This window comes from Paenibacillus durus (assembly GCF_000756615.1).
Taxonomy (GTDB): domain Bacteria; phylum Bacillota; class Bacilli; order Paenibacillales; family Paenibacillaceae; genus Paenibacillus_AQ; species Paenibacillus_AQ durus.
Genome location: NZ_CP009288.1, coordinates 3,458,498 through 3,573,840, shown reverse-complemented (window position 1 = coordinate 3,573,840; position 115,343 = coordinate 3,458,498). Strand labels below are relative to the sequence as shown.

The 115,343-nt window shown below is 51.7% G+C and carries 99 protein-coding genes, 3 pseudogenes and 2 riboswitches (2 of these 104 running past the window's edge); of the genes and pseudogenes, 73 read left to right on the top strand and 29 right to left on the bottom strand.

What is annotated here, in order from left to right:
• From PDUR_RS15130 to PDUR_RS29850, 16 genes and pseudogenes are all read left to right on the top strand, one after another.
• On the top strand, positions 1-65 hold the 3' end of the coding sequence (locus PDUR_RS15130) for a hypothetical protein (RefSeq protein ID WP_042206988.1). It extends 460 nt beyond the left edge of the window; the window shows 65 of its 525 coding nt (coding positions 461-525); the start codon falls outside the window, past its left edge; it ends in the stop codon at positions 63-65.
• A gap of 46 nt (positions 66-111) precedes the next feature.
• Positions 112-897 carry an HAD family hydrolase gene (locus PDUR_RS15125; protein WP_042206987.1) on the top strand — a complete coding sequence of 262 codons (786 nt, stop codon included), beginning with the start codon at positions 112-114 and terminating at the stop codon, positions 895-897.
• A 232-nt stretch (positions 898-1,129) separates the two neighbouring features.
• Complete coding sequence (locus tag PDUR_RS15120; protein WP_052410243.1) at positions 1,130-1,549, top strand: FixH family protein; 420 nt, start codon at positions 1,130-1,132, stop codon at positions 1,547-1,549.
• Positions 1,550-1,624: 75 nt separating this feature from the next.
• A complete protein-coding gene (gene metH / locus PDUR_RS15115; RefSeq protein ID WP_042206986.1) occupies positions 1,625-5,062 on the top strand; it encodes a methionine synthase in 3,438 nt (1,145 codons plus the stop codon).
• Between the two features lie 129 nt (positions 5,063-5,191).
• Positions 5,192-6,127 (top strand): ribonuclease Z, encoded by a 936-nt coding sequence (gene rnz / locus PDUR_RS15110; RefSeq protein WP_042206985.1) that lies wholly within the window; start codon positions 5,192-5,194, stop codon positions 6,125-6,127.
• 172 nt (positions 6,128-6,299) lie between these two features.
• Entirely contained in the window at positions 6,300-7,091 is a 792-nt protein-coding gene (locus PDUR_RS15105; protein ID WP_179945161.1) for an HAD-IIA family hydrolase, read from the top strand.
• Positions 7,092-7,131: 40 nt separating this feature from the next.
• Positions 7,132-7,947: an Fpg/Nei family DNA glycosylase gene (locus PDUR_RS15100; RefSeq protein WP_042206984.1), complete on the top strand. Its 816-nt coding sequence runs from the start codon at positions 7,132-7,134 to the stop codon at positions 7,945-7,947.
• Complete coding sequence (locus tag PDUR_RS15095) at positions 7,937-8,788, top strand: deoxyribonuclease IV (RefSeq protein WP_042206983.1); 852 nt, start codon at positions 7,937-7,939, stop codon at positions 8,786-8,788. Before PDUR_RS15100 ends, PDUR_RS15095 begins: the two co-directional genes overlap by 11 nt.
• 18 nt (positions 8,789-8,806) lie before the next feature.
• Positions 8,807-9,151, top strand: coding sequence for a cyclic-phosphate processing receiver domain-containing protein (locus PDUR_RS15090; RefSeq protein ID WP_042206982.1), 345 nt, complete (start codon positions 8,807-8,809; stop codon positions 9,149-9,151).
• A complete protein-coding gene (locus tag PDUR_RS15085; protein WP_042206981.1) occupies positions 9,148-9,471 on the top strand; it encodes a YbbN family protein in 324 nt (107 codons plus the stop codon). The genes PDUR_RS15090 and PDUR_RS15085 overlap by 4 nt, the downstream gene beginning before the upstream one ends.
• Positions 9,471-10,251 (top strand): annotated as a pseudogene (locus tag PDUR_RS15080) (ABC transporter ATP-binding protein). Before PDUR_RS15085 ends, PDUR_RS15080 begins: the two are co-directional and overlap by 1 nt.
• Positions 10,248-11,315, top strand: a complete 1,068-nt coding sequence (locus tag PDUR_RS15075; protein ID WP_042206980.1) for an SAM-dependent methyltransferase — start codon at positions 10,248-10,250, stop codon at positions 11,313-11,315. Before PDUR_RS15080 ends, PDUR_RS15075 begins: the two are co-directional and overlap by 4 nt.
• 118 nt (positions 11,316-11,433) lie before the next feature.
• Positions 11,434-12,930: a serine/threonine protein kinase gene (locus PDUR_RS15070; protein WP_042206979.1), complete on the top strand. Its 1,497-nt coding sequence runs from the start codon at positions 11,434-11,436 to the stop codon at positions 12,928-12,930.
• 117 nt (positions 12,931-13,047) lie between these two features.
• Entirely contained in the window at positions 13,048-14,604 is a 1,557-nt protein-coding gene (locus PDUR_RS15065; protein WP_042206978.1) for an ABC-F family ATP-binding cassette domain-containing protein, read from the top strand.
• 103 nt (positions 14,605-14,707) lie between these two features.
• Positions 14,708-15,778: a ThiF family adenylyltransferase gene (locus PDUR_RS15060; RefSeq protein WP_042206977.1), complete on the top strand. Its 1,071-nt coding sequence runs from the start codon at positions 14,708-14,710 to the stop codon at positions 15,776-15,778.
• A 112-nt stretch (positions 15,779-15,890) separates the two neighbouring features.
• Entirely contained in the window at positions 15,891-16,634 is a 744-nt protein-coding gene (locus tag PDUR_RS29850) for a winged helix-turn-helix domain-containing protein (RefSeq protein WP_052410242.1), read from the top strand.
• Positions 16,635-16,666: 32 nt separating this feature from the next.
• Here PDUR_RS29850 and PDUR_RS15050 read toward each other — a convergent pair whose 3' ends face one another.
• Positions 16,667-17,170 carry a C40 family peptidase gene (locus tag PDUR_RS15050; protein WP_042206976.1) on the bottom strand — a complete coding sequence of 168 codons (504 nt, stop codon included), beginning with the start codon at positions 17,168-17,170 and terminating at the stop codon, positions 16,667-16,669.
• 282 nt (positions 17,171-17,452) lie between these two features.
• The gene (locus tag PDUR_RS15045) at positions 17,453-18,094 is read right to left on the bottom strand and encodes a thiamine diphosphokinase (RefSeq protein WP_042206975.1); all 642 of its coding nucleotides are present in this window, start codon (positions 18,092-18,094) and stop codon (positions 17,453-17,455) included.
• A gap of 179 nt (positions 18,095-18,273) precedes the next feature.
• Here PDUR_RS15045 and PDUR_RS15040 point away from each other — a divergent pair, with 179 nt between their 5' ends.
• Positions 18,274-18,744: a low molecular weight protein-tyrosine-phosphatase gene (locus PDUR_RS15040; RefSeq protein WP_042209409.1), complete on the top strand. Its 471-nt coding sequence runs from the start codon at positions 18,274-18,276 to the stop codon at positions 18,742-18,744.
• Between the two features lie 105 nt (positions 18,745-18,849).
• Here the strand turns inward: PDUR_RS15040 and PDUR_RS15035 are convergent, their stop codons facing one another.
• Positions 18,850-19,581, bottom strand: a complete 732-nt coding sequence (locus PDUR_RS15035; protein ID WP_042206974.1) for an alpha/beta hydrolase — start codon at positions 19,579-19,581, stop codon at positions 18,850-18,852.
• 268 nt (positions 19,582-19,849) lie between these two features.
• On the opposite strand from PDUR_RS15035, the gene pdhA reads away from it, so the two are divergent.
• From pdhA to PDUR_RS14990, 9 genes are all read left to right on the top strand, one after another.
• Positions 19,850-20,917 carry a pyruvate dehydrogenase (acetyl-transferring) E1 component subunit alpha gene (pdhA, locus tag PDUR_RS15030; protein ID WP_042206973.1) on the top strand — a complete coding sequence of 356 codons (1,068 nt, stop codon included), beginning with the start codon at positions 19,850-19,852 and terminating at the stop codon, positions 20,915-20,917.
• A 15-nt stretch (positions 20,918-20,932) separates the two neighbouring features.
• Entirely contained in the window at positions 20,933-21,910 is a 978-nt protein-coding gene (locus PDUR_RS15025) for an alpha-ketoacid dehydrogenase subunit beta (RefSeq protein WP_042206972.1), read from the top strand.
• 31 nt (positions 21,911-21,941) lie between these two features.
• Positions 21,942-23,279 carry a dihydrolipoamide acetyltransferase family protein gene (locus tag PDUR_RS15020; RefSeq protein WP_042206971.1) on the top strand — a complete coding sequence of 446 codons (1,338 nt, stop codon included), beginning with the start codon at positions 21,942-21,944 and terminating at the stop codon, positions 23,277-23,279.
• Between the two features lie 3 nt (positions 23,280-23,282).
• Entirely contained in the window at positions 23,283-24,698 is a 1,416-nt protein-coding gene (lpdA, locus tag PDUR_RS15015) for a dihydrolipoyl dehydrogenase (protein ID WP_042206970.1), read from the top strand.
• 258 nt (positions 24,699-24,956) lie between these two features.
• Positions 24,957-25,751 carry a thymidylate synthase gene (gene thyA, locus PDUR_RS15010; protein ID WP_042206969.1) on the top strand — a complete coding sequence of 265 codons (795 nt, stop codon included), beginning with the start codon at positions 24,957-24,959 and terminating at the stop codon, positions 25,749-25,751.
• A 53-nt stretch (positions 25,752-25,804) separates the two neighbouring features.
• Positions 25,805-26,296 (top strand): dihydrofolate reductase, encoded by a 492-nt coding sequence (locus tag PDUR_RS15005; RefSeq protein ID WP_042206968.1) that lies wholly within the window; start codon positions 25,805-25,807, stop codon positions 26,294-26,296.
• Between the two features lie 261 nt (positions 26,297-26,557).
• Positions 26,558-28,045 (top strand): glutamate synthase subunit beta, encoded by a 1,488-nt coding sequence (locus PDUR_RS15000; protein WP_042206967.1) that lies wholly within the window; start codon positions 26,558-26,560, stop codon positions 28,043-28,045.
• 430 nt (positions 28,046-28,475) lie between these two features.
• Positions 28,476-30,251, top strand: coding sequence for a proline--tRNA ligase (locus PDUR_RS14995; RefSeq protein ID WP_042206966.1), 1,776 nt, complete (start codon positions 28,476-28,478; stop codon positions 30,249-30,251).
• A 270-nt stretch (positions 30,252-30,521) separates the two neighbouring features.
• A complete protein-coding gene (locus PDUR_RS14990) occupies positions 30,522-33,014 on the top strand; it encodes a type IA DNA topoisomerase (RefSeq protein ID WP_042206965.1) in 2,493 nt (830 codons plus the stop codon).
• A gap of 677 nt (positions 33,015-33,691) precedes the next feature.
• Here the strand turns inward: PDUR_RS14990 and PDUR_RS14985 are convergent.
• The 3 genes from PDUR_RS14985 to PDUR_RS14975 form a co-directional block, all read right to left on the bottom strand.
• Entirely contained in the window at positions 33,692-34,426 is a 735-nt protein-coding gene (locus PDUR_RS14985; RefSeq protein ID WP_042206964.1) for a DsbA family protein, read from the bottom strand.
• Positions 34,427-34,525: 99 nt separating this feature from the next.
• The gene (locus PDUR_RS14980; RefSeq protein ID WP_042206963.1) at positions 34,526-35,284 is read right to left on the bottom strand and encodes an HAD family hydrolase; all 759 of its coding nucleotides are present in this window, start codon (positions 35,282-35,284) and stop codon (positions 34,526-34,528) included.
• 86 nt (positions 35,285-35,370) lie between these two features.
• Positions 35,371-36,288 (bottom strand): ArsR/SmtB family transcription factor, encoded by a 918-nt coding sequence (locus tag PDUR_RS14975; RefSeq protein ID WP_042206962.1) that lies wholly within the window; start codon positions 36,286-36,288, stop codon positions 35,371-35,373.
• A 378-nt stretch (positions 36,289-36,666) separates the two neighbouring features.
• Between PDUR_RS14975 and PDUR_RS14970 the strand changes: the two genes are divergently transcribed.
• Genes PDUR_RS14970 through PDUR_RS27345 form a run of 6 tightly spaced genes read left to right on the top strand, consistent with a single transcriptional unit; the run spans position 36,667 to position 42,030 of the window.
• Entirely contained in the window at positions 36,667-37,395 is a 729-nt protein-coding gene (locus PDUR_RS14970; RefSeq protein ID WP_042206961.1) for a phosphonate ABC transporter ATP-binding protein, read from the top strand.
• Between the two features lie 30 nt (positions 37,396-37,425).
• On the top strand, positions 37,426-37,596 hold the full coding sequence (locus tag PDUR_RS29180; RefSeq protein ID WP_169744874.1) for a hypothetical protein: 171 nt from the start codon (positions 37,426-37,428) through the stop codon (positions 37,594-37,596).
• 52 nt (positions 37,597-37,648) lie between these two features.
• A complete protein-coding gene (locus tag PDUR_RS14965) occupies positions 37,649-38,794 on the top strand; it encodes a hypothetical protein (protein WP_179945159.1) in 1,146 nt (381 codons plus the stop codon).
• Positions 38,787-39,485, top strand: a complete 699-nt coding sequence (locus PDUR_RS14960; RefSeq protein ID WP_042206960.1) for a response regulator transcription factor — start codon at positions 38,787-38,789, stop codon at positions 39,483-39,485. The genes PDUR_RS14965 and PDUR_RS14960 overlap by 8 nt, the downstream gene beginning before the upstream one ends.
• Complete coding sequence (locus PDUR_RS14955; RefSeq protein ID WP_042206959.1) at positions 39,482-40,945, top strand: sensor histidine kinase; 1,464 nt, start codon at positions 39,482-39,484, stop codon at positions 40,943-40,945. Before PDUR_RS14960 ends, PDUR_RS14955 begins: the two co-directional genes overlap by 4 nt.
• Entirely contained in the window at positions 40,942-42,030 is a 1,089-nt protein-coding gene (locus PDUR_RS27345; RefSeq protein WP_052410241.1) for a GNAT family N-acetyltransferase, read from the top strand. The genes PDUR_RS14955 and PDUR_RS27345 overlap by 4 nt, the downstream gene beginning before the upstream one ends.
• A gap of 103 nt (positions 42,031-42,133) precedes the next feature.
• On the opposite strand, the gene PDUR_RS14940 is transcribed toward PDUR_RS27345, so the two are convergent.
• A complete protein-coding gene (locus tag PDUR_RS14940) occupies positions 42,134-43,360 on the bottom strand; it encodes a glucose-1-phosphate adenylyltransferase (protein ID WP_042206958.1) in 1,227 nt (408 codons plus the stop codon).
• Positions 43,361-43,717: 357 nt separating this feature from the next.
• Here PDUR_RS14940 and glgB point away from each other — a divergent pair, with 357 nt between their 5' ends.
• Both glgB and glgA read left to right on the top strand, forming a co-directional pair.
• A complete protein-coding gene (glgB, locus tag PDUR_RS14935; protein WP_081949889.1) occupies positions 43,718-45,811 on the top strand; it encodes a 1,4-alpha-glucan branching protein GlgB in 2,094 nt (697 codons plus the stop codon).
• A gap of 30 nt (positions 45,812-45,841) precedes the next feature.
• Complete coding sequence (glgA, locus tag PDUR_RS14930; RefSeq protein WP_042206957.1) at positions 45,842-47,272, top strand: glycogen synthase GlgA; 1,431 nt, start codon at positions 45,842-45,844, stop codon at positions 47,270-47,272.
• A gap of 143 nt (positions 47,273-47,415) precedes the next feature.
• On the opposite strand, the gene PDUR_RS14925 is transcribed toward glgA, so the two are convergent.
• Entirely contained in the window at positions 47,416-49,230 is a 1,815-nt protein-coding gene (locus tag PDUR_RS14925) for an alpha-glycosidase (protein WP_081949540.1), read from the bottom strand.
• Between the two features lie 316 nt (positions 49,231-49,546).
• On the opposite strand from PDUR_RS14925, the gene PDUR_RS14920 reads away from it, so the two are divergent.
• From PDUR_RS14920 to PDUR_RS14910, 3 genes are all read left to right on the top strand, one after another.
• On the top strand, positions 49,547-50,350 hold the full coding sequence (locus tag PDUR_RS14920; RefSeq protein ID WP_042206956.1) for a transporter substrate-binding domain-containing protein: 804 nt from the start codon (positions 49,547-49,549) through the stop codon (positions 50,348-50,350).
• A gap of 100 nt (positions 50,351-50,450) precedes the next feature.
• The gene (locus PDUR_RS14915) at positions 50,451-51,110 is read left to right on the top strand and encodes an amino acid ABC transporter permease (protein WP_042206955.1); all 660 of its coding nucleotides are present in this window, start codon (positions 50,451-50,453) and stop codon (positions 51,108-51,110) included.
• Positions 51,097-51,819: an amino acid ABC transporter ATP-binding protein gene (locus PDUR_RS14910; RefSeq protein WP_042206954.1), complete on the top strand. Its 723-nt coding sequence runs from the start codon at positions 51,097-51,099 to the stop codon at positions 51,817-51,819. The genes PDUR_RS14915 and PDUR_RS14910 overlap by 14 nt, the downstream gene beginning before the upstream one ends.
• Before the next feature lie 107 nt (positions 51,820-51,926).
• On the opposite strand, the gene PDUR_RS14905 is transcribed toward PDUR_RS14910, so the two are convergent.
• The 7 genes from PDUR_RS14905 to PDUR_RS14870 are packed head-to-tail and all read right to left on the bottom strand — an operon-like array spanning position 51,927 to position 62,790.
• A complete protein-coding gene (locus PDUR_RS14905) occupies positions 51,927-52,607 on the bottom strand; it encodes a DUF4956 domain-containing protein (RefSeq protein WP_042206953.1) in 681 nt (226 codons plus the stop codon).
• A 16-nt stretch (positions 52,608-52,623) separates the two neighbouring features.
• The gene (locus tag PDUR_RS14900; RefSeq protein ID WP_042206952.1) at positions 52,624-53,337 is read right to left on the bottom strand and encodes a polyphosphate polymerase domain-containing protein; all 714 of its coding nucleotides are present in this window, start codon (positions 53,335-53,337) and stop codon (positions 52,624-52,626) included.
• Position 53,338: 1 nt separating this feature from the next.
• Positions 53,339-56,446 carry an exopolysaccharide Pel transporter PelG gene (gene pelG / locus PDUR_RS27340; protein WP_052410240.1) on the bottom strand — a complete coding sequence of 1,036 codons (3,108 nt, stop codon included), beginning with the start codon at positions 56,444-56,446 and terminating at the stop codon, positions 53,339-53,341.
• Entirely contained in the window at positions 56,422-57,864 is a 1,443-nt protein-coding gene (pelF, locus tag PDUR_RS14885; protein WP_042206951.1) for a GT4 family glycosyltransferase PelF, read from the bottom strand. The genes pelG and pelF overlap by 25 nt, the downstream gene beginning before the upstream one ends.
• A 4-nt stretch (positions 57,865-57,868) precedes the next feature.
• Positions 57,869-59,707 carry a DUF2194 domain-containing protein gene (locus tag PDUR_RS14880; protein WP_052410239.1) on the bottom strand — a complete coding sequence of 613 codons (1,839 nt, stop codon included), beginning with the start codon at positions 59,705-59,707 and terminating at the stop codon, positions 57,869-57,871.
• Positions 59,708-59,717: 10 nt separating this feature from the next.
• Positions 59,718-60,611: a hypothetical protein gene (locus tag PDUR_RS14875; RefSeq protein ID WP_042206950.1), complete on the bottom strand. Its 894-nt coding sequence runs from the start codon at positions 60,609-60,611 to the stop codon at positions 59,718-59,720.
• On the bottom strand, positions 60,604-62,790 hold the full coding sequence (locus PDUR_RS14870) for an NAD-dependent epimerase/dehydratase family protein (protein WP_042206949.1): 2,187 nt from the start codon (positions 62,788-62,790) through the stop codon (positions 60,604-60,606). The genes PDUR_RS14875 and PDUR_RS14870 overlap by 8 nt, the downstream gene beginning before the upstream one ends.
• A gap of 169 nt (positions 62,791-62,959) precedes the next feature.
• Between PDUR_RS14870 and PDUR_RS14865 the strand changes: the two genes are divergently transcribed.
• Together PDUR_RS14865 and PDUR_RS14860 are read left to right on the top strand one after the other, a co-directional pair.
• On the top strand, positions 62,960-64,372 hold the full coding sequence (locus PDUR_RS14865; RefSeq protein ID WP_052410238.1) for a DUF4832 domain-containing protein: 1,413 nt from the start codon (positions 62,960-62,962) through the stop codon (positions 64,370-64,372).
• A gap of 100 nt (positions 64,373-64,472) precedes the next feature.
• Positions 64,473-66,011: a Ppx/GppA family phosphatase gene (locus tag PDUR_RS14860; RefSeq protein WP_042206948.1), complete on the top strand. Its 1,539-nt coding sequence runs from the start codon at positions 64,473-64,475 to the stop codon at positions 66,009-66,011.
• Here the strand turns inward: PDUR_RS14860 and ppk1 are convergent.
• On the bottom strand, positions 65,950-68,064 hold the full coding sequence (ppk1, locus tag PDUR_RS14855; protein WP_042206947.1) for a polyphosphate kinase 1: 2,115 nt from the start codon (positions 68,062-68,064) through the stop codon (positions 65,950-65,952). The two genes, PDUR_RS14860 and ppk1, sit on opposite strands and share 62 nt — an antisense overlap.
• A gap of 338 nt (positions 68,065-68,402) precedes the next feature.
• On the opposite strand from ppk1, the gene PDUR_RS14850 reads away from it, so the two are divergent.
• Entirely contained in the window at positions 68,403-69,071 is a 669-nt protein-coding gene (locus PDUR_RS14850; protein ID WP_156130470.1) for a 3D domain-containing protein, read from the top strand.
• Between the two features lie 75 nt (positions 69,072-69,146).
• Here the strand turns inward: PDUR_RS14850 and PDUR_RS14845 are convergent, their stop codons facing one another.
• Entirely contained in the window at positions 69,147-70,070 is a 924-nt protein-coding gene (locus tag PDUR_RS14845) for a polysaccharide deacetylase family protein (protein WP_233277381.1), read from the bottom strand.
• A 237-nt stretch (positions 70,071-70,307) separates the two neighbouring features.
• On the opposite strand from PDUR_RS14845, the gene PDUR_RS14840 reads away from it, so the two are divergent.
• The 7 genes from PDUR_RS14840 to mobB all read left to right on the top strand — a co-directional run bounded on the left by PDUR_RS14840 (position 70,308) and on the right by mobB (position 75,856).
• A complete protein-coding gene (locus PDUR_RS14840; protein WP_042206945.1) occupies positions 70,308-71,012 on the top strand; it encodes a dihydroorotate dehydrogenase electron transfer subunit in 705 nt (234 codons plus the stop codon).
• Positions 71,005-71,964 carry a dihydroorotate dehydrogenase gene (locus tag PDUR_RS14835; RefSeq protein ID WP_081949538.1) on the top strand — a complete coding sequence of 320 codons (960 nt, stop codon included), beginning with the start codon at positions 71,005-71,007 and terminating at the stop codon, positions 71,962-71,964. Before PDUR_RS14840 ends, PDUR_RS14835 begins: the two co-directional genes overlap by 8 nt.
• 32 nt (positions 71,965-71,996) lie before the next feature.
• Positions 71,997-72,341 (top strand): prenylated flavin chaperone LpdD, encoded by a 345-nt coding sequence (gene lpdD / locus PDUR_RS14830; RefSeq protein WP_081949537.1) that lies wholly within the window; start codon positions 71,997-71,999, stop codon positions 72,339-72,341.
• 71 nt (positions 72,342-72,412) lie between these two features.
• Positions 72,413-73,081: a PspA/IM30 family protein gene (locus PDUR_RS14825; RefSeq protein ID WP_042206943.1), complete on the top strand. Its 669-nt coding sequence runs from the start codon at positions 72,413-72,415 to the stop codon at positions 73,079-73,081.
• 110 nt (positions 73,082-73,191) lie between these two features.
• On the top strand, positions 73,192-73,698 hold the full coding sequence (locus PDUR_RS14820; protein WP_042206942.1) for a DUF4178 domain-containing protein: 507 nt from the start codon (positions 73,192-73,194) through the stop codon (positions 73,696-73,698).
• A 209-nt stretch (positions 73,699-73,907) separates the two neighbouring features.
• Positions 73,908-75,170, top strand: coding sequence for a molybdopterin molybdotransferase MoeA (locus PDUR_RS14815; RefSeq protein WP_042206941.1), 1,263 nt, complete (start codon positions 73,908-73,910; stop codon positions 75,168-75,170).
• A 59-nt stretch (positions 75,171-75,229) separates the two neighbouring features.
• Entirely contained in the window at positions 75,230-75,856 is a 627-nt protein-coding gene (gene mobB / locus PDUR_RS14810; protein ID WP_233277380.1) for a molybdopterin-guanine dinucleotide biosynthesis protein B, read from the top strand.
• A 149-nt stretch (positions 75,857-76,005) separates the two neighbouring features.
• On the opposite strand, the gene xerS is transcribed toward mobB, so the two are convergent.
• Complete coding sequence (xerS, locus tag PDUR_RS14805) at positions 76,006-77,088, bottom strand: tyrosine recombinase XerS (protein WP_042206940.1); 1,083 nt, start codon at positions 77,086-77,088, stop codon at positions 76,006-76,008.
• 150 nt (positions 77,089-77,238) lie between these two features.
• Here xerS and PDUR_RS14800 point away from each other — a divergent pair, with 150 nt between their 5' ends.
• The 4 genes from PDUR_RS14800 to PDUR_RS14785 all read left to right on the top strand — a co-directional run bounded on the left by PDUR_RS14800 (position 77,239) and on the right by PDUR_RS14785 (position 79,525).
• Complete coding sequence (locus PDUR_RS14800) at positions 77,239-77,748, top strand: GNAT family N-acetyltransferase (protein WP_081949535.1); 510 nt, start codon at positions 77,239-77,241, stop codon at positions 77,746-77,748.
• A 184-nt stretch (positions 77,749-77,932) separates the two neighbouring features.
• Complete coding sequence (locus PDUR_RS14795; protein WP_042206938.1) at positions 77,933-78,553, top strand: TetR/AcrR family transcriptional regulator; 621 nt, start codon at positions 77,933-77,935, stop codon at positions 78,551-78,553.
• A 28-nt stretch (positions 78,554-78,581) separates the two neighbouring features.
• Entirely contained in the window at positions 78,582-79,058 is a 477-nt protein-coding gene (locus tag PDUR_RS27335) for a flavodoxin domain-containing protein (protein ID WP_052410236.1), read from the top strand.
• Between the two features lie 17 nt (positions 79,059-79,075).
• Positions 79,076-79,525, top strand: coding sequence for an AbrB family transcriptional regulator (locus tag PDUR_RS14785; RefSeq protein WP_052410235.1), 450 nt, complete (start codon positions 79,076-79,078; stop codon positions 79,523-79,525).
• Between the two features lie 198 nt (positions 79,526-79,723).
• Here PDUR_RS14785 and PDUR_RS14780 read toward each other — a convergent pair whose 3' ends face one another.
• A complete protein-coding gene (locus tag PDUR_RS14780) occupies positions 79,724-80,566 on the bottom strand; it encodes an aldo/keto reductase (RefSeq protein WP_042206937.1) in 843 nt (280 codons plus the stop codon).
• Positions 80,567-80,593: 27 nt separating this feature from the next.
• A pseudogene (locus PDUR_RS28175) lies at positions 80,594-80,780 on the bottom strand (MFS transporter); the annotation flags it as partial.
• 140 nt (positions 80,781-80,920) lie between these two features.
• On the opposite strand from PDUR_RS28175, the gene PDUR_RS14775 reads away from it, so the two are divergent.
• Entirely contained in the window at positions 80,921-81,316 is a 396-nt protein-coding gene (locus PDUR_RS14775; protein ID WP_042206936.1) for a winged helix-turn-helix transcriptional regulator, read from the top strand.
• 433 nt (positions 81,317-81,749) lie between these two features.
• Here the strand turns inward: PDUR_RS14775 and PDUR_RS14770 are convergent, their stop codons facing one another.
• Positions 81,750-83,000, bottom strand: a complete 1,251-nt coding sequence (locus PDUR_RS14770) for an MDR family MFS transporter (RefSeq protein ID WP_042206935.1) — start codon at positions 82,998-83,000, stop codon at positions 81,750-81,752.
• Positions 83,001-83,127: 127 nt separating this feature from the next.
• Here PDUR_RS14770 and PDUR_RS14765 point away from each other — a divergent pair, with 127 nt between their 5' ends.
• Positions 83,128-84,918 carry an ABC transporter substrate-binding protein gene (locus PDUR_RS14765; RefSeq protein WP_042206934.1) on the top strand — a complete coding sequence of 597 codons (1,791 nt, stop codon included), beginning with the start codon at positions 83,128-83,130 and terminating at the stop codon, positions 84,916-84,918.
• Positions 84,919-84,967: 49 nt separating this feature from the next.
• Positions 84,968-86,446 carry a hypothetical protein gene (locus PDUR_RS14760; RefSeq protein ID WP_042206933.1) on the top strand — a complete coding sequence of 493 codons (1,479 nt, stop codon included), beginning with the start codon at positions 84,968-84,970 and terminating at the stop codon, positions 86,444-86,446.
• A gap of 183 nt (positions 86,447-86,629) precedes the next feature.
• Here the strand turns inward: PDUR_RS14760 and thiC are convergent, their stop codons facing one another.
• Positions 86,630-88,366 carry a phosphomethylpyrimidine synthase ThiC gene (gene thiC, locus PDUR_RS14755; RefSeq protein ID WP_042206932.1) on the bottom strand — a complete coding sequence of 579 codons (1,737 nt, stop codon included), beginning with the start codon at positions 88,364-88,366 and terminating at the stop codon, positions 86,630-86,632.
• An 86-nt stretch (positions 88,367-88,452) separates the two neighbouring features.
• Positions 88,453-88,566, bottom strand: a riboswitch (TPP riboswitch).
• Positions 88,567-88,607: 41 nt separating this feature from the next.
• Positions 88,608-89,546 carry a Gfo/Idh/MocA family protein gene (locus tag PDUR_RS14750; protein ID WP_042206931.1) on the bottom strand — a complete coding sequence of 313 codons (939 nt, stop codon included), beginning with the start codon at positions 89,544-89,546 and terminating at the stop codon, positions 88,608-88,610.
• Between the two features lie 119 nt (positions 89,547-89,665).
• On the opposite strand from PDUR_RS14750, the gene PDUR_RS14745 reads away from it, so the two are divergent.
• Positions 89,666-90,625: a helix-turn-helix transcriptional regulator gene (locus tag PDUR_RS14745; protein ID WP_042206930.1), complete on the top strand. Its 960-nt coding sequence runs from the start codon at positions 89,666-89,668 to the stop codon at positions 90,623-90,625.
• A gap of 428 nt (positions 90,626-91,053) precedes the next feature.
• Here PDUR_RS14745 and PDUR_RS14735 read toward each other — a convergent pair whose 3' ends face one another.
• On the bottom strand, positions 91,054-92,478 hold the full coding sequence (locus tag PDUR_RS14735) for a S8 family serine peptidase (protein WP_042206928.1): 1,425 nt from the start codon (positions 92,476-92,478) through the stop codon (positions 91,054-91,056).
• A gap of 285 nt (positions 92,479-92,763) precedes the next feature.
• On the opposite strand from PDUR_RS14735, the gene PDUR_RS14730 reads away from it, so the two are divergent.
• The 4 genes from PDUR_RS14730 to PDUR_RS14715 all read left to right on the top strand — a co-directional run bounded on the left by PDUR_RS14730 (position 92,764) and on the right by PDUR_RS14715 (position 95,824).
• On the top strand, positions 92,764-93,771 hold the full coding sequence (locus PDUR_RS14730) for a ketoacyl-ACP synthase III (protein ID WP_042206927.1): 1,008 nt from the start codon (positions 92,764-92,766) through the stop codon (positions 93,769-93,771).
• A 488-nt stretch (positions 93,772-94,259) separates the two neighbouring features.
• Positions 94,260-94,592, top strand: a complete 333-nt coding sequence (locus PDUR_RS14725; RefSeq protein WP_042209392.1) for a PadR family transcriptional regulator — start codon at positions 94,260-94,262, stop codon at positions 94,590-94,592.
• 10 nt (positions 94,593-94,602) lie between these two features.
• On the top strand, positions 94,603-95,292 hold the full coding sequence (locus PDUR_RS14720) for a permease prefix domain 1-containing protein (RefSeq protein ID WP_042206926.1): 690 nt from the start codon (positions 94,603-94,605) through the stop codon (positions 95,290-95,292).
• A complete protein-coding gene (locus PDUR_RS14715) occupies positions 95,276-95,824 on the top strand; it encodes a DUF4825 domain-containing protein (protein ID WP_042206925.1) in 549 nt (182 codons plus the stop codon). Before PDUR_RS14720 ends, PDUR_RS14715 begins: the two co-directional genes overlap by 17 nt.
• 312 nt (positions 95,825-96,136) lie before the next feature.
• On the opposite strand, the gene PDUR_RS14710 is transcribed toward PDUR_RS14715, so the two are convergent.
• Entirely contained in the window at positions 96,137-97,453 is a 1,317-nt protein-coding gene (locus PDUR_RS14710) for an outer membrane protein assembly factor BamB family protein (protein ID WP_042206924.1), read from the bottom strand.
• A gap of 224 nt (positions 97,454-97,677) precedes the next feature.
• Positions 97,678-98,991: pseudogene (locus PDUR_RS14705) on the bottom strand (APC family permease).
• Positions 98,992-99,108: 117 nt separating this feature from the next.
• On the opposite strand from PDUR_RS14705, the gene PDUR_RS14700 reads away from it, so the two are divergent.
• The 3 genes from PDUR_RS14700 to PDUR_RS14690 are packed head-to-tail and all read left to right on the top strand — an operon-like array spanning position 99,109 to position 102,132.
• Positions 99,109-100,020 carry a LysR family transcriptional regulator gene (locus PDUR_RS14700; protein ID WP_042209391.1) on the top strand — a complete coding sequence of 304 codons (912 nt, stop codon included), beginning with the start codon at positions 99,109-99,111 and terminating at the stop codon, positions 100,018-100,020.
• Positions 100,021-100,070: 50 nt separating this feature from the next.
• Complete coding sequence (locus tag PDUR_RS14695; protein WP_042206923.1) at positions 100,071-100,979, top strand: tyrosine-type recombinase/integrase; 909 nt, start codon at positions 100,071-100,073, stop codon at positions 100,977-100,979.
• A 55-nt stretch (positions 100,980-101,034) separates the two neighbouring features.
• Complete coding sequence (locus tag PDUR_RS14690) at positions 101,035-102,132, top strand: DUF3900 domain-containing protein (RefSeq protein ID WP_042206922.1); 1,098 nt, start codon at positions 101,035-101,037, stop codon at positions 102,130-102,132.
• A gap of 98 nt (positions 102,133-102,230) precedes the next feature.
• Here PDUR_RS14690 and PDUR_RS14685 read toward each other — a convergent pair whose 3' ends face one another.
• Positions 102,231-103,157: an L-lactate dehydrogenase gene (locus PDUR_RS14685; protein WP_042206921.1), complete on the bottom strand. Its 927-nt coding sequence runs from the start codon at positions 103,155-103,157 to the stop codon at positions 102,231-102,233.
• Between the two features lie 329 nt (positions 103,158-103,486).
• Between PDUR_RS14685 and PDUR_RS14680 the strand changes: the two genes are divergently transcribed.
• From PDUR_RS14680 to murB, 11 genes are all read left to right on the top strand, one after another.
• Positions 103,487-104,770, top strand: coding sequence for a VPS10 domain-containing protein (locus PDUR_RS14680; RefSeq protein WP_052410234.1), 1,284 nt, complete (start codon positions 103,487-103,489; stop codon positions 104,768-104,770).
• 202 nt (positions 104,771-104,972) lie between these two features.
• Positions 104,973-105,149 carry a hypothetical protein gene (locus tag PDUR_RS29175; RefSeq protein WP_169733350.1) on the top strand — a complete coding sequence of 59 codons (177 nt, stop codon included), beginning with the start codon at positions 104,973-104,975 and terminating at the stop codon, positions 105,147-105,149.
• Between the two features lie 207 nt (positions 105,150-105,356).
• The gene (locus tag PDUR_RS14675; protein WP_081949531.1) at positions 105,357-105,758 is read left to right on the top strand and encodes a DUF2500 domain-containing protein; all 402 of its coding nucleotides are present in this window, start codon (positions 105,357-105,359) and stop codon (positions 105,756-105,758) included.
• Between the two features lie 216 nt (positions 105,759-105,974).
• The gene (locus PDUR_RS14670) at positions 105,975-106,397 is read left to right on the top strand and encodes a cell wall hydrolase (RefSeq protein WP_042206920.1); all 423 of its coding nucleotides are present in this window, start codon (positions 105,975-105,977) and stop codon (positions 106,395-106,397) included.
• A gap of 77 nt (positions 106,398-106,474) precedes the next feature.
• Positions 106,475-106,846, top strand: a complete 372-nt coding sequence (gene gerQ / locus PDUR_RS14665) for a spore coat protein GerQ (protein ID WP_407944317.1) — start codon at positions 106,475-106,477, stop codon at positions 106,844-106,846.
• A gap of 311 nt (positions 106,847-107,157) precedes the next feature.
• Positions 107,158-108,474 carry a hemolysin family protein gene (locus PDUR_RS14660; protein WP_042206918.1) on the top strand — a complete coding sequence of 439 codons (1,317 nt, stop codon included), beginning with the start codon at positions 107,158-107,160 and terminating at the stop codon, positions 108,472-108,474.
• 130 nt (positions 108,475-108,604) lie between these two features.
• Positions 108,605-109,357, top strand: a complete 753-nt coding sequence (locus tag PDUR_RS14655; protein ID WP_042206917.1) for a DsbA family protein — start codon at positions 108,605-108,607, stop codon at positions 109,355-109,357.
• Positions 109,354-109,824 carry a disulfide oxidoreductase gene (locus PDUR_RS14650; RefSeq protein WP_042206916.1) on the top strand — a complete coding sequence of 157 codons (471 nt, stop codon included), beginning with the start codon at positions 109,354-109,356 and terminating at the stop codon, positions 109,822-109,824. Before PDUR_RS14655 ends, PDUR_RS14650 begins: the two co-directional genes overlap by 4 nt.
• 177 nt (positions 109,825-110,001) lie before the next feature.
• Positions 110,002-110,161: riboswitch (cyclic di-AMP (ydaO/yuaA leader) on the top strand.
• Between the two features lie 125 nt (positions 110,162-110,286).
• Entirely contained in the window at positions 110,287-112,104 is a 1,818-nt protein-coding gene (locus tag PDUR_RS14645; protein ID WP_042206915.1) for an APC family permease, read from the top strand.
• 259 nt (positions 112,105-112,363) lie between these two features.
• Positions 112,364-113,164 (top strand): ABC transporter ATP-binding protein, encoded by an 801-nt coding sequence (locus PDUR_RS14640; protein ID WP_407944234.1) that lies wholly within the window; start codon positions 112,364-112,366, stop codon positions 113,162-113,164.
• Positions 113,165-113,338: 174 nt separating this feature from the next.
• Positions 113,339-114,253, top strand: a complete 915-nt coding sequence (murB, locus tag PDUR_RS14635) for a UDP-N-acetylmuramate dehydrogenase (protein ID WP_042206914.1) — start codon at positions 113,339-113,341, stop codon at positions 114,251-114,253.
• 123 nt (positions 114,254-114,376) lie between these two features.
• Here the strand turns inward: murB and PDUR_RS14630 are convergent, their stop codons facing one another.
• Complete coding sequence (locus PDUR_RS14630) at positions 114,377-114,712, bottom strand: protein YmzB (protein ID WP_042206913.1); 336 nt, start codon at positions 114,710-114,712, stop codon at positions 114,377-114,379.
• Positions 114,713-114,785: 73 nt separating this feature from the next.
• On the bottom strand, positions 114,786-115,343 hold the 3' end of the coding sequence (locus tag PDUR_RS14625) for an MFS transporter (protein ID WP_042206912.1). 597 nt of this gene lie beyond the right edge of the window; the window shows 558 of its 1,155 coding nt (coding positions 598-1,155); its start codon lies off the right edge, out of view; its stop codon occupies positions 114,786-114,788.

The following is a 115,343-nucleotide window of genomic DNA, read 5'->3' as shown; positions in this document are numbered from 1 at the left end:
CTGTCATGGGTGAGCGGATGGAGCGTTTTGGTGAGCAAAACCGTATTCCTGTGGAGCGCAAATAGTATAGAGCAATAATTGTAAAGTTTATTATAGAGAGGGAGTAGTGGAATGCCGATTGCGGCCGTACTGTTTGATTTGGATGATACTCTTTTATGGGATGAGCGAAGCATTGAGGAAGCTTTTGAATACGCCTGCAAAGCGGCGGGTGAAACCGTGGACTCGAAGGAACTGGAAGCCGCAGTTAGACGGGAAGCGAGAAGTCTCTATGAATCTTACGAGACCTTTCCTTTTACGCAGATGATCGGAATTAATCCGTTTGAAGCACTGTGGGCGAATTTTACTGCCGGAGAGCAGGAGCAGTTCCGGAAGCTGGAGCAGCTTGCTCCAAATTACCGGAAGGAATCCTGGCGCCGCGGACTTGCCGCCGTGGGAATTGACGATGAGAGCCTGGCGGAGACACTCGCTGCTCGCTTTGCCTCGGAACGCCGGAGCCGTCCCTACATCTATGAAGAGACGCTGGAAATTCTGGCTGCGCTTCGCGGGAAGGTAAAGCTGCTGCTGCTGACCAACGGCTGTCCGGCCCTTCAGCAGGAGAAGCTGGATGGGGTACCCGAGTTGATTCCTTTCTTTGATCATATTGTCATTTCAGGGACTTTTGGGAAGGGCAAGCCTGACGTAGCGATTTTCGAGCATGCGCTGAAGCGGCTGGATATCGCACCGGAACAGGGAATTATGGTTGGAGACAAGCTTACGACTGATATTCGCGGCGGTTTGGCCGCAGGACTTACAACAGTATGGATCAATCGCACCGGCAAACCATCCGACCCGGAAATTATCCCTCATTATGAAATCAAGCATTTGTCGGAGCTGCTTCCTTTGGTTCAAAGTCTCTAACTTTATATCGTTCGTTTCGTGACCGGTATCTTGCATGACAGGGTATCGGTCTTTTATATGGAAGATTAAACCGGATGTGTGACAAATATCTCATTTCTATGGAAAACGGCGCGTAGTTGGCTGTCAAAGACGGTCAATCCATGTATAATAAGAAAGGCAGACTTAACGTAAGATTAACGTAAGATGTAATCAACAAACCGTACGAAATAGAGGCTATCCAGGAGGGCTGCATATGCTGAGGCCATTCGCAAAATGGGATCTATTATTCCTGGTGCTTGCCGGAGCGCTGATAGGCTGTTCTTCCGGGAGAAATAATCATTCCGGCATGAACATGTCCGAGATGTCAATGGAGCCGATCAAGGTAGAGCTCTACTGGAGTCCGCCAGAGGCGGTGGTTACTCAGGAAATTACTTTTAAAGCGAGAGTAACTCAGGGCAGTGAGCCAGTAGATGATGCCAAGGAAGTACGGTTTGAAGTTGTAAATAACACTGATGCGTCAAAAAAGCTTAAGCTTACCGGTACGCCGGTCGGCCAAGGGAATTATACGGCTAAAGGAATGCTGGCGGAGGCGGGGAGCTACAGTGTGACCCTGCATGTAACTGCCCGAACGCAGCATTCGATGCCGACAAAATCATTGACCGTTAAGCGGTAATCAATGGCGGGAGACTTTCCGAATTCCCTTTATTCTGCTAAACTTACTCTAATGTTTTACTGGAGGGATTGGAAAGTGGCTAAACCTACACTTGCAGAAGCGCTGGAGCAGCGCATTCTGATATTAGACGGTGCTATGGGCACGATGATACAGCAAGTTCCTCTGACCGGGGAGGATTTTGGCGGAGATGATCTTGAGGGCTGCAACGAGATGCTCGTGCTGACCAGACCCGAAGTCATTCGAAATATTCATGAAACTTACCTGGAAGCCGGCGCAGATTTGATTGAGACAAACACGTTTGGAGCAACCTCGGTGGTGCTTGCGGATTATGATATCCCGCAAAGAGCGCGTGAAATCAACCTCGCCGCAGCGGCGATCGCCAGGGAAGCTGCCGATAAATACGACTCCCCGGACCGTCCGCGTTATGTCGTAGGCGCAATGGGGCCAACTACTAAAACGCTGTCCGTTACAGGTGGTTTGACGTTTATCGAACTGACGGAAAGCTATGAGGAGCAGGCGGTTGCCCTGATCGAAGGCGGCGTGGATGCTCTGCTGCTCGAAACTTCACAGGATACCTTGAATGTAAAAGCCGGCAGCATCGGCATCCGAAACGCTTTTGAGAAGACCGGAACTACCCTCCCGATCATGATATCTGGCACGATTGAGCCGATGGGCACGACGCTGGCCGGTCAGAATATTGAGGCCTTCTATATTTCATTGGAGCATTTGAAGCCGATCTCAGTCGGACTTAACTGCGCGACCGGACCGGAATTCATGCGCGACCATATCCGTTCATTGTCCGAGATGGCCAAGGCGGCGGTCAGCTGCTATCCAAATGCGGGCCTGCCGGATGAGAACGGTAACTATCATGAGTCGCCGGAGTCGCTGGCCCGCAAGGTCGCGGCTTTCGCCGAGAAGGGCTGGCTCAACATTGCCGGAGGCTGCTGCGGCACGACGCCGGCGCATATCCGGGCGATGGCGGATTTGCTGGCGGAATATCAGCCGCGCCCTCTGCGCGGAAGCCATTCCCCGGCATTGTCCGGTATCGAGCCTGTATACATTGAGCAGGATAACCGGCCGTATATGATCGGCGAGCGGACTAACGTGCTTGGCTCGCGCAAATTCAAGCGGCTCATTGTCGAAGGCAAGTATGAAGAGGCATCGGAAATTGCGCGCGCCCAGGTGAAGAGCGGAGCGCAGGTCGTGGATGTGTGTGTTCAGGACCCCGACCGTGATGAAGCGGAGGATATTAAACAATTCCTGGAGCTGGTCGTGAAGAAGGTTAAGGTTCCGCTCATGATTGATACGACGGACCCGAAGGTTATTGATCTGGCTCTGCAGTACAGCCAGGGTAAAGCGATCATTAACTCCATTAATCTTGAAGATGGTGAAGAAAAATTCGAGCATGTTACGCCGCTGATTCACAAGTACGGCGCGGCGGTTGTCGTCGGAACTATCGACGAGAGCGGCCAGGCAATCAAGGCGGAGGACAAGCTTGCGGTGGCTAGACGCTCTTATGATCTTCTTGTAAACAAGTACGGCTTGGCGCCAGAGGATTTGATATTCGATACGCTTGTATTTCCTGTTGGAACAGGGGATGAACAGTATATCGGCTCGGCCAAGGAAACGATCGATGGCATCCGCCTGATTAAGGAAGCACTGCCAGGTGTTCATACTGTGCTTGGAATCAGCAACGTATCGTTCGGGCTGCCGGAGGCGGGCCGGGAAGTGCTGAATTCGGTCTTCCTCTACGAGTGCACGAAGGCAGGGCTGGATTATGCGATCGTTAATACGGAGAAGGTGGAGCGGTACGCTTCGATTCCTGAAGAAGAGCGCCGCTTGGCCGAAGAACTGATTTACAACACCAACGATGAGACGCTTGCCGACTTTGTCGCTGCTTTCCGCGGCAAGAAGGTGGAGAAGAAAGAGAAGATCTCCAATCTGACGCTGGAAGAGCGGCTGGCTTCCTATGTGGTGGAAGGAAGTAAAGAGGGGCTGGTCCCCGATCTTGACGAGGCGCTCAACAAATACGGCGCCCTCGAGATCATTAACGGACCGCTTATGGCCGGAATGTCCGAGGTCGGACGGCTGTTCAACAATAATGAGCTCATCGTGGCGGAGGTGCTGCAAAGCGCTGAAGTAATGAAGGCGTCGGTTGCCCATCTGGAGCAGTTCATGGAGAAGAATGAAACCTCGGTCAAGGGCAAGATTCTGCTCGCCACCGTCAAGGGCGATGTCCATGATATCGGCAAAAATCTGGTCGAGATTATCCTTTCAAACAACGGTTATCAAATTATCAACCTGGGTATAAAAGTACCGCCGGAGACGATCATCGAAGCGTTTCGCCGGGAAAAAGCCGATGCCATCGGCTTGTCCGGGCTGCTCGTTAAATCAGCCCAGCAGATGGTCCTGACGGCGCAGGATTTGCGCACGGCGGGAATAGACGTGCCGATTATGGTCGGCGGCGCGGCACTGACCCGCAAATTCACCAAGACGCGCATCCGTCCGGAATACGACGGACTTGTGCTGTACGCCAAGGATGCCATGGATGGTCTCGATCTTGCCAACAAGCTGATGAATCCGGCGGAACGGGCCAAGATGGCCGAGGAGATGCGTGAGGAGAACGAGGCCGCAGCAGCTGCTCCTCAGAAACCGGAGCTTCCCCAGCTTACGAGAGCGGTACGCTCGAAAATTTCACAGGATGCGCCGGTCTATATTCCGCCGGACCTGGAACGGCATGTGCTCCGCAATTACCCGCTCGGCCACATCATCCCTTATGTGAACATGCAGATGCTGCTTGGGCATCATTTGGGGCTTAGAGGATCAGTCGAAGCGCAGCTGGCCGCAGGCGAGCCCCGGGCGGTCGAATTGAAGGAGACGGTGGACGGGCTGCTGCTTGAAGCGACGGTGAACGGAACCATCCGGCCGCATGCGATGTACCGGTTCTTCCCGGCTCAGTCGAGAGGCAACGATATCCTGATCTACGATCCGGAGAACACGGGAAAGGTACTTCACACCTTTACTTTCCCGCGCCAGCAGGTTGAGCCTTACCTCTGCTTGTCCGACTTCTTGAAGTCCGTGGACAGCGGAATTATGGATTATGTCGGTTTCCTTGTGGTAACAGCCGGACAAGGAATTCGTGAACAGTCCGAAGAACTGAAGAATAAGGGCGACTATCTGCGCTCTCATGCGCTGCAGGCGCTGGCCCTTGAGATCGCGGAAGGATTGGCCGAACGTGTCCATCATATGATGCGGGATACCTGGGGCTTCCCGGACCCGGCGGATATGACGATGAAGCAGAGACATGGCGCCCGCTATCAAGGTATCCGCGTCTCCTTCGGGTATCCGGCCTGCCCGGATCTTGAGGATCAGGGGCCGTTGTTTAAGCTGATGTCACCTGAGGATATTGGAGTCCACTTGACGGATGGATTTATGATGGAGCCTGAGGCATCCGTGTCCGCGATGGTCTTCGCCCATCCTGAAGCGCAGTATTTTAATGTTGAGAAAGCCTGAGCTTTTGGACAGAATAGCAATTAAGGGAACTTCCCGTTATGCCAGCCTCCCGGTTACGGGAGGCTTTTTGCTGGAAGACCGCCAGGCTCAATTTGGAAGAACAAGATCATCAGAGGAAGGAGGAGAGAGATGGAGATTTATTTTTTGGGCACGAACGCGGGTATTCCCACTGTGCAGCGAAATGTAACTTCAGTCGTCCTGCGGCTGCTTGAGGAGCGCCGAAGCTTCTGGATGTTCGACTGCGGCGAGGGAACACAGCATCAGATTCTCCGTTCGCCGCTGCGGCTAGGCAAGCTGGAGAAGCTGTTCATTACCCATCTTCACGGCGATCATCTTTTTGGACTCCCCGGGCTGCTAAGCAGCAGGGGATATCAGGGAGGGACCGCTCCTCTAAGCGTATACGGTCCGCCGGGACTCAAGGCTTATCTGGAAATTTCGCTGTCCGTGAGCCAATCCCGGATTCCCTACAAGCTTGAAGTGGTCGAGCATGAAGGGGGGCTTCTTTTTGAGGATGAGCATTTTAAGGTGGAGTCAGCTCTGCTCGAGCACCGGATTGACAGCTATGGCTACCGTGTTACGGAAAAGGATCGTCCAGGCAGTCTCAACATCGAGCTTCTTAAAGGTTACGGTCTTAAGCCGGGGCCGCTATATGGTGTGCTGAAGAGCGGCAGGGATGTGACCACAGAACAGGGAATAACGATTGCCGCCGCAGATGTCCTTAGCGAACCAAAACGCGGCCGAATCGTAACCGTTCTTGGAGATACAAGACCTTGCGGAAATTCCATTCCGCTCGCGAGAGAAGCCGATTTGCTGATCCATGAAGCAACCTTTGCCCATGAGCTGGCCAAGATGGCCCGGGAATACCATCACAGTACGACGGTCCAGGCGGCTGAAATCGCGAAGGAGGCAAACGCCCGTCAACTGATTCTTACGCATTTTAGCTCAAGATACAGCTCACCAGAAGAGCTTGGCCCGCTGCTGGATGAGGCGCGTGCCATATTTCCGGACACGCAGTTGGCCGAGGAATTTCGGCTATTTCCGGTGGAGCGGAGCCGGGGAAATTAAATTATTTTCCGGGAAAGCGCAGGAAGCGACATAGAACCGTCATCAATTGCTGAAGCCGCCGCAAGTTCGATGCCGTTCGACTTTTAGTAGTCTCTCAGCGAGAAAAGCATGGAGAATAATGTCTCAAATTTGAGGTTTTTTCAATGATTAGGCGGGGAGGAAATGAGGAGAAATGATCGATAATATACACGGCCTGCTTCTGGATCTGGACGGCACACTGTTTCACGGGGGAATCATGATTCCGGGAGCGGATACATTGATTGCCGGACTTAGATCGAAAGGAATACCATTTCTGTTCGTAACCAATAACTCGTCCCGCACGCCGGCAAATGTCGCGGCTCATCTCAGCGCGATGGGGATTGAAGCGCATGAGCAGGAAGTCTGCACTTCTTCGCTGGCGGCGGCAAGATATATTGCCGAAGAATCTCCCGGGGCGGCAGTGGCGATACTTGGAGAAGAAGGGCTGCACCGCGCTTGCGAGGAAGCGGGTCTTAATATCGTAACCGATTCGCCGCAGTACGTTGTCCAAGGCATTGACCGTTCTTTTACATATGATTCTCTGACCCGTGCAGCGCGCTGGATCACAGGAGGAGCGGCGTTTGTGCTGACCAATCCGGACCTCATGCTGCCCTCCGACGACGGCATGATGCCCGGAGCGGGCACACTGGGGGCGGCGATCGAAGCTGCAAGCGGTGTGAAGCCGGTTATCATCGGCAAGCCGCACCGCCATCTAATGAGCTACGCAACATCTAGGCTGGGCATTGATCTCAAAGACGCCATCGTTGTCGGCGACAACATGAGAACGGATATTGCCGCAGGAGCCAATGCCGGCTGCCGGACGGTGCTTACGCTGACCGGTGTGACGACGAAAGACAATTTGGAACAGTACAAGGAGTGGACCGGGGTATCTCCGGACTTTATTTGCAGTAATCTGGCTGAACTGCGCGCCCTGCTTGGTGTATAATGGCAGAGCTGCATTTCACAATAGGAGAGGACGATGAATTATGCCGGAATTTCCGGAAATGGAGAACTACCGCAGGCTGCTCTCGAAGCATATCGTTAATTTACCGATCACCGGAGTGACGATTAACAGGGAGAAATCGATAAATGTGGAGCCGGAAGTGTTCGTAGAGAGACTTGCCGGCGCGCGCATCGTTTTTGTCGAACGCAGGGGAAAGCATCTGGTGTTCCATCTGAATGACGGCCGCCGGCTGCTGCTGCATCTGATGCTTGGAGGGCTGCTGTTCTACGGAACGGAGGAAGAACGTCCGGACCGCAGCACGCAGGTGGAGATCGCCTTCGGCGACCGGATATTATATTTTATGGGCTTGCGCCTTGGCTATCTGCATCTATTATCTGTCAAGGAGACCGAGGCGGCCCTCGCCAAGCTGGGTCCCGAACTGCTGGACCGGCGGATGAACGAAGAGCGGTTCGCCGATCTGCTGAAGGGCAGGCGCGGTGCGCTCAAAAGCCTGCTGGTGAACCAGCAGGTGCTTGCCGGAATCGGCAACTGCTATGCCGACGAAATCGCCTTCGAAGCGGCGCTGCTGCCGTCAGCCCCCGTTCAGGGGCTAACGCCCGATTCGATAACCCGCTTGTACGCCGCAGTCCGCAAAGTGCTGAGCGAGGCGGCAGACATCGGGGGCTACATGGAGATGCCTTTTATGGCGGGCGATACGGTCACGGGCAGCTATAATGATAGATGCAAGGTATACGACCGCGAAGGCGAGACCTGCGAACGCTGCAGGGGAACGATCGTCAAGTCGGAACTGTCCAGCCGCAAGGTGTTCTACTGCCCGGATTGCCAGCATGAGCACTGAGCCCCGGATCGGGGCGCATGTCAGCATTAGGAGCGGCTACGCTCAGGCTGCCAGAGCGGCATGGAGGAGCGGAGCGGGCTGTTTTCAATATTTTCCGAAAAATCCCCGAAGCTTGCAGCTTAAGGCTGTGGATACAAGGGATGCGGGAGCTTGCGCGTCATATTGCCGGGAAAAAGGACTGTTGTGCGTCGCCCATACGCCCTATCCTACCAATCTCGCGGCAGGCGATACGGACTCGCCAAGCAGGGAAGTGATGGTTCGGTCGCTGCTTAACGACTTGGAGATCGCCGAAGCGTGCGGATCGCTGGGGGTCGTCGTGCATTTCGGGCATTTTCAGAAGCTGCCGCCGTTACAAGGCTATCAAAATATTATACAATGTATAAATGAAACGCTTCATTCTTGGACAGGGACGGCCAAGCTGCTGATTGAGAACCAGGCGGGAAACGGCGGTTTCGAGGGGACGACGCTGGAGGAGCTGGTCAAGATCCGCGAACTTAGCCGGTATCCTGAAAAAATCGGGTTTTGCTTCGATACATGCCACGCCTTTGCGGCAGGCATATGGAATCCGGAGCGCAGCGGCGATTTGCTGGAGTCGGGCTATAGGCTGAATTACTGGCCGCATCTGACTGCCGTTCATCTCAACGATTCCCGGTATCCTTACTCCTCCAAGCGGGACAGGCATGCCGGGGTAGGCAGGGGCCAAATCGGCGAAAAAGGACTGAAAGAGCTGCTGACATCGGAGCCTCTGCTTGGCAAACCGGCCATTTTGGAGACCGAAAAAGGAACGGACGGCACGCACAGAGATGAAATTGCAGCGGTGCTGTCATGGTTTGAAGCGTAAAAAAGGGGCGGTGAACGAATGATCCATGTATATATGGACGATTACAGGCGGGTTCCCCAAGGATTTACGCTTGCCCGGACGACGGAGGAATGTCTGCTGCTGCTTCGTGAATGTGAGGTCGGCGTCCTCTCACTAGACTACGATATGGGGCCGGAAGACGAAAACGGCGGATACGTAGCCAAAACCATCGTTCTTGAAGCGCTTTTCCCCAGGGAGATCTATCTGCATACCTCAAGTACGGAGGGCAGAAAAGAAATGTTCGAGCTTCTTTACCCGGCAAAACCTGGAGAAACGGCTGTCCATTACGGGCTGATACCGGAGGAGAAGCTTCGCGAGATCGCTTCAGGGGCCTCTGGATCATGAAGGAATTGAATGAACCCGAACTGTTGAAGGCAATTGGGCGCAGCGGGGCTCGCCTTGCCGTGTTTCTGGAGACGCCGCTATGCGGTACATGCAAAGTGGCCCGCCAAATGATGCATGTCGCCGAACATCTGCTTCCCCGGGATTATGCGCTGGTATCCGGCAACGTAAATCTTCTCCCAAGCATCGTGAGGCAGTACCGCGTTGCCAGCGTTCCGGCGCTGCTTGTATTTGACGCAGACCGTGACCTTCCGCCGCGCATTCATTATGCGCTATCTTCGGTGGAGCGTGTGCTGGAATACATAAGGAGCGTGAATTTATAATGATTTCTTTACAGCATATTACCCTGCGCAGGGAGGAGAACCTAATCCTGGACGATGTATCGCTGGATATTAAAGAAGGCGAGAATTGGGTGATCCTCGGGCGCAACGGATCGGGCAAGACGACCTTACTCGAGATGATGACCGGCTATCTGTTCCCAAGCAGCGGCACGGTTGAGGTGCTCGGCCACACCTACGGCCAGGTTGATCTGCGCGAAGTACGCAAGGAGATCGGTTACATCGGGCCGTCGCTTATGGAGAAATTGACGCTCCGCGATCCCGTCTGGGAGGTGGTGGCCACCGGAGCATACGCTTACCTGCGCTTTTATCAGCAGATTCCCGGTGAAATTAAGGCCAAGGCGATTGCGCTGCTGGAAGACATGAATATGGGGCGTCTGGCTAATCATACCTTCGGCACACTGTCCCAGGGAGAACGCAAGAAGGCGATGCTGGCGCGCTGCCTGATGGCGGACCCGAAGCTGTCATTATGGATGAGCCCTGCGCGGGACTGGATTTTATGAACGGGAAAAAATGCTGGCCGAGGTGGACAAGCTGAACCGGCGGGAGGTAACCGTCGTGTATGTCACACATCATGTTGAGGAGATTGTGCCGCTGTTTACCCATGTGGCGCTGATCCGTGAAGGCAGGCTGGCCGGGGCGGGACCGAAGAAAGAAGTGTTGACCCGTGAGATGATGCTTGCCGCCTATGAGCTTCCCGTGGAGATCGAATGGGAGGAAGAGCATCCCTGGATAAAAATAAAACGTGGAGGTTCATCCATTTGAACGAGCTTAACCTAAGCTTAGAACACAGTCTGTCTCCTTCGGTAAGCGAGACGGTTTCAAGATACATTTGCACCGCCAATCACGGCTTTGCCCCCTATGCTCAGGAGGAGCTGCGGCGCCTGTTCGGCTCGGTCAAGAGTACGCTGCTGCTGCCGGGAGAAGTCTTCTTGGCTACGCTTCACGCGGAACCGGAAGAAGTGACGCGGCGTCTTGGGGAGAACCCGCCGATGTTTCTGCGCCATATTCAGCCTGTTCAGCTGCAGGACGAAGGCGGAAGCGAAGCGCTGGAGCGGCTGGCGGTCTATTTAAGCCGCCGAAGCGAGCTTCAAGGAGAGCGGATCGCCGTTCAAGTGCGCAAGACCGATGATTCGTTCTGGCGGGACAGCCCAGGTGAGCTGCGGGAATGGCTGCAGGCCAAGCTTGAAGGCGTGGCAGCTGAATTTACCGTGCAGAGCCCGGCTTGGATCGTCTCGGTCTATGCGGCCTCGAACGCGCTGTACGCCGGGGTATCCCGTCCCGAAGACAATTTAAGCGATTGGAACGGGGGAGCGATCCGCTTCCGCCGCGAGGACGGCCAAATTTCGCGGGCGAAGTTCAAGCTGATGGAAGCGGAGAAGGAATTCGGCATTCCATTCGGCGGCTTCCGGCGAGCGCTCGATATTGGGGCGGCGCCGGGTGGCTGGACGTCTTTCCTGCTAGAACGGGGCCTTGCGGTGACAGCCGTCGATCCGGCGCGCATGCATGAATCGCTAAAGGACCATCCAGGTCTTAAGGTGCTGCGTAAAAATGCCGGGGAAGTTAAATTCAAGGAGAACGAATTTGATCTGCTCGTCTGCGACATGAGCTGGAGCCCGAAGCTGATGGCTAAGCTCGTAACGGGACTGCTTTACAGCCTGGCCCCCGGAGGAACCGCAGTCGTCACCGTGAAGCTGATGTACAAGAAGCCGCTGGCGCTGATCAAAGAGATTACGGCCATGTTTGAAGCCGAGCGAATGCAGATTCAGCGGGCCAAGCAGTTGTTCCATAACCGGGACGAAATAACACTTTATATGATTAAATATTAATGGCATGACCTATAGTTGTTTCCGGGAAAGCATCCCGCCGAAGTGAGCCGCAAAAGTTGCGGCTTCCGGCAGCGGGATGCTTTTCTTTTTTTAAATTTTTGAGTTGGAGGAGAAAGACATGCGCTATAAATCAAAGCTGAAACCTGGACAGATCTTGGGCGGCCGATACGCCATTGCGGGCATCATCGGTTCGGGAGGAAGCAGTCATGTGCATCTGGGCGAGGATTTACGTCTGCCCGGCAAGCGCTGGGCCGTCAAAGAATGTGTGTCGGAAAATCAAGATGATGCAAACGTTCAGGCCGAAGCGGAACTGCTGATCAGTCTGGATCATCGAAGACTTCCGAGAGTCGCTGATTTTTTTCCACCGGATGAAGACGGCTACTCTTATCTCGTAATGGACTATATCGAAGGTGTGACACTGAACCGTTATATGGATTCTGTAGGCGGAAAAGTTCCGGGTGAGACCTTGCTCCTGTTCGCCAAGCAGCTGCTGGAGGTGCTGAAGTATCTTCACGAGCATCATCCGCCTATCGTCTACCGCGACCTGAAGCCCTCGAACATTATGCTGGCTCCGGAAAAAGGGCTCATGCTGATCGATTTCGGGATCGCCCGCAGGCATAGGGGAGGCACGGGAGAAGATACAATCAAGCTGGGCACGGTCGGCTTCGCCGCGCCGGAGCAGTACGGGAGCGGCGAGAGCGATCACCGTTCCGATCTGTATGGACTAGGAGCACTGCTTCTGTACTTGGCCACCGGAGGCAAATACAGCGAATGGGCGGCGGGGATGGAGCGCAGGCTGGAGGGACGCCTGCCCGATATGCTGGTTCCCGTGCTGCGGCGGCTGCTTCGGCCAAGGCCAGAAGACCGCTTTGGCAGCGCGGAAGAGGTGCTTCGGGTGCTTGAAGATGTCGACTCGGGCTCATCCGCCGGAATCCGGCAGCAAGTATTTGCGCGGACAATGGTGCCTGCCAAGGGTAAGGCACATATCGTAACGCTGATGGGGACGGCTTCAGGCATCGGCGTCACACACACGTCGCTCGCTGCCGCACGTCTGCTAAGCCGCTGCGGTCCGGTAGCTTGGGTTGATTATGCTCCCGATTCGCCTGTCTACGGGCGGATCAGCGCTATGACCGAAGCCGCCGGGAGGCGGGCTCCATCCACGGGGATAGACGCTCCCATTGAGGTAAACGGCATTCATTGCTGGAAACGCCCGGAGGGTGGCAATCTGAAAGAGCTCGGAGCCCGCTACCGGTACATTGTCCTGGATATGGGCAGCGGGGGGTATAAAGGGGCGGAAGCTGAATTTGCCAGCGGCGACATTCCCCTGGTGCTTGCGTCAGGGGCGGATTGGCGAATAGAGGAGACGCTGCAATGGCTCCGCCGAAGCGGCTGGCGGCAGGACAACGGCTGGAAGATCGGTCTTCCGCTGGCGGAACTTCATGCCGCCGAGCTGCTAAGGCGGACGCTGGGAGTCCGGGAAGTGTATGCTCTGCCATTTCAGCCCGATCCTCTCGCAAGCGGCGGTAGCCTGGAATCGGAACTTCGCGGTCTGCTTGCCGGTATACTGGAAAAAGGCGGCGGACGGAAAAAAGGGCGCTTTTTTCAGCGCAAATGAAAAAGAAATGTAAACATTTATATTTCGGAAAACGGGATTTTTATGCTAAAATTAATCGTTGTATGCCTTGCGGAATATCCATGATTTTAAATATAGATAGGAGCTTGCGGAGAATTTATGAGTTTACTTACTGTAGAGGACGTTGCCCACAATTTCGGGGACCGTCAGTTGTTCAAGAATGTATCGTTCCGGCTGCTCGCGGGCGAGCATGTCGGTCTGGTGGGTGCGAACGGCGTCGGCAAGTCGACGCTGATGAATATTTTGACGGGCAAACTGCTGAAAGACAGCGGTAAGGTGGAATGGACCCCGAAGATCCGCTATGGCTACCTGGACCAGCACACCGTTCTGACGCCGGGCAAGACGATCCGCGATGTGCTGAAGGATGCGTTCTTGCCGCTGCTTGAGCTGGAGCAGGAAATGATGGGCATCACCGAGAAAATGGCCGACGCCTCGCCGGAAGAGCTGGAGCTCTTGCTTGAGCAGATGGGCGAAATCCAGGAGCAGCTTGATATTGGCGACTTCTATTTAATCGACGTTAAGGTGGAGGAGATGGGCAACGGTCTCGGGCTGTCCGCGATCGGACTGGACCGGGACGTGGCGAGCCTTAGCGGCGGACAACGGACAAAGGTGCTGCTGGCCAAATTGTTGCTGGAGAAACCGAACGTACTGCTGCTTGACGAGCCGACCAACTATCTCGATGTGGAGCATATCGACTGGCTGACCAATTATTTGAAGCAGTATCCGTATGCATTCATTCTGATTTCCCATGACACGGAGTTCATGAACAAGGTCGTCGATGTCGTCTATCATCTGGAATTTGCGAAGATGACGCGCTATACGGCCAATTATGAGAAATTCCTGGATATGGCGTACATCAATAAGACGCAGCATATCGAAGCTTACGAGAAGCAGCAGGAATTTATTAAAAAGCAAGAGGATTTCATCCAGCGCAACAAAGCGCGGTACTCGACTTCGGGACGGGCGAAGAGCCGGGAGAAGCAGCTTGATCGTCTGGAACGGATCGACAAGCCGGAAGAAGCTGTCAAGCCTACGTTCCAGTTCAAAGAGAGCCGGGCAAGCGGCAAGACGGTATTTGAAGGCATTGACTTCGAGATCGGTTATGACCGCCCGCTGCTTCCAAACAAGCTCAACATGATAATCGAGCGCGGCGACAAGATCGCTATCGTTGGCTGTAACGGAGTCGGCAAATCAACGCTGCTGAAGACGATTCTGGGCGTTATTCCGGCGCTGAGCGGGAAGACCTACCGGGGCGACTTCCTGCACCCCGCTTATTTCCAGCAGGAGGTAAAGGCCGGCAACATTACGCCGATCGATGATGTCTGGAATGAGTTCTCGAGTCTGAATCAGCATGAAGTCCGGGCCCATCTGGCTCGCTGCGGGCTGAAGAACGAGCATATTACCCGTCCGCTGAACATGCTGAGCGGGGGAGAGCAGGCAAAGGTCCGGCTGTGCAAGCTGCTCATGCGCGAGAGCAACTGGGTTCTGTTCGACGAACCGACGAATCACCTGGACGTTGTGGCGAAGGATGAGCTGAAGCGGGCGCTCAAGGAGTATAAAGGCACCGTTCTGCTCGTTTCCCACGAACCCGATTTCTACGAAGATTGGGTAACCAAAACGTGGAACGTGGAGCAGTGGTCCACACAATCCGTCTAGCACTCGCTAATGCTTTGCCCAGAATTTAATCGAAAAGTCCGGGAGACGGCGACAAGGCGCCGTGTTTCCCGGACTTTTGAATATAGGAAGGGGACATACCGGGATGGAGAAAGATCAAGAAAAAGAAAACACGGCTTCCTCGGCCGCCGGAAGAGAAGGGCGGTACTCCCGCCAGGTGCGGTTTGCGCCGTTCGGCGCGGAGGGCCAGCGGAAGCTGGCGGAATCGAGCGTGCTTGTCGTTGGAGCGGGAGCGCTCGGTACGGGCATTGCCGAGACGCTGGTCCGCTGCGGAGTCGGACGAGTTGTCATTGCCGACCGGGATTATGTGGAATGGAGCAATCTGCAGCGTCAGCAATTGTACACGGAGGAAGACGCCGAGCGCCGCATACCGAAAGCAGCGGCGGCCAAAGCAAGGCTGTCGGCGATTAACTCCGAAGTGACGGTGGAGAGTCATATTATGGACGTTCGCGCGGAGGAGCTGGAGGCGCTCGTGCCTGGGATCGATCTCATTATGGATGGTACGGATAATTTCGATACCCGGCTTATCCTCAACGATATTGCGCAGAAGCATGGCATTCCGTGGATATACGGCGCCTGCGTGGCAAGCTACGGAGTCACTTATACATTCATTCCCGGCGAGACGCCATGCCTCAACTGCCTGCTCGGTACCGTTCCGCTTGGCGGGGATACCTGCGATACGGCGGGCATTCTGCCGCAAGCCGTGCAGATGGTCACATCGAACGCAACGGCCGAGGCGCTTAAGCTGCTGGGCGGGCGCAAGGAGCAGCTCCGCCGGAAGCTGCTCACATTTGACATCTGGCGCAATGAGTATCAGGAAATCGGCGTCGGCGCCGCCCGCAAGGAGCACTGTCCTTCATGCGGCAAAGACCCGGTGTATCCGTATTTGTCCGCAGCGAACACGGAGCGCAGCGACGTGCTCTGCGGGCGGAATACGGTGCAGATTCGTCCTGCGGTCCGAGGCTCGATCTCGCTTCCCGACACCGCGAGCAGGCTGTCTAGGCTGGGACTGGGCAAGGTGGACATCAATCCGTATCTTGTCTCCTTCAATGACGGGGATTACCGGGTCGTCGTATTTGGGGATGGGAGAGCGCTTGTTCACGGAACGAATGACATATCGGCGGCGAGGAGCGTTTATCACCGATATTTTGGATAATCAAGCAAACACGGCCATCCGCTCGGGAATGGCCGTGTTTTTTTAGGGAAATCTAGACCTATGCTGCGCCGGAGATCAATGCAGGCTTAGCCGGCGGATATGGGGGATTTCCATGGATGAAATAATCATTTGGTTCTTCCCTGAAGGGAAGGAGGGACGCGATTTTCAAGGCTCAGCGCAAAAAACGGTTAACGAACGGGCATCAATCGAACGCGCGCTCCATGATACGGGACTGACCGTAGTGAGATTTACGGATGCAGAGAGCCTTCGGGACCGCCTTGGACAGCGGGATGCCGCATTGCTCTTAGCGGAGATCCCGGAAGGCGGGCAATGGGAAGCCTGGAATACGGTGGCAAGCGTCCGGGAGAACGGCAAATATCTCCCGGTCCTGGTCATTTCCGGCCTGCGAGGCGGAGATGCGGCCGAAGCCGCATTCCAAGCGGGAGCCAACGACTATATGGCTTATCCGCTGCATCCCGGCGAGCTTCGGTGCCGCATCGAGAATCTGCTGACGCTGACGAGCAGGCGGCGAGCGAGCGGTACGCTGAAACTTGACGGTCTGACGCTTGAGCCGTCCCGGCGGCGGGCCGTCCGCGACGGCCGGGATTTGCAGCTTACCGCCAAAGAATTCGCGCTGCTCTATTACTTGGTTGCCAACAGCGGCGAGATTTGCTCGCGGGAGAATATTTTACGTCACGTATGGGGATACCATTTTCACGCCGATACCAATGTGACGGACGTGTATATCCGCCATCTTAGGTTAAAGGTGGATAAGGGTCACCGCCAGAAGCTGATCCACACGGTCCGCGGCGCAGGTTATGTAGTAAAGGCGCCAGAAATGGCGCCATATACGTAAGTTTATACGGTTAGATAGCAGGTAGCGATCAATTACAGAACGCGGCGTGCTTTCAAATACGTTCTTTTCCAGTTGCCGGAGTTCAGGTCGGAAATCGTAACACCCGGAGAGCCGTAGGTATGCAGAATTTTTCCGCCCCCAGCGTATACCGCCACGTGAGTTACGTTTCTGCCGTTAGCGCGGCTGCCACTGGAGAAGAATACGAGATCGCCTGCGCGAAGATTGGCTTTAGAGACGGCTCTGCCCACATTGGATTGCTTGACGGAAGTGCGGGGCAGGTCGATGCCATATTTGCCGAAAATATATTTGGTAAAGGAAGAACAGTCAAAGTATCGGGTCGTCTTTGTGGTGACGCCGAATTTATAAGGGGTTCCCATATATTGTTTGCCTAAGCTGACAATTTTCGTACCTGTTGTCGACACCGATGCGGCTTGTGCGGTCGGTGTTGCTTCTCCGCTCGCCATGACTCCGCCAAATCCGATGGCTGTACATACCCCAACAACAAGTACTTTTTTGATGAGTGCTGCTTTATTCATGTAATAGTACCTCCAAAGATGTTTGTCCAAGTAGTTGTCTTGGCTAGTTCGTAGTATAACAGCTTTGAAACAGCCTAAAATTTGGATGGATGGGCTCAAAGTCATAGCGGACCGAAAGTGTAAGCGTTATATTAAAATTGCATTAAAAGTTACAAAAAATTAATCTTCACAAATCCCTATAGACAAAAAAAGACGGATAAACCCTTGTAGTTAAAGGGAATCCGCCTTTTAAGGAATGGCTATTAAAGTTACAAAGATGTCTTTAATTTTACGAAATTCAGCTTAGTCTTTACTCTGAATAATAAGCAGAAGTCCGCTCAGGATCGTAACGGTCCCTGTAGGCGCAACCAGCCGGTTGCTGATTCCGAGAGATTGGCCCAGCTTAAGCGTTGCGTTGGTTAATGGATATTGAAAACCCTCGAGTGTAATCCCAGTGACTTCCGGAGTCACGGGCAGCAGGGAAACATAAGTATAGCCCCGTTCCTGTATAGTGGCCTGGGAGCCGGTAATGGTGACATAATTATTGAGATCCATGACCGAGCAGCGGATCTGGCGCTGAAGTACCCGAGTCATCATCTGGATGCTGGCTAGGGTATGATCAAGCCGTGTGCCGGTAACACCGAAGAGCAGAATGTCCTCAGGCTGCTGTTCAAGAGCAAGATCCAATGCAAGCTCGCTGTCGGTTAAATCTTTATCAACGGGGTCGCAGGCAATCACTCTTGGGACCTGTTCTTCAATCCGCTTGAATTCTTCCGGAGAGATGGAGTCGAAATCGCCTACGGCAATATCGGGAATAACGCCGTGAGTAACAAGAAACAGCGCTCCGCGATCGGCGCCGATAATGAAATCATCTTTGTCCAGCTCCCGTAAAAACAGCTCGGATAGCTCACCGCCGGCAAAAATGACGGTTCTTCGCGCAGGCATCACAAACCTCCTTCCGCTTTGATGCAAAGTTTTTTGTAATCCTGACCTAGTATAAAACACAATGAAAGGTTGTACAATTGGGGGTGGCGAAGATAAAATGGGTAAGGTGCCTCTCGGGGCGCAGCCTGGACAAGGTATGAAGAGGCCGGAAAATGCTGAATAATCAGGGGGTAGAAACTATGCTGCATGTGCTGTTTGTTTGCCTGGGGAATATTTGCCGTTCTCCTATGGCGGAAGCGGTCCTAAGGGACAAGATCGTGAAGGAAGGCCTGGAACAAAAGATATCTGTGGATTCCGCCGGTACCGGCGACTGGCATATCGGGAAACCGCCGCACGAGGGGACAAGACGAATGCTGGACCTGTACGGTATCAGCTATGAAGGAATGGCTGCGAGGAGAGTAAGCAGCGAAGACTTCGGTAAATTCGACTATATCATCTGCATGGACAACTCAAACGCAGCCAATGTGCGTAAACTGCCAGGAGCACAGGATGCGAAGCTCATGTGCTTTATGGATTTGCTGCCGGACGAAGAGCATAGGGAAGTGCCGGACCCTTATTTTACAGGCAACTTTGAAGAAGTGTATGAACTGGTTGATGCGGGCTGCGGGGTTTTGCTGGATAAGCTGAAACAAGATCTGTCATTAAAGTAGAGAAGAGGGCTATGGTTCTCTTCCTTCGCCCTCTTATGAAAGCGTAATCATTAGGCCGATAGAATTGTAAGAAATTGTTCACCATTTTGGGCATTCAAGTCCTGTTCAAGTGTTTAAAAAATACAATAGCGATTCCGGCAGCTCCTTCTGCCAAAAGCCCCACAAATGGCGTCCGTCCTTCTCCCGGTAATCCACCTTGGCGCCGCGATCCACAAGCAGCTTCTTCGCATCCCGGTTGAGCTGCACAAAATCATAAACACCCGTGTCGGTCTTATAATCTCTTTCCTGGAGGCCCACAACCATGTTGATCTCAAGCCACGAAAGATCGGTTTCGTCCTCAATCCATTCCAGTGTGAGAGGATAGAACGCGCCTGAAAGGCTGAGCACGCGGGTGAATAGCTCAGGGTAACGGAGGGCAAGGTGGAGCGAGACGCTTCCCCCGAGCGAATCTCCGGCGACAATTCTTTCGTTCGGCGAACGGCGGACTGGATAATTTTGCTCGACATAGGGGATAATTTCTTCGGCAAAGCAGGCAAGGTACTGGTCGAACCGGGCGCCAAAAGGTGCGTATTCCTGGGTTCTGACGGCAACGTTCACTTCAACTCCAACAATGATGAAAGGATCTACGTCTCCTTCTAGAATCAGCTTGCCCGCTATGGTGGCGATTCGGCCGAAGTTAAAAAACTCCTCGCCGTCCTGGCAGTAGACCACAGGATAGCTGAGCAGCTCGTTATAGCCTGGAGGAAGATATATGCGCAGCTTGCGGTCCTCTTGCAGGCGTTCACTCCAAAGGGTATGTTTTACAATTGTACGTTTCAGAAAAACAGAGTCATCCATGTTACATCAGGCACCTTTCCTGTCGGATTTTGCAATGCTCACGCCAATAAGTTACAATGAGAATTGTGTTAAAAATCATTTACATGTTGAAAAACTGCATTTCTGTTATACAAAATATACAGCCTTGTTATACATACAAAGTTTGCGTAGGTGTAAATTTAATGCGTAATTCTTTGACGAAATTAACGAAACAGGTGTATAATAATTCTATAACAGAGGCAGGCAATATTCAAATTGTTATTCAAATTTTTTTGCTGAGGTGAAGATAATGAGTAAAGTTCCTTACGAGGTATATACAGAGGACGTAGAGGCTCTTACGGTCCTTTCTCCGGCTGGAGAAGTGATCAATAAAGATAAAATGCCCGCTCTTACCGATGATCAATTAAAAGAAATTGCTTACCGCATGATTTTCACCCGTACTTGGGATGATCGTGCTGTTAACCTGGGCCGTCAAGGCCGTCTCGGCTTCTATGCCCCGACTTCCGGACAGGAAGCGACAATGGTCGGCAGTGAATTCGCTCTTGAGAAGGAAGACTTCATCTGCCCGGGCTACCGCGATATTCCGCAGCTTGTCTGGCATGGTCTGCCTCTGCATCAGGCGTTCCTGTACTCCCGCGGCCACCAGCACGGCGGTGAAATCCCTGAGGATGTCAGCGTACTGCCTCCGCAGATCATCATTGGCGCTCAAATTCTGCATGCCACCGGCATTGCCATGGGCTTTAAATTGAAGAATCAGAAGAATGTCGCCATTACCTACACAGGTGACGGAGGCTCCTCCGAAGGCGATTTCTACGAAGGTCTTAACTTTGCGGGACGCTTCAAGCTGCCGGTCATTTTCTTTGTGCAAAATAACGGCTACGCCATCACAACGCCGTTCGCCAAGCAAACCGCTTCCAAGTCGATCGCCCATAAAGCGGTTGCTGCCGGCATTACCGGCGTAAAAGTAGACGGAATGGATATTTTTGCGGTCATTCAAGCCGTCAAAGAAGCCGCCGAGCGCGCACGTAACGGAGAAGGGCCTACCCTGATCGAAGCCGTTACCTACCGTTTCCGTCCGCACTCTCTGTCCGACGACGCCAGCAAATACCGCACCAAAGAGGAAGAGGGCGAGTGGAACGAGAAAGACCCGATTGCCCGTGTGGTTAAATATTTGGAGTCCAAAGGCCTGTGGAGCGATGAAGATACGCAGCGCGTGAAGGACGAAGCGAAGGCGAAAGTGAACGAAGAAATCAAGCTTGCGGAAAAAACCGAGAAAATGACGATCTCCGGCCTGATCGACAGCATGTTCGAAACGACGCCGAAAGATCTTGAAGAGCAAAAAGCCGATTTTGAATAAGGAGGAGTACTGGCTATGGCACAAATGAATATGAAAGAAGCGATTCGCGACGCGATGCGCGTCGAATTAAAACGTGATCCGAACGTCCTGATCTTCGGCGAAGACGTCGGCCATGTAGGCGGCGTATTTCGGGCGACGGAAGGATTGCAGAGTGAGTTCGGCGAGGAGCGCGTATTTGATACCCCGCTGGCGGAATCCGCTATTGGCGGTCTTGCTGTGGGCCTTGGCGTACAAGGTTTCCGGCCGATTGCCGAGATCCAGTTCGTCGGCTTTATTTTTGAAGCGCTGGACCAAATGGTTATTCAGGCGGCCCGTCTGCGCTACCGTACCGGCGGCAAATACAACGCTCCGATCGTCTTCCGTACGCCGTTTGGCGGCGGCGTCAAGGCGGCCGAGCTGCACACCGACTCCCTGGAAGGCCTGATTGCCCAGAGTCCCGGCATCAAAGTCGTCGTTCCTTCGAACCCTTATGACGCGAAGGGCCTGCTGATCGCGGCTATCCGCGACAATGACCCGGTATTTTTCATGGAGCATTTGAACCTGTATCATGCTTTCCGTACAGAGGTCCCGGAAGGCGACTATACCGTTGAAATCGGCAAGGCCAACGTCGTTCGCGAAGGCTCCGATGTTACGATTATCGCTTACGGCTTGATGGTACATACGGCCACCAAGGCTGCCGATGAACTTGAGAAGAGCGGCATCAAGGCTGAAATTATTGACCTGCGCACCGTCAGCCCGATCGACATCGATACGATTGTGGAATCCGTGAAGAAGACGAACCGCGCCATTGTGGTGCAGGAAGCGCAAAAGAGCGCCGGCGTCGCCGCCGAAGTCATTGCGCAGATCAACGAGAAGGCGATTCTCCACCTTGAAGCTCCCGTTCTGCGGATTACAGGACCGGACACGGTATATCCGTTCGCCCAAATCGAAGATACCTGGCTGCCGAATCCCGCCCGCATCATTGCCGGCGTGAAGAAAGTTCTGGAATTTTAATCGTTATTTCTTATAGAGGAGGTTTTCGATCGTGACAAAATTCAACTACCCGTTCCCCGAGCTGGGCGAAGGCCTGCACGAAGGCGAAATCATCAAGATGCACATCAAGGCCGGGGATAAAGTGACCGACGAAGACATTATTATGGAAGTGCAGAACGACAAAGCGGTCGTCGAAGTTCCTTGTCCTGTTAACGGAACCGTTCTGGAAGTGCTGGCAAAGGACGGCGACGTGTTCCGCGTAGGCCAGACTGTTGCGGTTATCGACGCTGAAGGCGATATTCCGGAGCAGGAAGGCGGTCATGCCGAGGAGCAGAGCGCGCAGGAAGCCGATTCGGCCAAAGGCAGCGCGGACACGGCTTCGTCTCCGGCTGCAGCCAGTCCTGCGGACGCGAAAGCGGGCGAAGCTGGCGGCGCAGAAGCCGTTCCGGCGCCGGACCGCGACGTTCTGGCTACGCCGAGCGTACGCAAATTCGCCCGTGACAACAGCGTGGACATCTCCAAGGTGAATGGCAGCGGCAAAAACGGCAAGATCACCCGCGAGGACGTCGAAGCGTTCCTGAGCGGCGGCCAGGCAGTGGCACCCGCAGCAGTGGAAGCGGCCTCCGAAGCGGCGCCAGCAGAGAAAGCGGCGGCTCCGGCAGCAGCAGCGGCTGTAGGCAATGTGAGTCTCGAGGAAGAGCGCGTACCGTTCAAGGGCATCCGCAAAGCGATTGCGAACGCCATGGTCAAATCGGCTTATACCGCTCCGCACGTGACGATTATGGACGAAGTGGATGTAACCGAGCTGGTCGCATTCCGCACACGCATGAAGCCTGTCGCCGAGAAGAAGGGCGTGAAGGTAACCTATCTTCCGTTTATCGTCAAAGCGCTTGTTGCGGCTTCCCGTCAATTCCCGGCGCTTAATGCGACCATTGACGAAGAAGCGAATGAAATTGTGTACAAGAAGTACTACAACATCGGTATCGCTACCGATACGGAGAACGGCCTGATCGTTCCGGTGATCAAGGATGCCGACCGCAAGAGCATCTGGATGATCGCATCGGCGATCAGCGATCTGGCCGCGCGCGGCCGTGAAGGCAAGCTGAGCCCGAACGAAATGAAGGGAAGCACGATTTCCATCACGAACATCGGCTCCGCCGGTGGCATGTTCTTTACGCCGATCATCAACTTCCCTGAAGTGGCCATCCTCGGAACGGGCCGCATCAGCGAGAAGCCGGTTGTGAAGAACGGCGAGATCGTCGCCGCTCCGGTCATGGCTCTTTCCTTAAGCTTCGACCATCGCATTATCGACGGCGCAACCGCGCAGAACTTTATGAACTACATTAAATCGCTGCTCGCAAATCCGGAGCTGCTGGTTATGGAGGTGTAAGATATGGTAGTGGGAGACGCTTCACTCGATATTGATACATTGGTTATTGGTGCAGGTCCTGGCGGATATGTGGCGGCCATCCGGGCTGCCCAGCTTGGACAAAAGGTACTCATCGTGGATAAATCCGAAGTCGGCGGCGTATGTCTGAACCGCGGATGTATCCCGTCCAAAGCGCTGATCTCGGCGGCTCACCAGTATGAATCCGCCAAGCATGGCGAAGCGTTCGGGGTTAGCGCCGAGAACGTGAAGGTGGACTTCACCAAGACGCAGGAGTTTAAGACCAGCGTCGTCAAGAAGCTGACCGGCGGCGTCGCCAGTCTGCTGAAAGGCAACAAGGTTGAAGTGTTTAACGGTGAATGCATGTTCATCAGCACAACGGAAGCGCGCGTATTTAACGACCATGAATCGCCGCGTTACCGCTTCAAGAACTGCATTATCGCGACCGGCTCCCGTCCGATCGAGCTTAAGCCTTTCCCGTTCGGCGGACGTATTCTGTCCTCCACCGAGGCGCTTGAGCTGCCGGAAATTCCGAAGAGCCTGATCGTCATCGGCGGCGGCTACATCGGCGCCGAGCTCGGCCAAATGTACTCCAAGTTCGGCACCAAAGTTACGATTATCGAAGGCATGGATACCGTACTGCCGGGCTTCGACAAAGACATGACCCGTCTTGTAGCCAAGAGCATGGCTAAGACCGGCATCGAGATCGTAACGAATGCCAAAGCGGAAAGCGCCGTGCAGACGGACAACGAAGTAACCGTGAAATATTCCGTTAGCGGCGAGTCCAAGGAAGTAACGGCTGAGTACCTGCTCGTAACCGTAGGCCGCCGTCCGAACACGGATGGAGAGCTTGGTCTTGACCTGATCGGCGTCGAGCTGGATGAGCGCGGACTGATCAAGGTCGACCATCAGGGCCGCACCAACATCCCGAACATCTTCGCCATCGGCGACATAGTGCCGGGCCTTGCGCTGGCCCACAAGGCTTCCTACGAAGGCAAGGTTGCCGCCGAAGCGATTGCGGGACATAAATCCGCTGTCGACTATAAAGTGATTCCGGCCGTCGTGTTTACCGATCCGGAATGCTCGAGCGTCGGCCTGACGGAGAAAGAAGCGAAGGATAAAGGCTTCAAAGTGAAATCCGGCAAATTCCCGTTTGCGGGCAACGGCCGCGCCCTGTCCCTGAATAATGCGGACGGCTTCATCAAGATTGTCGCGAACGAAGAGAACAATATCGTGCTCGGCGCGCAAATCGTCGGTATCGAAGCTTCGAACCTGATCGCCGAGCTTGGTCTGGCTATCGAAATGGGCGCTACGCTTGAAGATATCTCGCTGACCATCCACGGCCACCCGACACTGGGGGAAGTCGTAATGGAAGCGGCAGAACTGGTCGAAGGACATCCGATTCATGTGCTGACCCGCTAATTATACGAACTAGAAAGCTTGCATAGGCAAGCTGGCAGAATAGGGCGAAGACGCATAAGCGTTTTCGCCCTTTTTTCTAATAGCGCCTGCTATCTGCTTTCTATTTCTGTGTGAAACGGTCACCGCTCTGGAAGAATGGAGAAGCTGTCGCTGCTTATACATGGCGGATGCTGTCCTTTTCTATAGTTTGGTATGTTACATGGGGACGTAAGTCATGGTAGAATTAGAAGAGAATATGAATGGAGGAGCGTTGAAGGCTTGCGTAAATATTTAGATCTGCTGCAGGATGTATTGGATCATGGAGCCCGCAAGAGCGACCGTACGGGAACGGGAACGATATCCGTATTCGGCCGCCAGTTGCGGTTCGATCTAGCGGAAGGATTTCCGCTGATGACGACCAAACGGATTCATCTGAAATCGGTGGTGCATGAGCTTCTTTGGTTTCTGAAAGGCGAAACGAATATCGCTTATTTGAAAGAAAATGGCGTTACCATATGGGACGAGTGGGCGGATGAGAACGGAGAGCTGGGACCGGTATACGGCTCACAGTGGCGTGCATGGGAAAGCGCGGACGGTCGCCATATCGACCAGATTTCAAGCGTGATCGATTCGATCAAGAACAACCCGGATTCACGCAGGCATATCGTAAGCGCCTGGAATGTGGGCGAGATTGATCAAATGAAGCTGCCGCCCTGCCACTTCGTCTTTCAGTTCTATGTAGCGGACGGCAAACTATCCTGCATGCTGACGATGCGTTCGGTGGATGCGTTTCTCGGGCTGCCGTTCAATATTGCCAGCTACGCCCTGCTGACGCATATGGTTGCCCAGCAGACAGGGCTTGAGCCGGGAGAGTTTATTTGGTCCGGCGGGGATGTGCACATTTATACAAATCATCTGGAGCAGGTGGCGACTCAGCTCTCGAGGGAGCCTTACGAACTGCCCAAGCTTGTCATTCGCCGAAAACCGGATAGCATCTTCGACTATACCTTCGATGATTTTGAGTTTGAAGGATACCGTTACCATCCGGGAATCAAAGCACCTGTCGCCGTATAGCAGACATTCCATTCGCAGATCTCATAACTGCATGCGAGGAGGGAAGCATAACGATGAGCATTAGCTTAATTTGGGCTATGGCCGAGGACGGAGTCATAGGCAAAGACGGCGGCATGCCTTGGCGGCTGCCCCGGGATTTCGCGTTCTTCAAGGCGGAGACGATGGGCAAGACGATGCTGATGGGACGGAAAACCTGGGATTCCTTAGGAGGCAAAGCGCTTCCGGGAAGAAAGAGCGTTATTCTGACCCGGGACGAAACCTTCACACCCGAAGGGGCGGAAGCCGTGAACAGTTTGGAGGAGGCTCTTGAACTTGGCCGCGGGCAGGATGAGCTGATGGTGATCGGCGGTGCGGAAGTGTACCGGATGACGCTGCCTTTTGCCGATAAGCTGATTGTTACCCGGATCGAAGAGTCTTTTGAAGGCGATACATTTTTTCCTGAAACGGACTGGAGCAAGTGGCGGGAAGTATCCAGCACGCAGGGCATCCGCGATGAGAAAAATCCGTATGATTACCGGTTTGTCGTGTACGAACGTACGGAATAATCGGCGGCCCTAATCTCTTCACGCTGAGGCTGATCAGCCTGCTTATCTGACATAACATGTGAAAAAAGTACAAACAATCAGCAAATTAGTCCATTAACGTGCGAAAGTTAAGGATGCTAATATAATTAAAATTAGAACTTTTAGGCCCATTAATTAATGTACAAGAACCTCTGTGCGCTAAAGTGAATCCCGCCTGAATGCCGCAATATGTTCGAAATGTACTGAACCAACAAGAATAGAACGGATGGGGGAATCGAAAATATGTCTACACCAACTGGATTTATGGAATATAAAAGACAGCTTCCGGGCGACCGCGATCCCGAGCAGCGGGTTAAGGACTGGGAGGAGTTCCACGACCATCTGTCCGAAGATGAACTGCGGACTCAGGGCGCGCGCTGCATGGACTGCGGAACACCTTACTGTCATACCGGAATCGATATGGCCGGCGGCACTTCGGGCTGTCCGGTGCATAATCTTATTCCCGAATGGAACAATCTCGTATACCGGGGATTGTGGAAGGAAGCGCTGGAGCGTCTGCATAAGACCAATAACTTTCCGGAATTTACCGGGAGCATCTGTCCGGCTCCATGCGAGGGCTCTTGTACGGTCGGCCTGATCGGACAGCCGGTCACGATCAAGACGATCGAGCTGGCCATTATCGATAAAGGCTTTGAAGAGGGCTGGGTCGTTCCGGAGCCTCCGGAGAAGCGTACGGGCAAAAAAGTCGCGATTGTCGGCTCCGGACCTGCCGGACTCGCGGCGGCGGCGCAGCTTAACAGAGCGGGCCATTTGGTTACCGTCTACGAGCGCAGCGACCGGGTCGGCGGACTCTTGACCTACGGCATTCCGACAATGAAGCTCGACAAGCGCGTCGTGCAGCGCCGCGTCGACCTGCTGGCGGCTGAGGGCGTAAATTTTGTTGTAAACACGGAGATCGGCAAGGATATTCCGGCACAGCAGCTGGTTGACGAGTACGATGCCGTCGTGCTGTGCGGCGGTGCGACCAAGGCGCGTAAGTTCACCACTGAAGGCAGTGATCTGAACGGCGTGATGTACGCCATGGATTATCTGAACGGCACGATCAAGAGCTGCCTGAATTCGGGACTTACGGACGGCAACTTCGTGTCTGCGGAAGGCAAAGACGTTATTGTGCTTGGCGGCGGCGACACCGGTTCCGACTGTGTAGCTACGGCGCTGCGTCACGGCTGCAAGAGCATTACCCAGTTCGGTACGCATGACAAGGCCCCACTCGAGCGCGACCCGATTGCGAACCCTTGGCCGCAGTTCCCGAATGTATATACGCTGGACTACGCCCAGCAGGAAGCGAAGGCGGTATTCGGCCATGACCCGCGTGAATTCTCGATTATGACGACGAAATTCGTCGGCGACGAGAACGGCAACCTTAAAGAGCTGCATACGGTGAACATCCACCGGACGGTTGATGAGACGGGCCGTAAAATTTATCAGCCAATTCCCGGCACCGAAGCGGTCTATCCGGCGCAGCTGGCGCTGATCGCCATCGGTTTTGACGGACCGGAGCAGGGGCTGGTCCAAGAACTGAAGCTGGAGACTGACCGCCGCACGAACGTAAAGGCCAGCTACGGCAAATTTAACACCAATGTTGAAAAAGTATTCGCCGCCGGAGACATGCGCCGCGGACAAAGCCTGGTTGTCTGGGCGATCAACGAAGGACGCGCCGCTGCCCGTGAGGTGGACAAATATTTGACGGGCTCAACCATTCTGCCGTAAGCCTGCCTCTTGACTAAGCTGCCGAAATTATGTAAATTAGTTGAAATTACAATTGATGATTCAGCAGCTATGACCGAGGAAGGCAGTTGCACCAGCCCCGTTGGTACAGAAAGGGAACTCACCGGCTGAGAGGTTCCCCGAAACGTCAGCCTGCCCCCCGCCCCGGTAGCTGCAGCGAAGAAGCGCTGGAGGCCATATGTTTCATCCCCTGAGGGGCATGGAACATATGCTTAATAAGTTCTCATACGGATAGACGGCAGTGTCTGCCGAATCCATATTGAGTGCTCCAGGCGTGAAACGCTGCCGGTCTGCGGCCGTTATCCGCTTTGAGGATCGTTCGCCTATATTGGCCTACGATTGAAATAGGGTGGTATCACGACACATTCGTCCCTGACGAATGTGTCTTTATTTTTTTCAAGGGGGAATAAGGATGCGACAAAGCCAGATATTACTGAACACTTTACGGGAGCGGCCTTCGGAGGCGGACACGGAAGGTCACGGGCTGCTGCTGCGCGGCGGCTACATCCGGCAGCTTGCCGCCGGAATTTACAGCTATCTTCCCTTGGGCCGCCGCATTCTGCACAAAATCGAGGGGATTGTCCGGGAGGAGATGGAACGCGCCGGCGTTCAGGAAGTGATGATGCCCTCTATGCAGCCGGCGGAGCTGTGGATGGAATCGGGGCGCTACGGATCATACGGCAAAAATCTGATGACGGTAAACGACCGTCACGGACGGGAATTTATTCTTGGACCGACGCATGAAGAGGCCGTCACTTCCCTGATGAAGAACGAAGTGAGTTCCTACCGTAAGCTGCCGGTGAAGGTCTACCAGATCGGAACCAAATTCCGCGATGAAAAGCGGCCGCGCTTCGGGCTCCTGCGAGGGCGCGAATTCATCATGAAGGACGCCTATTCCTTTGACATCTCCGAGGAGGGACTGGATTTGTCCTACCGGACCATGTTCGTGGCGTACAACCGGATCTTCGCCCGCTGCGGGCTTCGCTTCAAGGCGGTGGAGGCGGATGCGGGCACGATCGGAGGAGACGGTGGCAGCCACGAGTTTATCGCACTCTCTGCAATTGGCGAGGATACGGTCGCTGTCTGCGATCATTGCGATTACGCGGCGAATCTGGAACAGGCCGAGACGGCTGCCTGGAACGGAGAAATAATCGGTTCCGGCGCTGCGGAGACCGATTCGGACACGCCGCAGGCGGATCGAGGCGGGGCTGCTGCTGAAGACGCGCCATTGCCAGAGAAATTCCATACGCCGGACATCCGCACCATTGACCAGCTTACAGCGGCATACAGCCTGAAGCCGGAGCAAATCATCAAGACGCTGATCTACAGGGTGGATGGCAACAGCATCGCGGTGCTTGTGCGGGGTGATCATGAGGTCAATGAGCTGAAGTTGGGCAAATATTTGGGAGCGGAGGACATCATGCTTGCGGATGACAGTACGGTAGCTGCGGCGGCGGGTGTGATCAGCGGTTATGTCGGACCGGTTGGACTTAAGCTGCCGGTGCTTGTCGATTATGCCGTCGAGGCAATGACGGAGGGTGTCGCGGGCGCCGGAGAACGGGACTATCATCTCCAGGGAGTCCGGCCCGGCCGCGATTTTCCGCTTACCCGTGTCGGAGATTTCCGCAATGCCGCCGAGGGAGACTCATGTCCGCGCTGCCGTGAAGGCCGCCTGACACTGCACCGCGGGATAGAAATCGGGCATGTGTTCAAGCTTGGAACCCGTTACAGCGGCAAGCTCTCGGCAACGTTTCTGGACGCTTCCGGCAGTGAACGGAGCATGATTATGGGCTGCTACGGTATAGGCATTTCCCGTCTGCTGGCGGCGGTTGCCGAGCAGAACGCCGGAGAAGGGGGAATTGCCTGGCCTGATGCGCTGGCGCCTTTTGAGGTGCAGATCATTATCGTTTCGATCAAGGACGAAGCACAGGCCGCGCTGGCGGAGAAGCTGTACGGCACGCTGAGAGAGCTTGGTCTTGAGGTGCTGCTGGATGACCGGGATGAGCGCCCTGGCGTTAAATTTAAAGACTCCGGGCTGATCGGTGCGCCGCAGGTCGTGGTGATCGGCAGGGAGGCGGCGCTTGAGAGAGTCGAATATGAAAATCGGCTCAGCGGTGTCAAGGAAACTCTCGGGTTTGATAAGGCCGTTTTGCGGATTAAGGAGCATGTTAAAAACAATCGGATCTGATGTATAATAGACTACTGGACCTTTTTACTATGTAAAATGAACTTAAGAGTCATAAGAGGCGGAGCGGCGAAGAGAAAGCTTGGAAGTGGAGGAGCGTCAGCGTTCGCCTTTGTTTTCGGATTTAAACCGCAAAACAGCGGTCCTAATCCAGGAAATCCGAAAACAACAGCGGCCGGAACTTCAAGCATTTCTCGCAGTCCGCGACAATTCTTATGTAAAACAAAAGTTTATTTTATACAACAGAGATTGATAGACAGGGAGCGATTGTTTTTGAAGACACTGATCATTGCGGAAAAACCGGATATGGGACGGAACATCGCCGCCGCAATTGACCCGAAAGCCAAAAATCACCGTTCCTACCTTGAAGGGGAGCAGTATATTATTACATGGGCCATCGGGCATCTGATCGAACTGGCGGAGCCCGAGGCATACGATCCGAAATACAAAAGGTGGAATATCGGCGACCTGCCGATCATCCCCGAGCAGTTCAAGCTCGTGCCGAACCGGAAGACCATTGATCAGCTTAAAGTGATCGGGGAACTCGCCAAGCGCAGCAATCTGCTGATTAACTCCTGTGACGCCGGGCGGGAGGGGCAGCATATTTTCTCGCTGATCCAGCGGCATTTGAAGCTGCAGCAGCCGGTAAAGCGCCTGTGGATCTCCGACCTTACGACCGAGACGATCCGCAAAGGCTTCCAGGAGCTAAAAGACGGGTCCGAGTATGACAACTTGACCAAAGCGGCGAAAGCCCGCAGCGAAGCCGACTGGCTGATCGGAATGAACGGCTCGCGGGCCTTTACCACAAGGCATAACGCGCTTCTGTCGGTCGGCCGGGTGCAGACGCCGGTCCTTGCTCTGATCTACGAACGGCAAAAGACGATCGAAGCCTTTTCCTCACTGAAATTTTTTCAGGTGGAGGGTCACTTTGTGCAGGGAGACACGTCTTACAAGGGCATGTGGCAGGGCGACCGCCTGACTGAAAAGGATAAAGCGGATGCGCTGGCCGCAAAGGTCAAAGGTAAGCCTGGGCGTATTGCCTCATACGAGGTCAAGGATACGAAAGAATATCCGAACAGGCTGTATGATCTGACGCTGCTGCAGCGTGAAGCGAACGGCAAATTCGGTTTTTCGGCCAAAAAAACGCTCGACACCGCCCAAGCGCTGTACGAGAAGCATAAAGTGATTTCGTACCCGAGGACGAATTCCAATTATGTAACCGAGCAGAATATTCCGGAGATGCACAAGACGCTGTCCTCGCTAACAGGAACGGCTTACGATGAATGGGTTCAAGGCGCGAACCGGAGCCTGGTGCACAAAGGCAATAAATTTGTCTGCAATCCGGCGAAGGTTGAGGATCATCATGCCATTCTGCCGACGGGGCGCAAAGCAGCGGGGCTCAGTCCAGACGAGCAGAAGCTGTACGATCTCATTGTCCGGCGGTTCCTGTCACAGTTCTATCCGGCTGCCGAATACAAGATGCATACTGTCCTCACCGAAGTGGAAGAAGAAACATTCAAGACGACGGTCAAAGAACTGCTGAGCCTTGGCTGGAAGGTCATTTATAATGATCAGAAGAAGGACAAGCCAAGAGGCGGCAGAGCCAAGGGCAAGGATGAAGAAGCGGAAGAAGAGACGGAGGTCAGCGAGCCTTTCTCCGTTGTTTCTGATGAGGGTGTTCACTGCGGTGATGCTATTGTGAAGGAGAAGGAGACGCAGCCGCCGAAGGCTTTCACGGAAGGCACTCTGCTGAAGGCCATGGAAAGCGCGGGCAAGCAGATCGAGGACGAGGAGCTGCGCGACGCAATGAAGGATTCGGGCCTCGGAACTCCGGCGACAAGGGCGGCGACAATCGAACGGCTCAAGAAGGTCGGATACATTGAAATGCAGGGCAAAAAGATTCTGATCACGCAAAAGGGACGGACTGCGATTGAGCTAATCCGTGGGGCAGGCGTCGAGCTGCTGACATCTCCAGAAATGACGGGCCACTGGGAGCGCCGCCTGAATGAAATCTCGCGCGGCACGGCTTCGGACCTGCAATTTATGGAGAATGTCAAGAAATTCGCAGCGATGATTGTCGATAAGGTGCGAGCGCAGTCAAGGGCCGACAAAATGTCCTTTGAAAGCTCTGAACCGGCATCAGGCAAGGGAGGGAAAGGAAGGGGCGGCACCCGGCGTTCAGGCGGCGGGAGGGACGGTTCCGGTGGTAGCAAAGGCGATGGTGACGCTTTCAGTGCGGATGGAGGCGGCAATTGGCAGAGTGGCGTTTCCGGGAAAGCGGGAGGCGAGTCCGGCGGAGCCGACAGGGGAGAGGCCGCCGGACGGTCCGTTCCAGCGGCATCGGACGCGGCCTCAGGCGAGAACGCTGTGGCGGCAGTGGCACCGAGCGAGAACGCAGCGGCGGCAGCCGCACCGGGCGGCAACGCTTCTCCAGGGCGTCGGAGCGTTGAGTCCGGTTCCGGTGCCAAGGAAGCCGCTGCTTCCCGGCCTGCTGCCCCCAAGTTCATCGGCACCTGCCCGCGTCCCGGCTGCGGCGGTCAAATCTTTATGGGACGCAAAGGGTATGGCTGCTCTCATTACAAGGAAGGCTGCGGATTTGTCATCTGGAAGGAAAGCTACGGCAGACAGCTTACCGACACCCAGATTAAGGCGCTTATCGAAAAAGGGCGCACCGCCAAGCTGAAGCTGATGCTTCCGGACGGTTCGGCTGCCGAAGGCAAGCTGACCCTCCGAAACACGGAAACGGGGGAGCTGGGGGTGGAATAGAGCGGCCAAAGAGACGCCGTGAGAGATGTTCAACGTTGGCGAGGGTAAGGGCTACGGAATTAACTGGACCCTTGGATAGCTCTAGATAGGTTCTTTTCAACTCTGCCTTGGGATCTTTAAAATGGGGCATGTCTGAACGGGAATTAGTCCCCTTTATATTCAATAAAAGACGGTTACCGGTCGATAAACCGGAAAATCTCCGGCTTATTGAACGCATTTTCTTGTTTTTCGCCAAATACGCCCGATTAAGCGGGAGGAATTCCCTCCCAGGCTTAGTTTTTAGCCATTCTTGCAGAGATAAGAGGGAGAAATTCCATCTCAGCCGGGGTGCGGACAGACCGGGGCACGAGCGCATCCTTCCGACGGAGAGGGGATTTGCCGTTTGCCGTAATGTGGTGAAAATTTCTGTATATCATTTTCCAATACAGACAATTTTCCACACTTGGGTTGACTATAGGGTGCAAGAAAAACAGCGATATTCCGGGGATTCAACGAATCTACAGGCAAAATCGTGAAAGGTAACAGGAATTCCTGGATTTACAGGTGGTACGTGCAATTCAGCCAAAATCTGCTTAAGGCCGACCGTAAAAATGATCACCAAAATAAAAATCAGCCAGTCTCCGGTTTCATGGTGACTGGCTGATTTAGTTAAGCTGCGGCTTGCCGATTTTCGCGGGTCAATTACCGCCCGCCAGTTGTCTGTCGATGGCGGCCGTCAAAGCCTCATACGAGGAACCTTTCAGAAGCGAACCGTTCACCATAAACTTGGGAGTGCCGTTAACGCCGTAGGAGCCGGCGATTTTGAAGTCCTCTTTTACGTCCAACATATAGGTCTGATTCTTGAGATCTTTCTCGAACTTAGCGTAATCGATACCGTCAATGTTGTCCTTCACGAAGTTCAGGATGAACTTCTCAGTGGCCCAAATCTTGCTCTCGTCCCCCTGATTATCGTACAGCTTGGTTACATATTCCCAGAATTTCTCGTTGCTCTGATGATAGATCGCTTCGCCTGCGCTGGCGGCCAGGTAGGAGTCACGGTCGATAAAGGCAAAGTTCATGAAGTAGTATTCGACCTTGCCGGTATCCACATAATCCTTGATGAACTGCTCCATGTAGGTTTGCGTCCATTTTTTGCAGGCGGGACATTTAAAATCGGCAAACTCGATCACCTTAACCTTGGCTTCCGGATTTCCGATCCGGGGCTGCTTCTCGTATTTGAGACCGTCAACCACGATCGTTCCCTTCACATCGGTGTAGTTGGGCAGATTACTCAAATCCGCAGCTTCTCCTGCTTGCCCCCTGGTCAGAACAAGACCGAGCGCGACCGCAAGGATAACGACCAGTCCTCCCAGCACCATAGGCAGCGCATATTGGTTTCCTGTCTTTTTCTTCTTATTCTGGCTGTTCTTCATGCATATCCTCCCGCCGAATGCTTAAATTCACTAAAATAGTATAATCATTTCGGCGGAGGGTTTTATATGCTATTTGTAACAGCGCATCCAAGCCGGCGATCAGCCGTGGCTTTTGTTCCGGCGCACAGCGGCTCCGCGAATGACGGGCACTACTTCATGGATGGAAGAAATTGTGATTAACGACTGCTGCATTTCGTGCTGAAGCTCGATCATATTGTACAGCCATTCGTTCTGCTGCTTCAGATAGACGCTCTTGACACCGGCGGTAATGGCCGGGAGCACATCGGTACGGAGAGAATTGCCAATCATCCAGGTGCGTTTTCGTTCAAAGGGTTGGCTGCTTAAAATCGCTTCCAGCGATTCCACATTTTTATGCTTCCGGATATAAATGCGGTCTTCAAAGTAGAGGTCCAGCTTCATCTGTTCGATCTTGCGCCGTTGTATCGAATGGTCTCCGCCTGTGTACAAATGCAATTGATGGCCGTCATGCTTCAGGTTGTCGAGCGTCTCGACCATGCCGGGATAGGCTTCGATTTCCTGATCGTATACGCTGAGACCAAGCTTCATTAGCTGTTCTTCCTGGAAACGATCGGCTGGCCGGTTATATTTTGCGCAGAAATAGCGGTAGGTAGCGATCAGCGACTTCGGAAAGTTGTCACTTGCGAGCCCGCTCATATTGACCGTCTCGACATCAATCTCCACTTGCTTGCGGCGGAGCTCTTCGGTTGTAGCTCCTTCTTCATTGAACCAGTCACTCATCATCTCGAAATACTGCCCCAGAATGAGGTCAAAATATTTGTTGCAGTGGACTAAAGTATCATCCAGGTCAAAGATCACCTGCTGAGTCCAATATTTCATATCACTCACTCCTTTGTTCGGCTTAAACGGGGTCCCTGGTCTAAAAAAGGCCCTATCCAAGCCAGTTCTGTATGATTGTAAGAGTATTATAATCGAATATACGATTCAAGGAACATCTGAAGTTCCGATGCGCCGTCGAGACGGATGCTGAACCGTTCGTTCTGCTCTTCCCGCAAATGGAGGCGCAGAAGTCCGGCTACCCGCAGCATCATCAGATGATGCATCAGAATGTCGCCCGACTGGCCGAGGTCGGATTGCATTTCCCAGAGCGACTTCGGCTCGTTGGCAAGATAGCGGAGCAGGCGAAGCCGCACCGGATCGGACAGCGCTTTGGTCATGCGGAGTAACAGGGTGGGCGGCTCATCTTCATTCTCCACGGGGACGTCCACGGGATACTGTACAAGCATCAGCTTTTTGTAAAAACAGTACGTGTTGATCGGCCGGTGATGCACCGTTGGCAGAAGCACGATTGTTTCCAGCTCGGGGATGTCCTCGATCACAAATCCGCCCGAGGCGTACTCGATCAGCGCTCCGGGGTCCATCTTGCTCTGCAGCAGCTTTTTCTCGGAAGCATCTTCAATAAGCAGAGGAAGCATTTTGGACTCGACATGCCGAAAGTACTGTTCATGCCAGAGCCGCAGCAGCGGTCCGTAGCCATCTTTGATTCGGCGGCACTCTTCCAGCGTGAACCCGGGAACGTAGGGGGCGGCGAGTTCAAACCATTCCTCCACGGTGGCGGACTCCATATCTTCAAGGAACAGCTGCACTTTGGCAGACGGTCCGTGGGTATAAGCCCAGCAGTAAAGAACGTCATAGTCTTCGAACGGCCATTCGGCGGCTTGCAGCAGCGCCGACACCTTTTGAGGGGGAATCCGACCGTCGAGGTCGCGCACCCACTCGGGTCCGATATCCAGATTGGAAATCCATTTTCGCGTTACATATAGCATGAAACTGTCCACCAGTTCATATACGGGCGACACGTCAATTTTCAATTCATATTCCATGAAACATGCAGTCCTCCCAGAAAATCACTCACTACTGATTATCTCTTGTTTGGTTTAGGGTTGTCCACTATAATGTTGTTTCTTATTATACTAAAAATATTAGGAGGATATCATCCGTGCCTTGACAGCGTCTTCGCTGAAGCCTTAATGGGGCTGCACTATATATCGGGTGCTATGCTTTGATGCTTGCCGCCGAACGAATGATGGGAGCCGCATAATGGGATTCCTTAATATCCTGTTCCTCTTCCTGGGGTTATTATTCTCGCCAAAATGGGAATTTTGAGGTAAGATAAGGGAACGAGTGATCGCATGGAATTTGTTCTTGCTTTTCAAGTACACTATATATGAAGTAGAACTGGGAACAGGAGAGACTGATTCATGATTATCGTGGAGCATTTAGCCAAGTCGATTGGACCGGAACAGACTCCGGTACTGAGAGATATAGGCTTTCGAATGGAATCTGGAGAACTGATCGGACTGCTCGGCGCGAGCGGGAGCGGCAAGACAACGCTGCTCCGGTGCCTGGCGCTGCGCGACAAGTGGGACAAAGGGAATTTCCGGGTGGATGGCACCGATATTCTACAGGGCGGCTTTGGCGGCAGAGTGAAAATCCGCCGTGAATGGGCGTTCCTGGAGCAGAACGCCCAGCTGAATCCGACCCGCACCGCTTTAAAGAACGTGCTGATTGGCCAAGCTGCCCAGACCCCTTTATGGCGGAGACTGACGGGAATGGTCCGTTCCGACGATTACATGGGAGCGATGGATGAACTGGAACGGATCGGCTTGCTGGACAAGGCCAAGATGAAGACAGGCCAACTCAGCGGCGGGGAGCGCCAGCGCGTTGCCATCGCCCGGGCGCTCGTCCACGGAGCCAAGGTCATTCTTGCCGATGAGCCGGTGACGGGGCTTGACCCGAAGTCGGCGCAGAGCATTATGGAGACGCTGCGGGAACTATGCAAGGAGAGCGGTCTTACGGTTGTCGCCATCATACCGCTTGAGCTTGCTGAACGCTACGCTACGCGCCTTTGGGTGCTGGACAATGGCAGGATTAGGCATGATGTCAGCGGACGCCGGCTTACCTCGCAGGAGCGGGCCGGATTATTATAGGCCGAAAGCTGCCGAATTCTGAAGAATGAAATGAGTGATCCAGTTGATTATACAAAGTATGCGGCGACCTCGTTCTCGTTCGCGGCGTTCCACCGCCGGTGTATCGGGCTTGCGCCGCACTTTCGCTGTCCCGGCGTTGCGGCGATTTGGCGCTGGTATCTTGGCGCTCTCGCTGCTATCGGGGTGCAGCTTTATCAGTGATCCCGTATCCAGGATGAAGTCGCCGAGGCTTTCAGAGGATAAGGCGACCCTGATGGCCGCCATAAGCACATTGAAGCTTATTCGTCCGAATAACGACGACGACAGCTCCATCCGCACAGAGGACCTCAACGGGGACGGCGTTCCGGAAACGCTGGTCTTCTATGAAACGCCGGGGGAGACGGTGGAAATCCACGGTTTGATTTTGGAGAAGCAGAGCGACTCCTGGGTCAAGAAGCTGACCTTCGACGGCGCGGGCACCGTGCTTGAATCAGTCGAAATCAGGGACTTGACGGGTGATGGCATACCGGAAATCATAGCCGGCTATTCCCGGGGAGACGAAGGGCTGCAGAAAGGTCTGGTCGTGTACAGCTATTCAGGTACTTCACTGGAAGAAATGCTGACGCTCCCCTACACCAAATATGTGATCGATGATTTGAACGGAGACGGGATGGATGACATAACGGTCGTTTCGCTCAAGCGGAACGAGTCCTCCACATTGTCGACCTATCAGTACAACGGCGGGTTCAAGGAGCTTGACCGGCTGGAGAATCTCGATCCTTACATTAATAATTACTACAACGTGGCTGTCGGCAAGGTAGCGAAAGGTAAAGAAGGCATCGTTCTCGATGCCGCCGTCAATTCGCATTCCGCCTACAGTTATATGGTCGTTATGGAGAATAACCGTTTCAGAGTCGTACTTTCCGGAGACGACAGTACCTTTAAGGATCGCCGGATTTCAAGCGGGGACATCAATGGAGATGGCATTATCGAAATCGGCCTGATGGAAAGACCGTCCGGCTGGGAGAATTTCGAGGCGGATGCCGTCCCCTGGTTCTACTCTTACTATAAATGGGATGGAAAGGAAGGTCTGGTCTTCGCGCTGCAGCAGTATCGTGATCCATCAGACCGGTTTACACTGAACTTTCCTCCGTCATGGCACGGCAAGGTTACGGTTGATACGAAATCCGTGCAGAATCGGTATCTCAAGTTCATCATGACCGACACCGGAGAGACGGTTGCCGAAATTTCCTTTTTCTCCACGGAGGAGTGGAATCGGGTGAAAGATGACGGCTGGGAGCTTTGGGGCCAGGATGCGGACACAATCATCGGGTATCGGGGTAAGCTGGAGCAGAATGCAGACGGAATAAAGAAAGGGAACACTACGGTTCCCGCAGAGAGGAAGGGAATCAATGAGTAAGGTGCTCATACTGGAGGATGAAGAATCCATCCGCAGTTTTATTGTCATCAACTTGAAACGCAACGGGTTTGAAGTGCTGGAAGCGGGCGACGGCAATGAAGCTCTCGCCAAGCTGAATGCGGTACCCGATATTGATATCGCGCTGCTAGACGTGATGGTGCCGGGTATTGACGGTTTCGAAGTATGCAGACGAATCCGCGAGACGAATGAACGGATCGGCATCATTTTTCTGACGGCCAAGGTGCAGGAGCAGGATAAGGTATATGCGCTGTCCGTCGGCGCCGACGATCATGTCAGCAAGCCTTTCAGCCCGACGGAGCTGATCGCCCGCATCCAATCGCTCCTCCGGAGAGTGAATGTGCACCGGGAGCAGTCCGCCAAGGTGTCTTTTCAGTCCGGCCCGTTTACGCTGGATCTCATTTCCAAGCAATTCAAGCGCAGCGGAACTCCTATCGAGCTTACACCGACCGAATTTTCGCTCGTGCAGTTTTTCTTTGAAAAAGAAAATACACCGCTCAGCCGGGATCTTCTGCTCGATCATGTGTGGGGCAAGGAGTATATGGGCGACCCGAAGATCGTAGACGTCAACATCCGCAGGCTGCGTCAAAAAATCGAAAACAACCCATCGGAGCCCGAATATCTGCAGACAGTATGGGGGCACGGTTATAAGTGGAAAGGTCAGGGACAATGATCAAGAAGGGGATGCGCAGACAGATTGTTTTACACTACATTCTTGTAGTTTTTTTGGCGCTTCTCCTCGTGGAAGTCATCTTTCTGATCGTAATTCGGACGTATTACTATGACAGCATCTATACCCGGATTACGACACAACTCAATCAGGCGGAATATTTTTATCGGGTCACTAGTAGGGACTCCCCGATTTCCCTGCAGGAGCTGCTGCGCAGCTTCGAACTAAAGGATACGGAGCTTCAAGTGCTTACACTGAAAGGCGATATGATCACAAGCTCGACGGGCTTCCAGCCTGACCGGACGATTACGACGAGCGATGTGCCGGAAGCGGTCGGCGGCGGAATCGGACGGTGGGTCGGCAGACAGCCGGGAACTAACGAAAACGTTATGGCCGTCTCCAAAGTGCTGCAAATCCACGGCCGCGACTCCTATGTGCTGCGTTATGTGACCTCTGTTGAAGGAGTGAACGCCGATTTGTTTAACGTCACTCTTATCTCGGTTAGCGTTGGCATAGCCGTACTTGCGGTCGTCGCCGCTTTCAGCTTCGGGTTGGCCAACTCAATTATCAAGCCGTTGAACAATATTACGGCGGTATCCGCGCAAATGGCCAAAGGCAAATTCAATGCGCGCATTAAGGGAGATTATCTTTACGAGATCGGCGAGCTTGCTTCCACCCTGAATTACTTGGCCGAGGAGATTGTGCGGAGCAATCAGATCAAGGACGATTTTATCTCCTCGATATCGCATGAACTCAGGACGCCGCTGACCAGCATCAAGGGCTGGAGCGAGACGTTAATCTCCGGCGGTTACGACCCCGAAGAAACAAAGCTCGGTATGAGCATTATTTCCAAGGAGAGCGACCGGCTGATTGGGCTTGTCGAGGAGATCCTCGACTTCTCCAAGCTGCATCAGAATGAAATGAAGCTTTCCATCGGCATCGTAGGTGTAAAAGAGCTGCTGCAGGAAATTATTCTGAATCTGTGGGCCAAAGCTGAGAAAAAGAGCATCAGGCTTGTGCTGGAGGCGGAAGAAGGCATTTATGTCAGAGGCGACGCTAACCGGCTGAAGCAGGTGTTCCTGAATTTGACAGACAATGCGGTTAAATTCTCGCATGAAGGCTCAGTCATCATGCTTTCTGCGCGCCGTGCTGACGAGGAAAAGGCCGAAATCGTGGTGCAGGATAGCGGAATCGGCATCAGCCAGGATCACTTAAACCGGGTTAAAGACCGCTTCTTCCAGGTGGATTCGCTTAATGGCGGCACCGGGCTTGGTCTGGCTATTTCTCAGCAGCTGGTGGAGCTTCATGGCGGAACGATGGAAATTGAAAGCGAGCTTGGCAAAGGCACTAGGGTTACGGTGTACCTGCAGCTTGCGGAGCCGTCTCCGGAAGTGGAGACGATGGGGCAGGAGAGCCTGCCCATGCCGGAGGAAAATCATGATCGGGAGGAGGGAAATACATGAGTTCGCCGGTTATTGGAGATATCCACACTTCCCAGGGCAGACTTACCGTGGTTCGAGCAGACTCCGGTATGGCCGGAGATGTTCTGAAGCTGCTGCGGGAAGCGGCGCAGTGGATGCGCGATAACGGCCTTACACAATGGAAACCGGAGCAGTTCAAGGAAGAGGAAATCCTGAGTTACTTTGACGAGCGTGAGGTCTATATCGTTATGCAGGGCGGCGTGGCTGCCGGTATGTTCACCCTGCAATTTGGAGACCCCCAGTACTGGGGACGGCGAAATGACGAGTCATTTGCTTATCTTCACAGGCTTGCAGTGGCGATGCCTTTCCGTGGAGCGGGACTGGGCAGCAAGCTGCTGAAGTTCGCCGCCGAGACGGCCAAAGCCTCCGGACGCAGCGGGCTTCGTCTAGATACGATCGCCGATAATGTAAAGTTGAACCGGTATTACCAGAGCCAGGGATTCCGTTATATGGGCACCAATGATGTCGGCGGAGGGCGGCTTGTCAATCTGTATGAAAAAATAGAGATTTTAAGCGATATGAATGCTATTCGGTTGCAGTATTTTGATGTAGCGGACTTCGAATGTCTGAGACGTTGGAGCGTCTCGCCGGATTTCCTCAAGCAGTGGGCGGGGCCTTCGCTTCACTTTCCGATACAGGATGATGAGCTGAGAAAATATCTCACCGGCGCCAACCATCCCGCTGAGTCCGAGCTGATGGTTTACAGCGCCGTGCATATGGCAACGGATACCGTTATCGGACATCTCAGTCTGGCCGGCATTGACCGGGATAACGGTTCGGCCCGAATTACCAGGGTCATACTTGATCCGGAATACCGGGGAAAGGGCTATGTACGCCGGATGATTGGCGAAGCTATGCGCATCGGGTTTGAATCATTGGACCTGCACAGGCTTGCGCTCGGTGTCTTTGATTTCAATACCTCCGCGATTCGTGCTTATGAAGCTCTTGGATTCCGCCGGGAAGGCGAGCATCTCGAAGCGGCCCGTTTCAGTGACCGCTATGCGAATCTTATCGAGATGGCTATGCTGGACAGAGAGTGGAATGAAATGAAACACAACATTATATAACGTACATAACGGGCGTCATTCGTTCCGGGAGTTTAACTCTAAATAAGAAAGGGTTGTTTCACAGACATTAACCTGTTGAAACAACCCTTTTTGATTCTGGTTCTTACGAGAGCAGCCCCCCGGCCCGGAGTCTTCCGGTGCCGGCCTTCTCGTATACATCCTGAAGCAGCCGGGAAGGCTGGGTAAGGATAAGCGGTTTGGGCGCAACCGTCTCGTTCGGTCCGACCACAGCGATCCGATCAATGCTTCCTTTTACAACAGCCCCTTCTTTGATAAGAGCATCTTCCCCTATGATCGCATTTTCGATGTATGCGTTTTTGCCGATGCGGGCGCCGGGCATAATCACGCTGTTCGTGACGAAGGAGGTTTTGCCGATTTCAACATTGTCGAAAATAACCGAACGTTGGATATTGCCTTCCACAGAGGCATACTCGCTAATCAGGGATTCCGCATCTGTGGATTGACCTTTGGACCGGATGGAGGATGGTTTGGATACTTGAGAGCGGCTGTACATGGGCCAATTCGCATTGTTAAATTTCCAGCCATCTCGTTGCAGGAGATCCATATGTGCCTCCCACAGGCTTTCCACCGTGCCCACGTCACGCCAATAGCCTTTGAAACGGTAAGCGAAAAGGATATCATCATTCTGAAGCATGGCGGGAATTACATCCTTGCCGAAATCGTGGCTGGAACTCTTGTTCGCTGCGTCGCTAAGCAGGTGAGCCTTGAGATAATCCCAGCGGAACATATAAATACCCATTGAAGCCAGGTTACTTTCCGGTTGTTTGGGCTTCTCGACAAAACTCGTGATTTTCAGATCATCGTCAACATTCATGACACCAAAGCGGCTGGCTTCCTCCCACGGGACTTCCATGACGGAAATAGTCGTCTCGGCGTTTTTAGCAAGGTGATAATCAAGCATTTGGCGGTAATCCATATGGTAAATATGATCACCGGACAAAATAAGCACATTCTCTACATTAAGTTTGTCGATATATGGAATGTTTTTATAAATAGCATCTGCCGTACCCGTATAGCAATTTCTTTCTTCACTGCCGGAGGGCAGCAGTGTTACGCCTTTGCGTTCTTCCGACCGGAGACCCCAGGCCTCTCCCGTACCGATATGGCTGTGAAGGGAACCAGCTTCATATTGCGTCAGTACGCCGATCGTATCAATACCCGAGTTCACACAATTGCTGAGGGGAAAATCAATAATTCTGAAATGTCCTCCGAAAGGGACGGCCGGTTTGGCCATACTGGATGTAAGTGGAGCAAGTCTGCGCCCTTCCCCGCCTGCTAATAGCATGGCGATGCAATCTTTTTTACTCATTCGTTTACCCCTCCAAAAATGTGTTTTGTCAAAACAATACATGTTATATAACCTGACCGACTGACGTCTGAAATGTGAACAACGAAGCTAAGTGAAATATATTACAAAGTCCATTGGAAAATTACACAAAAATGACTGAGATCTTCATTTCTTTTTCACTTATTTGCCAGCACCAATTATTTTCAAACGAATGCAATTGGGGTAATGTATTAGGTGCATCCTGTTATATAAAATATTCCTACAAAGTGCGGCTTTGCTTCGGAGTATATTAAGGTACTTTGCAGGGACCCCGGAAACCTTAAATCATTCTTACAAAAGGTGGTATTTCAATTGGCTGAGCAACCAACAGCAGTAAACATGCCGTCACCGGAGGATATTTACTTGTTTCACGAAGGTACCCATTACCGCAGTTATCGCATGCTCGGAGCGCATATTTCCGTGGAAGAAGGAGTTCCCGGAGTACGTTTTTCCGTGTGGGCGCCCCATGCAACATATGTAGGATTGGCTTGCGATCGAAACGGCTGGGATGGAAGCCGTGAGGAAGACTCGTTATATAAGATACCCGATTCGGGGATTTGGACTCGTTTTTTCCCGGAAATTGCCCGGGGAACATTTTACAAATACAGAATCGTCGGCCAGGACGGCTCGAGCTTTTTGAAAGCGGACCCTTATGGATATCAGGCTGAGGTCCGTCCGGCTACCGCGTCGGTTGTGTCCGATATTGAAGGCTATCGCTGGGGTGATGGGGCCTGGCGGCGTAAGAACAAAGGTTCTTACAACAAGCCTCTCAATATTTACGAAATGCACCTTGGCACATGGAGACAGAAGGAAAATATTCATAACAAGGAAGGCGGGGAGCTATACACCTATACGGAAGTCGCCGACCTGCTGATTCCCTATTTGCAGGAGCTGGGCTATACGCATGTGGAGTTCATGCCGCTGGCGGAGCACCCGTACGATCTTTCTTGGGGGTACCAGGGAACGGGCTATTTCGCCGCAACGAGCCGGTACGGAGAGCCGAAGGAGCTGATGTACCTGATCGACCGCCTGCATCAGGCGAATATCGGCGTTATTCTCGACTGGGTGCCTGCCCATTTTGCAAAGGATGATCCAGGCCTGCGCTTATTTGACGGCTCGCCATGCTATGAGTACAGCGATCCGATGCTGGCGGAGAAGCCGGGATGGGGAACGCTTTCTTTTGACTTCGGCAGACCGGAGGTCTTATCGTTCCTTATTTCCAACGCTTTGTTCTGGTATGACGTGTACCATATCGACGGCATGCGTGTGGATGCGGTTACCAGCATGCTGCGCCTTGATTTTGAGAAGCAGGAACATCAGTTCAGACGCAATGTCAATGGCGGTCTTGAGAATCTTGAGGCCATAGCCTTTTTGCAGAATTTGAATACCACAGTGTTTCAGCATTACCCGCATGCGTTGATGATGGCGGAGGAATCCAGCGCGTGGCCGCTCGTAACCGCTCCTGTTCACGATGGCGGGCTTGGTTTCAATTACAAATGGAATATGGGCTGGATGAACGATACGCTTGCATATGTCGAGAAGGAGTTTGATGCCCGCCCCTATCATCACAATTTGCTGACATTCCCGATTGCCTACGCTTACTCGGAGAATTACACGCTGCCGCTTTCCCACGATGAAGTGGTGCATGGCAAGAGGTCGCTGCTGAATAAGATGCCAGGCTCCTATGAGCAGAAGTTCGCGGGCCTCCGGCTGCTGCTGGGTTATCAGATGACAAGCCCCGGCAAAAAGCTGCTCTTCATGGGCGGCGAATTCGGCCAGTTCATCGAATGGAAGGATCAGGAGGAGCTCGACTGGCTGCTGCTCGATTATGAGAGCCATCGGAAAATGCTGGCCTACACGGCTGCGCTCAACAAGTTCTACATTGAAGAGAAAGCGCTTTGGGAGCTTGATCACAGCTTTGATGGGTATGAATGGATCAGCGCGGACGACAACTGGCAAAGCGTCATTACTTATATTCGCAAAGGGAAAAAGGCTGGCGACCAGCTTGTTGTCGTCATCAACTTCCAGCCGGTGGAGCGGCCGAATTACCGAATCGGCGTTCCGAAAGCGGGAACCTATGAAGTGGCATTCAATTCGGAAAGACCGGAGTTCGGCGGCTCCGGAACGTCGCCAGGCCCATTGAAGACAGAGAAACAAGAGATGCATGGCCAGCTCCAAAGCCTTGCACTGACCCTGGCTCCGCTCAGCATGGTGGTGCTAAAAAAGAGTGGACGGAAGGCGAAGGGAGATGAGACGGCAGTATTAGATGAAGTTCCAAAAGGAAAAGCTAAGACGACGCGTGCCAAAGCTAAGAGTGAAGCTAAACCGGCTGACAAGACTCCAAAGTCCGAAACGCCGGCCAAAAAAGCAGCTCCGCGCAAACGTAAAACAAAAAGCGACGAAATCCCGCAGGAAACGAATCACTCTATTTAACAGTTAGTTACACAAGAGGAGGAAAAGGGAATGAAAGTGCTGTTTGCCGCTGCGGAAGGCCACCCGTTTATCAAAACGGGAGGCCTTGCCGACGTAATTGGTGCGCTGCCGAAGGCGCTGAAAGAAGCCGGAGTGGACGTAAGAGTCATTTTGCCGAAGTACCGCGGGATTCCGGAGAAATACCGCTTACAAATGGAGCCTGTCAAGGTAATCGAGGTGCCTGTAGGCTGGCGGAATCAATACTGCGGAATCGAGCGGCTGGATCATGAAGGGGTGCCAGTCTATTTTATAGACAATGAATACTACTTTGGCCGTGACGGCATATACGGATATCTGGATGACGCGGAACGGTTTTCTTTTTACAACAGAGCCGTTTTAGAGGTGCTCCCGGCGATTGACTTCCAGCCCGATGTGCTGCACTGCCATGATTGGCACGCCGCCGTCATTCCCATGCTTCTGGAGGGGCATTACCGCAACAATCCGTTCTACAGCAACATCCGTACCGTATTCACCATACATAATCTGCTGTATCAGGGAGTGTTTCCATTTGAGGTTCTGGGCGATTTGCTCGGCCTGGACGGCAGCTTTTTTCTCGGGGTGGAATACTACGGCAATGTTAATTTCCTTAAAGGCGGCATCGTGTTCAGCGATCATGTGACTACGGTCAGTCCGACCTATTCGCAGGAAATCAGAACGCCACACTTTGGTTACGGTCTGGACGGCCTGTTGAATGACCGGGCCGATCATTTAAGCGGTATTGTCAATGGTATTGACACGAAGGCCTATAATCCGGCGACTGATTCCAAAATCTTTACGAAATACCGGAATAATCTGAACAAGAAGACCGAGAACAAAATCGGTTTACAGCAGGAACTGGGTCTCCCGGTAGCACCGCATATCCCGCTTGTAGGCATGGTCACTCGCTTAGTCGATTCGAAGGGACTTGACCTCGTGACCCGGGTGTTGGATGAAATGCTGTATTTCGACACCGTCCAGTTTGTCGTCCTTGGTACCGGGGATGAAGCATACGAGCGCTGGTTCCGCGAAGCCGCATGGCGTTATCCGACCAAGCTGTCTGCGCAGATCCGGTTCAGCGATGAGCTGTCGCGTAAAATCTATGCCGGAAGCGATTTGTTCCTGATGCCGTCGAAGTTCGAACCGTGCGGAATCAGCCAACTGCTCGCTCTGCGGTATGGCAGCGTTCCGGTTGTCAGGGAAACGGGGGGGCTGAATGATACCGTTCACTCCTATAACGAGGAAACGGGGGAAGGGAACGGATTCACCTTCCGAGATTATAACGCTCATGACATGATGAACACCCTTCGCCGGGGGATATCCTTCTATAACAAGCCCGAGCATTGGAAACGCGTGACCCGCAACGCTTTTACGGGAGATTATAGCTGGGATGTATCCGCGCAGGAGTATATCGATATCTATAAGAAGATCACCGGGCAGGGATAATATTCGGGCTGAATGTACGCTGATTCACGAAAATAAAGAAAAAGGCAGCTTTCTCACAAGTGCTTGAGCGCTAGAGAAAGCTGCTTTTTTTACCGAAATCCGATACTTAAGTCTAGACTGATTTTGCGGCGGCCAGCTTGAACTTATCGGTGTACGGGAGAGTGCTCTGTTGATACTCGGCCGGACGCGTTATGAACGAAAGGGGGCATCTTCTGCTCTACACGGCGGGATAAAATGCGGAATCCATACGGTTCGAGAGAGATGTGCATGATACCTTCATCGGGTCTTACCGCGTCGCCAGAGAGCGCATCGGTCCAATCGTCGGTCTCAATCGTGTGGCTTAAGCTGCGGGGTTCGGGTGAATTGTTCATCCAGATTGTAAAATGGGTATCGCTGTCCACACGTTCATAAATGATGCAGGGATCATCCTTGCAGGCGCCCAGAATCCGGTAACTTCCGCCTCGCAGCGCAGGATTCTCCTTGCGAAGTGAAATCATTATTTTATAGAAATCAAGAAGCTCATGATCCTGTCTGTCTGGGTCCCATTCCATACATTTACGACAGCCGGGATCGCCTTCGCCGGACAGCCCAATTTCGTCACCGTAGTATATACATGGCGTACCAATGAAGGTGAATAGGAAGGCGACCGCGAGCTTCATTTTCCGCTTGTCTTCCCCGAGAACGTTAAGCAGACGCGGGGTGTCGTGACTGCACAGAAGGTTAAAGATGACTTCATTGGCCTGCTTGGGGTAGCGCATGAGCAGACCGCCTATTTTATTTGAGAAGGTGTAGCTGTCCATTCCGCCGTTAAAGAATTCCAGAACGGTTCCGGAGAACGGATAGTTCATGACGGAATCGAACTGGTCTCCGAGCAGCCAAGCTAGCGAATCGCTCCATACCTCGCCTACGATATAAGCGTCCCGATTGGCTTTTTTCACAACCTTGCGGAAATCATGCCAGAAGTGGTGATCGATCTCGTCGGCCACGTCGAGGCGCCAGCCGTCCAGCTTGACTTCCTTGATCCAGTATTCCGCCACGTCCAGCAAATAGGACTTGACTTCCGGATTGGCCGTATTGAATTTGGGCATTGCCTCATAAAATCCGAAGGTATCGTAAGTCGGTATACCGTCCACGACTTCTACGGGGAAGGAATTGATATGGAACCAATCAGCATATTTGGAGTGTTCGCCTTTCTCCATAACATCCTGAAAGGGCGGAAATTGTTTGCTGCAGTGGTTGAACACCGCATCGAGCATGACGCGGATGCCTTTCTCATGGCAGAGATCGACCAAAGTCTTCAGCTGCTCATTATCGCCAAATTGCGGATCCACCCGTTTATAATCAATGATGTCGTATTTATGATTGGACGGGGACACGAACAGCGGCGTGAAATAAATCGCATTTACGCCGAGATCAAGCAGGTAGCTGAGATGATCGATTACCCCCTGGATATCGCCCCCGAAAAAGTTGTCGTACTTCGGTTCACCGCCCCAGGCTTCAGTTCCCTCCGGGTCATTGGCCGTGTCTCCGTTGGCGAAACGTTCCGGCATAATTTGGTAGAAGACCGCTTCTTTAGCCCACTCCGGAACCTTGAACAAATCAACTTCATGGATATACGGGAAGTCGAAATTGTTACCCGGAGGCTGCGGTATCTCATGCATAATCCCTTTGCTGGACATATAAGCCGTTTCACCGCCTGATTCGATTCGAAAAAGATAGGACAACCGTTTATATTTAGGCCGCGCACAGGCTTCCCAATAATCGAATAGTTCGTCGGAAGCGGCTTTTTCCATCGCAATTTCCTCGAAAGTCTGATCCCAAGCATATTTGTCACCGGTCATGACATATACCGCATCAGCGTCATCCCGTTTGGTCCGCATCAGCAGATGCACGGATTCCTTGTCATAGGCATATGCCCATTTATCGCGTGGAACGTGATACAAAGCTTCCAGCAGCATGGTCTCCCCTCCTAAATCTGATTGAAGCGCCACTACGCCTCCCGAGCGGTATACTTAGTTTAATACCCTTAAATACATAGTATTAAACTATTTTTCTGAATGTTTTCAGAAACTGATACTGCCACTCAACCTGCTAATTTCGCAAATAAAGGATGCGGCACTTCCCTATAATTTTGGTCAATTTGTCAACAAAATACTCTTTGCATATTCATGTAGGTTGAACTATAATAAGTCGGTCTGGGTCAAAAAGGCAACTAACATACTTAGAGATGGGCTTCAAATCGCCCGACGAGAGAACAGGGGAGAGAAAGAGAAAATGAACAAATGGATCAAAATGTCTATGGGGATGCTGCTTGCGGCAAGCCTTATTTCTGGCTGCGGCAAGGATGGTTCCACTACCAACACCACAGAGGGCAATGCCGGCGCGGCGAAGACCTTGACGCTGGGAACAAGCGCGGACTTTCCGCCGTATGAATTCCACAAGATAGTGGAGGGTAAAGATACCATCGTCGGTTTTGACATTGATATTGCCAAGGAGATTGCTTCCGATATGGGCGCGGAGCTGGTCATCAAGGACCTGCCGTTTGACTCGCTGCTGAATGAGCTGTCCAGCGGAAGAGTGGATATGGTCATTTCAGGTCTTAGTCCGACTCCGGATAGAGCCAAGCAAATCGATCTGTCCGACATTTATTATAAAGCCGAGCAGGCCGTTGTGGTCCGCGAAGCTGACAAGGATAAATTCAGCACGATGGATACCTTGAAAGGCGCGAAGATCGGCATTCAGACCGGTTCCATTCAGGAAGATATCGCGAAAGGAATCGAGGGGGCGAAGCTGACATCGCTCGCTAAAATTTCCGATATCGTGCTCCAGCTTCAATCAAACCGTGTCGATGCATCCATTATGGAAGGGCCGGTAGCCAAATCTTTTGTAAAAAATGTAAAGGGTCTGACTATTACTGACGCGAAGCCGCAAGTGGAAGATGACGGTTACGTCATCGGGGTCAAGAAGGGCAACTCGGAGCTCCTGACACAGATCAACAAGACTCTGGGCGAGCTGAACTCTGCTGGAAAGATCGAAGAGTATGTGACCAAGGCGAGCGATCTGGCCGTGAGCAAGTAAGCTTTAAAGCTGCGCTGGTATGTTGCTTTTCACTCAAATGAAGAAAATGGCGGTGGTCCGCCGTTTTCTATTTTTTTGTTGATAGGAGGTTTGGGGTAGGATGAATTTGCTAAATATGGCCTATGAATACCGCAGCTTTTTTCTGACCGGACTGCAGTACACGCTGCTTCTCGCGGTAATCGGAGTCATCTGCGGCTTCGTGCTCGGGATCGTCGTTGCTCTGCTGCGGATGTCAAGCTTCAGAGTGCTTCGCTGGATCGCCGCCGCCTGGGTGGAATTTCTGCGCGGAACGCCGATGCTTGTTCAATTGTTTATTATTCACTACGGTCTTCCTTCAATCGGACTTGAGTTTACCGCGATACAGTCGGGGGTGATTACTCTTACAATCAACAGCTCAGCTTATCTTGCCGAAATATTCCGGGCGGGTATTCAGGGCGTGAACCTGGGACAGACGGAAGCGTCACGTTCACTCGGGATGACGCAGGCGATGACCATGCGCTATATTGTTCTTCCGCAGGCGTTGAAGAATGTACTCCCGGCGATAGGCAACGAGTTCATCACCATCATCAAAGAATCGTCCATTGTCGGCATGATTGGAGCGATGGATTTGTTGTTCCAAGCCAGAACCATTACCACGATTACCTATGACGGACTGACTCCGCTGCTGGTTATTACTCTGATGTATTTTATTCTGACATTTACATTATCCAAGGTCCTTGGCCGGCTGGAAAGGAGATGGAGCGCCAGTGATCACCGTTAAGAACTTGCAAAAGGCATTTGGAAAGCTGGAAATTCTGAAAGGTATCGATCTTACGATACAAAAAGGTGAAGTGATTGTCGTCATCGGTCCCAGCGGCTCGGGAAAAAGCACCTTTTTACGCTGCCTGAATCTGCTGGAACAGCCGACAGGCGGGGAAATTACCTTTGAAGGACAGTCCATTACGGACCGGAAGCATGATATCAATGTTACTCGCGAAAAAATGGGTATGGTCTTCCAGCAGTTCAATCTGTTTCCCCACAAGACCGTACTGCAAAACATTACGCTGGCTCCGATCAAGGTTAAGAAGCAGTCTCCTGCGGAAGCGGACAAAATAGCGATGGACCTGCTGCGCACCGTCGGTCTCGAAGATAAAAAGGATGCCTACCCGTCGCAGCTCTCGGGCGGGCAGAAGCAGCGGATCGCAATCGCCCGCGCGCTTGCCATGCATCCGCATGTCATGCTGTTCGACGAGCCGACCTCGGCGCTTGACCCTGAGATGGTGGGCGAGGTGCTTGAGGTCATGAAGAAGCTGGCCGAGCAGGGCATGACTATGGTCATCGTTACCCACGAAATGGGCTTTGCCCGCGAGGTAGGGGACCGGATTCTGTTCATGGACGGCGGGTTTATCGTCGAGCAGGGAACGCCTGCCGAAGTGTTTGGCAGCCCAAAGAACGCCAGAACGAAGGATTTTCTGAGCAAGGTTTTGTAACGTCTCAAGATAAATACGGCCCGGGAGTGAACATTTGCTGCCAACCCGTATTGAAAAAAGAAGCGCCAGTGATCAGCTACTTTAGCTGTTCTGGCGCTTTTTCATAATTATTGGGCGTAATCTCCGGTGTAGTTAATCAGCGAAACATCCATAACGCCTTCGATGGAGGAAATGTCATGGACGAACGAGGTGTTGTTGTCCCGCATTCTGAGTTCGACCGTAAGCTCCACAAAGTCCTTGCGGATCGTCTTGGATCTCAGCGTATGTTCAATTTTCCGCATCCGGACCCGAAGCTCCGTGGTGGCGTCTTCCGAGTGACGGATAATCAGCAGGTAAGGCTGCTCACGGACTTTGCGGCGGGACAGCCACAGCAGTACGAGTCCAATGACGAGGGAGCCGATGAGCGCGACAGGATAGAGTTTGGCTCCAGTCGCAATGCCGCCCGCGATTGACCAGAACATGTATACAATGTCCAGCGGGTCTTTGACGGCGGTACGAAAACGCACGATACTGAGTGCTCCAACCATACCGAGAGAGAGCACGATATTGGAGCTGATGGTCATGATAATCATGCTTGTAATCATGCACATGAGCACGAAGGCGGCATTGTAATTATAGCTGTAGACGACCCCGCGAAAGGTTTTGCGGTAAATGTAAAAGATGAACAGACCGACACCTAAGGAAGTGATAAGACCGAGCAGGACATCGATATATGAAACGGTCCGGAAGGCATCAAGGTGCAGCGCGCTTTTTTTAAATAAATCCTGGAAATTTATAGTGTCATCCATTTTGAGGTGTATCCCCTTATCGTTTGAAATGAAGTTTGGCGGCTTCCCTGCATATTACATATTTGGATATCGTGGACCGGACGCTCGCAGCCGGGGTGGTGATGAGACGTACCGGTTCCGGCAGGAAGCGGTTGAATTTAATTTCCAGAATGGTCCGTGTGGAATCGTCCAGAGCTTCCCGAAAAGCCAGCCCGGGGTCGAACAGATCCAGACTGTTGATGCCGGAGGACAGCTTCTTGTCGAATGTAATACGGACATCCCCGTAATCGTATACATAGGCTTCACGCACGTAATCGACGATTGCCGCCCGGCGGAAGCCCTTATAAGTAAGTGCCCTGTATAAATCCCGAACAAGAGGATGCGGCGAATCCGCAATCGACGAGGCGTCCCCGTGCACAATGTTTTCATACTCGGGGCGGGTTAGCGGAGCGCTCTCTTTACTTACATAATCCCCGTATTTACTCTTGCGTTCCAGCTTAATCGAACTGTCGCTTGCATTGTATATCCGAATTCGAAACTTCTCGCGCCCAAAAATTCCGTTTGTCTTATCGTACAGCGCATGATCCACAGGACTGTCGAAGTACAGACTGCGGATGCCGTAGCCGTCCGCGTTCTGCGAATACGGATCAAGCGGAAGCAGCGACGCTACACGCTGACGCATGGATAAATATTCATGGGGATGCAGATAATATTTGAATTCGTGCCTGAGAGGCCGGCCCATAAATTCCATGTCAGTTCACCTTAACCTCTCTGACTCCGTTGTAGGCAGTGCCTTCACCGTCGTAATAAATATCAAATGCGATTTGCGAATGTCCCTTGCCGTCGGCCGCCGTTACCTTCCAATAGTACGTTCCTGGCGAAAGTCCGCTGAGCCGCACGGAGGTACCCGGTGTGCTTATCCGTTTGACCACCTTTGTAAACTGCGGGTCCCTGGCCAGAGTAAAATCATAATTCAGGGTGTCTCCTTGAAGGTCGAACGAGGCATCCCACTGAAATACGGAAGTTGTCCCCTCCTGATGCAGATCGTCCAGAAAGAAGGGCTTGGGCTTCTGTATATCTTCAATAAACCGCTTCATGGAGCGTTCGGGAACTGTACTGATCGTTGCCAGATCCTTGGGGACATCGGAAAAGAGCTCCGGGAGAAAGCCTTTGTCGGGCTGCTTACTGGTGTACAGCTGTGTGATAGGGGCGTACAACGCGACTCTTTTGGAAATGATATCGTTATTGATATAGTCCCGGTACAACTCGTCGATCTTGTCCTTTAGCAGGTTCACATTTTCCATATTGCGGAAAAAACGGTTATGCAGCTTGGAGCCCCAATAATTGCTGATGCCGCTGCTGTAAGTGATGATGTTAGCCGAATTTTGCTGCAGCTCCCATCCTCCATCATAGTCCCATGGAAGGAAGTACCATTTTTCGGAGTTAAGCGGGGAGTATAGCAGGAAATTCTGGGTATTCGTATCCATGTTGTCCATTAAAATGTTGGAGGCCATCCAGGTCAGATAGTTATCCAGGTCAAAGTGCTTGTCTATAACTTCATTGATTGGAATGGACAGATTGTTCACATCTTTCAGCATGTCCAGCAGTTTCCGGTGATCTTCACGCCCGTTGATTTGCAGGCGGGTTTCAAACTTGGCCTTGTCATACAGCGGATCATCCTGCAGCCGAAGCTCACCCTGATACTCGAAAAACTCAAACATGGTAGCTTTGTATAACTGTCCGTATGGGTCAAGCCAGTGATTCTTCAGGAATTGCTTGTTAGGCTGTTCGATCTGAGTGTACAGTCCATAATCGATGAACGGCTTTGAATTGGCCGCGCCGCCTTCGCTCAGATCCTTCACATAGAGATGCACGAAGCGGGTACGCAGACTTGTAATATTCGGGATGGTCTCGAACAGATCGAAGCTGAGTTTATTGCGCAGCCTCGAGGGGTCGTAGGCATGCTTGTTCAAGTTAATCGTGCGCTGATCATTCCATAGTCCCGCCAGATCATTCAGTTTGATCTTGTACGACCGCTGGGAAGCATACCGCGTCGAATTCCCGCGAAGTGAAACATGGGCGTTGGCTTCCTGGGATGAGTAGCCAAAGGACCCTGAAGCCGGTCCGCTGCCATCGGCTGCGCCTTCCTGCAGGATGGCGTTCAGCGAGCCTTCTTCCATCCGGCTGCGAATCCGGTTCAGCTCATACCAGGTGAGGGGGGCTTCGCCTTCTTGTTTGTCACCTTCAAGCACGGTCAAATACAAGGTATCCACGGAGGTATCATTGTCCCTTTCATAGATGCGCTTGTCCTCGGCCAGCTTATCCTGGGTAACCGGCTCGGAGATTGGGGAATCCGCCGCCTTCGGGGCGCTCTTCTCATCCAAGCCGCTGTCCATGCAGCCCGTCAGCAGAATGACCAGAACGGCAAGCGTAACGGACGCCAGCCCCGGACGGAACAGACGCCCCCGTTCCCGCTTGACCGGATTAACAGGCTGAGCGCAGAAGGTGTGGTAGTCAATGCTGCGGACATAAATGATTAACCGTCCGAGTGCAAGCAGCACGGCAATAAAGGAAGCGGCAAACAAACCATAGCCATCGTAGCCGCCCAGCATAGAGAGGGTGCTTAAGCCGGTATTCAGAACGAGAAAGACACCGCTGATCATAAAAACACCTTTCCGGTCATCGTAATACAGCAGAAGCAGCATGATGACGAATGTAATGATGAAGAAATAATAGCCTAACAAAAGGATGATATACACATCAAGCTGATTCATGCTAAAACCGATCATGGGCAGAAGCTTGATGCCGAGCGCAAGACTGATAACCGTAAACATGAGCTGGGTTTCCATGACTAACGTCAGTTCACGGATCAGCGTCCGCTGCATCTCCCGGCGGGCCTCTGATATTTCCTTAAATGTTCCCCGCTGCCGAATCAGATCGTAATAACCTCTGAATTTCTCATAGAAATTGGTCTCGACGGCGACCGTAAAGAGAATGAGGGTCGGCATGACGCTTAAGTAGGCATAGAAGACCGGCGTATCATAAAAAGGAGAGACGAGATAGCGGCCGGCCACCTCTTTGTTCTGCGGGCCGAACCAGTACACGAAGCTGTGTGTGTATACACCCGTATAGAGGAATGTGCCAATTCCGAACAACGCTGGATATTTGCTGAAATAGGACAGAAAATGAAAATATAAGCGGGAATCCCGAGGGGGAAACACCTGCTCGAAGTGCCTATTAGTCAGCAGCAGCACAAGGAAAAAGCCCGCATCCACTGCGGCCAGCATTCCCGCGGCTGTCTGATAGGGTGTATATTCGCAGACGGCCCAGGCTCCCAGTGCGGCGGTGCCGGCACCATACAGAAAGCCGCGAAAGATGCGCTTGTAATCCTTGAGCGCCGTAAGGTGAACGGACTGCAGCCAGATGAGGATCAGCTCCATAAACAGGAGAAACGCGGCAGCCTTGTACGCGAATCCGGCTTCAACGCCTTTTAGGAACACCAGCGCCGCTACCGCACCCGCAGGCAGACATACGGCTGCTGCCCCGTAGTAGGAGGAAAGGGCGTGCTGGTATTGCTTCTGGAACAGCATATCCGACAGGAAACGGGTCAGCACCATAGAGACGCCGCCGGTGACCAGCACAGAGAAGATGAAGGCATACACAATGGTGGTCATGAACAGTTCCCGCTCCAGAAAGGCCGCGCCGGAAACCGCCATCAGACGCTGAATGCCGGCCACCATTGCCATACAGAGGATCATCGGTCCGACCGTCGACATGGACGAGTAGGCGTATGCCCGAATCTGACGAAGCAGTCCCTGCTGGTTATGTAGTTTTCTTAGCTCGAAGCCGATGCCGGCCATGACCGCCCCTCCTCATAATTCAGATAAAATTCGCGGTAGCCCTCGATGAACTGTTCTCTGGTATAGTGCGCCTCCGCCCGTTTAAGACCGTTGAGGCCCATCTGCTCCCGCAGCTCGCGGCTGCGGCCAAGCCGAATAATGGCGGACGCCATCTCATCATAATGCATGACGGGAACAACAATGCCGGCGGGACCGTAGTTATCACCGTTGCCGAACAGAAGCTCGCGGCAGCTGCCGATATTGGTCGTGACGCACGGTTTCCCCGCGGCCATCGCTTCAAGGATGGCCAGCGGCATACCCTCGCTGATGCTGGAGAGCAGGATGATGTCGAGCCTTTTCAAATATTGGCGCACATTGACCTCGCCTGTGAAAATGATATCCTGCACCTGCAGCGTTGCCGCCAGCTCAAGGCATTCGCGGTAATAATCTTCGTTTTCTTCCCAGGGACCCAGAATGTACAGCTCTGATTCGGGCAGTTCCCGCTTCACCAGCGCGAAGCTTTGAATCATGGTTTTGATATCCTTGATCGGCACGATACGCACGATGGCGCCGAGCCGGAGGGGGCCGCCTTCCGGGGGAGGTCCCGCCACTTCCGCATAATCCGCGACATTGACGCCATTTGGGATAATGCTGATTTTCCGTTCATCGCAGCCGATCTCAATTTCAATGTCGCGGTTGCGGCCAAAGAGTGTAATGACCTGATCGCTCATGGAATAGGCTGCCTCGGACAGACGGTAGAAGTATTGAATCCACAAATCCTTGAAATAGCCCTGCACCCAGTCCGCCTTGATAATCTCTTCTTCTCTCTCCCGGGAATAAATGCCGTGCTCGGTTAGCAGATAGGGCTTGCCGTAGAGATGCTTGGCGAGGGCGCCGATGACTCCGGCGTAGCCGGTTGATACGCTGTGGTACAAATCCGCCTTCGGAATATCTTCGCGGATCGTAAGCAGCAGCGGAAGCATCATGGACCGGACGGTCCAGTACATTTCGGTGAACGGCACATGTTCATAATCTTCCTGGCAGCGTTTGGACAAGACCCGGAAAAATTCCCTGCTCATCAGAAACTGAACGGCTGAGGTAACCCGCCCTGAACGCAGCAAATCGAACAGACCGGCCCAGTCCACCGCAGTGCCGCCGCCAAGCAGGGAGCCAATCGCTTCATGCTCGGCAGGAGTGAGCCGGAGGCGGTCCCTGCGCGGCTTTACCTCATTCAGATAGCTGTTCAGGAAGATTTCTTTCACTTCAACGATATTTGAAGGAAGCTGATACTTGAAAGCCCCCCGCTGCTTCTCTTCAGCTCCAATAGCCAGAATAATAAACTCATGCTCAGTCAGGCTGGTAACCAGAGAATGAATCCAACTGGAGACGCCTCCGGTGATATAGGGATAGGAGCCTTCCGCTATTATACATATTCTCATGAACTCATGCCTCGCTTAACTGAATTGTGAATTCGGCTTTTCGGACGGTAATCAAGAAGATGCCGTCGCCGATTTTATCTGCAGAACAGCCCGACAGGCTCCCGACTTTTTTACGGGTCCGCAAGATAAAGTAAGACTCATTCTCAAAAGGCTTCACCGAGCCTTTAATGGAGCCGTCTTCCTGCTGCAAATCGACTCGACTTGTCAGCGTATTCTTCATATCGATGGCCGCTTCCATTGAGGTCTGGGCGCGCATCCACGGGTAGCGCTCGTTCAATCCGGACATCATCTCGGAGAAGGTCTTGTACATGCTCTCCCAGTTCATGTTCTTATTCCGCTCGGCGTCAAGAACATCATCGGGATGGATGAAGTGGGAGAAGATTCCGTTGGCCGTCAGCACGCTTGCCGCCGCCCATCGTTCAAACGGGGTGGATTTATAACCGGATGTGACCCGCGGCATCTCCATAATTCCGTCCTTCGCCAGCTCAAACTCCTGCACATACGATACTCCGGCTGCATCATCCGGAAAAAGAGAGGCGATCACAGATAAATTCTTCCATCCCGCTTTGATCGCTTCGCGTCCTTCCGGGCTGAGCACGTTGGACGGGGGCACGTACGTGAACATCGTATATTCGGGAAAGCCTTGTTTGGCGTAGCTTACAGCCTCTTGAATCGACTGCGACATGTCGCCTACGCTGTTCCAGGGCTGGTAATCGAACGCGGCGCTGGTATCTTGATCCAGCGTAAGCGACTGATGATTGTATCCGTGCAGACCGATTTCACCGCCGCTTTTGATAATTTCCCTGCCGTAGCTGATCAGTCCGTTAGGGTCGGCATCGGATGGCGAATCAAAGGGCGGAGTCACCCGATTCTGGTAAGACTCAATCAGCACTGCCGTGTACTTAATATGATTTCGTTTGGCAATTCCAAGCATGTCCGGCCACCATATTTCCTTAAAGAAGCCCTGCCGGTTTAACTTGTACGTCTTGTAGATCGCATCATCAATCAAGCTGCCATACGGCGCCGGCCAGTCATCGATATAAACCACCTTTGAATTGAAGACAGGATAGATGAAGTCCGGCATCATGATGGAGATAGCCCCGGCAATCAGTCCGCGGTTGATCTTCTCCTGAAGCATCGTGCCATTAAACACCATAATTGACCCTTCCCCGCTTGGCACACTCCATAAGAGCGGCATTCCAGCCGAGGTTGCAGCATGCACGGTGACCGAAGAATCCAGCTCCACCTGCATCACCGTATTCAAGATAAATTTGTCATCGATATGCAGCCCGGATTCTCCAATCAGTACCTCACCCCGCAGCTGCACCCCGGTCTCATCCTTATAATTCCCGGCGTTCAGGATGCCCAGCTTTCGATATAATCGGTAAAACGCATCGTTTCTCTCCGGCATGGAGGTTAAGAATACATGCCCTCCCTGTTCCGCATAGCTGGTCAAGACTTCCGGACTGCCAATTGAAGAAAGGTCCCTGACCGTCAATATGACTGCGGCGCAGCCTGAAGGCTGCAGCTTCTTTTTGCTCAAATCAGTTGTGACTGCTTCCTTCTTCATATAACCCAGCGTGCGGCTTGCCTGCATATTGACTTTGGCGCTGAATTCGTCACTACTTACATAGGCGAGACAATATGGGGGGCCGGACTGCGGGGAAGGAGAGGAGGCGGAGACCGCTTCGGCCTTCCAGCTCTCGGTCAAATTCTCGTTATGCCGGCTGTGGCTGAACTGCTGGAAATACTGGGTTTGCGTCAAGTACATGACAAAGGCCAGCAGGATGATAAAGATGATGATGCTGTAAATGCGGGTGTTCAGTTTCATAGGCTGCTTCATTATATTTCCATTAGGCTCCTTCCGACCAGAACCGGACTAATTTCAGAGCATCGTTCGACAGTCGAACGGGGGATTGCTTAAGCGCCTGAAGAGCCTGGTTGAACCTTTGCGGCGATCTTAGAGTAAAATAGAGATTCATCTGTGCAAGATAGGATTCCTCGCGATGCGGAAACCGCTCCATCATTATGGCTGACGCCTGCTCTGCGGACAGGTAATTCCCGAGCTCCAGCTCAATCCGCATTTTCTGCTCATACGCTTCGAATGCGTCAGGGTCAGCCTCCGTCCAGTGCTGCAGCACTTCGGTAAGAGAATACTTGAGCTGCATCACCGTGCTTCGATCCAGAAATCCGCTTCGTATGTAATTCTGCAGCACCTCGGCGTAGGAGGCCAGGAAATGGGCATCATCCCGGCTCGTCTCATAGCGGACGGAAAATTCCTGCAACGAATGATTTAGCTTGCGCTTAATCTCCACGACTGCGCTAACCGCATAGTGGGAGGTTTCGGTGTCCTCATTGCCGACAGCCATGCGCAGCACTTCCAAATATTCAGTCGCATCCTGCTTGAGCAGATCAATCATTGTCCGGCGGCGCGAGGTTAAATCGTTAACCAGCAGCGCTTCTTCGAGCGGTACAATATTCAGTTCCTTTTCGTCCTCGGACAAATGTGAAACTTTGAGAGGATCGGCTTGCTCATCCTGGCGGAGGTATGATTCCAGTGTTTGAATTCGCTGCGATTCATCGGACTGGCGCCTCTGCCGCCAAAACAAAGGAAGCAAAAAGCCGATGAGCGGAAAAGCGGCCGCAAAGGCCAGCCTAACTGCCGCTTCAGGCATTGAACGGCGAAAGCGCAGGAAGAAATAGCAGGCGCAAGCCGCGATATACGTTATATACAGGAACTTATACATAGAAGGATTCCACTCCTTCTTGCAGATGCACGCCTTTTTCCGATAAACGGTCCATGACAAATTGGGCATCCTTCTGGTTGGAGTTGCTTAGCAGGATTAGCAGCTCTCCGTCTTCGGATAGACCCAGATAATCGGTCTCGCGCAAGGAAGTGTGGATACGCTCGGCCAACTCGGGAGACGCATTCCGAAATCCGGTGGAGAGCAGCACATAATCAACGCCGAACCGCTCGCTGGCGGCCTGCTTGCTGGCCAGGATGCTTTTGAAAGCCTCTGTTCGTAAAATCCGGCCGTCCACCCCGTCTATATACCTGCGGTCAGCTGCGGCTTCAACGTAGGCATGCGCGCGCGACAGCGAGGAGGATATGAGGTCCACAACCGTCTTGAACAGGTTCTGATAATACTGGGTGAAACGGCTGAATTCGACAGTATGTACGGATACGACGGCAACGACTTCTCCGCTGCTAAGGACCGGAGCGGCAAGCAGGGGAAGCCCGGGCAGCAGCTCCTTATTGACATATAGACGTTTGCTATCCAGCAGGGACTTAATATGTGGATGCTCCTCCACTTTCAAGGAACGGGCATCCGCCAGGGAAGCGCCGGAGGAATGAGCGGCCAGACGCAAATATTGCTTGGATTTGTTGACGGTATAAATGCTGACCTGATCAGTCCTCATGATTTTCTCGACCACGCCGACTGCCTCTAGGAAGATTCTCTCCGGCTCCAGACTTTCCAGCTCCCTGGTCACCGCGTTGATTTTGCCGAAGCTGTCCTCGGTTGCCCTGATTTGCTGTTGAAGTTCGTCTTTGACTGACCGGGTATCCTCATACACCTCATACAGAAATGTGTATTTTTCACCAGACTGAACCAGCTGCCGCTCAGCGCGGTTAAGCTTATTGCTGCGGTGCTCCACGCTGTAACCGACGACAAGACCGATGAATAGATACAGAGCCATTTGGAAGAACAGGGTCGTATCATACAGCAAAGAAAGCAGGTCGCGGCCGTTGTCCAGCTTCTCCTGAATGAACAGGATAACGGACAGCATCACGGCAAGCATGGACTGGCGGCTGCCATACAGAATGCCCATGACGATAATATAGAGAAGCTTTAAATCAAGTCCGGCAGATTCTGTGATTTCCAGAGGGCTGCCGATCAAGGCAAGCGCAGCAAATGCAATAAGATTCTCGGCATAAGGAAGCAGACGGTTCAGCTTCTTGCGCAGAGGGGAACTTGTCCTGGATACGGAGGGTTGTTCGGATTTCTCGCCTTGCTTGTCGGATTTCCAGTTGCAAGTTCTATGGAGCCCTTCATGCAGTGAGTATTTGGGAGCCCAATCCAGATCATGCATGATACGGCTGTTATCCAGCACTAGGCGATAAGCATCGCCTTCGCGGGGCGAAGAGTAGGTGATGCGCGCATCGCCGCCTTGCAGTATCTGAAGCTCATCAATCAGCTCATTGATCGAACTTTCCTTGCCTGCCGATAAATTGTAGACGCCGCTGACCGGGGAGTAGGAGGCCCTGAACATAGCGTCAGCGACATCCTCGACGTAGATGAAGTCGCGGGTCTGATTACCGTCGCCGTAGACTGTAATGCCGTGTCCTTCCATCAATTCATCCATAAAAATGGAAACCACACCGCCCTTGTCCTTGTTCCCCTGCCGCGGACCATAAACATTGGACATACGGAAGCAGACCGTATCCAGTCCGTAGATTTCCTGCCACTTGGCGCAGTATGTTTCTCCTATCATTTTATTGATCCCGTAAAGAGAGCGGGGGGAGAGGGGAGCGGTTTCATGTAAAGGAGCATCTTCTTTGATTCCATAGACTTCAGCCGAAGATGCAAAGATAAATTTCCGGACGCCATGACGGCTTGCCATAGTCAGCATGTTGGATAACCCGAGAACATTGGACTCGGTATCCTGAGGAGGAGATTCTATTGAAGCGGGGCCGCCGATTTGCGCGGCCAGGTGGATTACAGCATCGAACTTGTTGCTGCGGAACACTTCCTCGCATTTAGGATCATTAATCGAAAGTATATATCCTTTGTGCGGAAATTGGATATTGCGTTTGCTTCCCGATGATAATTCATCAATAATGTAGACATCATAGCCTTCTTTGTGAAAACGGTCGGATACATGAGATCCGATAAAGCCGTAGCCCCCTGTGACTAACACTTTCATCCTGCTTCTCCGTTCTATGGTAAAAATAATAGACTTTGCACTCGCTCTTGCTGCCAACATTATACATCCTTTAGAACTATTTTGACTAGTTCTTTAGTATGATAGAGTCGAAGAGAAGACGAAATTTTGCGAACCATTGTTCATTATAATCAAAGCGAGGAATAATTGCATGAAAAAAAAGAAACAAGTCCTCACGGCAGCAAGCCTGATTGTGACATCGGCCGTATTGCTGCTGCTGTGCGGCGGGGCCATGACCGGCGGCCGGCAGCCCGCCATGGCAGTCCGTTATCCGGTGGAAACCGGAACCGTGCTGTACAATCCGTTTACAGGATTTACAGCGGACGCGCGGGACCCGGAGAGTGTGCTTCAACCGGTTACGCTTGTGCATGCCAACCTGACCTGGAGAGAACTGGAGCCGGAACCGGGAAAATATAATTTCGATGGCATAGAAGAGACCTTCCACTTTCAGTACTGGAGAGAGCAAGGGGTTCGGTTTGTGCTTCGGGTGGTGCTGGATTATCCCAGGGAGGACCGTCATCTCGACATTCCGGATTGGCTGTACAAGGAAACCGGAGAGAAGGGAACCTGGTACGATCTGCCGTACGGAAAAGGCTTCAGTCCTGACTACTCCAGTCCCCTGCTGACCGCTTCACACCGGAGGCTGATTGCAGCACTTGCCCAGCGCTACAATAACGATCCTGCCGTTGCCTTTATTCAGCTTGGCAGCGTCGGCCACTGGGGGGAGTGGCATACGATGAACTCCGGACCGGGCCGCATTCCTTTTCCGCCCCGAAGCATAACCGACAAGTACATAGAGCCGTATGTCCAATTTTTCAGCAGTAAGCCGCTGCTGATGCGCCGGCCGACAAAGGCGGCGGCACATTATGGAATGGGACTGTATAATGACGCTTTCGGCCAGCATGATGCGACTATTGACGAATTCCTGAACTGGTACACAAACGGCTACACCTCCTGGCTGACGAAGGATAGGGAGCCGGCCATGCGGGATTTCTGGGTGAAGTCACCCAGTGGAGGCGAATTCTCTGGAGATCCGCGTGTCTTTTTTGCGGACGGGAACCTGGAAGAAACGATCCGGCAGGCCAGGTTAACCCATGTATCCTGGCTTGGTCCTTCCGCGCCTTGGGATGAGGAGCCCGGGGGCCAATTGCAGGCGAATATCGACCGCTTTCTGCGCACCATCGGCTACCGCTTCGTCATCCAGAAGGCGGTCTACGAAGAAAAAAGAAAGCCGGGCGAGACGCTGCATGTCAAGCTGATCGTAGCCAATCGTGGAACGGCGCCCTTTTACTTCAAATGGCCGCTGGAGATTTCACTGGCGGACGAAGAGAGGAACGTCAAAGCTTCCGTCCGCAGTTCTACAGATATCAGAACCTGGGTACCGGGCGCAAGTACAGCCGTCGTCCACCTGAAATTGCCGGGAGGGCTTCCGGGAGGGCGCTATACGGTGTTGGCTGCTATTCTAGACCCGGCTAGCGGGCTTCCAGGCGTTGACTTTGCCATCAGCGGCCGCCGGCCGGACGGGCGTTTCCCGCTGGGAATCGTTACGATTGCTAACAATTAAGAAGCGGGATCGTTTAGAAAAACGTTAAACGTTTAAAATGTAAATATGTATCCGGAAGATGTATAATTATGCTCAGTGATAAATAAAGGGGAAACATACTATGAACAACGACCTTAGCCGAATCGGTATTATCGATATTGGTTCCAACTCCATCAGACTCGTCATCTACGAAACAACGCCTGAAGGCGGATACCGGATTATCAAAGAATCTAAATATTCCGCCCGTCTGAGCGAGAAGATCACCAAGGAGGGCCGACTGGAACGCGAGACGCTGCAAGCCATTGTTCCGGTCCTCCTGCAGTTTAAGATGGTCTGCCGGGTATACGGCGCGGCCCGGGTCCGCGTTGGCGCAACGGCTGCGATCCGGAATGCGGCCAACTCCAAAGAGATTACCGCGTTTCTCTCCGATGCAGCGGGGATGCAGATCGAAATCATCAGCGGGCAGCAGGAGGCCTATTTCGGCTTCCTCGGCGTCATCAACGCGTTCGATGTCCAAGACGGGTTTGTCATCGATATCGGCGGCGGCAGTACAGAGATTACGCTTTTTCAAGATCGGAGCTACCGGCACAGCATTTCCTTTCCGTTCGGAGCGGTCAATACCAATGTGATGTTTGGTCAGGGAGGCAATTGGAGCGGGGAGCACGTGCGTAAGCTGGAAGCGTTCGTTCGTGAGCATCTTGCGGATTATGAATGGCTCAGAACCGGAAAAGGACGGCCATTATACGGCCTTGGGGGAACGCTGCGGACGCTTGGCAAGATAGACCAGAAGGGGCGCAAATATTCCCTTCCCAATTCTCATGGATACACAATGTATAGCGAGACAATTAAAAAATTCATGGAGACGCTGCCGGCGATGTCATACGACAAGCGAAAGAATCTCGACGGCCTGTCCAAGAGCCGGGCTGACATTATCGTATCGGGGCTGATTATTTTTCATACCGTATACCAGTATATTGGAGCCGGACAGGCAGTCATTAGCGGAGAAGGGCTGCGTGAGGGGATGCTGCACGATCTGCTGGAACCGGATCACCCGGTACGCGCAAGCACGCTGGAGTACAGTCTCGGAACGCTGCAGCGTTTGAACAACGAGGCTTCGGCCGATTTTTTAAATGATGTCCATAAAATCGCGCAGAGCTTATATAGGGCCCTCAAAGTCGAAGGGGATGCGAAGGAGCAGGAAATGCTCATCTATGTATCGGTGATGCTCTACCGCGTCGGGGCCAATATTAATTATTACCAGTCCAAGCGGCATACCCGCTATTGGTTGATGAATTCGCCGATCCGGGGTCTTACGCACCGCCAGCTCGTTCTGTGCGCCATGATCGCCTCATACAGCACAAAAAGCCGGAAGCAGAAGCTGTCCACAGAGCATAAGGACATTCTTCTGGCTTCCGACGAGGAGTGGATACATAAGCTTGGTTCACTTGTTCAACTAAGCGCAGCCCTGGATAACAACGAGACCGGAATAAAACAGCAGATTAACCCCCGCTTGAATGGGGGAAGTCTTGATATCGAAATTCTGGGCAATCAGCGGCCTCTCTTAAAGCTGGAAGAGATTGACGAAGCCCTCAAGGTATTCAAGAATGCTTGGGGTCTGAAGGTAAAGCTTGAGCATATTTCCAACTCTCAACATTCATAGCGGCGAACTGGCTCCGAAAAGGAGCCTTTCCGTCGTTTGGCCGCTCATAGTTGCCGCTTGGCAGCAGGAAGCTAGATTTCTGATTGTCCCGCAGCGACATCTCCAAAATCTGGATCACCTGTTCACGGGCTGTCGTATCCCGGACAGGACACATTAATTCAACCCGGCGGGTCAGGTTGCGGGTCATCCAGTCCGCGCTTGACAGATACACCTCGGGATCTCCGCCGTTCTCGAAATAATAGATTCGGGAGTGCTCGAGGAAGCGGTCGACGATGCTGCGTACCGTTATCCGTTCGCTCAGGCCCGGGACTCCGGGACGAAGGCAGCAGACTCCCCGAACGATCAGGTCGATCGAAACGCCGGATTGATCCGCTTCGTACAAATCATCGATCACCTGCTGGTTGGAGAGAGAGTTCATCTTCGCGATAATACGGGCCGGGCGGCCGTTCGCTGCATGTTCGCTCTCCCGCTGAATCAGCTTCTTCAGCGAATTGCTCAAGCTGACCGGAGCGACAAAGAAGGAATTCCACTCACAATTGGCGGAATATCCCGTGATCTGATTGAACAGCTCGGAAGCGTCCAGCCCGATCTCGTAATGCGCGGTGAACAGACTGATATCGGTATACAATTTGGCGGTATTCTCATTATAATTTCCTGTCCCGATATGCACATAACGGCGCAGCTCATTGCCTTCCTGGCGCACAATCAGGGTGATCTTGGCATGGGTTTTCAGGCCGACCAATCCATACACGACATGGCAGCCCGCCTGCTCCAGCTTCCGGGCCCACGCAATGTTGCGCTCTTCGTCGAACCTCGCTTTCAGTTCCACCACTACGGTTACCTGCTTGCCCGATCCTGCCGCGCGCGCGAGCGCGGTAATGAGCGGCGAATTGCCGCTGACCCTGTAAAGGGTCATTTTGATCGCCATGACCTGATCGTCCTCGGACGCCTGGGTAATAAAATCGACAAAGGACTCGAATGATTCATAAGGGTGATAGACCAGAACGTCGCGTTCCCGCAGCACCTGGAAGAAATCCTCGGTTTCTTCGAACTCAGCCGGGTAGACGGGCTCGACCGGGGGATAGTTCAGGGAGCTAAGCCCCTTAAAGCCTCCGGCAAACTGGCGCAGAAATCCGAGATCGAGCGGACCGTCAATCTCATACACAAAATGCTCGGCTTCAAATTCGGCCTGCAGCTGCTCCAGAGCGTACGGGTGAATGCCTTTTTGGACTTCCAGTCTGACCGGCGCGCCGCGACGGCGCTTCCGCAGTTCCTTTTCAATCTCCTCCAGCAAATCCTCAGCGCCTTCCTCGTCAATGCTGAGATCGGAATTTCGCGTCAGGCGGAACTCATTGACGGCGACCGGATGATAGCCGCTGAAGAGCGTTCCGATATGGGCGCGGATGACATCCTCGATATAGACGAACTGCCTCCGCTTGCTGTTGGCGCGATGCGGGAGAGGAATACAGCGCGGCAGATTGGACGGGATTTGCAAGATGGCGAAAAAGAACTCTTCATGCTCTTTATGCTTTTTCGTCAGAACGACGGCGAGATAAATAAATAGGCTGTGGACAAGCGGGAAAGGCCGGCTCTGATCCACAGCCATCGGCGTTAGAACGGGGAAAATGATATCCCGGTAATATTGCTCTATTGCGGCTTCCTGGGCGTGAGTCAGATCCTCGTAATCGACAAGAATGATGCCTTCCTTGTTAAGACTCCGGGAAATATCCCGGAAGGTCCGGTATTGATCGGAGACAATTTTTCCGACACGCTTGAACAGGCGTTGGTGGAGGCCGGAAGGAGTATAGCCGGTAAAGTCTTTTTTCGTATAGCCCGCACGGATTTGATCCTGAATACCCGCAACCCGCACACTGATGAATTCATCCAGGTTGCTAGAGACGATGCCAAGAAATTTGGCCCGTTCCATCAAGGGGTTATTCGGGTCCTGAGCTTCCCTCAGTACGCGGCGGTTGAACTCAATCCAGCTCAGATCCCGGTTCAGATAGGCAGCGGACGGACTGTTGTGAATGATGTTTTTCTCTTCTTCGCTCATGACTCCTCCAAATTTATAACCAATGGTCGATTCTGGCGATATCATCTTATTTTAACATACTGTGAAGACAATGTATTAATCTCCTTTGTTGATGGATATCCAGCCAATTCATCTTTATTCTACCTTTTGTGACAGCTTTGATTGTTAACGCAGTGTAAAATATTTAGGATGTGCCGCGCATTTCGACAAAATATTTCAAAGTGGTAACAATTACAAATGAAATGGTTACAAAATTGTGATATATTTAAAAATGTCGGGGCTGCTGAATGCAGCACATATGCCGACGATTGGAAAATACATAGAAAGCTTTTTTCGTGAAGGAAATAGAGGAGGAAGTTATGAAGTTCGGAATCTCATCGATAAAATCCGCCGCCGCCATTTTGGGCCTTGGGGCACTGCTGATCGCTTCGCCGGCGCATGCGGACAGGGTACACATTGCAGGGAAACAGACGACATTTTATGCGGTATCCCAAAAATACGGCGTGGATGTAGGCGCATTAATAAAAGCGAATCCGAATATTAACCCGCTCAATTTGTATCCCGGCCTGAGACTGGTTATACCTGATTCGGATTCGGGCGCATCCCCGGCTGCCGCAGGACCGAAGGCGTTAAGCAAAGCCCGGGCGGTACCGCTGGCCGCAGAGACGGATCTGAAGACGGTGGAGGCGTGGGGGAAGACCTTTAACTATGACAAAACGCTGCAGGTTAAAGCGTCTGCCTACTCCTCAGCCGCAAGCGAGAACGGCGGGTGGGGGGCCGTTGACTACTTTGGCGATCCGCTGAAGCTCGGGACGATCGCCGTCGATCCGGATGTCATTCCGCTCGGAACGAAGGTGCTGGTGACAGGGTATTCCCATCCCGGCCTGCCGAAGCGGGCTTTTGTGGCAACCGCCTCTGATAAAGGAAGCGCCATACAGGGCAACCGTATTGACATTTTCATACCCGGAAGCCAAAGCTTCGTCTCCGAATTCGGTTACCAATATGTGCAATTGTATCTGATTAAGTAGCAGCTGATAAGAAACAAAGTCAGGCCGGGAGGTCCGCTTTGTTTCTTTTTTTGCATAAGTGAGCAGCAGCGCGTTCTATTTCTGTTCCGGCACATTCAGCATCTCGGGTACGGTAACAAAGGTGTATCCTTTGCGCCGGAGCGATTCAATAACATCAGGCAGCGCCTCAATGGTGCCCTTCAGATTGCTGCCTACACCGCCGCCTCCGTGCTGAAGGATGATGGACCCTTTTCCGGCACGCGACAAAATATTGTGCTTCACCTGCTGGCTGGACAATCCCTTCCAATCCAGAGAGTCGACATTCCAGTTAACCAGCTTGTAGCCTTGGGCTTCGGCCCATTTGAGCTGCTGTTCGGTTATTTCGCCATAAGGGGGGCGGATCAGCCGTGGTCTGAACCCGGCTATTTTATTGATGATATTTTCCGCGCGCATGATTTGGGAACGGAATTGCCGAAGGCTTAGCTTAGTAAACTGGGGATGGTTGTACGAATGGTTGCCGATGCTGTGCCCTTCACTCACAATGCGTCTAACAAGCGCGGGATGTTTGGCCGCCCGTCTTCCTACTATAAAAAAAGTGGCTTTCACCCGGTATCTCCGGAGCACATTCAAAATCTGCGGCGTGAATCTGGGGTCCGGAACGTCGTCAAATGTGAGCGCGATTTCTTTAGTTCGGGGGCCGTTCGTCTTGATCGCATTCGGGTATTTGCGGATAAGCTGTCCGAGAGTCAGCGGCGCTGCCGCCGGTTTGCTGGCGGGTTCCGGGTCCCTGTTTCGATTAAAGTTCCTTCCATTCATTGCGGCGCGGCATTCCGGAGAATCTCCGGCCGTCCCGGCGGCGCGGCACGCGATCTGGCTATCGCCAGTTTTGCTTCCAGTAACCGCGGCCGCCCTTCCCGTCCGAAGCGTATCCGAATCGGCCGAGCAGCCGGTGAGGCAGCAGATGAACGTACAAATAAGGCCCAAAATGATCATTCTGGCAAAGCGGACATTGATCATCATCTTGCGCTCCTTTCAAATCCGGGCATTAGTACGTTTGTTATTCCACAACCGGGAGCAAAACATACAAACTCAGGGACCTGTATTCATTATTTCTTGAAGCTTCCAATACGTGTATACTGTTAATAACGGATGCTTGCGGTTCTCGAAAATAAGATTAATGATTGTGAAGAAGATCACAGATTTTACTGTGCTTCTCAGGCATCTTTAATAAGATAAAATTTTAAGGAGCTTGATACAGTGGGGACGGTTATAAGTAACGAGCGGCTGGCGGATAATGTTTACCATCTCCGGGTGAGTGGAGAATACGGCGGCGAGATGGGTCAATTCTACATGCTGCGGGCATGGGGAGCCTATCCTGTCCTGTCCAGACCGCTGAGCATACATCAGGTGGCAGACGATGGCATTGAATTTTTGTATCATGTTGTAGGGGAAGGCACCGAGCTGTTCGCTCAGCTGACTCCCGGCGACTCCATTAATCTGGAAGGACCTTTCGGCAGCGGCTTTCCCGCAGTTACAGGACGGGTTGCGTTAGTCGGAGGGGGCATCGGCATCGCGCCGCTGCTGTATTGCGCCCGGGAGATTCCCGGCTGCGACGTATACCTTGGCTTCAGCCGCGAGCCTTTTCGGACGGAGGAGTTCCGTCCCTATGCGGCAAAACTAACGGTCGATGTCGGCGGTCTTATTTTAGATAATGTCGATTTTGCAGAGTATGACCATATTTTCGTATGCGGACCGCATCCGATGCTTAAAGCGGCCCAGCTTAAAGGGATCGCTGCGGCTACCTCGGGAAGTCCGGTGAACGTGTATTTGTCGCTGGAGAACCGCATGGCCTGCGGAATCGGGGCGTGCCTCGTCTGCAGCGTATCCTGTAAGGACGGGCAGCGGAAAGCCTGTGCGGACGGGCCGGTATTTTTGGCGGAGGAGGTCATATTCCATGATTAATATCGGAGATTCTTCATCTAGAAATACGGAAGCCGATTTGAGCACACGCATTGCCGGCGTCACGTTCAAGAACCCGATCGTCATGGCTTCGGGAACCTTCGGCTTCGGCAAGGAGTATGCCAAATATTATGATGTGAACGAACTCGGCGGCATTTCAGGCAAGGGACTGACGCTTCAGCCCAAGGCGGGGAACCAGGGAACCCGTGTGTATGAGACGGCATCGGGAATGCTGAACAGCGTCGGGCTGGAGAATCCGGGAGTTGCCGCCTTTTTGGACAAAGAATGTGCGTACTGGGAGACGCTGGACACCGTCCGGATCGTGAACCTCGGGGGAAATACTTTTGAGGATTACGTCGCCGGAGCGGAGCTGATTCAGAAGGACGCCGATACGCGCGGCCGCAAAGCCGTTGACATGATCGAACTGAACATTTCCTGCCCGAATGTAAAAGAAGGCGGGATCGCCTTCGGCATCCGAACCTGTGACGCGCGTGAGCTGGTGCGGGCCGTGCGGCAGGCGACGAGCCTGCCTCTGTCGGTCAAGCTGTCGCCGAATGCGGAAGATATCGCCGATATGGCGCTTATGTGCCAGGAAGAAGGGGCGGACGCCGTATCACTTATCAATACAATCTCCGGAATGAAAATCGACGTGCGGCGCCGGCGCAGCGTGTTCAACAATCTGTACGCAGGGCTGTCCGGTCCGGCAATTAAGCCGATCGCGCTGCGAATGGTGAATCAAGTGGCCAAAAGGGTGGATATACCGGTTATCGGTATGGGCGGAATAACCTCTGCGACAGATATCGTCGAATTCATTATGGCGGGAGCAGCCGTGGTTCAGGTGGGCACCTATAACTTTATGAATATGCGTGCGGGTCAAGACTTGCTTAGAGACCTCCGCCAGTTTATGATCGAAGAGAATATAGCTTCTCTGGATGAAATACGGGGTATTGTTTAACATACGGTTAATAAATAGGGGAGGGAATGCCCGTGTCTTCGGGAGCCTTTGATCCGGGAGATATCCTGTTGTCCGAAACGGCAGTGGGACAAGATATTCTGCTGCTGATTACAGGCGGAGTCCGGCATATTGGCGCTGCCAGCACCGCCTACGCCGGAGAGAATGGCGTTTCGGCGACGACTTCGGCCGTGCCCGGGCATAAGGAGCATACCATTAGCGAATCGGTCGCCGTCAAAGTGGCCGAGGCGCTGAACAGAACGGTAACGGTTGTCATGGGAATTCATTACGACGATCTCTCCAAAGAACAAATCGCACGGGTGGTAGAGATTGTAGAGCGCAAGGTAGAACAATATTTGGCGGATAAGCTTAAAAAATGAAACGCGCCCGCTTTTTCTTGCGTACATCATATCAACGAGCATTAATAAACCATCTTTTGGAGGAATGAACCATGTCGATTTTTAAACGATTGCGCGATTTAACCCTGTCCAATATCAATGCAATCATTGACAAAGCTGAAGATCCGATCAAGATGACCGACCAATACATCCGTGACATGACAGAGGACCTGGAGGATGCGGAGAAAGCGGTAGCCGCCCAAATCGCTATCGAGAAGAAATTCAAGCAGCTTTACGAAGAGCAGGAAGCGCTGGTGAACAAGCGCAACCAGCAGGCGCATACCGCTGCGCAGGCAGGCAACGCCGATCTCGCCCGCCGGGCTCTGGAAGAGAAGAAGACCGCCGAAGGCAAGCTGACGGAATACAAGACCAGCTACGACCAGAACAAGGCTTCTGCGGACAATCTGCGGGCGAAGCTGGAAGAAATGCGCAAGCAGCTGAACCAGATGAAGAGCAAGCGCGAGACGCTGGTCGCCCGCTATAATGCTGCAAAGGCACAGACCGAAATCAATAAAGCGATGAGCGGGTTCAGCTCCGATTCCGCTTCCGCCGGACTGAAACGGATGGAGGAGAAGATGCTCCAGGCCGAAGCGCAGGCGGAAGCAAGCAACGAGATGAGCACTCGGGGCAAATCGCTGGATGAAGAGTTCGAGAAGCTGAACAAGGACCAGGGAGTGGAAGACGAACTCGCCGCCTTGATGAAGCAGTACGAGAAACAATAACGGGTACTCCCGCATAGGTTAGCGGTTCGGGTATGCAGGCGAAGGAGAGACGGCGGCGCTGTTTCTCCTTCGTTTTGCACTGACGTGTTCATGAGAGGGAGGATACCTTGATGAGTATATGGAAGCGTATTGGCAATCTATTCGCGAAGGATGAACCGCCGCTGCGGGAAAAGAGCATGCTGCAGCTGGCGCCCGGCGATATTTGCGAAGTCTCGCTTGTCACCTACGAGGTGACGGGGCGTGTAAGCAATTTCAGCCGGAATGCAGCGCTGCTGACGCTTCGCGATGGCACGGCAATCGCCTATTTGCATATTGAGCAGAGGGAAGAGCTGCGATATGCGCTGTACAAGGCAATCGACGGTCGGCTGGATAGTCTGTCTGAGGTTCCCGCCACGATGGAATTGGATGATATCGTATATTATCTGGAGGAAGAGTATGAAGGCCATGTGTCAGCCGCCGGACAGACACCTTTTATGAACGCGGGCGACCAGCATGTCTGGCAGTACCAGTCGGATGAAGGGCAACTGCTCCGGATCGAATGGCAGAACGGGCGCTTTATGCTGTATGAAGGAGAAAAAATCATTCCCGGCGATGTGAGAGTAATCCGGGGCGCGTAAGCGTCCTGAATCCAAATTTGAAAGCAGGATAAAACGACAAGCAGGAATGCCTTCGCGTATTCCTGCTTTTTCTGTGTCTAAGCTGCCAATGCGTCGTCTGCTGGACTCGGAACATCACCCTCTGTGTGATACAATATAGCGAGAAATCTACGCTCGGCAATATTTGGGTGGTTGCATGAGATTGAGAACAGAATCGGGAGGGACAAGTAATGGCAAACCGGGAATCAGTAGACAATAAGTTTGGGCGAAAGGCGCTGCAGGTACAGGATGCTCAGAAGAGAATCCTGGCTTATGCCGTACGGCTCGAGAGCGAAACCGTTCCGCTTGAAGAGGCTCAGGGGCGATATTTAGCGGAGAATATAGCGGCTACGCATCCTGTCCCCGCATTCAACCGTTCGGGAATGGACGGCTATGCTGTAGTCGCCGCGGATACGGAGAACTGCCGCGAAGGCGGGACAGTGTGGCTGAAAGTAGTCGACAACATCCCCTGCGGCTCGGTGCCTTCCGGGGCGATTATCCCTGGAACGGCGGCGCGGATTATGACCGGGGCGCAGGTGCCGGATGGCGCCGACGCCGTCGTCATGCTGGAGGCGACGGAGACCCGCGAGCTTGACGGCATTCCCCATGTCGGCATTCACAAGCCGATTGCAAGCGGCCGCAATATAACACCACGCGGACTGGAGATAAGCGAGGGCGAGTCCGTGCTGCCGGCTGGCCGTAAGATTGCGGCAGGAGATATCGCCGTGCTGGCGGCGTTCGGCATACCCGGAGTACCGGTTATCCGCAGGCCAAAGGTCGCTGTATTCGCTACAGGCAGCGAACTGCTGGATGTGAAGGAGCCGCTTCAGCCCGGCAAAATCCGCAACAGCAACTCCCCGATGCTGGAGGCGCTGGTCAGAGAAGCAGGGGGCGAACCGGTGATGCTTGGCGCCATTGCTGACGATCTTGATCTTGCCCGGGGCAAGGTGCAAATGGCTCTGGAAACTTACGACCTGGTGATTACGACCGGAGGGGTTTCGGTCGGCGATTACGATATTATGGGCGACCTGGTACGCGAAGAAGCGGGGGACATGCTGTTCAATAAAGTCGCCATGCGGCCAGGCAGCGTCACGACGGCTGCGGTACGGGGCGGGAAGGTACTGCTTGCGTTTTCCGGAAATCCCGGTGCCTGTTTTGTCGGCTTCCAGCTGTTCGCCCGTCCGGCCATCGCTAACATGCAGGGGGCGGCAGAGCCATTCCTTCCGGAGTGGACGGTGATCCTTGGCGCCGACTATGCTAAGGTCAATAATTATACCCGCTTTGTGCGGGCCCGTCTGGAGGTACGTGACGGGAGCGTCTATGCCCATCCTGCCGTAATCGACGAATCGTCTGCCATGGTTACGATCAAGGACAGCGATTGCCTGATCATCGTCCCTCCCGAAGAACGCGGATTAGCCGCCGGGACGAAGGTCCGGGTGATTAGGCTGCCATGAGGAAGCCTTTGCGGAGCAGGAGAATGGACTCTGGCAGGGGATTTCGGCGATCCGGGTGTGTGAGGAAAACTTCTGCATCCGTGCCTTTGCCCGTTTCCGGCGCTCATGCGGACTTTCAAAGCTACAGTGCGGACAGGACCTTGGGGAGTGAGACATCATCCCTCCGGCCTGCGGTCTGCCAGGTTGTCGGCTACAAAAACAGCGGTAAAACAACGCTTATTTGCGAATTGATCCGGCTGCTTAAAGCCAAGGGTTGCAGCGTTGCCGTCATTAAACATGATGTCCACGGCTTTGAGACGGATCGGCCGGGAACCGATACATGGCGGCAGCGGGAGGCGGGGGCCGGGGCAGTCGCTATTACGGGGAATGAACAGTCCTTTATATTTGAATCCAGGAGCAGAGAGCTGGAGGAATTGATAAAGGCTTTTATGCATTATGATTATGTGCTTGTGGAAGGCTTTAAGGAAGAATCCTACCCCAAGATCGTGCTGTTACGGAATGAAGCGGACTTGGAACTGTCTTCACGGCTGTCTGGAGTGACGGCGTCTGCAATCTGGGGAGAACTTCCCGAGGTTATCGCGGAATATCTTCCGCCTGGGCAGAGGTGGTTTGGGATCAACGATACGTCCGAAATCGCCGAATTTTTATGGCGGGAACGAATCTTTTTTCAAAATTTCAATATATGAAAAATTCACAATAATAAACAACAAACCGCCGCATAATCCAGCATGTCCGCCAAAAGCTGTACCTGCTCAGGTCGCCTGCAGCTGTTCATCGAACGGAAAAAGGCGGCTTCCGCGCATCCTGGCCGGATACGGCGAAGCCGCCGATTGGGTCACGATTCGAGCCGCCGCTCAATGGCTTCGGACATCGTCTTGTCGGTCAAGTGGGCATATACCTCGGTCGTATCGGTGGAAGCGTGCCCGAGCTGCTCTTTGGTCTTGTAAATGTCGTTCTGCAAATAATAGTCGGTAGCGAAAGAATGCCGCAGCTTGTGAACGGTTAAGAAGGGCTTGCCAAAGCGCTTGGCGTACTTGATGATCATTGCCTGAATGGCGCGTTTGGTCATCCGCTTGCCTTCCTGGCTCCCGTTGGGCTTCGTCACGAACAGCGCCTTTTCCTTCTTGGGCGTGTTGTAGCGAGACTGCCGGAGGCTCAAATACAGCTGCAGATCATCCTTGGCCTGCTCGCGGAAGTATACAGGCGTCTTAAAGGTCTCGTCATTATGGCCTTTGCGGAACACATACAGCAGCTTGTTGTTCAGATCCAGGTCGTCCATATTCATATTGACGATTTCCGATACGCGCAGCCCTGAGTTAAGGATAAGACCTGCAATGCAGGCATCCCGTTCGCGGTTCAACTGGAAAGCGTAATACGCCTGCTTATTGCCTTCCACATCGCGTCCATAGCCATCTAGGATATAGCCGACAAATTCGAGCAGCTCCTCCTCCTCCAGTATTTTCCCCTTCAGTTTGGCTGCGGTATCCTTCGGCTTGTGAATGCGCTTGATCTCAACCTTCGCCATGATGTTGCGCTTCAGCAAGGGATAGAAGTTCTCGTCTTCGGCGATCTGGCTGAGATAATGAAACAGGGAGCGGAGGGCGGACAGCTTCCTTGAAACGGTAATTTTTGAATTCGTGCCTTCCGTTCGCGTGGTAAGGTGCAGCCGGTAGCTGACAATGCTGTCCATATGGAGTGTCTCCAGATCAAGCAGAGTAATCTCTGCGTTGCTTTCAGCCTGCGACAATCCTTCCGCGCGCAGCCAACCGAAAAAGGATTCATAATCCCGCACGTATTCCAGCAGGGTGGAGGGAGAGAGGTCCGGCAGCTTGTAATCGATAAACTGCTGTACGAACCAGGGCATCGACGGCAGCTTTTGCTCCAGATGTTTTCGATCGCTCAGTTTTTGAATGTTCATGAGGTCACCTTTATTCGAGATTCTTCGTTCTGCCTACTATTTTAACATGTTCCGGCTGGATTTTCTTTTGGCGGCCCGCCTTGCTCCGGATGGTTCAAAGTTATATCATGTGAAATAATAGCAAAAAAGAAACAAGCAGAGGTGAATCCTTTGGAACTTGGACTCGAACTCGTTCCTGCCGAACGGAAGCAGATGATCAGCAGACTGATGCAGTTCTATTTATACGACTTTACACGATATCTGGACCTGGATGTGAACCGGGATGGCGAGTACCCTGCATATCCGGGTCTGGATGCCTACTGGAACAGCGGCCATAACAAATATGCTTATCTTATTACTTGCGACGATCATCCGGCAGGCTTTGCGCTCGTGGACCGCCTGCTGCGAAGCAGCGAAGGACAGTTTTACATGACGGAGTTTTTTGTTATGCCCAAATACCGCCGTTCTGGGGTCGGAACATGGGCGGCACATCTGCTGTTCGATATGTTCCCCGGCGATTGGAAAGTATCCCAGATCCGCGCCAACTCGCCCGCCCGCAGCTTCTGGCACAGGGTTATTGGCGAATATACGAACGGGGCTTTCCAGGAAAGATACAATTCGCGGCAGGGCAACCCGAGCCAATATTTCAGCACCCTGAAAGTCGGCAGGGTCAATAAATAAACAGACAGGAGCAGGTACGGCAATCCGGTATTTAACCGGGTTGCCTTTTTTTCTGTTCAATCAGCAGGCTAGACATGGATAGGATAGGAAAAAGCTATTTGACAGTAATCCGGGCAAGTCTTATACTGAACACTGTTCAACGCATTAAACATTATTTAATAATATTTAAAGAGAGGCTCGAACCATGAAGAAACGACAAGAGCGGCAGGAGCGCGAGCGGGATGAGATGCGTCAGGCGATTTTGGATGCGGCAGGTCTCATCGCGGCGGAAGAAGGACTTGACGGCTTATCTATCCGGAAGATTGCGAAGCATATCGAATATTCGCCGGGCATTATTTATCATTATTTTTCAGGCAAGGAAGCCATTATTGAACAGCTGCTGAAGCACGGCTATCTGGAGATGGTCTCGGATCTGAATGCCATTAGTAATAAGGAGACACAGCCGGAGTTTGTATTTGCGCAGACGATGCGGCGTTTTATTGAGACTTCGCTTGCGGACGGCGTCCGTTACCGTGATATTATGCTTAACGAATCTCCTTCTGTTCTGTCCCATACTGCTGTGCTGTTTCGGGGAGCTGCATCGGAGCGAGAGGCGCTAAACTTGCTCTTCCGGCAGCTCTGCAGCTTCGGGCATCTGAAAGAGAAGGATGAAGATTATTTGGAGCGGACGGCCCAGGTGATCTGGAGCGGAGCGTTCGGGCTGATCCTTCGTCTGACGGTGGAGAAGGACCTTCCCGTGGAACAGAAAGAACGGTTAATCAATCATTATCTGGAGACGACGCTGGTTATGATTGGCCATTTATAAGAAATGTTCTTAGAGAGGAAGAAAGCCCATGAAAGCCATTATTCTCTATACTTCACGGCATGGCTGCGCCGAACAAGCGGCTCTGGCTTTGCGATCGCGGTTGGGGGAAGGGACGGAAACCGTCAACCTAATGCATAACTATTCGCCTTCCTTAGCCGGATTCGATACCGTTATTTTGGGCGGGTCCATATATTACGGGAAAATCCAGAAGCAAATGTCCGAGTTCATAGACAGGGAGCAATCCGGTCTGGCAGACAAGCGAATCGGTCTTTACATTTGTGCGGGCGAATCAGAGGATAAGGCCGGGCTGGAGCTGCTGCGTTCCTTTCCGGAGAGCCTGTGTTTGAAAGCCAAGGCTGCAGAAGTGCTGGGCAATGAAGTGAAATTCAGCAAGCTGTCGCTTGCGGAAAGGCTGGTCTACCGGGCGGTGACAGGCAAAAGCGGCGACAGGGGCCGATTATACACGAACCGGATCGAGAATTTCGTTTTCAAGCTGCTGCGATGAAAGAGGTTGTGATAAGGATGCAGAAACGATTACGAAATAATCCGAATGTCAGATTCGCTGTTACTCTGCTGACCGGCGCCATCGGAGGTGTCTTGTTCATGCTTCTGCGCCTGCCCATTCCTTGGCTGCTCGGACCTATGATGGCGGCGCTGATCGGTTCCAATGTGACAAAAGGCTATTTTGTCTGGCCGCCTGCGGCGAGGAATACGGGGATGATTATCGTCGGCTATACCATAGGACTCGCGATGACCGCGACGGCGCTCAAAGAGATCTCCATTGAACTGCCGAGCATGCTCATGATGACCTCGGCGTTAATCATATTGTGCGCCGGGATTGCCGGCGTCGTAGCCAAGCTGTCCGGGATCGACTACAAAACGGTGCTGCTCGGCAGCATTCCCGGCGGGTTGACCCAGATGATTATTTTGGCGGGTAAAAGAAGAAGGACAACGGAGAGGCAGGCGAAATAATCAAGGTTTAACATAATAAATATTATGTAAACCAAATGAGGTAATCTACGTTCCATTAGAGCTGCAAATACAGAATAATAGGATGGTTCACTAAATATGTTTGAAATTCATCATATGAAAAATTCAGAATAGAATTCATGCGGAATATAAAAAACCCCGCCTTTTCGCATGCTAAAAGCGGGGAGTGCTGCAAAGTAATTAGAAATCAAAGTTATCCGGGTCGGGACCGACGCGACGGTTTTGGTTCAGGTCATCGATTTGGTTCATCTCATCCTGAGTCAGTTCAAAGTCGAAGACCGAAGCATTTTCAATAATCCGATGTTCTTTGGTAGACTTTGGGATGGTAATGACTCCGTGCTGCAAATCCCAGCGCAAAATGATTTGAGGGACCGATTTACCGTATTTTGCGGCTATTGCTTGCAGAAGCGGCTGAGAGAGCAGCCCGCCCTGCATTAAGGGCGCCCAGGCTTCCAGTTGGATACCATGTTCCCGGGTGAAGCTAAGCAGTTCTTTTTGCGTCAGATAAGGATGGAACTCCACCTGGTTTACCATAGGCTTAATCTCGGCGTCCGCAAACAGGTCTTCCAGATGATGGATTTGGAAATTGCTCACTCCGATCGCTTTAACGCGGCCTTCTTTGTACAAAGTCTCCAGCGCTCTCCAGGCTTCCTTATATTTGCCCGCTACCGGCCAGTGGATGAGGTAAAGATCGAGATAATCAAGACCCAGCTTGCTCAGGCTTGTATCATAAGCGGCCAGCGTTTCGTCATATCCCAGATCGGAATTCCAGACCTTTGAGGTTATGAACAGATCTTCTCTTGAAAGATTGTTCTCGGACAGAGCCTCGCGAATGCCTTGGCCAACACCGCTCTCATTGCCGTAAATAGCCGCTGTATCGATACTGCGATACCCGTGCTTTATTGCCGATTTTACCGCTTCGACCAGCTCAGAGCCTTCCTCAACTTGAAATACGCCTAGTCCGAACCAGGGCATTTGAACGCCGCCTTGAAGTGTTACTTTGCTGTGCAGATTATGAATCATTTTGAAATCCTCCAGTGATCATATGGTCTATTTAAGAGCTGTTTCTGTTTCGGGAACCGAGTTCTTGTTTCTTACCAGCACCAGGCTCCAGGCAGTGAGCGCGGGCTGCGGCAGTTACCATCAGCGCGCCGATCCATGCCGTATAGATCAGTCCGAGCATATCCGCGATAATCCCGCCTAGATAAGCCCCAATAGCAATGCCCGCATTAAATGCGGTATTCCTATGTGGCAATTACCGGCCGGTAGTGTTATTATGTATCCAACGATTAATATTGAACAGTACGTACTTTTAAGTGCTATAAGTACTTTTTAGTACCCATAGAAAGACAAATTCTTTATGGAGGCAGATGAACAATGACTCAAAAGAAATATAATATTCCGGTAGAAGCGACCCTTGAAATCATCGGCGGGAAGTGGAAATGTGTCATTCTGTGCCATCTAACGCATGGTAAGAGACGGACGAGTGACCTGAAACGTCTAATGCCGGCAATCACGCAAAAAATGCTGACCCAACAGCTTAGAGAATTGGAAGAGAGCGGCATCGTCAACCGAATCTGCTACAATCAGGTTCCGCCCAAGGTGGAATATGAGCTGAGCGAGTACGGCTGGAGCCTTAAATCGATTCTCGATTCGCTCTGCGCATGGGGGGAGAGACATATCATCAAAGAATACGGCGACAAATTCGCGGTACTGGAAGAAAATATTTTGAACAAGCGTGAGGAGAAAGTATACAGCGAGCCCGTCCTCTAAGATAGTAATAATCGCTTCAGCTATAGGATTAGCCAGCCGTCCATTTGGACGGCTTTTATAATGGGGTGAGAATACACAGCCTTCGATCGACCCTGATGTTAATATTTAGACACATGAAAAATTCAGAATAGATTCGAGAGCTTAGTTTGATTGATCGGATTAATAAGTCTACATAATAAATATTATGTTAACTAAAAGCACGATTAGTACCATCCTCGAAAACAACTTACATATATCCCCTAATTTTGATCGCCCCTAATTTATGTTATTTCACTATATGAAAAATTCATAAAAGAAAAAAGAATCACTCATCACTTCCCTTGCCACACCGCCAAATCCCAAACATTCATCCCACCAACAAAACTTCCAGAACGGAAAAAGGGCGCCACAAGGCGCCCGTCCGAAATCCCTTTTTCAAAATTCTGGCCTATCGTCACCCTATCCGTTCGTTGTATTCTGCCCTATGTATTTTGGAGGATTGTTCTCTCTCCGTCAGACGGCGGTGCGCAGTAAAAAGGAAGGGTAGACCGACCGCTGTCATGAGAGCCAGCGGGATGAATATTGCGGGTCCGTGTTCCGGACCCAAGTGGTCAAGCAGCAGGCCGCCGAGAATCGGCGCCATCACACTGCCTAAACCGTTGAAACCGATGGTTCCAAAGTAAGTCCCTTTCCATTCCGGCTTCGCGACCCGGTCAATGAGCATGTCCATCATCGTGAACAGCAGCACTTCGCCAATCGTAAATAGCACGACGCTGAACATAAGCAGAGGCAGGCCGCCGGCCAGACCGAACAGGATCAAAGCTGCCGACACGAATACATTGCCGAGGATCAGCGGGACGACCGGGGGAAAATGGCGGGCTGTCCGCACAACGGGATATTGGACAATGAGCACGGTAATCGCATTTAGCGACAGCATGTAGGAGAAAGCTTTTCCGCCATCCGCAAAATGGGTGTTGAGCGCCAAATACTGCGCCAGTGTCGAGCCGAAGTGACCGTAACCTAACACGCAAAAGACCGTACCGAGGAGGATCGGCAGAAACACACGGTCCCTGCTTGTTACGGCGAGCGCTTCGCGCAGCCGGGGGGCCTTCGATACGGAACGCACCGGCAAATTCTTGCCATGGAGGGCGAACTGCAGAACAAGCACGAGTCCATAGGCAATATAGACAATGGCGGTGATCAGAAACGGAAAGGTCGACTTTGCCGAACCGAGCTGCAGGCCGATGATCGGACCGAAGACGACACCCAGATTTACGGCGGCATAACGCAGATTAAAGACCAGCAGCTTATGCTCTCCGGGCGTAATATCCGACAGCAGCGCCCTTGAGGTTGGCTCGAAGACGGCGCGGCATAACCCGTTAAGCGTATTGACAATCAGAAACACCCACAGATGTCCAGCCATAGCGAAGCCAACGAATACCGAGGCCCAGCAGAAAATGGAAGCGAGCATTACTTTTTTGCGGCCGATAATATCCGAGATGTAGCCGCCATAGAAAGATACCGAGACTCCGGCCAGCGAACTGACCGCTATAGTCAGCCCCGTCTGCGTTGGCGATGCGCCCAGTACTTTGGTCAAATAAATGGAAAGAAAGGGAATGCTCATCGAGGTGACCAGCCTTCCGAACATAGTCCCGATGATGATGGTCCATGCGAGGGGATGGACATGACGTAACGTTTGTTTCATAGAGTTTCTCCTTCAAAGCTTTTTCTTGTCATCCGGCTTGGGACATGGATATAATTGTAATACAAAAAAGGGGAAGGAAAAGTGAAATCTTACATGGAATGATTTCACCTTTAAAGGAGTGAGGTAGGTGGAACTAAGCGACGCTCATTTTTTGCGGTTGGCAGCTGCTCTGCAGCCTTCCGAAAGACCGGAAGAGCCGGTTCGCGTGACGATAGAGCAATTGTCCGGGCTGCTGTGCTGCACTCCCCGCAACGTGAAGTTCATTTTGCGGCGGCTGGAGGAGAAAGCACTGATCTCATGGAAGCCGGGCAGGGGAAGAGGGCATGTATCATTGCTTACTTTTTTACGGAGTATGGAAGAAATATTGGAAGAGACTTTTCAGGAGCTGCTCGCCAAAGGAAAAATGAAGGAAGCGATTGAGCTGATCGGAGCGCCCGAGGTGAGCAATCTCCTTAGAGAAAAGCTGTGGACCGAACTCAACCGGCAGATGGGCTTCCACAGCGAACCGGAAACGAATTCGGGGCAAGACGTGCTGCGCATGATGCGGAACCGCAGCTTGGAGAAGCTGGACCCCGCCTTTGTATTTACGGTTTTTGAAGGGTACATCATCGGGCAGGTCTGCAATACGCTGGTGAGCTATGATGCCGCAAGCGGAAGCTTCGTTCCGGGGCTTGCACATACGTGGGAGAACAGTGAGGATTATACCCGCTGGACGTTTTATCTGCGAAAAGGGGTTCGCTTTCATCATGGACGGACATTAACTGCCGGCGATGTAAAATATACATTGGAAAGGCTGATTCAAGTGGACAGCCCTTCGCTGTGGCAGTACCGGGACATTGAGGAGGTGAGGACGGAAGGCGACTATACAATTTGCTTTTGCCTAAGCCGTCCGAACCTGTTCTTTTTACATTTAACTGGAAGCTTGTATATGTCCATTATACCGAATGACGTCGCTTTCTCGGGAATTCCGGTCGGTACCGGTCCTTTCCGTGTGGCCAATCTGAATGAGGATGTGCTTACGCTTACCGCATTTGATGACTATTACGCCATCCGGCCGCTGCTGGATAAGGTGGAAATCTGGTTTTTTCCGGAGAGGACAGGCAATGACCGGCAGTACGGGCTTTCCGGCGAGGATACAGAAGACCTGATGCCCTGGAATCAATATAACAACAGCATTGACTATCCAGCGCTCGGCTGCCGGTATATTGTGTTCAATTTGCATCGAAAAGGGGTGCACCACCGGAAGGAAATCCGCGAAGCTCTACGAATCGCATATGACCGGGTCGCCCTGATTCGTGAACTCGGGAGAAGCCGCTACATACCTGCGGACAGCTTCCTGCCTTGGGTCAGCAAAGAGCGGCGGGTGGAGGAGAGAAATCTGGCCGAAGCCGCGGATCTGCTGCGCCGTGCGGGATATGCCGGTGAGCCGCTGCGTCTCGCCTATCCACCCAAGAAGGAGGAAAGCGAGGAAGCCGAATGGCTGCAAGAAAGATGCCGCGTGGTCGGACTAAACCTTGTGCTGCACCCGCTTGATAGCAGGGATCATGAGCATGTTCTGCAGGAAGCCGATTTACTCCTTGCGGAAGAGGTGCTGGAAGATGACTGGGAATGGGGGATGATGAATTTCTATAAAAATGAACAGAACTACCTTCATCTATTGTTAAGCCGTGCGGATACCGATTTATTGGAGCGCGAGCTGGAAGATGTTTTTCAGCTTCCCCCGCAGAAACGCGTTGCCAGCCTGCTTCAAGCCGAACAGCTTGCCCGGGACAATTTCTGGATGCTCCACGGCTGCCATCTCAACAAAAGAGCGAAGCTCAGCCAGAGCCTGCTCGGCCTGCATACCGGCTCGTTTGGGTTTCTGGATATTTCCAAGCTGTGGGTGAAGAGAGGGGATGAGAAAAATTTGCAGGCTTAAAAAACAGTTGTGGTTGGCTGTCTAATAGAAGGAGGTTCCAATAAAATTAATGGGAACGAAATTCGCTAATATTCACGTCAGATATCTCGAGCCGGCACAGGTTATTGAACATATGCCAGGTTGTTCTGTTAGAGTATTATCCGAGGGATGGACTACGGTTTTGCGCGAGGATTTTCAGATGGGTCAAATCGAACAAATAGCCCGTGGATTATCCAAAAAAATAGAGAACGTCGTGCTCTCCGTAGGTTACTTTGACGATGATGTTTTGGCTCTTCATTTATTTCATAAAGGAAAAATGGTCACTTCAGATATTACCAATAACGCTTATGGATATCAGGCAAAGCGTGGGAATCCAACACGTTTTCAACAAAGCTTAGAGTTGGATCAAGAAGTTGCTCCACTTTTAAAGGAAGTATTTAAATGTGATGACCTGGAGGAGAAAGTCTATCTTTTAGAGCATCTACTAGGTGTCCATTTATGGATAAGCTATGATGCCAACGAAATACCTGAAAATGAATTAAGATTAAAACAGTTTGATAGGAGCATAGTGAATGCTTACTGTGAAGACTTGAAAGCAAAGAATAAGATAAAAAATAAAACCAAGCTTCAACTCATAACAGAATTTGAAGGGATGCCCGTATTAAAAACAGCAGATTCAACAGATGTACAACTGCCCCGCAAAGACGGTTCCTATCTCGTTGATGATTCCAATGTTTATGAATTGCTATCCGACGGAAGCCTCATGCCTAGATTGCAAGCGACTAATGAGGAAAATAGACATATCTTACTTAACTTTCCCGATGGATCAACTCTCTACTCAACCTACTGTCAAAAGCAAGTTTTGTTTGAATGTAACGCAGCTAATGAAAAAATATGGGAGTTTGAGGTTGGATATTTGAAAGTAAATCCCGCTCTTCACCAAAATAAATTATTTTTTCATATACAAAAAGCGGATGAATTACCTATGGTAGTTAAAATAAATCGGCAGGGGCAGATCGAATCCAGTTTAGTTCTTGATACAAGGGGAGGATGTCACTGGGAGAAATTCTTATTTGACAGTGAAGGCCGTATTTATCATTGCTGCACTCAAGAAAAAGATGGTATACAGCAAACTCATTTGTATTGTTTGAGTGAACAACTTGAAATATTGGATCAAATTGAAATTGATGATACCAGTTTTAATTCGATTATTGATCGTCATTCCCAAATTATTTATTTACATATTTTCGAGGGAGAGCTGTTTAAGATCGAACTTCAACCGTTGCATGTAAGTACTAGTAAGAAGTGTTACGGGTTCATTAGGTTTTTGCATGTTGATCAAAATGGAAATGTTTATATTCAAACAGGAAGTAGCACATTTGAAGTGTGGAATTCCAATCTTGAGCTCATTTCCCGTCATAAGCTTAAGGGACAGATTTTTAAAGTTCTAGTGAATGAACAAGGCAGAGCCTGCTTTGCCACATGGAATGGTACACAGTGGGATTCAGGCAAGGAACAAAGTAAAGTAAGGCTTTACGAAGTCGGGTAATGTATTACTGCTTAAGCTCTAACGGGACACTAGAGATCAAATCATCTCGGGTCAAAGGCTAGCTCAATAAACGCGGCAGTCTAAAATTTTTGCTTAGACTGCCGCTTCATGCACTAAATGGATTAGTCACTCAACTTATTTTCGGGAGTTAACGCTCATCTAGCTGGAATGTTCACTCACATATTACAGATACAAACCATGCTCCGCCTCTGCAAACTGCTGCGATTTCTCTTTCATTCCCCGCTCAATCGCTTCGCTGTCCTCCAGATTATGCTGCTTGGCGTACTCCCGAATGTCCTGAGTAATTCTCATGCTGCAAAATTTCGGTCCGCACATGGAGCAGAAATGCGCCGTCTTGGCGCCCTCTGCTGGCAAAGTCTCGTCGTGATATTCGATCGCCCGCTCGGGGTCGAGCGACAGCTGGAACTGGTCCTTCCAGCGGAATTCGAAACGGGCTTTGGACAGCGCGTCGTCCCGCTCCTGGGCTCCGGGATGCCCTTTGGCCAGGTCGGCCGCGTGCGCCGCGATCTTATAGGCGATGACGCCTTCGCGGACATCGTCCTTGTTCGGGAGGCCCAGATGCTCTTTGGGCGTCACGTAGCAGAGCATGGCGGTGCCGAACCAGCCGATCATCGCCGCGCCGATGGCGGAAGTAATATGGTCGTAGCCCGGCGCAATATCCGTCGTGAGCGGCCCCAGCGTGTAAAATGGAGCCTCTTTGCACACTTCCATCTGGCGGTCGACATTTTCCTTAATCTTGTGCATCGGGACATGGCCCGGTCCTTCAATCATGACCTGCACATCATGCTTCCAGGCAATTTCGGTCAGCTCGCCAAGGGTGTCCAGCTCAGCGAACTGCGCTTCGTCATTGGCATCGGCGATGGAACCCGGCCGCAGGCCGTCTCCTAGAGAGAACGCGATGTCGTAAGCCTTCATGATTTCGCAGATTTCCTCAAAATGGGTATACAGGAAGTTCTCTTGATGATGGGCGAGGCACCAGGCCGCCATGATCGAGCCGCCCCGGGACACAATGCCTGTTACCCGTTTTGCGGTCAATGGGACATAACGCAGCAGTACGCCCGCATGGATCGTGAAGTAGTCGACGCCCTGTTCCGCCTGCTCAATCAGCGTATCGCGGTAAATTTCCCAGCTCAGCTCATGCGCCTTACCGCCGACCTTTTCCAGCGCCTGGTACAGCGGCACCGTGCCGACAGGCACCGGGGAGTTGCGGATAATCCATTCCCGGGTCGTATGAATATGGCGGCCTGTCGAAAGATCCATAATCGTATCCGAGCCCCAATGGGTAGCCCAGCGCATTTTCTCGACTTCTTCATCGATTGAGGAGGAGACCGCAGAGTTTCCGATATTGGCGTTAATTTTTACAAGAAAGTTCCGGCCGATGATCATCGGCTCGCTTTCCGGATGATTGATATTACAAGGAATAATGGCTCTGCCGCTGGCGACTTCGTCCCGTACAAACGCCGGATCGACATTTTCGCGGATGGCGATGAACTCCATTTCCGGCGTGATGATCCCTTTACGGGCATAGTACATTTGCGTAACATTGGCTCCGCTCTTGGCGCGCAGTGGCCGCCGCTTGAGTCCCGGAAAGATTTCCGCGTTAGGGTCCTGCTCCAAATTCCGCAGCCCGTTATCTTCCGGCTTTACATCCCGGCCCTCGTATTCCTCGGTATCGCCGCGTTCCAATATCCAGCTATGACGGAGCGGGAGGAGTCCTTTTCGGATATCCGTACACATCTGCGTATCGGAATAAGGGCCGCTAGCGTCATATACCCTCACAGGGGGATTAGGAGTTGCGCCGTCAACCCCGTCAGTATCGCTCAGCGTAATCTCGCGCATCGGCACCCGAATATCCTCCCGAGAACCCTTAACGTACACTTTTTGACTTTGACTTGTCATTTCATTTCCTCCTCTAATTCATTATGAAGCGCCAGAGGAGGCCAGGTACGCAAAAAAGACCGCATCCGAAAGAAGCGGTCTTTGAACATACAAAGCCTGTGACGATTCCTCCGCTGGCATTACCCAGATCAGGTATTACGGTCGATGGCATATGGCCATCCTCTCAGCCCGGCTGTTTCCGAGCTCCCGTGTCTATGAAGTTGTCTATAACAGAATATACTAATCCCTGGAAAAGCACAAGCTACTTTTGCTTTATTTGTCGCCGAATTTTAAGCGCGCTCTCCATTGACTTGGCGGCTCCCTCCAAAGAAAGGAGCGAATCGCTCTTCTGCCCGAAACATTGCAGCGCGTGTTCCAGGCTTTTGGCGTAAGGGTTGGCCTCTTCCAGCACAAGGCGCTGCTCTCCGGAGGCGCTGTACTCGATCAACAGAGGTTCGGAGCGGCCGTTCCGGTCACTCTCGTGAAAGACCAGCTTGGCGGATTCGAAATACGCTTCATAAAAGGCAGTAAACGGATACTCATCAGGCATTCCCGAGGAAGAAATGACCTCAGCAAAAGTGCTTCCCTCCCGGAAGAACGCCCGAACCAGCGACTGCCGTTTGTCCTCATATTCCGCTCCCCAGGCGGATACTAACTCAGGACAATCCATAATTCCGCTAATAAAATCCAGCTCATGAATCATGAGATTGACGGGGAGGGACTCCAAACCGAGGTCGCCCCAGATCGGCGGCGTTTCCCTTTTCAAGGTGAGGGACAGCAGCTTGCCGTATGTACCCTTTAGGCAGGATTCGCGTAAATAGGCGTAAGCCGGGTCAAAATGGATAAAACGGTTAACGAGGACTCTTGAGCCGCAGCGCCTTTCAGCAATCAGCATGGCCGCAGCCTCTTCCATAGAGCAGCACACGGGCGTTTCGCAGAACACATGCTTTCCATGCTCAAGCGCCTTGACCGCAATCTCGCAGTGAAGAGAGGAAGGCAGGCATAAATCGATGACATCAATGTCCGGATCGCGCAAAATTTCGCCGATATCCCGGGCAATCTCTACATTTAGCTCCTTCTCCAGTTGCTCCAGCTTGTCAGGGTTCCTGCCGAACACGACCAATCGTTCACACAAATTCATCGACTTCAGCAGGCTGGCATGATATGCTCCAAATCCTGTTCCGAGAACGGCTACATTCATAAATTCCAACTCCTTCAATTGTTCTGACTCTATGATATACTTGTATTGTTGACAGCAGAATGGCAACGATTTGAGATTATTTGTGAAATATTCTGTCCGCTGATAAAAGGAGGGGCGTGATGAGGCTCCATCGGCTGGTTGCGATATTATTGCTGCTGGAATCAAGGGGTAAGCTGAAAGCAAAAGAGCTGGCGGAAGCGCTGGAAACCTCCGTCCGTTCGATTTACCGCGATGTGGATACGCTGGCTGAAGCCGGTGTTCCGATTGTCAGCGTTCCGGGTCCCGCCGGTGGTCTTTCGCTGATGGAAGGGTATACGGTTGATTTAAAAAGTCTACATAATGATGACGTTGTTCATCTGTATCTAACGGGACTCGGCATATATTCCGGCGCGGGAACCGAATCAGGACATAAGCTCCGAAGCGCACTGCTGAAGCTTGAAAAGACACTGCCGGATGAGTACAAACCGGATTTGCTTAAGGCTAAGTCCCGGTTTTATTTTGACGATACGCCCTGGTGGCGCGAGCGCCTCGATGCTCCCTGCTTGGAAACGGTTCGTGCCGCGCTTTGGAAATCGCATAAGCTGACCATCCATTACCGTAAACCGGGAGGGGAGTTGTACATCCGGAACGTGCGGCCCTACGGGCTGGTGGTGAAGCAGGGGGAATGGTATCTGGCTGCGTACTGCGAAGCGGCGGAGGAAGTCCGGACGTTTAAATGCGAGCGGATTTCAGCGGCAGAACCATTAGAGGAAAAGTTAGAAATTCCAGCAGATTTCGCATTGGAACATTATTGGAAAGGGAGCAATAAGTCTTTTAAGCGGTCGAGGCAAGAGAGGGAGTATTATCCGGTGGTTCTCAGGACGAAAGAGCCAAGCGTGAATTTGCGGAACAAACTTGAGATTCTAAATATTTCCTGGGAACAGGATGAGGCCCTGCTTACGGTGAATATGTATGGTTATGAAGCCGCCTGCCGCGACGTCATGGAACTGATCGGCTGCGCCGAGGTCATTGCGCCGGAGGAGCTTAGGAAATTTATCAAAGTCAAGCTGGATGATCTTCGTACTCTGTATGCGGATTGAAAAAGGGGATACAGCTTTCGGGATATGGAGGACACGGGTCACCTGTCTCTAACAAAACGTGGATAACCCGTGAGTCAACTGCATAGGCCGCCTCAAAATGAGACTTGATGAATCTTTATGCTGATACGGCTCTGATGTGAATGTTACCCCGCCTGTTTACCCTGACACTTTTTGCATACCGTCAGTTTTTCGCCTTGAAGTCCTTTGGCAGTATATAATAGTTTGATCCGTGTGCTGCCGCACAGGGGGCAAGTTCCCCTCCCGCGGGAAGGCATACGCCAGAGCGCTTTGCCGCGCTTGTTCTTGGACATATAATAGATTCCACCTTTGCGCATATTGCTTCATTTCACAGTATTCTATGCGGGCGGGCAGCAACCGGTTCAGCAGGGCGGGTATGGAAATAGCCAGCGAGACATTCTCAGCCATTACTATTCTATACGATATTGCGTGGTTGCATTACTGCTTGAGTAACCGGATAAGGATGATTGAACATTAATTTTGTAGGTTCCTGTCTTAGTTTTTTTATTCGTAGCTATATTGAATACAACTGCCCCGCTAGAATCGGTGGTCTGAACTGCATTAGTTTGGCTTCCACTTGGTGAGGTAATCGTTAAGTTTACAGTTGCCCCGTTCAAAGCATTTAAATTGGAGTCCTTAACTGTAGCTTCTACAGTAACGGTTTCTCCTTTTAAGTAAGAATCTTTATCTGTAGTAACGCTCATAACTGTCTTGATAGATTCAACTGGTTGAGCTTGGGCCTGAATTAATCCGTATCCTGTAAGAGTATCACGCCCAGCAGCCCCGAGATCCACGACGTATTGATCAAGCTTGTCCCGAAGTTCAATATTGGTCAGAGCAGGATTCTGCTGTTTTAGAAGGGCAAGTATACCCGTAGTATAAGGAGTAGCCATTGATGTGCCTGACATTCTTGTATAACTATTATTCAAATACGTGGAGTAGATGGAAACTCCTGGTGCTGACACTTCAACTTTTGGACCCGTTGACGAAAAGCTGGCACGATTATTAGATGAATCTACTGCGGCAACTGCAATAGCGGAATCGTATTTTGCGGGATATTCAACCGTATCGCCGTTGCCGTTAATCAAACCGCTGTTTCCGGCTGCAGCAACAACCAAGGTACCGTTGTTATAGGCCTTGTCTACTGCCTGGTGTAATGTAGGAGAATCGGTTGAACTTCCTAAGCTTAAATTAATAATATCCATTTGGTTTGAGATAGCCCAGTCAATCCCCGCTATTACATCCGAGAGATAGCCGCTTCCGCTGGAATCAAGCACTTTCACTGCGTACAGATCAGAGTCAGGGGCTACGCCAATGGTTCCAATATCATTATTTCGGGCGCCAATGATTCCGGATACATGGGTACCGTGACCATTGTCATCATTATAGGAATTTGTATAGGCCACAAAAGAAGCTCCTCCTGCTACTGAAAGATCCGAATGGCTAAGTGATATTCCTGTATCAACTACAGCGATTTTCACCCCCGTTCCAGTGTAACCTGAACTCCATGCAACGGGTGCTTTTACATCATCAATTCCCCAATCCGAAACTTGCCCTTCTACCTTCACTATTGAATCTTTCTCAATAAGTTCAATATTCGGATTTCTGGAAAGCCCTTGTAAAGCGACTGAAGGGACACTGATGGATATGGCCGGTAAGTTCCTTAGTTCTCTGTTGATTTTCCCTCCATTGTTTGCAATCAATTCCTTGTCAACTTTGTCTTTGAACAAAACGATTACTCTTTCCTCGGCTTGTGCGGATGCGGCATTTACTGAATTGAAAGTTGCTGTGAGAATAAGGATCAGGATTGCTGCTGACAAAATAATTTTCTTCATTTACTAAATCACCTCTATTATTAGTTTCTTCCATAAAACTCTATTTATATTAATTAAATACAAATATCAAAATTCCTTCTAGCCATTTGAAAAAAAATTGGTATTTTATGGCTTTCCTCCAGGCTGGCGAGCGGTGGGTTCAGTCGTAATTATGAATAAAATACTATTTTCTTCTGGTCCATTTAAGATTCAGGATATAAAATTATATTGTTTTTTCCAGCATCTTACACTATAATTAGTACCAGGTACTAATATCGGATTATACATTATTGTGAGGTGAAATATATGACAGGAGCAAGAATAACCGCGATAGGGACTTATGTGCCCGAAAAGAGATTAACCAATTTTGATTTGGAGCGTATGGTTGATACGAATAACGAATGGATTATTCAAAGAACCGGCATTGAAGAACGCAGAATTAGCCGTCCTGATGAATATACCAGTGATTTATGTGTAGCCGCCGTAAAAAATTTGATTCAGAGATTCAATAAAACGGTTGAAGATGTGGATATGGTTATAGTAGCGACCAGCACTCCGGATTTTTCGTTTCCGTCGGTTTCCAGCCTTGTGCAGGAGCAATTACATATCGCCCAGACAGGGGCAATGGATTTAAGTGCGGCATGCTCCGGATTTGTATATGCTTTGCATACGGCACACAGTATGATTTCATCTGGGCTTCACGGCAAAATACTGGTCATCGGCGCAGATACAATGTCTAAAATAACAGATTACACCGATCGAAGCACCTGTATTTTATTTGGTGACGGGGCCGGTGCCGTGCTGATCGAAAGGGATGACCAATTTAATAGCTTCATTGGATATCATATGGGGAGTGACGGGAGTGGAGCGCATCATGTGTATCGGGCCAATCTAGCGAACAAAGTAAATGACATTGAATTGATCGATACAAGAAGCCTTGTCCAAAATGGCCGAGAAGTTTTTCGATGGGTGGTTAGAAATATTCCCAATGGTATTAAAGAAATTTTGAATAAAACGGAAATGACTATAGACGAAGTGGATTGGTTTATCCCTCATAGCGCCAACTTGCGGATCATCGAGCCGATCTGTGAAAAAATTGGACACCCGATGGAAAAGACGCTGTACAGCTTGGTCAACTTCGGGAATACTTCGGCTGCGACCATTCCTTTATCTCTCGACCTCGGCATTCGCGAAGGGAAAGTTAAAAATGGGGATCGGATTCTTATGTATGGTTTTGGTGCGGGTTTGACACATGCCGGGCAGCTTTTACGGCTGAAATTAGATGAACAAGTTATGGTACCGGAGCCTTTGTGAAGGCATGATTTTGAAAAAAGCACTTATCCATCTAGCCAAGTAAGGGTCATCTTTAAAGGATGAGCCTTTTGGTGCTGATCATGATTGAAGTTAAATCATTTTAGAAATTGGCTTCGAGTTGCAGATCATGAAACAAGGTTAAGAAATACAAGCGATATCCATAACCAACTGTGCATGGACACGTCGTATCAGCCATTTCAGTATAACCATCTTCCCTTTTTCTTAATTAAAATTCCAAATGAAGAGGATGGGGAAAAGGTAATTGAGTTTCATTATTGGACGAATAGTAAACAGAATGTTCAATACGAGAAACTGATCTGCCGAAGCAGATCGGGCTTTTATAGAGACACTATATAAAATAATTTTTGTTTAAAAAAAGGCTCAAGCAGACTATGCTTGGGTTTTTTAAGTTAATGTATTACTTGTTAAGAAGTACATTGACACACATAGTAATATTTGATACGATGCATTTGTGGGGTGAGTATAAGGTGAATGAAAACAGAATAAGCAGCGAATTAATTCGCGGCAATATCGACACTATTATTCTTCGTGTTTTATGTGATGGAGATAGCTATGGTTATGAAATCATCAAGACAATCTTGAAAAAAAGTAACGGAAAATACGAATTAAAGGAACCTTCTTTATACACAAGTCTAAAAAGGCTTGAGTCTAACAAATTTATCCAATCTTACTGGGGTGATGAGAGCCAAGGCGGCAGACGGAAATATTATAAAGTGACAGATGCAGGTAAGGATACTTTTCACCGCAACTTTGCGGATTGGAAAATAGCCAGAGAATTAATCGACAAATTAATTAGATAGGAGGAACCTTATGAAACATTTACAAAATTATGTTGATCAATTATTTAAGGAACATAAAGACAACAAACAGACGAGAGAGTTGAAAGATGAAATCCTAAGTAATCTTGAAGCTAAAGTTGCTGATCTCACAGCCAATGGCATGGATTATACACAAGCAGTAAAAGTAGCTACTGAAAATATCGACAGCGTAGAGTTATTAATCGACGGTAACACAAGAGTCTATACAAACAGGTATCGGATCGAATTTTTACAAGTCGCATTGTTATATTTCCTAATCGCATGGGTTATAACCATACCCCTCAGATTAGTGGGAATGGGAATTCTTCTCAACTTCTTTCTGCTGATAGTCGTATTTGCAGTGGGCATCTTATTCTTCGTATTAAATTCAAAAAAGGAAAGCCACTATTGGGGTAAGACATCCATCTATAACATTAATACTGTCATGCGCTATAGAAAAATTGCTTGGCTCATTTGGGGCTTGTTTGTTACGGTGTCCATACTTGGTAATACGGCAGTAGAATTTGGCAGTAACATTTGGTTTGGGAGAGCGATAAATATCACTGGGCCTTATCAATTCGCCGTGTTGGTAATCAGATATGTATTGCCGTTTGTTTCTATCATCATACCATTGCTTTTCCCTGCGGCTTTGAAACTAATTCGTAAATATGAGGTGGGCGAGCATCATGAGAACCAGGAATAGAATAATAATTTGTTTAATCGTTGTGGGATTAGCCTTATTTGGAGTGGTACAGGGTATTGTCATACCCCAAATAGAACATACTAAAAAGCAATATATGGAGGATCAGCAAAATCCACTTAGGCACGATATTGAAAATGCATTACAATTCAAATCTAAGTATATGGGTGATAACTCTAATTTAATTAATCTATTCAATTCATTGCCATTAAACAATGTGGGAATGTCATTCCGGTTGATTCCAGATAAACTAACGGCAGAGATAAACTATAAATCCAATGTAACGGATATTGGTGAAGATCAGGTCAATAAAGCATTAATATACAATGCAACAGCTGCATTTGCATTAATTGACAATTTGGAAGCCATGAACTTTAACTTTATTGGAACGTCATATAAGGTTTCGCGAAATGATGTTGCAAGTTGGTATGGTGTAAAATTGTCGACGTTATTAAAAAAGGATGTTTGGGAAAAGATGGTTCAGAATAAGCTTGAGGACAATGAGTATGTACTCGACTTCATAAAAAAATTCTGAATAGAAATAAACAGGTTTATTTGACATAAAAACAGCCTCAATCAAATAATTCGATTGAGGCTGTTTTTAACGTTGTAACCTAAACCTAATTTAGAGAACACGTAACACATAAATACGAACTTTTTGAGATAGTTCGAGGCGAATGTTATAGAAGTTCGTATTTAAATGTTACTGGACATTGATCGCCGAATACGGGGGATTTCTGCCGCAATTAAAACAGCGTATAACATAAATTATACGCTGTTTTTGATTCAAGCGATTTTTATTCGGGCGGATGGAGCAGTGGACGGACGGATTCGCCCCGTTTTTTGGCTATTTTAGTGATTTCGGAAGGGCGGCGATTAATCCCGCGTTTGTCTGAATGAGCAGTATGCTATTGACCGTATAGGCGCTGCCGATCTCGGCGGCGTTCGTTGCGATACGTCCGAACCTTTTGCCCGTCTCCGCCTCGATCCAGTAAAAGTCTCCGTTGTCCAAACTGGCGAACACGCCCCTGCCTATGGCTTGAACACGAGCAACGGGACTGGGAAAGCTTCCGTAGGAAACTGTAATAAGATTACTGAGTTTGACACCGATCAATTTGGTTCCCTGTGAAAAGAAGGCCGCACCGTTTTCCGGACCGGCCAACCATTTTCCATACTGTTCATAACTGACAGGTTTGGCATTGCTGTCTTGGCCCAAAGTATAGCGGCGAAGGAAGGCTTCGTTCTTGTCGAGATTACCGTCGGCGGTATAGAGATAGGGGCCTACAATAGCGGTATGGCTGTTGCCGAGTCGGCGTATATCATGAAGAGGACTGTAGTTCTCCGTTCTGGTTATCTTTCCGGTTCGGGGACTCAACTGAACCAAAGTGACCAAATAACCAGGAACCGCCACTCCGCCGGTAACTGTTGAAAGGTCTGGCTGCCGGCGCATCATAAGTTGTCCGTTCCGGTAGGCGAGGAAGGAGTAAACTCCCGCAGTCCTCCAGAGTTTTTTGCCGGAAGCGGGATCAAGGCCGAAAAATTGCGTCTGGTAATTATCGACCGAACTGGACACGATGAGTACGCCGTCGTATTGGCCGATCACGGAGCCTGCGTACATGGGCAACGCTGTGTTCTCCCATTTTTTCTTGCCGTTAGAAGGATTGTAGGCAGCGAGTCCGCCGTTTTCGTTAAAATAAATCAAGGTCCCCCTTACAAGTGCTGCATGCGCACCGACCTCTGAAATAGTATTGATCCCTTTCATTTTCCAAATAACCTTTCCGTTTCGGGCATCCGCCCGCACCAGATAACCTCTGCCTGTGATGTAAAAGACGGAGTTGTTGGTTATAACTTCGGGGTACTGTCCTCCCGGGATGGACCATTTCACCCTGCCTGTCGCGAGATCGGCCGCCATAAGCTTGCCGCTTGCAGCATAATACACAAGGCCATTCGACACGGGGGCCTGCTTATCATAAAGTCTGGTTTCGTTTGTTTTTGCCTTCCAGAGCGGCTTGAGAACAGGAGTTGCGGAGTCGGCCGCATTTGAAACAGAAGAGATATTTTCATTTGCGGTATCCGCCGCGGCGATGTGTCCGTAAAGACCGTCACTGGTGGTAAGCAGGGCTGCGGCGAGCAGTGCGTTCAGAATATAAGCTGTTTTTTTCAAAAATTTCATCTCCTTATTATTCTTCTATGTATTTGACTCCTGAAGCGGTGAGTAAGTTTCTATATATGGAAAATAAAGCCATGAAACTAAAATAGTTTACATAATAATTATTATGTAAACTATTATGAGGCTAAGACGGTTAAACTGGAATATAGCTACTCAATAAAAAACCATCGGCAGAGCTATCATTCGATACTCTGCCGATGGTTTTCGTATTGACCTATTCAGGAAACCTCGGTCCGTTGATCCGGACATTTAGCCGGAACCGCTTGAACGTTAAGGGGAGCTTTCCGTTGCTTGTAGAAAGTGAAGGCAAAATAAAAGGCAATGATTATGCAAGGATAGGCAATGGCCATGCCCGTAAACGGGAAGACGGCGGCTGTCGCGATAAAGGAAATCCAACTGATGATTACTCCGGATCGGCTGCCCTTGAGCAGCCGGATTCCCGCCGCGCAGCCGCCGATATAAGTTAGAATAAAGGTAGCGTTCGGGAAGGTGATGAGAGTTGTCAGCGATACAAGTCCGCTGCCGTACAGTGTGAGCACCGACGCAAAGCAGAACAGCAGGAAAGCAAGCGCACCGACCGGCGTATGGAAGCGGCTCGACATCCTGCCCATCCATTTGGGGGCATGGCCCTGGCGGGCCATTGCATAGGCCACCCTTGAAGCGGCGCCGACATAGGCGATAATCGTGGCGGTGCAGATGAACAGCCCCGTGAGTCCTGCGACCAGTCCGCCCCAATGCCCAAGCGGGCGGCTGATCATCCAGACCAGCGAGGAGGAGCTTCCTTTAAGATAGCTTTGGGTACCGACGACGGCCAGCGCCGTCAGGAAATATAGCGCGCCGACTAGTATGGCGGCGATGGTCACGCCCTTGACCGCTGCGCGCTGCGGGTCTTTAAACTCCTCGGACAGATGGGACACCGCTTCCCAGCCGATAAAGCACCAGAACAGAATCGCCGTCGCCTTGCCGACGTTCATCCAGCCGTGCGGGACAAACGGTGTAAACGCGGCGCTGTCCATCCGGGGCAGGGCGGCGGCAAAAGCGAAGACGAGTACGGCTACGATGGCGAGCACAACGGCGATTTGCACTTTGCCGGCGAGCTGCATCCCGGCCCAGTTCATGCCGAGCCCGGCAATCACCATGGCGGCGGCCAGCGCAATTCGCGCCGGTTCGCCCCAGCCCATGGCGGCGGACATATAGCCGGCTCCGGTAAGCGCGGCTACGGGAGCGCCGATCGGCACGGACATGAGGAAGAACCAGCCGACCAGCGTTCCGGCGCGTTCCCCGAAGGCGAGCGTCACGAAATGGGATACTCATCCGGCGTTCGGGAATTTGGCGGAGAGAAGGCCCATCGAGAGAGCCATCGGCAGGATCAGCAGCGTCATGAATCCCCATGCGAGCAGCGAAGCGGGTCCGGCCATTTCCGCCGCCAGTCCGGGTACGATAAGGATTCCCGAGCCGAGCACCGCACCGATATAAAGGGCGATCGCCTGCGGCATCCCGATATGGTGTTGCAGCGAATTGGACTCATTCATTAAATTTCATCCAGCCTTTCTTGTCTTTTGCTACAGAGTATCAGATAATGGTTCTATTGGAAAAACGGAATGTTTAGATACCATCCATTCAAAATTCCGATGGAAGGGAGCATGCCGATGGAATCCCGTCATCTTTTTACTTTTCTGGTGGTCGTAGAAGCAGGCAGCTTCACAAGGGCCGCCCAGAAGCTTGATTACGCCCAGTCCAGTATTACAGCGCAAATCCAGACGCTAGAGGGCGAGCTGGGCCAGCCGCTGTTTGACCGGATCGGCAAGAAAATCTCCCTAACCGATGCCGGACGCCGCCTGCTGCCGTATGCCCAGGAGATTTCCAAAATGCATTCCATGGCTGAGGAAGCGCTGCGCTTTCAAAGCGGCATCGGTGGATCGCTCAAGATCGGCGCGCCCGAATCTCTGGCGGCTTTTCGGCTGCCCGGCATTATCCGCGAATTTAGAGGGAGTTTCCCTCAGGTGGAAATGATCCTGAAGCCCGGTTACTGCTGGGAGCTGCAGGAGATGATCCGGTCGGGCGAGCTGGATCTGGCATTTCTGCTGCAGCCCGAGCGGGAAGACAGGGATCTTCATATCGAGACGCTGGTGCACGAGGAAATGGCGCTGGTCGCTCCGGTGAATCACCGCTTGGCCCATCGTTCCAAGACCCAGCCGTCTGATCTCAAGGAGGAGACGATTCTCCATACCGAGACGGGCTGTTCGTACCGGCTGCTGTTCGAGCAGCATTTGAATGCGCATGGAGTATACCCGGACCCCAAGCTGGAGTTCTGGAGCATCGAAGCGATCAAGCAGTGCGTCATGGCCGGTCTGGGCATTTCTTTTTTGCCGCTTGTTACGGTACAGAAAGAGCTTGCTGAAGGCACAATGGCGCGGCTCAACTGGGATGACGAATCCCAGCGGGTGGCGACTCAGGTTGCCTATCACCGGAAGAAATGGAAATCCCCTGCGCTGGATGCGTTTATGGAAACGGTGCGGCAGCATGCCGTAGGGTGGCAGGGTCAAGGCGTTCACGGTTAAGTTATGATCTGCTATAATAAGTGGTCGAAAAAAGGGAGGAGGCGCCTTGGATGGACGAAGCTCTGCTGGGATATGAAGAAGAACTCGAAGCCTTCATCATCTGGATGAAGGATGCAGGCTACACTGCCTATACCCAAAAATCGTATCTTGCCGATGTGCGGCAGTTCTTGAACAGTCTGAACGGGAAGACGCTGAACACTGTCAAAAAGCTGCACGTGATCTCCTTCCTTACCTCCATGCGCGAACGCGGAGTCAGCGACACGACTAGGAACCGCAAGCATGCTTCCGTCAGCTGCTTCTTCAAATCGCTGATTGAGCTTGAACTGCTGACCGGCAATCCCGCAGCGGGCATCAAAAAGTCCAAGACCGAGAAAAACCGGGAGCCGGTCTATCTGGACGAGGACGATATTCGGCGGTTTCTGGCTAAAGTGGACGGAAAATATAAAGAACGCAATCTGGCGGTCTTTTTGCTGATGGCTTATATGGGGCTGCGCGTAGGAGAGGTACATACATTGAATTTGGGAGACTATCATCCGGAGCGGCGCATGCTTCGCGTGTTCGGCAAAGGCCGGAAATGGCGCAATGTTCCCGTACCCGGGGATGTCGCTCCCTACCTGGACCATGCTCTTGCGGAACGGCTAACGCCTTGGCGCGGAAGCAGGGAAGAGGCCATGTTCATCTCGCAAAAAGGGCGCAGGCTCTCGATCCGCGCCATTCAGGGCATTGCTTCCGAGACCTTTCAGCGCTTTCAGAGCGGAATTCCGGCTGTCCGCCGGCGTTCTTTTTCCAGCCATAAATTGCGGCACTCCTTTGCCACGATGCTGCTGCGGAAGGGTGCCGATTTACGGACGGTGCAGGAACTGCTCGGACATTCCTCCATACAGACGACAACGGTGTACACCCATATCACGGACAAGGAAAAAGAAGAGGCCATGTCCCGCCTGCAGCTCCAGTTATAGTAGATAACATGACAGAATGCCGACGAACGGTGAACAGGAAATGAGGTTGCAGAAGATGAAATTCAATGTCCAATTTCTGTCCTTTTATGTGATTCAAGTGGAAGGAAATGAAGGGCAAGGCGCGAAATCTTACAAGCATTACCAGACTATGGATGAAGAAGAGTATGAGCACAGCGAGATCAAGAAGTTTCTTGACGGTGAGTTTACACGGACAGCCAAGCGCAAGGTAGAGAAGAATCCGAACTCGGAGCAGGCGCCGACCAAGATTGGACGCTTTCTGGTGGAGCCGGGATATGACCTTGACAGCAATCCTAATTTCAATCAGCTCACGCGGCTGCGCGCGGCGGAAGATGTGGAAGCCTTTCATGAGTTCGGTGACGATCTCGTCCGAAGCTATCTGGATACGAGCGCCGTTCGCGGGGGAGCGCTAATTCTTTCCCAGGCTGTCCTGCGCACCCATGGCGACGATCCGTTCGTATTTATCATGAAGTGCGATTTCGAGTCCAAAATTGCCCGTATTTCCGATGAGCGCAGTCTGATCAGCGAGGTGGAAATGGCGATCAGCGCCCGCAACATGAAGTCGATTCAGTATCCTTATATGCCGGAGGAAGGTATGTTCGAGGAATGGGAACTCAAAATCCACCAGTCTTCGCATGCCCGTTACTTTGAGGATTTTCTGAAGTTCGTTACCTATGAGCAGTCGATTCCCGAGATTGTAAACGACCAGGTAATGGAGTATGTGCAGAGCTATGTAGAGACCAAATGGCCGGATGAGAGTCATGAAGAGCGCCAGCAGACCGAGCGTGACCTGGAGCTCTGGGCCGCAAGCGAGAAGCGCGACATCCAGCACAAGTGGGAGCCTGAGGAAGTGATCGAGGCGGCGTCGCGGATTATCGATATCAAGCCGGAAATCGAACTGAAATTCAAAATCGGCGACACCTATGTCAAAGGGTTTCTGGCGGATTATGGAGACAAGATCCATATCGCTACGTTCGGAGACCGCTATGCGCTTGTGATTGAGGGCTCTTCTTTTACTTTTGATAAAGGATTTTCACCTGTAGAGCTGCTGCAGCCGGAGCCCTTTGCGCAGTTGGCGGACAGGCTTCTGGATAAGAAATGGTCAGCGGATGAAGAAGGACCCAGCGAAGAATAGGCAATTACCTGTTATATTGAACCTAAAAAAGAAGCCCCTGGCAGTTATGCGCTTGGCGGCTTCTTCTGTTTGCGCTTTATGGTGACGCGCAGTTTGACTTACAGATCCAATTTTGCGATTTCAGCTTTAAGCTTCTCGGCAGACTGCTGGAACAGCGCTTGCTCTTCTTCGCTCAGCGGCATCTTCAGCACCTCGCGAACCCCGGAACGGTCCACAATGCATGGAGCACCGAGGAATACATCCGAAACGCCGTTATAGTTGTTCAAGAGTGTAGAAACGTTCAGTACGGCTCCTTCATTGCTGAGTATGGCTTCTACGATCCGGTCCAGAGCGAGCGCAATTGCGTAAGAGGTTGCTCCCTTGGCGTTAATAATTTCATAAGCGGCGTTTTTTGTATTTTGGTAAATTTCTTCCCGGGTCTCATCGTCAAAGCCGAGCTCGATGCCGCCGCTAATGTTGGCAAGGCTCCATACGGGAACCTCGGAGTCGCCGTGCTCGCCGATAATCGATCCGTGGATGCTGCGCGGGTCGATCTCTTTGTGCTTCCCGATCAGGTAGCGGAAACGGGCGCTGTCCAGCACAGTCCCGGACCCGATGACACGTCTGCGATCGAAGCCGCTGATTTCCAGCGTGGCATAAGCGAGGATATCAACCGGATTGGTTGCAATCAGCAAAATGGCGTGTGAATTATATTTCGTAATTTTTTGGATAATATCCCGGAAAATCGAAATGTTCTTGCGCAGCAGATCAATTCGTGTCTCGCCCGGCTTTTGTGAAGCACCCGCGGTCACGATAATAATATCCGCATCCCGGCAGTCTTCGTAGGTTCCAGCCCACAATTTTACACCACCCGCAAAAGGCATGCCGTGGTTCATATCGAGCGCTTCGCCAAGCGCCTTTTGATGATTAACGTCAATGAGTACAAGTTCGGGCATGCGGCGGCGCAGCAGCAGGGTATAAGCGGTCGTTGTACCTACTGCTCCGGTACCGATAACGACGACTCGATTAGGTTTAAAAGGGGCCATATTTCCATCTCCTTCGAATGGTGTGAATTTTTTGTGTACAATCTTATTTATCATAGCTTCAATCGTTAGTCTTTTCAAGAACCTTCTTTTTAATCCATTACCCAATAATAACCGGGACCGACAACGAAAACTGGGGAAACAGCGCGATTTTTTTGTTTTTATATGTCGACGCTTGTCATGAAATGGGTGGAAGTGTTAGAGAATACCGCAGCGGGCAGTTAGACCATTTCGGGCCGCTTTAGGGCATCAAAGCATATTTGCTGTTGGTGTTACGGGAAGCGTATAATCAGACGAGGATACTTCTATCAACGCCGAAAGGAGAGAGAGCATTGCCTGTTCCGGCTGTACGCCTGAAACATTATAGAAAGTTATTCACCGTTCTGCTGGCTGCGCTGACCGTGGCATCCTGTTCGTCTCCCCCGCCGGAAACGAAGCCGCAGCCGAAGCCGACGGAGCCGCCTGAGGAGGGGCAGACGATTACCCTGATCACGCCGGATGCGGGCAACATCTATTCTGCAAAAAAGTCCAAATACCAAATCCAGACACGGCTTACCGACTTTCAGCTGCTCAGCGAGTCGGAGGGACTGGCCTGGGGCGTAACCAAAAATGCATTGCGGTTGTATTTAACCCGGGATAGCGGACAGACGTGGACCAATATTTCTCCAGCGTCCACCGTCCAGTTCTCATCCAATCCCGTTTACGGGCAGGACATCTTTTTCACGGACCCCGGGAACGGCTGGATTATACGGCAGGCCTTTGGAATGATGGAAACCACTGTTCTGCGGACCAAGGATGGGGGAAAGAGCTGGAAAATTTCTTCTCTCAATCAAGGCGGCAGGATTTCATCCGTATATTTCGCTTCTCCCTTAAAAGGCTGGCTTTTGGCTACCTGGGACTCTGAGGGGAGCGGGGAGAGCAAGGCGCTGTATATGACAGAAGATGGTGGAGCAACCTGGAACACTGTTATGCAAAATGATCAATATTCTCCGAAATCCCTCCATCAAGCGATTCCGGTAGCTGGCGTTACTGGCGGTTTGGTATTTCGGGATCGCGAGCATGGTCTGGTCACACTGAATAAATCCAAGACCCCAAAGCTATATCATACCCTGGACAGCGGAGCCAGCTGGCAGGAAGATAGCGCCTTTGCCCCAGCCGACGCTTTCAAGAATTATGATAATGTTAAGCTGGGACAACCCGAATTTTTCGGCATGAATAGCGGATGGATACCGGTGGCAGGCAGCAAGAAGGGCGTCGATGGGACATTCTATGACGGCTTATTCACGATGGATGGAGGGAGAACATGGATTTATTATCCGCTTCATCTGGGCGTCCGGACTGGAAAGAATGAGGATGTGCCTCCGACCTTCCTGGATGCGGGCCTTGGCTGGATGCTGAATGGGAATCTTTTATACCACACGACGAACCAAGGTAAAGATTGGAAAGCACTCCCGCCCAGCGTTGTGCTTCAGTCTAAGCTTACCGAGTATCCGGAGATCGTCAAGCTCCAATTTATCTCGAAAGAGGTCGGTTGGCTGCTGATCGAAAAGAGTGATAACAAGCGGTCGATTCTTTTGCAAACAACGAATGGCGGTGTCAATTGGCGCGTAGAGTAAAGAAGGCGTGCGGTCCTAATCCGAGAAGATAGGGAGTCGCGCGCTTTTTAAATAATCTAAAATAAACAATGCAAAAATTATTTAAAATTTTCTTTTAAATGTGAAAAAAATCACATTATCATCAAATACCCTGTGATATATTTAACACATAGAAAGTAAGTTCATTTTTTCACAAACTAACTGATCGACAGGAGAGATTATAATGAAAACATTTGAAACGGATTTTGTAACCAAAAACCTTTTGCAGCTGTGCTACACCTGTGAAGATGCCCACCAATGCCAGACTGAAGAACAATGCAGAGCCTGCTGGGCTGAGAACGGCATGATTCCGGAGCAAGAAGATGAAACCAAAAACTTCTTGAACCTGGTGCATGCATAATCTAATCATTGGACCCAAGGTTTAAGACCGCAAGTTTTCCTGAAATCCGGGAGAGCGTGCGGTCTTTTAGTTTTAGCAGAATCCTCGCTGTAATCGTATATGTCTTAGGCATTAAGTATGCCGCAAAAGTATAGGCATATAATGTAGGGAAGCCCGGGTTGGCCGGTTGAATTGCGGGCGGAATACGGGAGGCGAGGGGGAATCGCTATGAATTTGGGGCCGGACCCATCCTGGATGTTTGATTTTGCCGGAACGGTATTGCCGATTTTTATTGTCGTGATGGCAGGCATAATCGCCCTGTCAGCCGGGAGAGGACTGCTTGGATGGTTCAGGAACAACCGTATGCCTGTACTTACCGTCCCTGCCTGCATAGTGGCCAAGCGCAGCGAGATCAGACAAAAGCCTCCGGATGAGAGCAGCATCTCCCGTGCGGTGATGATTTACTATCTAACCTTTGAACTTGAAGACGGGGATCGGGTGGAGTTCAAGGTCAACGGGAGCGAATACGGTGTCAGTGCCGAACGTGACCGGGGGCGTCTAACCTTTCAAGGCACCAGGTATCATGGTTTCAAGCGGGAACCCCATTATTCTTTTATGGAAGAACGCTAGTTTAAACGTTTTTCAAGCAGAGCAACTTTGATATCCTCTGTTTCCGTAATGCGGATTCAGGGGATATATTACATTTATAGGCATAAATACGGCCGGAATGCAGTTCTTCCAAAAAAAGTGGCAGGTAAAAGTCACCACTTGGGCGTTCGCACATACAATACATCGTGCAATACAGAACGACTGCCTCTAACTCGACAAGTTGAAGGAGGAAAGCGCGTGGCCGTCATTAAGACCAATTCGGAAGGGGAAAAAGTTCTGGCCCGGCTAATGCGGGCGGAAGCGGAGGAAGACGGGGATCTCGGCATGCTGATGGTGGGGAATGTCGGGGTTAACCGGATCCTGGGCAACTGTCTGGATTTTAGAAACATCCGGTCTGTCAACGACATGGTATTTCAGAGTCCGGGCGGATTTGAAGCAACGACCAAAGGCTATTTCTATCAACGCGCAAGGGATAGGGACATCCGCCTCGCCAGACGCGTCATCGGCGGTGAAAGAACGCATCCCGCCTCAAACGCCCTCTGGTTCTTCCGTCCCGTCGGCAATTGCCCGGGCACCTGGTATAACCAGCAGAATACCGGCCGTTTTAAAGCGCATTGCTTTTTCCGGCCCACTCAAGGGGATTGTCCAGCCGTTTACTAAAAGATTTTTCTATTATAAGGAGGTTCTGATTCATGATTATGCAGCCCTATCGTCCCGTTACTTATTCGTACGGAAGCATGTCTTCCGGAACGCCGGCAACCGGAAGCGTCCCCCCACAGGTAGCAAGCGGAGGTGCGATGACGCCCACAGGTGCTGTTGTCTCGGGGGCGTTGCCCGCTTACGAGCAATCTTACATCGAAAATATCCTGCGGCTTAACCTGGGCAAGGTCGGCACGTTCTATATGACCTACGAGAATAACAGCGAATGGAACGCCAAAGTCTTCAAAGGGGTATTGGAGGCTGCGGGACGGGACCACATCATTATCAGTGATCCGACTACCGGCCAACGCACGATCCTGCTGATGGTCAACCTGGATTATGCAACCTTTGACCAGCCCCTTGTGTACCAGTACCCGGGCGTCATCGGCGCTCCTCCGGTTACCCGTTAATAGAGCTAATCCGGTCCCGGCCTAACGGCGCGGGACTTTTTCTTTTCCGCGAGCAACCCTCAGCAACCCTCAGGTAAACCGGACTGTGCATAAATTCGCCTGTTTGCGAAAGGAATACGCATGCTTGCGGGAATGCCGGATATATTTATATAATAATGAATATCTTTATACCCGGAATAAGCAAGGAGTTGAGTCTATTGGGAAATATGTAGCGAAAGGAATGGCTGCCAAGTTGGACGTCAATATTTGGAAAAAACGAAGGAGGTGGGCCTACCCGCCGGCCTGACAAAAACGACGGGTAGGAGTAAAACTTGAGCGACCCTTTACCCGGTTTATTGAGAGTTGGTCTGATTATTCTTTTGGTGCTGTTAAACGGATTTTTCGTCTCTGTGGAGTACGCGATGGTAAAAGCGCGCGGAGGGCGGGTCGATTCCCTGGCTGAGGAAGGCAGCAAAAGAGCGCTGTCGGCGCAGGGCGTCATCCGCAATATGGACGCATACCTATCGGCCTGCCAGCTCGGCATCACGCTGGCTTCGCTGGCTCTGGGCTGGCTCGGAGAGCCTGTCATCGCGGCGCTGCTGTCACCGCTTTTGTCCGGATTCGGACTGGGCAGTGCGGCGGTGCATGTATGTTCTGTTATCCTTGCCTTTTTATTAATAACCGTCCTTCATATCGTGCTTGGCGAAATGGCTCCGAAGACCATCGCGGTGAACAAGGCCGAAACGGTGCTGCTGATGACCGCAGGGCTGATCGGCGCCTTTTACAAGCTGATGTATCCCTTTATTTGGGTGGTGAACGGACTTGCGCAGGGTATATTGCGAATGTTCAAGTTTGCGCCCGTTTCCGAGATGGGGACCGCGCATACAGAGGAAGAGATCCGGATTATTATGCAGGAAAGCAACAAGAGCGGACTGATCGATAATACCGAAATGGCCCTGGTGGACAATATTTTCGGATTTGCGGACACCACGGCCAGGGAAATCATGATTCCACGGACGGAAATGATCTCTCTTAACATTCATTCATCCGTCCAGGAAAATTTACAAATCGCTTTTGAAGGCATGCGGACGCGTTATCCGGTATGCGAGGGCGATAAGGACCACATTATCGGATTTATTCATATGAAGGATATGATCAGGGAAAATGCGTTGAACCTTAACGAATTGATTCGGCCGGTTCTGACGGTGCCTGAGTCGATCCAAATCAGCGCCCTGCTGAAAACGATGCAAAAGGCAAAGACGCAAATCGCGATTCTAATTGATGAATACGGAGGAACTTCAGGACTGGTCACCCTCGAGGACATTATGGAAGAGATCGTCGGGGAAATCCAGGACGAATTCGACCAGGAGCGCCCGGAAATCGAGAAGATCGGCGAGGAGGAATACTCTCTCGACGGCCTGCTGCTTATTGAAGAGGTGAACAGCCGATTCGATATGCAGCTCGAAACGGAAGATTACGACACGATTGGCGGCTGGTTGTATTCCAGACTGGAAGCCAATCCCCCGCATAAAGGGCAATTCGTAGAGTACGGAAGCCATCTGTTCATCGTAGAAGAGACGGATAACAAGCGCATCTCCCGCATTAAGCTTCTGAAAATGGAGCCGCTGGCGGAAGAAGCGGGAGCCTGAAAGCAAGATTAATAGTTCTGGCATTACATGAAGGGTACCTCTCTGAAGCGGTTGCTTTAGGGGTACCCTTCTTTTAAACTTTCAATCAATTCATTATTCGGGTCCATCTGGACAGAAAGGAAATACCACCTTGAGCAAATCGAAGAAAAACAGGACGACCTCCTCTTCCAAGATCAAGCAAGAAAGGCGCCAGGCCGAACTGGAGAGGCAGAAGAAGACCCGCATTCTATTAATCGGAACAATCCTGATCGCAGTCGTTATTTTCGCCGGTCTCTTTGTATTGGCTACCAAAAATACAGGCAATCCAGGAGGCTCCGGCAGTCCGGCATCGTTTAATTATGATGAACTTCCCAGACTTGGCAAGGCGGATGCACCGATCAAGCTGGTAGAGTTCGGCGATTTCAAATGTCCGGCCTGCGCCCGGTTCTCCGTCGGCATCAAACCTCTGCTTGTGCAAGAGTATATCGAGACAGGGAAGGCGGCGCTTTATTTTGTCAATATGTCCTTTATCGGGCCTGATTCCAAGACGGCTTCCCTTGCAGCGCTGTCAGTCTATCATCAGAATAGCGAAGCGTTCTGGACCTATTACGATGCCCTCTATGCGAACCAGGGTGATGAGAATGCCGAGTGGGCGACCGAGGATTTCCTGGTAGAGCTTGCGCAAAATGAAAAGCTCCCTATCGATTATGATCTTCTGCGCAAAGATATACAAAACCGTACATATGCGGATGAGTTGGCAAGAGATAATGCGGTTGCAAAAACTAATCATGTGACAAGTACACCATCGCTGTTTATTAACGGTGTAAGGGCCAGTGATCCTTTTAACCTTGGAGCGATTGCGGCAGAGATTGAATCAGCGGCAAAGGCGGCTGAAGCGGAATGAGCGCATTTTCCACCTTCTTAAGGCGGCATTGTCTCTATCTGGCCTGGTTTGTATCTTTGGTCGCTGTAGCAGGCAGCCTTTACCTGAGCGAAGTGTTAAAATACGAACCCTGCAAGCTGTGCTGGTTCCAGCGGATTTTTATGTACCCTCAAGTTTTTCTTCTGGGTATCGCAACCTACCGTAATGACAAGCGGATTATTCCGTATGTGCTGCCGTTATGCGTGATAGGCGGAAGCATATCCCTGTATCATTACGCGGAACAGAAAATTCCGGCGCTGGGCACAGTGGTTCCTTGTAGCATCGGTGTTCCTTGTACGAAGGATTATTTAAATTTTTTCGGTTTTATCACCATTCCGCTGTTGGCGCTAACGGCTTTTGTGCTTATTTTTGTATTGCTGTGGAACGGCAGAGAGAGCGCAGAAGAGAATTCCGAAGAAACTGGGGACGGGTTCACTCAGGTAGAGTAGAAGTTTTTTCATGTAAATGGCATAAAAACCCGCGCTGAAGGGATAATACAAGAGAATAAACGACATGAACATATCATGTTTGAAATTTGCGTGATTTAGTCGGTTTTTCATTCCTTTTTCATTATTTTCACTGTTTACGGCTCTCGCTTTATGGACTAATATTAGACCTTGTGAGAAGTTGAATATGCGCTGAATTTTCCAGTTAGGAAAAACGGGGGAACCAACCTGACCGTTATGGTCGACGGGGTGAATCGGTACCGGTTAAGTCAATCCGGCCCGTAGGGCTTCCACAGTCCGAATCCGCCAGCTAACCTCGTAAGCTACAGTGGGATAATGATCATGCAAAAGCATGCGGTCATTTCCGCATGCTTATTTTTGTGCCCTTATTTTTGAAAATCCACGACTGAAAACGGCGCGCGGTACTACCGCTTCAACTCACCAAAGAGAGGAAATGTATCCAAAATGGTAAGCAGAGTAAAACGACTATTAATCGGTCGTCCCAGAAAATCGACCGAACTCGACCAGGAAAAGCTTTCCAAGCTGAAGGCACTCGCCGTTCTATCGTCAGATGCCCTTTCGTCCGTTGCTTACGGAACAGAGCAGATTTTGATCGTGCTGGTAGCTGCCGGTTTTACAGCCATCTGGTACTCTTTGCCGATTGCACTCGCCGTACTGGGATTGCTGGCGATTCTGATTTTATCTTACCGGCAGACCATATTTTCTTATCCTCAAGGCGGGGGAGCCTATATTGTAGCCAAGGATAATCTCGGCGTTTCCACAGGGCTTCTGGCCGGTGGTTCCCTGCTTGTGGACTACATTCTGACGGTTGCCGTAAGCGCCTCGGCCGGAACGGATGCGATCACCTCGGCATTTCCGAGCCTTCACGAGCATTCAGTGGCCATTGCGGTTACGGTGATTATCATACTGACGATAATTAACCTCCGCGGTGTTACCGAATCGGCATCCTTCATTGCCATCCCGGTATATTTGTTCGTCTTGTCCATTGTGGTTTTGATCATTTCCGGACTGGTTAAATACGCGGTCGGCGGCGGTCATGCCGCTGTTCCCGAAATCGGCTCAGCTGTTTCCAATGTCAGTCTGTTCCTGCTTCTTAAGGCTTTCAGCTCCGGCTGTTCGGCCCTGACCGGGGTCGAGGCTGTATCCAATGCGATCCCGAACTTTAAGGCTCCAGCGGAGAAGAATGCCGCCAAGACACTGATGATGATGGGACTCATTCTGGGATTCATGTTTACCGGCATTACGCTGCTGGCATACTGGTACGGCATTACCCCGAGTACAAAAGAAACGGTGGTTTCTCAAATTGCCGAATCGACCTTCGGACGGGGTGTCCTCTATTACGGCATTCAAGCGATAACGGCCGTAATCCTGTTTCTGGCCGCTAATACGGCTTACTCGGCCTTCCCGCTGCTGTCGTTCATGCTGGCGAAAGATAAATATTTGCCCCATGCCTTTATGGTTCGCGGCGACCGTCTTGGCTTCTCGAACGGTATTATTTTTCTCGGAGTGGCTTCGTCGCTGCTTGTGGCGGCATTTCACGGTGAAACCGGAAATCTGATTCCGCTTTATGCCGTCGGCGTATTTATCCCTTTCACTCTGTCCCAGCTCGGTATGATGGTGCGCTGGTTCAAGCTGAAGCCGGCCGGCTGGCAAGGCAAATTTGCCGTAAATACGGTTGGTATGCTTACAACTCTTACCATTACGCTTATTTTTATCATCACCAAATTCGCGAACGTATGGGTAGCCTTTATTTTCCTTCCGATCGTAATGCTCATCTTCTTCCGCATTCACCGACATTTTATGAATACGGCCGATGAGCTTCGGATTCAGCTCGATAAGGATAAGCCGGTGATCAAGGGAAGTACGATCGTTATTCCGGTATCCGCTGTAACCCGGGCGGTGCTTAATTCAATCAGCTATGCGAAATCGCTGACGGATAATGTGGTTGCCGTATACATCGGCTTTGACGAGGAAGAGATTCGCAAGATGGAGCAGAAATGGGAGGAATGGGACCCCGGAGTGCGTCTTATCGTGCTTCGTTCACGGTACCGCAGTGTCTTGCGCCCGCTGGTTAAATTTATCGATACGGTGGAATGGAAGACCGCTGAGACGGACCATATTACCGTTCTGATCCCTCAATTTATCACCAAGCACTGGTGGCAGGCTATCCTGCATAATCAGACGAGTGTCTTTATCCGGACTTACCTGATGAACAATAAGGATATCGTCGTTGCGACGGTGCCGTATCATCTGAATAAATAACCCGGCGGGTAGACCGGGTAACGGAAAGCTGCTGTTGGAGAATTTCTCCGATGGCTGCTTTTTTTTCGTATGGCGTGCTTTAATAGGATGATGCAGTCGTTATTACTTACTTATGGACAAAAAAACGACAAAACCGCCCTTGATATTAAAGTTGACAAAGATAATGATAATCAATATCATTTAATCAAACAAGGTAAACGTTCGGTGCAATAATGAAGAATGACATGTTATGCATCATTAGACATAAGGAGTGAAGCTGATGTTGGAGCGTTTGAATGCAGCTCAATTAAGTATCGGTTATGCGGATTCGATTATTGTTAAAGATCTCAATCTGTCGATTCCGACCGGAAAAATCACGGCTCTCGTGGGCGCCAACGGCTCGGGTAAATCCACAATCCTCAAAACGATGGCCAGGCTGATGAAGCCGACTAGCGGCACAGTGCTGCTTGACGGCAAATCGATCCATACTCAGTCGACCAAGGAGGTCGCGCGCCAGTTGGCCATTCTGCCCCAAAATCCGACCGCTCCGGACGGACTAACCGTTTCTGAGCTTGTAGGCTACGGCCGTTATCCCCATCAGAAGGGCTTCGGCACGCTCACCGCTGAGGACCGGAACATTATTTCCTCGGCCATTGAAGTGACGGGGATGCAAGCTTTCAGCGACCGGCCGATCGAACGGTTGTCCGGGGGCCAGCGGCAGCGCGCATGGATCGCTATGGCGCTGGCCCAGCAGACGGACATTTTATTCCTGGACGAGCCCACGACATTCCTCGATATGGCGCATCAGCTTGAGGTGCTGCAGCTCCTGCAGGTGCTTAACGAGCAGGAGGGCCGGACGATTATCATGGTCGTTCACGATTTGAATCACGCCTCCCGCTACGCGCATCATATGGTAGCGATTAAATCGGGCACCGTAATCAGCGAAGGCGCACCAGTCGATGTTATGACGCCGGAGGTGCTGCGCGAAGTGTTTGGCATCGAGGCGGATATTGTCGAAGACCCGCGGACGGGATTGCCGCTGTGCCTTCCTCACAGCCTGGCAGAGTGCAAGGCCGTCTGAAAAGGCGAAAGTAAAGCCTGGCGCTGCGGGAGCAGAGGCCTGATCTGCCAGGAACCTCTCCGTCCCGCAAACTTAATAACGATCTATAGGGCTCCTTATCATTGACAAGGGAGCCTGTTCGTTGTTAAAGTTGGGGATGCCTGACATATGCAAAACAGATAAAGGAGCAGACCCATGGATATCGGGAAAATTCAAGAAGAACTGGAGAGGCTTGTTCCGACTGGAATAGTTAAAAGCCATGAATCGCTCAAACCGCATGTCTTCACTCAAATGGGCGGCAGGGCCGACATTCTGGCATCACCCTCGACTTACGAAGAAATTCAAGCGATCGTTACATATGCTGCCGAACAAGGCATTACGCTTACCATATTAGGAAATGGATCGAACGTGATTATCAGAGACGGAGGGGTTCGCGGGATCGTCCTGCACACGTCCGGATTAAGCGGGATCAGCGTGGAGCATGATGTGATCATCGCCCAGTGCGGAGCGCAGTTTATTGAGACCTCCCGTTTCGCCTTGGAGCACAAGCTGGCAGGTCTGGAATTTGCCTGCGGCATCCCCGGCACGGTCGGGGGCGCACTCTATATGAATGCCGGCGCATACGGCGGGGAAGTGGCGGATGTGCTGCAGAGCGCGCTTGTCGTTGACAAGAGCGGGGCGATGGCTGTGCTTGAAGGCGATGAGCTGAAATGGGGGTACCGCAGCAGCGTGTTCTCAAGCGGAGATTATCTCATTTTGGAAGCCCGGTTCGCCTTAAAGCCCGGAAACTACGATGAAATCAAGGCTTCGATGGATAAGCTGACCGAAATGCGGGAATCCAAGCAGCCATTGGAATACCCTTCTTGCGGCAGTGTCTTTAAACGTCCTCCGGGACGGTATGCAGGCCAATTGATTCAGGAAAGCGGACTTCAGGGAACAAGAATCGGTGGAGCTGAAGTATCGAAAAAGCATGCGGGATTCATCATTAATGCGGATAACGCTACGGCAAGCGATTATATCGGTCTGATTCAGCATGTAAGAGAGACAGTTAAGGATAAATTCGGCATTGAACTCGAAACGGAAGTCAAGATCATCGGGGAAGAGCTTTAAAGGGATGCATTACCCGACGCCAGCGGCGGGCGGGTAGGCGCAGCAGGACATAGTAAACTTATTCACATTTTTATTTTCAAAAAAGCTGCGGGGAAGTGCTCCCCGCAGCTTTTTGGCTTGTTCTTACTCGAGCGTAAACGTATATTTGGCCCGTTCCGTTTGTGCTTGTACTCTTTTCTCATCCGCAGAAGCGAAGGCAAGGCCGGTGACAGCGATCTCGAAGCTCTGTAGCGGCAGGGGGACGAGGTCGCCGTCCGCGTTCATCGTGCTGCCCGTGCCGTGCAGGATCAGCGCGTTGTCCAGATAATGATCAACGACGTCATCGGCATTCCGGTAATCGACACGATCCAGCTTAAAATAAACCTTGTCGCGGTCCTCCATCTCCTGTTTTTCGATAACAATCGTTCCGCCCGTATGCCCGTTAAGCCAATCGGCCAACATTTGCACATGTTCTTCCATCGTAAGATCCCATCCTTTGCCGCTTTGTCAGTCTTAATCAGTAATTTACCCTGCTATAACAAATTGAATCCATCTAAGATGCCGCGACTCCACTTTTTCGAAAGAGGAAGGCGGAGAGGACAAAGGAGAGCGCAGTTACCAAAGTAACGGCCATAAAGACGCCTGAAGTCTGATAAATTCCCCCGGCCGCGGCAGCTCCAATTGTAGTTCCGAGATACATCAGGGCGTTCGTCAGGGCCGAGACCGTTCCGCGTGCAGTGTCCGTCAAAGATTGAAGGATGCTTATCATAATAGGGAACAGAATTCCGGTAATGCCGAAGATGACAAGCAGTTCCGCCTTGATGCCCGAAAGACTGTGTGTCAGCGAGAGCACCGGGAACATGACACTATTCACCGCAATACCCAGCAGCAGCGTTGTAGAGCGGCCAATTCGCGTAGTAAGACGGCTGCCGAACAGGCTGCCAAGCATGTTGCCGACACCCAGATACAGCATGACTTGGCCGATTTGAGCCACATTCATTCCAAAAGCGCCGGAGAGCCAGGAGCCGAGAAAGGAGAAGGCGGCAAAATTGCCGATCTGAAAAATAAAATAGGCGGCAAAGGCGGTAACCGCAATCCGGGAAGAGAGCAG

Bases quoted from the DNA above. Each gene is read 5' to 3' on its own strand.
- PDUR_RS14900 (WP_042206952.1), bottom strand. From the start codon at position 53,337: ATGGAATTTATGGGCCGGCCTCTCAGGCACGAATTCAAATATTATCTG.
- pdhA (WP_042206973.1), top strand. From the start codon at position 19,850: ATGAGTAAAGTTCCTTACGAGGTATATACAGAGGACGTAGAGGCTCTT.
- PDUR_RS15070 (WP_042206979.1), top strand. From the start codon at position 11,434: ATGCGCTATAAATCAAAGCTGAAACCTGGACAGATCTTGGGCGGCCGA.
- glgB (WP_081949889.1), top strand. From the start codon at position 43,718: ATGCCGTCACCGGAGGATATTTACTTGTTTCACGAAGGTACCCATTAC.
- PDUR_RS14975 (WP_042206962.1), bottom strand. From the start codon at position 36,288: ATGGAATATGAATTGAAAATTGACGTGTCGCCCGTATATGAACTGGTG.
- PDUR_RS14630 (WP_042206913.1), bottom strand. From the start codon at position 114,712: ATGGAAGAACATGTGCAAATGTTGGCCGATTGGCTTAACGGGCATACG.
- lpdA (WP_042206970.1), top strand. From the start codon at position 23,283: ATGGTAGTGGGAGACGCTTCACTCGATATTGATACATTGGTTATTGGT.
- PDUR_RS14785 (WP_052410235.1), top strand. From the start codon at position 79,076: ATGCAGAAACGATTACGAAATAATCCGAATGTCAGATTCGCTGTTACT.
- PDUR_RS14690 (WP_042206922.1), top strand. From the start codon at position 101,035: ATGAAATTCAATGTCCAATTTCTGTCCTTTTATGTGATTCAAGTGGAA.
- PDUR_RS14715 (WP_042206925.1), top strand. From the start codon at position 95,276: ATGAGAACCAGGAATAGAATAATAATTTGTTTAATCGTTGTGGGATTA.
- PDUR_RS14850 (WP_156130470.1), top strand. From the start codon at position 68,403: ATGAAGTTCGGAATCTCATCGATAAAATCCGCCGCCGCCATTTTGGGC.
- PDUR_RS14870 (WP_042206949.1), bottom strand. From the start codon at position 62,790: ATGAAAGTGTTAGTCACAGGGGGCTACGGCTTTATCGGATCTCATGTA.
- PDUR_RS14695 (WP_042206923.1), top strand. From the start codon at position 100,071: ATGGACGAAGCTCTGCTGGGATATGAAGAAGAACTCGAAGCCTTCATC.
- PDUR_RS14875 (WP_042206950.1), bottom strand. From the start codon at position 60,611: ATGTATAAGTTCCTGTATATAACGTATATCGCGGCTTGCGCCTGCTAT.
- PDUR_RS15085 (WP_042206981.1), top strand. From the start codon at position 9,148: ATGAAGGAATTGAATGAACCCGAACTGTTGAAGGCAATTGGGCGCAGC.
- PDUR_RS14820 (WP_042206942.1), top strand. From the start codon at position 73,192: ATGAGTATATGGAAGCGTATTGGCAATCTATTCGCGAAGGATGAACCG.
- PDUR_RS15025 (WP_042206972.1), top strand. From the start codon at position 20,933: ATGGCACAAATGAATATGAAAGAAGCGATTCGCGACGCGATGCGCGTC.
- gerQ (WP_407944317.1), top strand. From the start codon at position 106,475: ATGTCTTCCGGAACGCCGGCAACCGGAAGCGTCCCCCCACAGGTAGCA.
- PDUR_RS14915 (WP_042206955.1), top strand. From the start codon at position 50,451: ATGAATTTGCTAAATATGGCCTATGAATACCGCAGCTTTTTTCTGACC.
- PDUR_RS14995 (WP_042206966.1), top strand. From the start codon at position 28,476: ATGCGACAAAGCCAGATATTACTGAACACTTTACGGGAGCGGCCTTCG.
- PDUR_RS14780 (WP_042206937.1), bottom strand. From the start codon at position 80,566: ATGATTCATAATCTGCACAGCAAAGTAACACTTCAAGGCGGCGTTCAA.
- PDUR_RS15095 (WP_042206983.1), top strand. From the start codon at position 7,937: ATGAGCACTGAGCCCCGGATCGGGGCGCATGTCAGCATTAGGAGCGGC.
- PDUR_RS29180 (WP_169744874.1), top strand. From the start codon at position 37,426: ATGAGTGATCCAGTTGATTATACAAAGTATGCGGCGACCTCGTTCTCG.
- thiC (WP_042206932.1), bottom strand. From the start codon at position 88,366: ATGACAAGTCAAAGTCAAAAAGTGTACGTTAAGGGTTCTCGGGAGGAT.
- PDUR_RS14970 (WP_042206961.1), top strand. From the start codon at position 36,667: ATGATTATCGTGGAGCATTTAGCCAAGTCGATTGGACCGGAACAGACT.
- PDUR_RS14760 (WP_042206933.1), top strand. From the start codon at position 84,968: ATGGGAACGAAATTCGCTAATATTCACGTCAGATATCTCGAGCCGGCA.
- PDUR_RS15040 (WP_042209409.1), top strand. From the start codon at position 18,274: ATGCTGCATGTGCTGTTTGTTTGCCTGGGGAATATTTGCCGTTCTCCT.
- PDUR_RS15045 (WP_042206975.1), bottom strand. From the start codon at position 18,094: ATGCCTGCGCGAAGAACCGTCATTTTTGCCGGCGGTGAGCTATCCGAG.
- PDUR_RS14745 (WP_042206930.1), top strand. From the start codon at position 89,666: ATGAGGCTCCATCGGCTGGTTGCGATATTATTGCTGCTGGAATCAAGG.
- PDUR_RS14720 (WP_042206926.1), top strand. From the start codon at position 94,603: ATGAAACATTTACAAAATTATGTTGATCAATTATTTAAGGAACATAAA.
- PDUR_RS15000 (WP_042206967.1), top strand. From the start codon at position 26,558: ATGTCTACACCAACTGGATTTATGGAATATAAAAGACAGCTTCCGGGC.
- PDUR_RS14845 (WP_233277381.1), bottom strand. From the start codon at position 70,070: ATGATGATCAATGTCCGCTTTGCCAGAATGATCATTTTGGGCCTTATT.
- PDUR_RS15005 (WP_042206968.1), top strand. From the start codon at position 25,805: ATGAGCATTAGCTTAATTTGGGCTATGGCCGAGGACGGAGTCATAGGC.
- PDUR_RS15050 (WP_042206976.1), bottom strand. From the start codon at position 17,170: ATGAATAAAGCAGCACTCATCAAAAAAGTACTTGTTGTTGGGGTATGT.
- PDUR_RS15120 (WP_052410243.1), top strand. From the start codon at position 1,130: ATGCTGAGGCCATTCGCAAAATGGGATCTATTATTCCTGGTGCTTGCC.
- ppk1 (WP_042206947.1), bottom strand. From the start codon at position 68,064: ATGAGCGAAGAAGAGAAAAACATCATTCACAACAGTCCGTCCGCTGCC.
- PDUR_RS14650 (WP_042206916.1), top strand. From the start codon at position 109,354: ATGAGCGCATTTTCCACCTTCTTAAGGCGGCATTGTCTCTATCTGGCC.
- PDUR_RS14955 (WP_042206959.1), top strand. From the start codon at position 39,482: ATGATCAAGAAGGGGATGCGCAGACAGATTGTTTTACACTACATTCTT.
- PDUR_RS14675 (WP_081949531.1), top strand. From the start codon at position 105,357: ATGAATTTGGGGCCGGACCCATCCTGGATGTTTGATTTTGCCGGAACG.
- PDUR_RS14795 (WP_042206938.1), top strand. From the start codon at position 77,933: ATGAAGAAACGACAAGAGCGGCAGGAGCGCGAGCGGGATGAGATGCGT.
- PDUR_RS27335 (WP_052410236.1), top strand. From the start codon at position 78,582: ATGAAAGCCATTATTCTCTATACTTCACGGCATGGCTGCGCCGAACAA.
- xerS (WP_042206940.1), bottom strand. From the start codon at position 77,088: ATGAACATTCAAAAACTGAGCGATCGAAAACATCTGGAGCAAAAGCTG.
- PDUR_RS14835 (WP_081949538.1), top strand. From the start codon at position 71,005: ATGATTAATATCGGAGATTCTTCATCTAGAAATACGGAAGCCGATTTG.
- PDUR_RS15100 (WP_042206984.1), top strand. From the start codon at position 7,132: ATGCCGGAATTTCCGGAAATGGAGAACTACCGCAGGCTGCTCTCGAAG.
- murB (WP_042206914.1), top strand. From the start codon at position 113,339: ATGGATATCGGGAAAATTCAAGAAGAACTGGAGAGGCTTGTTCCGACT.
- pelF (WP_042206951.1), bottom strand. From the start codon at position 57,864: ATGAGAATATGTATAATAGCGGAAGGCTCCTATCCCTATATCACCGGA.
- PDUR_RS14960 (WP_042206960.1), top strand. From the start codon at position 38,787: ATGAGTAAGGTGCTCATACTGGAGGATGAAGAATCCATCCGCAGTTTT.
- rnz (WP_042206985.1), top strand. From the start codon at position 5,192: ATGGAGATTTATTTTTTGGGCACGAACGCGGGTATTCCCACTGTGCAG.
- PDUR_RS14735 (WP_042206928.1), bottom strand. From the start codon at position 92,478: ATGAAGAAAATTATTTTGTCAGCAGCAATCCTGATCCTTATTCTCACA.
- PDUR_RS14815 (WP_042206941.1), top strand. From the start codon at position 73,908: ATGGCAAACCGGGAATCAGTAGACAATAAGTTTGGGCGAAAGGCGCTG.
- PDUR_RS29175 (WP_169733350.1), top strand. From the start codon at position 104,973: ATGAAAACATTTGAAACGGATTTTGTAACCAAAAACCTTTTGCAGCTG.
- PDUR_RS15060 (WP_042206977.1), top strand. From the start codon at position 14,708: ATGGAGAAAGATCAAGAAAAAGAAAACACGGCTTCCTCGGCCGCCGGA.
- PDUR_RS15105 (WP_179945161.1), top strand. From the start codon at position 6,300: ATGATCGATAATATACACGGCCTGCTTCTGGATCTGGACGGCACACTG.
- PDUR_RS14775 (WP_042206936.1), top strand. From the start codon at position 80,921: ATGACTCAAAAGAAATATAATATTCCGGTAGAAGCGACCCTTGAAATC.
- PDUR_RS14825 (WP_042206943.1), top strand. From the start codon at position 72,413: ATGTCGATTTTTAAACGATTGCGCGATTTAACCCTGTCCAATATCAAT.
- PDUR_RS15035 (WP_042206974.1), bottom strand. From the start codon at position 19,581: ATGGATGACTCTGTTTTTCTGAAACGTACAATTGTAAAACATACCCTT.
- PDUR_RS14860 (WP_042206948.1), top strand. From the start codon at position 64,473: ATGAACAACGACCTTAGCCGAATCGGTATTATCGATATTGGTTCCAAC.
- PDUR_RS15125 (WP_042206987.1), top strand. From the start codon at position 112: ATGCCGATTGCGGCCGTACTGTTTGATTTGGATGATACTCTTTTATGG.
- PDUR_RS14750 (WP_042206931.1), bottom strand. From the start codon at position 89,546: ATGAATGTAGCCGTTCTCGGAACAGGATTTGGAGCATATCATGCCAGC.
- PDUR_RS14940 (WP_042206958.1), bottom strand. From the start codon at position 43,360: ATGAGTAAAAAAGATTGCATCGCCATGCTATTAGCAGGCGGGGAAGGG.
- PDUR_RS14925 (WP_081949540.1), bottom strand. From the start codon at position 49,230: ATGCTGCTGGAAGCTTTGTATCACGTTCCACGCGATAAATGGGCATAT.
- PDUR_RS15065 (WP_042206978.1), top strand. From the start codon at position 13,048: ATGAGTTTACTTACTGTAGAGGACGTTGCCCACAATTTCGGGGACCGT.
- PDUR_RS14645 (WP_042206915.1), top strand. From the start codon at position 110,287: ATGGTAAGCAGAGTAAAACGACTATTAATCGGTCGTCCCAGAAAATCG.
- PDUR_RS14905 (WP_042206953.1), bottom strand. From the start codon at position 52,607: ATGGATGACACTATAAATTTCCAGGATTTATTTAAAAAAAGCGCGCTG.
- PDUR_RS14980 (WP_042206963.1), bottom strand. From the start codon at position 35,284: ATGAAATATTGGACTCAGCAGGTGATCTTTGACCTGGATGATACTTTA.
- PDUR_RS14880 (WP_052410239.1), bottom strand. From the start codon at position 59,707: ATGAAGCAGCCTATGAAACTGAACACCCGCATTTACAGCATCATCATC.
- glgA (WP_042206957.1), top strand. From the start codon at position 45,842: ATGAAAGTGCTGTTTGCCGCTGCGGAAGGCCACCCGTTTATCAAAACG.
- PDUR_RS27345 (WP_052410241.1), top strand. From the start codon at position 40,942: ATGAGTTCGCCGGTTATTGGAGATATCCACACTTCCCAGGGCAGACTT.
- PDUR_RS14920 (WP_042206956.1), top strand. From the start codon at position 49,547: ATGAACAAATGGATCAAAATGTCTATGGGGATGCTGCTTGCGGCAAGC.
- PDUR_RS14685 (WP_042206921.1), bottom strand. From the start codon at position 103,157: ATGGCCCCTTTTAAACCTAATCGAGTCGTCGTTATCGGTACCGGAGCA.
- PDUR_RS14965 (WP_179945159.1), top strand. From the start codon at position 37,649: ATGGCCGCCATAAGCACATTGAAGCTTATTCGTCCGAATAACGACGAC.
- PDUR_RS14770 (WP_042206935.1), bottom strand. From the start codon at position 83,000: ATGAAACAAACGTTACGTCATGTCCATCCCCTCGCATGGACCATCATC.
- PDUR_RS15090 (WP_042206982.1), top strand. From the start codon at position 8,807: ATGATCCATGTATATATGGACGATTACAGGCGGGTTCCCCAAGGATTT.
- PDUR_RS14865 (WP_052410238.1), top strand. From the start codon at position 62,960: ATGAAAAAAAAGAAACAAGTCCTCACGGCAGCAAGCCTGATTGTGACA.
- pelG (WP_052410240.1), bottom strand. From the start codon at position 56,446: ATGGCCGGCATCGGCTTCGAGCTAAGAAAACTACATAACCAGCAGGGA.
- PDUR_RS14640 (WP_407944234.1), top strand. From the start codon at position 112,364: ATGTTGGAGCGTTTGAATGCAGCTCAATTAAGTATCGGTTATGCGGAT.
- PDUR_RS14700 (WP_042209391.1), top strand. From the start codon at position 99,109: ATGGAATCCCGTCATCTTTTTACTTTTCTGGTGGTCGTAGAAGCAGGC.
- PDUR_RS14985 (WP_042206964.1), bottom strand. From the start codon at position 34,426: ATGAAGAACAGCCAGAATAAGAAGAAAAAGACAGGAAACCAATATGCG.
- PDUR_RS14730 (WP_042206927.1), top strand. From the start codon at position 92,764: ATGACAGGAGCAAGAATAACCGCGATAGGGACTTATGTGCCCGAAAAG.
- PDUR_RS29850 (WP_052410242.1), top strand. From the start codon at position 15,891: ATGGATGAAATAATCATTTGGTTCTTCCCTGAAGGGAAGGAGGGACGC.